The sequence below is a fragment of the Achromobacter sp. CSND-B12 genome (genome assembly GCF_052906545.1).
On record NZ_JBREGJ010000001.1, the window covers coordinates 900,340 to 1,014,517 of the forward strand.

97 protein-coding genes and 1 tRNA gene (2 of these 98 running past the window's edge) are annotated in these 114,178 nt (G+C 70.0%); 48 read left to right on the forward strand and 50 right to left on the reverse strand.

Annotation, left to right across the window (positions count from 1 at the left end; all coding sequences use genetic code 11):
• The 4 genes from ACUTAG_RS04015 to ACUTAG_RS04030 form a co-directional block, all read left to right on the forward strand.
• A protein-coding gene (locus ACUTAG_RS04015) for a M56 family metallopeptidase (RefSeq protein WP_058664886.1) crosses the window boundary here: on the forward strand, positions 1-876 show its 3' portion. 828 nt of this gene lie to the left of the window's left edge; only the last 876 of its 1,704 coding nucleotides appear in the window; the start codon falls outside the window, past its left edge; its stop codon occupies positions 874-876.
• Positions 877-914: 38 nt separating this feature from the next.
• A complete protein-coding gene (locus ACUTAG_RS04020; RefSeq protein ID WP_063861000.1) occupies positions 915-1,742 on the forward strand; it encodes a class D beta-lactamase OXA-114g in 828 nt (275 codons plus the stop codon).
• A gap of 17 nt (positions 1,743-1,759) precedes the next feature.
• Positions 1,760-2,869 (forward strand): acyltransferase family protein, encoded by a 1,110-nt coding sequence (locus tag ACUTAG_RS04025; RefSeq protein ID WP_148318591.1) that lies wholly within the window; start codon positions 1,760-1,762, stop codon positions 2,867-2,869.
• Positions 2,870-3,085: 216 nt separating this feature from the next.
• On the forward strand, positions 3,086-3,970 hold the full coding sequence (locus tag ACUTAG_RS04030; RefSeq protein ID WP_148318589.1) for an alpha/beta hydrolase: 885 nt from the start codon (positions 3,086-3,088) through the stop codon (positions 3,968-3,970).
• Between the two features lie 45 nt (positions 3,971-4,015).
• Here the strand turns inward: ACUTAG_RS04030 and ACUTAG_RS04035 are convergent, their stop codons facing one another.
• Positions 4,016-5,143, reverse strand: a complete 1,128-nt coding sequence (locus tag ACUTAG_RS04035; protein WP_006384207.1) for a helix-turn-helix transcriptional regulator — start codon at positions 5,141-5,143, stop codon at positions 4,016-4,018.
• A gap of 248 nt (positions 5,144-5,391) precedes the next feature.
• On the opposite strand from ACUTAG_RS04035, the gene ACUTAG_RS04040 reads away from it, so the two are divergent.
• The 3 genes from ACUTAG_RS04040 (at position 5,392) to ACUTAG_RS04050 (ending at position 8,619) form a co-directional block, all read left to right on the forward strand.
• Positions 5,392-6,384: a DODA-type extradiol aromatic ring-opening family dioxygenase gene (locus ACUTAG_RS04040; protein ID WP_218911316.1), complete on the forward strand. Its 993-nt coding sequence runs from the start codon at positions 5,392-5,394 to the stop codon at positions 6,382-6,384.
• 70 nt (positions 6,385-6,454) lie between these two features.
• Entirely contained in the window at positions 6,455-7,612 is a 1,158-nt protein-coding gene (locus ACUTAG_RS04045) for an FAD-dependent oxidoreductase (protein ID WP_148318587.1), read from the forward strand.
• An 83-nt stretch (positions 7,613-7,695) separates the two neighbouring features.
• A complete protein-coding gene (locus ACUTAG_RS04050; protein ID WP_020928673.1) occupies positions 7,696-8,619 on the forward strand; it encodes a SphA family protein in 924 nt (307 codons plus the stop codon).
• A 40-nt stretch (positions 8,620-8,659) separates the two neighbouring features.
• On the opposite strand, the gene ACUTAG_RS04055 is transcribed toward ACUTAG_RS04050, so the two are convergent.
• On the reverse strand, positions 8,660-11,044 hold the full coding sequence (locus ACUTAG_RS04055) for a catalase (RefSeq protein ID WP_172999674.1): 2,385 nt from the start codon (positions 11,042-11,044) through the stop codon (positions 8,660-8,662).
• Positions 11,045-11,291: 247 nt separating this feature from the next.
• Between ACUTAG_RS04055 and ACUTAG_RS04060 the strand changes: the two genes are divergently transcribed.
• The 3 genes from ACUTAG_RS04060 to ACUTAG_RS04070 are packed head-to-tail and all read left to right on the forward strand — an operon-like array spanning position 11,292 to position 17,220.
• On the forward strand, positions 11,292-12,533 hold the full coding sequence (locus ACUTAG_RS04060; protein ID WP_054448429.1) for an efflux RND transporter periplasmic adaptor subunit: 1,242 nt from the start codon (positions 11,292-11,294) through the stop codon (positions 12,531-12,533).
• Positions 12,530-15,706: an efflux RND transporter permease subunit gene (locus tag ACUTAG_RS04065; protein WP_054448430.1), complete on the forward strand. Its 3,177-nt coding sequence runs from the start codon at positions 12,530-12,532 to the stop codon at positions 15,704-15,706. The genes ACUTAG_RS04060 and ACUTAG_RS04065 overlap by 4 nt, the downstream gene beginning before the upstream one ends.
• A 20-nt stretch (positions 15,707-15,726) precedes the next feature.
• Positions 15,727-17,220 (forward strand): efflux transporter outer membrane subunit, encoded by a 1,494-nt coding sequence (locus ACUTAG_RS04070; RefSeq protein ID WP_446649994.1) that lies wholly within the window; start codon positions 15,727-15,729, stop codon positions 17,218-17,220.
• Positions 17,221-17,274: 54 nt separating this feature from the next.
• On the opposite strand, the gene ACUTAG_RS04075 is transcribed toward ACUTAG_RS04070, so the two are convergent.
• Positions 17,275-17,778 (reverse strand): ClbS/DfsB family four-helix bundle protein, encoded by a 504-nt coding sequence (locus ACUTAG_RS04075; RefSeq protein WP_053530720.1) that lies wholly within the window; start codon positions 17,776-17,778, stop codon positions 17,275-17,277.
• Between the two features lie 205 nt (positions 17,779-17,983).
• Here ACUTAG_RS04075 and ACUTAG_RS04080 point away from each other — a divergent pair, with 205 nt between their 5' ends.
• The gene (locus ACUTAG_RS04080; RefSeq protein ID WP_070543107.1) at positions 17,984-19,102 is read left to right on the forward strand and encodes an FUSC family protein; all 1,119 of its coding nucleotides are present in this window, start codon (positions 17,984-17,986) and stop codon (positions 19,100-19,102) included.
• Here the strand turns inward: ACUTAG_RS04080 and ACUTAG_RS04085 are convergent.
• The 9 genes from ACUTAG_RS04085 to ACUTAG_RS04125 form a co-directional block, all read right to left on the reverse strand.
• On the reverse strand, positions 19,079-21,115 hold the full coding sequence (locus tag ACUTAG_RS04085; protein WP_082405931.1) for a TRAP transporter large permease: 2,037 nt from the start codon (positions 21,113-21,115) through the stop codon (positions 19,079-19,081). The two genes, ACUTAG_RS04080 and ACUTAG_RS04085, sit on opposite strands and share 24 nt — an antisense overlap.
• Positions 21,112-21,735, reverse strand: coding sequence for a TRAP transporter small permease subunit (locus ACUTAG_RS04090; RefSeq protein WP_006384200.1), 624 nt, complete (start codon positions 21,733-21,735; stop codon positions 21,112-21,114). Before ACUTAG_RS04090 ends, ACUTAG_RS04085 begins: the two co-directional genes overlap by 4 nt.
• A 149-nt stretch (positions 21,736-21,884) precedes the next feature.
• Positions 21,885-23,009 carry a TRAP transporter substrate-binding protein gene (locus tag ACUTAG_RS04095; RefSeq protein ID WP_020928681.1) on the reverse strand — a complete coding sequence of 375 codons (1,125 nt, stop codon included), beginning with the start codon at positions 23,007-23,009 and terminating at the stop codon, positions 21,885-21,887.
• Between the two features lie 198 nt (positions 23,010-23,207).
• A complete protein-coding gene (locus tag ACUTAG_RS04100; RefSeq protein ID WP_054443922.1) occupies positions 23,208-23,840 on the reverse strand; it encodes a UdgX family uracil-DNA binding protein in 633 nt (210 codons plus the stop codon).
• 55 nt (positions 23,841-23,895) lie between these two features.
• Positions 23,896-24,105 (reverse strand): hypothetical protein, encoded by a 210-nt coding sequence (locus tag ACUTAG_RS04105; protein WP_006384197.1) that lies wholly within the window; start codon positions 24,103-24,105, stop codon positions 23,896-23,898.
• Between the two features lie 213 nt (positions 24,106-24,318).
• A complete protein-coding gene (locus ACUTAG_RS04110) occupies positions 24,319-24,555 on the reverse strand; it encodes a hypothetical protein (protein WP_047991336.1) in 237 nt (78 codons plus the stop codon).
• Positions 24,534-25,253, reverse strand: a complete 720-nt coding sequence (locus ACUTAG_RS04115) for a glutamine amidotransferase (RefSeq protein ID WP_148318580.1) — start codon at positions 25,251-25,253, stop codon at positions 24,534-24,536. Before ACUTAG_RS04115 ends, ACUTAG_RS04110 begins: the two co-directional genes overlap by 22 nt.
• 188 nt (positions 25,254-25,441) lie before the next feature.
• Entirely contained in the window at positions 25,442-26,737 is a 1,296-nt protein-coding gene (gene ptsJ, locus ACUTAG_RS04120; RefSeq protein ID WP_026382841.1) for a MocR-like B6 salvage transcription factor PtsJ, read from the reverse strand.
• A gap of 110 nt (positions 26,738-26,847) precedes the next feature.
• Complete coding sequence (locus tag ACUTAG_RS04125) at positions 26,848-29,112, reverse strand: Orn/Lys/Arg family decarboxylase (RefSeq protein WP_148318578.1); 2,265 nt, start codon at positions 29,110-29,112, stop codon at positions 26,848-26,850.
• Between the two features lie 167 nt (positions 29,113-29,279).
• Between ACUTAG_RS04125 and ACUTAG_RS04130 the strand changes: the two genes are divergently transcribed.
• Positions 29,280-29,353 (forward strand) — tRNA-Cys (locus ACUTAG_RS04130).
• Positions 29,354-29,389: 36 nt separating this feature from the next.
• On the opposite strand, the gene ACUTAG_RS04135 is transcribed toward ACUTAG_RS04130, so the two are convergent.
• From ACUTAG_RS04135 to ACUTAG_RS04150, 4 genes are read right to left on the reverse strand one after another with little or no spacing between them, the layout of a single operon-like run.
• Positions 29,390-30,403 carry an XdhC family protein gene (locus ACUTAG_RS04135; protein WP_446649995.1) on the reverse strand — a complete coding sequence of 338 codons (1,014 nt, stop codon included), beginning with the start codon at positions 30,401-30,403 and terminating at the stop codon, positions 29,390-29,392.
• Complete coding sequence (locus ACUTAG_RS04140) at positions 30,404-30,976, reverse strand: nucleotidyltransferase family protein (protein ID WP_199870649.1); 573 nt, start codon at positions 30,974-30,976, stop codon at positions 30,404-30,406.
• 52 nt (positions 30,977-31,028) lie between these two features.
• A complete protein-coding gene (locus tag ACUTAG_RS04145) occupies positions 31,029-33,317 on the reverse strand; it encodes a xanthine dehydrogenase family protein molybdopterin-binding subunit (RefSeq protein WP_045953267.1) in 2,289 nt (762 codons plus the stop codon).
• Positions 33,317-33,787, reverse strand: a complete 471-nt coding sequence (locus ACUTAG_RS04150; RefSeq protein ID WP_049053983.1) for a (2Fe-2S)-binding protein — start codon at positions 33,785-33,787, stop codon at positions 33,317-33,319. Before ACUTAG_RS04150 ends, ACUTAG_RS04145 begins: the two co-directional genes overlap by 1 nt.
• A gap of 203 nt (positions 33,788-33,990) precedes the next feature.
• On the opposite strand from ACUTAG_RS04150, the gene ACUTAG_RS04155 reads away from it, so the two are divergent.
• Entirely contained in the window at positions 33,991-34,959 is a 969-nt protein-coding gene (locus tag ACUTAG_RS04155) for an AraC family transcriptional regulator (RefSeq protein WP_024069705.1), read from the forward strand.
• Positions 34,960-35,001: 42 nt separating this feature from the next.
• Here ACUTAG_RS04155 and ACUTAG_RS04160 read toward each other — a convergent pair whose 3' ends face one another.
• On the reverse strand, positions 35,002-36,348 hold the full coding sequence (locus ACUTAG_RS04160) for an aminotransferase-like domain-containing protein (RefSeq protein WP_446649996.1): 1,347 nt from the start codon (positions 36,346-36,348) through the stop codon (positions 35,002-35,004).
• A gap of 133 nt (positions 36,349-36,481) precedes the next feature.
• Between ACUTAG_RS04160 and ACUTAG_RS04165 the strand changes: the two genes are divergently transcribed.
• The 11 genes from ACUTAG_RS04165 (at position 36,482) to ACUTAG_RS04215 (ending at position 41,967) form a co-directional block, all read left to right on the forward strand.
• Complete coding sequence (locus ACUTAG_RS04165; RefSeq protein ID WP_020928694.1) at positions 36,482-36,886, forward strand: VOC family protein; 405 nt, start codon at positions 36,482-36,484, stop codon at positions 36,884-36,886.
• A 36-nt stretch (positions 36,887-36,922) separates the two neighbouring features.
• Complete coding sequence (locus ACUTAG_RS04170; RefSeq protein ID WP_038504060.1) at positions 36,923-37,552, forward strand: LysE family translocator; 630 nt, start codon at positions 36,923-36,925, stop codon at positions 37,550-37,552.
• Between the two features lie 74 nt (positions 37,553-37,626).
• A complete protein-coding gene (locus ACUTAG_RS04175; protein WP_446650454.1) occupies positions 37,627-38,469 on the forward strand; it encodes a PhzF family phenazine biosynthesis protein in 843 nt (280 codons plus the stop codon).
• Between the two features lie 69 nt (positions 38,470-38,538).
• Entirely contained in the window at positions 38,539-38,805 is a 267-nt protein-coding gene (locus tag ACUTAG_RS04180; protein WP_006384599.1) for a hypothetical protein, read from the forward strand.
• A gap of 84 nt (positions 38,806-38,889) precedes the next feature.
• Complete coding sequence (locus ACUTAG_RS04185; RefSeq protein ID WP_446649997.1) at positions 38,890-39,318, forward strand: hypothetical protein; 429 nt, start codon at positions 38,890-38,892, stop codon at positions 39,316-39,318.
• A gap of 86 nt (positions 39,319-39,404) precedes the next feature.
• Positions 39,405-39,728 carry a BON domain-containing protein gene (locus ACUTAG_RS04190; protein WP_024069710.1) on the forward strand — a complete coding sequence of 108 codons (324 nt, stop codon included), beginning with the start codon at positions 39,405-39,407 and terminating at the stop codon, positions 39,726-39,728.
• Between the two features lie 42 nt (positions 39,729-39,770).
• Positions 39,771-40,316 carry a hypothetical protein gene (locus ACUTAG_RS04195; protein WP_049054760.1) on the forward strand — a complete coding sequence of 182 codons (546 nt, stop codon included), beginning with the start codon at positions 39,771-39,773 and terminating at the stop codon, positions 40,314-40,316.
• 69 nt (positions 40,317-40,385) lie between these two features.
• Complete coding sequence (locus ACUTAG_RS04200) at positions 40,386-40,676, forward strand: hypothetical protein (RefSeq protein ID WP_054470555.1); 291 nt, start codon at positions 40,386-40,388, stop codon at positions 40,674-40,676.
• Positions 40,677-40,887: 211 nt separating this feature from the next.
• Complete coding sequence (locus ACUTAG_RS04205; protein WP_446649998.1) at positions 40,888-41,436, forward strand: DUF4142 domain-containing protein; 549 nt, start codon at positions 40,888-40,890, stop codon at positions 41,434-41,436.
• Between the two features lie 37 nt (positions 41,437-41,473).
• On the forward strand, positions 41,474-41,704 hold the full coding sequence (locus ACUTAG_RS04210) for a hypothetical protein (protein ID WP_006384560.1): 231 nt from the start codon (positions 41,474-41,476) through the stop codon (positions 41,702-41,704).
• Entirely contained in the window at positions 41,701-41,967 is a 267-nt protein-coding gene (locus tag ACUTAG_RS04215; RefSeq protein WP_446649999.1) for a hypothetical protein, read from the forward strand. The genes ACUTAG_RS04210 and ACUTAG_RS04215 overlap by 4 nt, the downstream gene beginning before the upstream one ends.
• Positions 41,968-42,052: 85 nt before the next feature.
• Here ACUTAG_RS04215 and ACUTAG_RS04220 read toward each other — a convergent pair whose 3' ends face one another.
• From ACUTAG_RS04220 to ACUTAG_RS04295, 16 genes are all read right to left on the reverse strand, one after another.
• A complete protein-coding gene (locus ACUTAG_RS04220; protein ID WP_038504065.1) occupies positions 42,053-42,430 on the reverse strand; it encodes a hypothetical protein in 378 nt (125 codons plus the stop codon).
• Positions 42,431-42,511: 81 nt separating this feature from the next.
• Positions 42,512-42,691: a hypothetical protein gene (locus tag ACUTAG_RS04225; protein ID WP_020928704.1), complete on the reverse strand. Its 180-nt coding sequence runs from the start codon at positions 42,689-42,691 to the stop codon at positions 42,512-42,514.
• 119 nt (positions 42,692-42,810) lie between these two features.
• Positions 42,811-43,824 (reverse strand): UDP-glucuronic acid decarboxylase family protein, encoded by a 1,014-nt coding sequence (locus ACUTAG_RS04230; RefSeq protein WP_054437194.1) that lies wholly within the window; start codon positions 43,822-43,824, stop codon positions 42,811-42,813.
• A gap of 2 nt (positions 43,825-43,826) precedes the next feature.
• A complete protein-coding gene (locus tag ACUTAG_RS04235) occupies positions 43,827-44,795 on the reverse strand; it encodes a glycosyltransferase (protein WP_390624453.1) in 969 nt (322 codons plus the stop codon).
• Positions 44,792-45,850 carry a glycosyltransferase family 9 protein gene (locus tag ACUTAG_RS04240; RefSeq protein ID WP_437263411.1) on the reverse strand — a complete coding sequence of 353 codons (1,059 nt, stop codon included), beginning with the start codon at positions 45,848-45,850 and terminating at the stop codon, positions 44,792-44,794. Before ACUTAG_RS04240 ends, ACUTAG_RS04235 begins: the two co-directional genes overlap by 4 nt.
• Entirely contained in the window at positions 45,847-46,833 is a 987-nt protein-coding gene (locus ACUTAG_RS04245; protein ID WP_149895313.1) for a glycosyltransferase, read from the reverse strand. The genes ACUTAG_RS04240 and ACUTAG_RS04245 overlap by 4 nt, the downstream gene beginning before the upstream one ends.
• Positions 46,830-48,569: a carbamoyltransferase family protein gene (locus ACUTAG_RS04250; protein ID WP_446650000.1), complete on the reverse strand. Its 1,740-nt coding sequence runs from the start codon at positions 48,567-48,569 to the stop codon at positions 46,830-46,832. The genes ACUTAG_RS04245 and ACUTAG_RS04250 overlap by 4 nt, the downstream gene beginning before the upstream one ends.
• A complete protein-coding gene (locus ACUTAG_RS04255) occupies positions 48,557-49,669 on the reverse strand; it encodes a glycosyltransferase family 9 protein (protein WP_047991349.1) in 1,113 nt (370 codons plus the stop codon). The genes ACUTAG_RS04250 and ACUTAG_RS04255 overlap by 13 nt, the downstream gene beginning before the upstream one ends.
• Positions 49,666-50,289 carry a D-glycero-alpha-D-manno-heptose-1,7-bisphosphate 7-phosphatase gene (locus ACUTAG_RS04260; protein WP_446650001.1) on the reverse strand — a complete coding sequence of 208 codons (624 nt, stop codon included), beginning with the start codon at positions 50,287-50,289 and terminating at the stop codon, positions 49,666-49,668. The genes ACUTAG_RS04255 and ACUTAG_RS04260 overlap by 4 nt, the downstream gene beginning before the upstream one ends.
• The gene (locus tag ACUTAG_RS04265; RefSeq protein ID WP_026382855.1) at positions 50,280-51,008 is read right to left on the reverse strand and encodes an SDR family oxidoreductase; all 729 of its coding nucleotides are present in this window, start codon (positions 51,006-51,008) and stop codon (positions 50,280-50,282) included. The genes ACUTAG_RS04260 and ACUTAG_RS04265 overlap by 10 nt, the downstream gene beginning before the upstream one ends.
• A gap of 15 nt (positions 51,009-51,023) precedes the next feature.
• On the reverse strand, positions 51,024-52,295 hold the full coding sequence (locus ACUTAG_RS04270; RefSeq protein WP_148318562.1) for a glycosyltransferase family 4 protein: 1,272 nt from the start codon (positions 52,293-52,295) through the stop codon (positions 51,024-51,026).
• Positions 52,292-52,960 carry a BON domain-containing protein gene (locus tag ACUTAG_RS04275; protein ID WP_082385402.1) on the reverse strand — a complete coding sequence of 223 codons (669 nt, stop codon included), beginning with the start codon at positions 52,958-52,960 and terminating at the stop codon, positions 52,292-52,294. Before ACUTAG_RS04275 ends, ACUTAG_RS04270 begins: the two co-directional genes overlap by 4 nt.
• A 216-nt stretch (positions 52,961-53,176) precedes the next feature.
• Positions 53,177-55,891, reverse strand: a complete 2,715-nt coding sequence (locus tag ACUTAG_RS04280) for an ATP-binding cassette domain-containing protein (protein ID WP_047991353.1) — start codon at positions 55,889-55,891, stop codon at positions 53,177-53,179.
• Positions 55,892-56,021: 130 nt separating this feature from the next.
• Entirely contained in the window at positions 56,022-56,501 is a 480-nt protein-coding gene (locus ACUTAG_RS04285) for a hypothetical protein (protein WP_026382858.1), read from the reverse strand.
• Positions 56,502-56,529: 28 nt separating this feature from the next.
• Positions 56,530-57,417, reverse strand: a complete 888-nt coding sequence (locus ACUTAG_RS04290) for a glycosyltransferase family 2 protein (protein WP_082385403.1) — start codon at positions 57,415-57,417, stop codon at positions 56,530-56,532.
• Complete coding sequence (locus ACUTAG_RS04295; protein WP_187378311.1) at positions 57,414-58,124, reverse strand: PIG-L family deacetylase; 711 nt, start codon at positions 58,122-58,124, stop codon at positions 57,414-57,416. The genes ACUTAG_RS04290 and ACUTAG_RS04295 overlap by 4 nt, the downstream gene beginning before the upstream one ends.
• Positions 58,125-58,241: 117 nt before the next feature.
• On the opposite strand from ACUTAG_RS04295, the gene ACUTAG_RS04300 reads away from it, so the two are divergent.
• Positions 58,242-59,333, forward strand: coding sequence for a mechanosensitive ion channel family protein (locus tag ACUTAG_RS04300; RefSeq protein WP_054485663.1), 1,092 nt, complete (start codon positions 58,242-58,244; stop codon positions 59,331-59,333).
• Here the strand turns inward: ACUTAG_RS04300 and ACUTAG_RS04305 are convergent, their stop codons facing one another.
• The 7 genes from ACUTAG_RS04305 to ACUTAG_RS04335 form a co-directional block, all read right to left on the reverse strand.
• On the reverse strand, positions 59,334-59,720 hold the full coding sequence (locus ACUTAG_RS04305) for a hypothetical protein (protein ID WP_054485664.1): 387 nt from the start codon (positions 59,718-59,720) through the stop codon (positions 59,334-59,336). It lies immediately after the preceding gene.
• The gene (locus ACUTAG_RS04310; RefSeq protein WP_446650002.1) at positions 59,717-61,642 is read right to left on the reverse strand and encodes a hypothetical protein; all 1,926 of its coding nucleotides are present in this window, start codon (positions 61,640-61,642) and stop codon (positions 59,717-59,719) included. The genes ACUTAG_RS04305 and ACUTAG_RS04310 overlap by 4 nt, the downstream gene beginning before the upstream one ends.
• 8 nt (positions 61,643-61,650) lie before the next feature.
• Positions 61,651-61,905 carry a hypothetical protein gene (locus ACUTAG_RS04315; RefSeq protein WP_006384484.1) on the reverse strand — a complete coding sequence of 85 codons (255 nt, stop codon included), beginning with the start codon at positions 61,903-61,905 and terminating at the stop codon, positions 61,651-61,653.
• A 31-nt stretch (positions 61,906-61,936) separates the two neighbouring features.
• Entirely contained in the window at positions 61,937-62,443 is a 507-nt protein-coding gene (locus ACUTAG_RS04320; protein WP_054485666.1) for a YciE/YciF ferroxidase family protein, read from the reverse strand.
• A gap of 160 nt (positions 62,444-62,603) precedes the next feature.
• Positions 62,604-63,095 carry a DUF421 domain-containing protein gene (locus tag ACUTAG_RS04325; RefSeq protein ID WP_054437062.1) on the reverse strand — a complete coding sequence of 164 codons (492 nt, stop codon included), beginning with the start codon at positions 63,093-63,095 and terminating at the stop codon, positions 62,604-62,606.
• 57 nt (positions 63,096-63,152) lie between these two features.
• Positions 63,153-64,235 (reverse strand): flavodoxin family protein, encoded by a 1,083-nt coding sequence (locus ACUTAG_RS04330; RefSeq protein WP_446650003.1) that lies wholly within the window; start codon positions 64,233-64,235, stop codon positions 63,153-63,155.
• The gene (locus tag ACUTAG_RS04335) at positions 64,232-64,702 is read right to left on the reverse strand and encodes a low affinity iron permease family protein (protein ID WP_024069735.1); all 471 of its coding nucleotides are present in this window, start codon (positions 64,700-64,702) and stop codon (positions 64,232-64,234) included. The genes ACUTAG_RS04330 and ACUTAG_RS04335 overlap by 4 nt, the downstream gene beginning before the upstream one ends.
• A 105-nt stretch (positions 64,703-64,807) precedes the next feature.
• On the opposite strand from ACUTAG_RS04335, the gene ACUTAG_RS04340 reads away from it, so the two are divergent.
• The 13 genes from ACUTAG_RS04340 to ACUTAG_RS04400 all read left to right on the forward strand — a co-directional run bounded on the left by ACUTAG_RS04340 (position 64,808) and on the right by ACUTAG_RS04400 (position 89,795).
• The gene (locus tag ACUTAG_RS04340) at positions 64,808-65,893 is read left to right on the forward strand and encodes a calcium:proton antiporter (RefSeq protein ID WP_006384479.1); all 1,086 of its coding nucleotides are present in this window, start codon (positions 64,808-64,810) and stop codon (positions 65,891-65,893) included.
• 61 nt (positions 65,894-65,954) lie between these two features.
• On the forward strand, positions 65,955-66,710 hold the full coding sequence (locus tag ACUTAG_RS04345) for an endonuclease/exonuclease/phosphatase family protein (protein WP_054497645.1): 756 nt from the start codon (positions 65,955-65,957) through the stop codon (positions 66,708-66,710).
• On the forward strand, positions 66,707-67,909 hold the full coding sequence (gene clsB, locus ACUTAG_RS04350) for a cardiolipin synthase ClsB (protein ID WP_020928727.1): 1,203 nt from the start codon (positions 66,707-66,709) through the stop codon (positions 67,907-67,909). The genes ACUTAG_RS04345 and clsB overlap by 4 nt, the downstream gene beginning before the upstream one ends.
• Entirely contained in the window at positions 67,906-68,889 is a 984-nt protein-coding gene (locus tag ACUTAG_RS04355; protein WP_026385222.1) for a lysylphosphatidylglycerol synthase domain-containing protein, read from the forward strand. Before clsB ends, ACUTAG_RS04355 begins: the two co-directional genes overlap by 4 nt.
• A gap of 188 nt (positions 68,890-69,077) precedes the next feature.
• The gene (glgA, locus tag ACUTAG_RS04360) at positions 69,078-70,649 is read left to right on the forward strand and encodes a glycogen synthase GlgA (protein WP_446650004.1); all 1,572 of its coding nucleotides are present in this window, start codon (positions 69,078-69,080) and stop codon (positions 70,647-70,649) included.
• A gap of 9 nt (positions 70,650-70,658) precedes the next feature.
• Positions 70,659-73,856 (forward strand): maltotransferase domain-containing protein, encoded by a 3,198-nt coding sequence (locus ACUTAG_RS04365; RefSeq protein WP_446650005.1) that lies wholly within the window; start codon positions 70,659-70,661, stop codon positions 73,854-73,856.
• 22 nt (positions 73,857-73,878) lie between these two features.
• Positions 73,879-77,244, forward strand: coding sequence for a maltose alpha-D-glucosyltransferase (gene treS, locus ACUTAG_RS04370; protein WP_446650006.1), 3,366 nt, complete (start codon positions 73,879-73,881; stop codon positions 77,242-77,244).
• The gene (gene glgB, locus ACUTAG_RS04375; RefSeq protein ID WP_446650007.1) at positions 77,241-79,457 is read left to right on the forward strand and encodes a 1,4-alpha-glucan branching protein GlgB; all 2,217 of its coding nucleotides are present in this window, start codon (positions 77,241-77,243) and stop codon (positions 79,455-79,457) included. The genes treS and glgB overlap by 4 nt, the downstream gene beginning before the upstream one ends.
• Before the next feature lie 2 nt (positions 79,458-79,459).
• A complete protein-coding gene (gene glgX / locus ACUTAG_RS04380; RefSeq protein ID WP_437257458.1) occupies positions 79,460-81,571 on the forward strand; it encodes a glycogen debranching protein GlgX in 2,112 nt (703 codons plus the stop codon).
• Positions 81,568-83,361 (forward strand): malto-oligosyltrehalose trehalohydrolase, encoded by a 1,794-nt coding sequence (gene treZ / locus ACUTAG_RS04385; RefSeq protein WP_020928734.1) that lies wholly within the window; start codon positions 81,568-81,570, stop codon positions 83,359-83,361. Before glgX ends, treZ begins: the two co-directional genes overlap by 4 nt.
• Positions 83,358-85,475, forward strand: a complete 2,118-nt coding sequence (malQ, locus tag ACUTAG_RS04390) for a 4-alpha-glucanotransferase (protein WP_148318549.1) — start codon at positions 83,358-83,360, stop codon at positions 85,473-85,475. Before treZ ends, malQ begins: the two co-directional genes overlap by 4 nt.
• Positions 85,472-88,168, forward strand: a complete 2,697-nt coding sequence (gene treY / locus ACUTAG_RS04395) for a malto-oligosyltrehalose synthase (protein WP_148318547.1) — start codon at positions 85,472-85,474, stop codon at positions 88,166-88,168. Before malQ ends, treY begins: the two co-directional genes overlap by 4 nt.
• Positions 88,169-88,349: 181 nt before the next feature.
• Positions 88,350-89,795: an amino acid permease gene (locus ACUTAG_RS04400; protein ID WP_148318668.1), complete on the forward strand. Its 1,446-nt coding sequence runs from the start codon at positions 88,350-88,352 to the stop codon at positions 89,793-89,795.
• A gap of 79 nt (positions 89,796-89,874) precedes the next feature.
• Here the strand turns inward: ACUTAG_RS04400 and nadS are convergent, their stop codons facing one another.
• The 4 genes from nadS to ku form a co-directional block, all read right to left on the reverse strand.
• Positions 89,875-90,195 carry a NadS family protein gene (nadS, locus tag ACUTAG_RS04405; protein WP_047991369.1) on the reverse strand — a complete coding sequence of 107 codons (321 nt, stop codon included), beginning with the start codon at positions 90,193-90,195 and terminating at the stop codon, positions 89,875-89,877.
• A 1-nt stretch (position 90,196) separates the two neighbouring features.
• The gene (locus tag ACUTAG_RS04410) at positions 90,197-90,508 is read right to left on the reverse strand and encodes a type II toxin-antitoxin system RelE/ParE family toxin (protein ID WP_026383296.1); all 312 of its coding nucleotides are present in this window, start codon (positions 90,506-90,508) and stop codon (positions 90,197-90,199) included.
• Positions 90,509-90,679: 171 nt separating this feature from the next.
• A complete protein-coding gene (ligD, locus tag ACUTAG_RS04415; RefSeq protein WP_148318546.1) occupies positions 90,680-93,304 on the reverse strand; it encodes a DNA ligase D in 2,625 nt (874 codons plus the stop codon).
• Between the two features lie 2 nt (positions 93,305-93,306).
• Positions 93,307-94,260 (reverse strand): non-homologous end joining protein Ku, encoded by a 954-nt coding sequence (gene ku, locus ACUTAG_RS04420; RefSeq protein WP_076467831.1) that lies wholly within the window; start codon positions 94,258-94,260, stop codon positions 93,307-93,309.
• 210 nt (positions 94,261-94,470) lie between these two features.
• Here ku and ACUTAG_RS04425 point away from each other — a divergent pair, with 210 nt between their 5' ends.
• On the forward strand, positions 94,471-94,989 hold the full coding sequence (locus tag ACUTAG_RS04425; protein WP_024069748.1) for a CinA family protein: 519 nt from the start codon (positions 94,471-94,473) through the stop codon (positions 94,987-94,989).
• A gap of 27 nt (positions 94,990-95,016) precedes the next feature.
• On the opposite strand, the gene ACUTAG_RS04430 is transcribed toward ACUTAG_RS04425, so the two are convergent.
• Both ACUTAG_RS04430 and ACUTAG_RS04435 read right to left on the reverse strand, forming a co-directional pair.
• Positions 95,017-96,312, reverse strand: coding sequence for a sigma-54-dependent transcriptional regulator (locus ACUTAG_RS04430; RefSeq protein WP_148318544.1), 1,296 nt, complete (start codon positions 96,310-96,312; stop codon positions 95,017-95,019).
• The gene (locus tag ACUTAG_RS04435) at positions 96,309-97,694 is read right to left on the reverse strand and encodes a sensor histidine kinase (protein ID WP_024069750.1); all 1,386 of its coding nucleotides are present in this window, start codon (positions 97,692-97,694) and stop codon (positions 96,309-96,311) included. The genes ACUTAG_RS04430 and ACUTAG_RS04435 overlap by 4 nt, the downstream gene beginning before the upstream one ends.
• 344 nt (positions 97,695-98,038) lie before the next feature.
• Here ACUTAG_RS04435 and ACUTAG_RS04440 point away from each other — a divergent pair, with 344 nt between their 5' ends.
• The 8 genes from ACUTAG_RS04440 (at position 98,039) to ACUTAG_RS04475 (ending at position 106,455) form a co-directional block, all read left to right on the forward strand.
• Positions 98,039-98,524 (forward strand): tripartite tricarboxylate transporter TctB family protein, encoded by a 486-nt coding sequence (locus tag ACUTAG_RS04440; RefSeq protein WP_020928744.1) that lies wholly within the window; start codon positions 98,039-98,041, stop codon positions 98,522-98,524.
• A gap of 3 nt (positions 98,525-98,527) precedes the next feature.
• Positions 98,528-100,042: a tripartite tricarboxylate transporter permease gene (locus ACUTAG_RS04445; protein ID WP_026383301.1), complete on the forward strand. Its 1,515-nt coding sequence runs from the start codon at positions 98,528-98,530 to the stop codon at positions 100,040-100,042.
• Positions 100,043-100,108: 66 nt separating this feature from the next.
• Positions 100,109-100,618, forward strand: coding sequence for a hypothetical protein (locus ACUTAG_RS04450; protein ID WP_047991373.1), 510 nt, complete (start codon positions 100,109-100,111; stop codon positions 100,616-100,618).
• Positions 100,615-101,874: a putative Na+/H+ antiporter gene (locus ACUTAG_RS04455; RefSeq protein ID WP_148318542.1), complete on the forward strand. Its 1,260-nt coding sequence runs from the start codon at positions 100,615-100,617 to the stop codon at positions 101,872-101,874. Before ACUTAG_RS04450 ends, ACUTAG_RS04455 begins: the two co-directional genes overlap by 4 nt.
• A gap of 117 nt (positions 101,875-101,991) precedes the next feature.
• Entirely contained in the window at positions 101,992-102,594 is a 603-nt protein-coding gene (locus ACUTAG_RS04460; protein WP_110059199.1) for a DUF4304 domain-containing protein, read from the forward strand.
• 161 nt (positions 102,595-102,755) lie between these two features.
• A complete protein-coding gene (locus ACUTAG_RS04465) occupies positions 102,756-104,054 on the forward strand; it encodes an ArgE/DapE family deacylase (protein ID WP_148318540.1) in 1,299 nt (432 codons plus the stop codon).
• Complete coding sequence (locus ACUTAG_RS04470) at positions 104,051-105,130, forward strand: phosphotransferase (protein WP_020928748.1); 1,080 nt, start codon at positions 104,051-104,053, stop codon at positions 105,128-105,130. The genes ACUTAG_RS04465 and ACUTAG_RS04470 overlap by 4 nt, the downstream gene beginning before the upstream one ends.
• The gene (locus ACUTAG_RS04475; protein WP_026383307.1) at positions 105,127-106,455 is read left to right on the forward strand and encodes an aspartate aminotransferase family protein; all 1,329 of its coding nucleotides are present in this window, start codon (positions 105,127-105,129) and stop codon (positions 106,453-106,455) included. The genes ACUTAG_RS04470 and ACUTAG_RS04475 overlap by 4 nt, the downstream gene beginning before the upstream one ends.
• Positions 106,456-106,564: 109 nt before the next feature.
• Here the strand turns inward: ACUTAG_RS04475 and pdxR are convergent, their stop codons facing one another.
• Positions 106,565-108,067, reverse strand: coding sequence for a MocR-like pyridoxine biosynthesis transcription factor PdxR (gene pdxR / locus ACUTAG_RS04480; RefSeq protein ID WP_026383308.1), 1,503 nt, complete (start codon positions 108,065-108,067; stop codon positions 106,565-106,567).
• A gap of 120 nt (positions 108,068-108,187) precedes the next feature.
• Between pdxR and ACUTAG_RS04485 the strand changes: the two genes are divergently transcribed.
• Positions 108,188-109,519, forward strand: a complete 1,332-nt coding sequence (locus ACUTAG_RS04485; RefSeq protein ID WP_148318538.1) for an MFS transporter — start codon at positions 108,188-108,190, stop codon at positions 109,517-109,519.
• A gap of 52 nt (positions 109,520-109,571) precedes the next feature.
• Here ACUTAG_RS04485 and ACUTAG_RS04490 read toward each other — a convergent pair whose 3' ends face one another.
• The 3 genes from ACUTAG_RS04490 to ACUTAG_RS04500 all read right to left on the reverse strand — a co-directional run.
• On the reverse strand, positions 109,572-110,390 hold the full coding sequence (locus tag ACUTAG_RS04490) for a hypothetical protein (RefSeq protein WP_148318536.1): 819 nt from the start codon (positions 110,388-110,390) through the stop codon (positions 109,572-109,574).
• A 189-nt stretch (positions 110,391-110,579) separates the two neighbouring features.
• Positions 110,580-112,742, reverse strand: coding sequence for a TonB-dependent receptor (locus ACUTAG_RS04495; RefSeq protein WP_148318534.1), 2,163 nt, complete (start codon positions 112,740-112,742; stop codon positions 110,580-110,582).
• Between the two features lie 100 nt (positions 112,743-112,842).
• Positions 112,843-114,178, reverse strand: partial view of a TonB-dependent receptor gene (locus ACUTAG_RS04500; RefSeq protein ID WP_148318532.1) — the 3' portion only. The gene runs 830 nt beyond the window's last position; the window shows 1,336 of its 2,166 coding nt (coding positions 831-2,166); the start codon falls outside the window, past its right edge — the gene reads right to left on this strand; the stop codon is at positions 112,843-112,845.

Sequence of the window (114,178 nt, forward strand, 5' to 3'; positions counted from 1 at the left end):
CGCCGCCTGGCGCGTCCCGACACGCTCGCGGCCCGGCGCGCCGTGGCCTTGCCGGCGCTGGCGATGTCGTGCGCCTTGGCTGGATTCGGCGCCTGGTCGGCGCTGGCGGCCGGGCCGGCGCAGCCGCTGTCGGCGCAAGAGGCGCAACGACTGATGGCACGCATGCCGGGGGTCCAGGCACTGATCGAGGCCAGTGGCGCTTCCCATGTGCTGGTGCTGGACAGCCGCTCGGGCGCGACGCTGTTCGGCCGCGCCGAGAACGACGCCGTGCCGATCGCCTCGCTCACCAAGCTGGTGACCGCGATGGTGGTCCTGGACACTTCGCCAGACCTGTCGCGGCGCATCCGGATCGACGAGCGCGATGCCTTGGCCACCGCCTCGGGCGCCGCGTCGCCGCTGCCGGTTGGCGCCAGCGTGACGCTGGACACCCTGCTCAAGCTGGCGCTGATGGCATCGGACAACCGCGCCGCGCATGCCCTGGCCCGCGCCTATCCGGGCGGCGAAACGGCGTTCGCCGAGGCATTGCAACGCAAGGCCGCCGCGCTGCGCCTGGAACACACCACGCTGCGGGAGGCGACCGGCCTGTCGAACGCCAATCGCGCCAGCGCCGCCGACGTCGGCCGGATCATTAATGCGGCGGCCGCCTATCCGCAGATCGCGCGCGACACGACCACGCTTGCCGATACGGTCGAGGCGGCCGGCAGCCGGCTCAGCTATCGCAACACCAATCCGCTGGTCGGCGCCCGGGACTGGGACGTGCGCCTGTCCAAGACCGGCAACTCGACCGAAGCGGGACGCTGCCTGGCGATGCGCCTGCATATCGACGACCGCGACCTGACGCTGGTCCTGCTCAATGGCCGCCCCGGCCACGCCTGAACCCTTTTCCCCTTCCTGCCCATCCCGCTTCATCGACCATGACCGTTCGACGCCTTTCGTGCGCCCTTGGCGCAGCCCTTTCCCTGTCCGCGCTGGGCGGCGGCCCCGTCCAGGCCGCCGTCCTGTGCACCGTGGTGGCCGACGCCGCCGACGGCCGCATCCTGTTCCAGCAAGGCACGCAGCAGGCCTGCGCCGAGCGCTACACGCCGGCCTCGACCTTCAAGCTGGCCATCGCCCTGATGGGCGCCGACGCCGGCATCCTGCAAGGCCCGCACGAGCCGGTCTGGAACTACCAGCCCGCCTATCCCGACTGGGGCGGCGACGCCTGGCGCCAGCCCACCGATCCGGCGCGCTGGATCAAGTATTCGGTGGTCTGGTATTCACAGCTGACGGCCAAGGCGCTGGGACAGGACCGCTTCCAGCGCTACACCAGCGCGTTCGGCTACGGCAATGCGGACGTCTCCGGCGAGCCCGGCAGGCACAACGGCACCGACGGCGCGTGGATCATCTCGTCGCTGCGCATTTCGCCGCTGGAACAACTGGCTTTCCTGCGCAAGGTGGTGAACCGGCAATTGCCGGTCAAGGCCGCCGCCTATGAGCTGGCGGACAACCTCTTCGAGGTGGGCCAGGCCGATGGCTGGCGCCTGTATGGCAAGACCGGCACCGGGTCGCCCGGCAGCAACGGCGTCTACACGGCGGCCAATGCCTACGGCTGGTTCGTCGGCTGGGCTCGCAAGGATGGCCGCCAACTGGTGTACGCCCGCCTGCTGCAGGACGAGCGCGCCACCCAGCCCAACGCCGGCCTGCGCGCCCGCGACGAGCTGGTGCGCGACTGGCCGGCCATGGCCGGCGCGTGGCGCCCGTGATCCGGCCGGCCCCCGCCATGAACGGCGCGACGCGCGATGACGGCATCGACGCGCTGCGCGGCCTGTCGATCCTGCTGGTGCTGCTGCATCATTTCAACATCGCCTATCCGCTGCGCGATACGGCGCTGGGCGGCCCGCCGGGCTGGCCGCTGCTGCACGCCGTCGCGCGCAACGGCAATTACGCGGTGACGATCTTCTTCGTCATCTCGGGATTTCTCATCACCCGCAACGCGCTCGAACGCTGGGGCCGGCTGGACGCCATCCGGCCGGCGTCGTTCTGGCTGCTGCGCCTGGCGCGGGTCGTGCCCACGCTGGTGCTGACGCTGCTGCTGGTCGACGCGCTGGCCCTGACCGGCCTGCCGCTGTTCGGCAACCGCGCCGACAGCGCGGTATCGCTCTGGACCGTCAACGCCGCCGCGCTCGGGGCCTGGATGAACGCGCTGGTCATCCGGGAAGGATGGATCAACTATCCCCTGGGCGTGATGTGGTCGCTGTCGGTCGAAATGGCCTTCTACCTGCTGTTTCCGCTGGCCTGCGTGCTGTTGCGGCGCGCCTGGCTGCTGCTGGCGCTGGCCATGCTGCTGATCGCGGCCGGCCCGCTCTACCGTCTTGCCAATCAGGGCGCCGGCGAAGCCTGGCTGTATGGCTATGCCGCCTGCTTCGACGCGATCGCCATCGGCTGCTGCGCCGCGGCGCTGGCGCGGCGGCGCGCATGGCCGGCGCTGCGGCGCCCCCTGGTCCGCGCGCTCGTGGGGATCGCCATGGCCGCGCTCTACCTGGCATGGCCGATCAGCCAGAGCAATATCCTTGGCGCCAGCGCCATCGCCGTGGGAACGGCCCTGCTGCTGCTCGGCGGGCCGGCGGCCAGCCCCTCGGCGCCCGGCCCGGCGCGGCGCCTGCTGATGCGCTGCGGCCGCGACTGCTACGAGATCTACCTGCTGCACCTGCTGGTGCTGGGGCTGCTGCGCACGGCGCTGCCGCCCGCGCAACTGGCGGGCGACGCCAGGCTCGCCCTGCTGCCGGGCTACTTCATCGGTTCGTGCCTTCTGGGCATATGGATCGCGCGCGTCTATTCCACGCCCTTGAATCGCTGGCTGCGGACTTGGGGCAACCGCACTGGTCGCTGATGACGCCACACCGGGCATTTCTTCCTGGACCTTGCCCTGGCCCGCTTGTCGGCCTATCATTTGCGCGCTTTGCCCCGCGGCACGGCCACCATCCAGCGCAAGGCTGGCCGGTGGCCGGCCTCCTCCTGCCGCAAGGATCCCTGCTAACCCGCCCCGCCATGACGCGCAGCGCCGCCGCGTCCGTGGGGCCATGGATGCTTGACCAGGAGGACTACCATGGCTTTCGATTCCCTGCCCCCTCGCCCCGCCGCCGGACTGCCGGGCGGCCAGGCCTATGCCGAATCAGTGCTGGAACGCTCGCGCCGCGCCGCGGCCAGCCCGGATCTGCGCTTTCATCCCGACCTCGCCCATGGTTCGGATCCCGCCCAACGCCTGGACCTGTATGCCCCCGCCCATGCATGCCCGGCCGCGCTGCCCAGCCTGCTGTTCGTGCACGGTGGCGCCTTCGCCACCGGCTACAAGGAATGGATGGGCTTCATGGCGCCGGCAATATGCGCCACGCCGGCCTTGTTCATTTCGGTCGAATACCGGGTGGCCCCGGGCCACGTCTACCCCGCCGCCGTGCGCGATGTGGCCGCGGCGGTGCATTGGGCCTGGCGCAATGTCGCCCGCTACGGCGGCGATCCGGACCGCTTGTTCCTGGGAGGCCATTCGGCCGGCGCACATCTAGCCAGCCTGGCCGCCCTGGACCGCCGCTGGCTGGGCGAATGGGGCCTGCCCGGCGACGTCGTGAAGGGCGTGCTGCCAATCAGCGGCCTGTACGACCTGACCTGCGACCCGGACCAGCCTTTCGGCGCGGCGGCGCTGGCGATACGCCGCCGCTTCATCCCCAATGACGCCGACGTGGAGGCGGCCAGTCCCGTGTCGCACGCGCATCCGCAAGCGCCGCCCTTCTATATCGCCGCCGGCGAGCACGATCTGGGCAGTCTCGCGGCCGAAGCTGTCGACATGCGGCAGCGGTTGCAGGCGGCGGGGGTGCCCGTTGCCCTCGACCTGCTGGCCGGCCACGATCATTTCACCGCCAGCAGCCGCTGCGTGGACGATGGCCATCCCTGGATCGCGCGGGCGCGCGCCTTCCTGCTGAGCGGCCGCCCCGGGTGATGGCGGCCCGCCCGCCGACCGCATCCCGTGGTCCGCGGGCGGAATTCAGTCGGGCCCTGGCACCACCAGCGCGGCGGCCGAGCACAATACCTGGCGGACCAGATCCGCCTGGCGCCGCGCGCCGACCTTGCCCAGCACCTGGTTCAACTGATAACGCGCCGTTCCCACCGTCACGCCGCGATCGCGCGCATAGGCCTCGACCGTCTTGCCCGCGACCAGCGCGCTCGCCAGCCGCGCTTCCGCTTCCGTCAGGCCGAACAGCGCGCGCAGCGCGGCGATCGGAAAATGGCCGTGCTGCTGCGTCGCGTCCACGAACGAAACCAGCACCAGCCCTTCCCCGGACGCGCCGCGCCCATCCAGCCTCTGCAGCGCCAGCTGCATTGCTCCGTGTATGCCGGTCAGTTTCAGGAAAACGGGTTCGCTGGTCTGCGACGCGTGGGACAAGGCGTCCACCAGCGCCGTCTGCGCCGACGGCGGCGCACTGAACTGCTGGCCGCGCAGACTGACGACCGACCTATGGTCCAGCGCCCGGGCCTGCCGATTGGCCCACCATACGCGGCCGCGCCCGTCGCTCAGCGCCAGGGCGCGGGGCCAGGCGCCGAGATAGTGCTCGACCAGCGTCGACGCGCAGCGGCTGGCGGCCGCCGCCTGGGCCAGTCCCGCCGCTTGCAGCAGATGCGGCATCAGCCTGCGCAGGCGCTCCTTGTGGCGCGGCGAAAAATCCAGGTCATCGCGCGGGTCGCGATGCAGCACCAGGGCAGCATAGCGGTTGCCCCCCAGCGGCGCCATCGCTCCCATGAATCGTCCCAGTCCGGCACGGCGCAGTTGCGCGTGCAACCGATCGCGGATGGCCGTCTCCCCAGGCAGGAACAATTCGTGGTCGGTGGCGATGCGGCCGGGCCGCGAGGCCACGCGGCGCAAGCGCCAGGAATCGAACCGCGGGTTGCTGGCGTCCGACACCTCGCTGCGGTACGCGGCCATGTCGATGCGCGAATCGTAGGCGGCCCAATAGGGAACCGCCCGCGCGCCATCGAGTTCGATGCACTGCACCACGGCGGACAGGGTGCCGACTTCACCGCATAGCCGGTCCAGCACCGGCGTCCACCGGCCCGCGTCCGCGCAACACGCGTAGAGATCGAGAAGAAAGGCATCAGACACCGCGTTGACGGCCATGGACGGAGCACCGAACGACCCGAAAGCCGCCAATCGTCCGCCAACTCCAGGCCCCGCGCAACTGGGGTTTGCCAGCAACGCGGGCGGGCCCGGCCATCTGCAATTTGAGAGATGACCGGCCCCGGCGCGCTGCCCATACTCCGAACCGTGTCCATCCAGCCGCGCCGCCTGAGGAGGAGCAGGCGGCGCGGCGGACACGTCTCTTACCCGCCGCGGGACGCGGCGGCAACGCACAGCAAGGACCACCGATGTCACCAGAACAGAATACGCCGATCGTGGCCGCGTTCGCGATGACCCACACGCCGGGACTGGGCGGCCAGACCGACAAGCCGCCCGCCGACCAGATGCAACGCATGATGGACGGCTTCGCGACCGTGAGGCGCCAGATCTCGGCGGCGCGCCCCGACGTGATCGTGGCGTTCGTCAACGATCACTTCGACATGTACACGCTGCACGCGATGCCGGGCATGGCCATCGCGCTGGGCGACACGCACTGGGGCCCGACGCTGGCCACCGAGGCATGGCTGGGCATGCCGCGCGCGCCCATTCCAGGCCACCCCGCCGTGGCGCGAGCCATATACCAGTCCGTGGTGGATGACGGGTTCGAACTGTTCCGTAGCGAATCGGCCGAACTTGTCCACAACGTGCTCATGCCGCGCAAGTACCTGTGGCCGGACGCGGACATTCCCGTGGTGCCGATCTTCATCAACTGTTTCGCGCCGCCGCTGCCCACCTGGCGGCGGGCGCACGCGCTGGGCGCGGCCGTGCGCAAGGCGCTGGCGGGCCGCGGCGAGCGCATCGCACTGATGGCCAGCGGCGGGCTGTCCCATTGGCCGCCCATCACGGTGGACGAGGAACACCCCGGCGATCCGCTCATGGAACGCGTGCTGCGCTGGCAGATCCAGGGCATGGCGGCGTTCGCGCAAGACCCGGACCTGCCGTTGGCGATCCTGCAGCGTGAAGCCGAAATGGCCGCTTCCGGCCGGAACCTGGTCAACGTCGGCTGGGACCGGCAGGTGCTGCGCTGGCTGGCCGACGGCGACAGCGCGGCGCTGCTGGCGCTGCGCCACGCGCAAGTGCGCGAGGACGCCGGACCCGGGGGCGCCGAAATGCTCATGTGGGCGGCGCTGATGGGCGCGATGCGCGACGCGCCGGCGGACATCGTCATGTACGAGGCGGTCCAGGAATGGATGGGCGGCGTGGGGCTGCTCAGCTACGCCAGGAGCCTGGCCCGGCCCTGAACCGCCACGCCCGCCCCCGGCAATCTCTCAACATGCCGCTGGCGACACGGCCGGCGCAAAAGGAATTGACATGACACTGGAAGCCATTATCAGTGGCGGCGGTATCGGCGGCCTGGCCACCGCGGCGGCGCTGGGCCGGCGCGGCTGGCGCGTCACCGTGTACGAAAGCCGGCCCGGACTGCGCGTCGCGGGCTCGGGCATATACCTGTGGTCCAACGGCCTGGCCGTGCTGTCCGAGATCGGCGCCTACGAGCGCGCCATGCGCAACGCCTTCCCGGCCGAAGGCATCGAACAACGCGACCATACGGGCCAGGTGCTGGTCCCCGCGCTGTTGCCGCCGGGCCTGCGCGTGCTGGCGGTGGCGCGCAGCGACCTGCTCGCGGGCCTGGAGGCCGCCGCGCGCGACGCCGGCGCGCGCATCATCACCGGCGCGGAAGTGGTGGCGGCCGAGGCCGACGGCACGTTGGTGTTCGCCAACGGCGACCGCGCCCACGCCGACCTGGCCATCGGTTGCGACGGCATCGCCTCGCCGGTGCGGCGCGCGCTGGGACTCGAACTGCACCGTCAGCGCGCGCAGGAAGGCGCCTTGCGCAGCATCGTCGGCGCCACCCAGCAGGAGCTGCCGCCATCGGCGCGCGGACGCTGTATCGAGATCTGGAACGGCACGCGCCGACTGCTCATCACGCCGATCAACACGGAGGAAATCTACCTGGCGCTGACCTGCCGGGAGGACGACGACCAGGCGCGCGACACCCGCGTGCTGCCGTGCTGGAGCGAGAGCTTCCCGGACTGGTCGTTCCTGCTGGACCGCATCGACCGCTCCCAAGTGCTGTGGAACGTCTACACGATCGTGCACAGCAAGCGCTGGTCCGCCGGCCGCGCCTGCATCCTCGGCGATGCCGCCCATGCGCAACCACCCAACCTGGGCCAGGGCGGCGGCATGGCCATGCAGAACGGTCTCGCGTTGGCGGCCCACATGGCCAACGTGCGCGATCCGCGCGACGTTCCCGAAGCGCTCGGCGCCTGGGAAGCCGCGACCCGGCCGCTGACGGACGAATGCCAGCGCTGGGCCTGTCTGTGGGGCGAGCTGGCGAACATCCCGAACGAGGCGCGCGCGCGCATCGTCCGGGGCGTGTTCAGCGAACCCTGGGTGCTGTCCAGGATCACGGCGGCATCCGGTTCGGCGCCGATCGCCGCCACCGACTGGCGCCCGGCCAGCGCGCGCTAGACGCGCGGCCACGCAGGCCGGCCGACAACACAAAACGCCGGCGCCACGCGCGTCGGACGATGCCAATATCCAAGGGGAAGAACATGAGACATCGCCATGCCTGGCGGGCGGCCGCCTGCGCGCTGCTTTGCATGACGGCGCCCGGCGTCGCCAGCGCCACCGAAAACGGCATACCCACCACCGTCAACGGCTTCTATGATTTCGGCGCCGGCATGTCGCCGCCCGCCACACCGTTCGGCACACTGTCGTTCCGCACTTCGTACAACACGGCGTCGGTGCAGAAGGACCAATACGGCACGAAGCTGGACAACGATTTCTCGCTGCGCGTGCATACCGTCAGCGCCGCCTACCTGCGCATGACGCAGACCAGGCTGTTCGGCGCCAGCTACGGTTTCGGCGTGGTGCAGCCCTTCTTCCGCATGAGCGCGGCCTTCGACGTGCCCACGCCGGGCGGTCCGCTGCGGCTCAAGGGCGAAACGTTCCGCATCGCCGACACGCTGCTGCTGCCCCTGATCCTGCAATGGGACGCCTCGCCCCGGCTGCATTTCAATGCGCAGTTCCAGGTGCTCGCCCCCACCGGCGACTACGACCGCAAGCGGCTGGTGAACCCCGGCCTGAACCACTGGGCCTTTTCCCCCATATTCAACTTCACTTATCTCACGGAAGGCGGATTCGAGGTGTCGTCCAGCTTCGAGGTCGACATCAGCACCCGCAACCGCGCGACCCGCTACCGCAACGGCATCGAATACCGGCATGAGTTCGCACTGGGCCAGCACGCCGGCCCCTGGACTCTCGGCGTCGGCGGTTACTACAGCCGACAATTCAGCGATGACGACGCGCCGGGCCTGCAAGGCGGCAATCGCTCGCGGGTGATGGCGCTCGGCCCCGCGGTGAGCTTCTACCAGCCGGGCCTGCCGCCCGTGTGGTTCCATATCTACAAGGAATTCGGCGCGCGCAACCGGGCCGAGGGCTACACGGCGGCGCTGCGCCTGGCCGCCAGCTTCTGAAACGGCGCACGGCGGGGGCGCCGTGCCGCCATGCCTGCCGTCACACGCGCGGAGGAGAAGTCTCGCGCTCCGGATGCCGGTGCCGCGCCAGCGAATCGATGAACAGCGTCGCGGCCTGGGCCGGCGCCGGGTCCACGACCAGCCCGTCGTCCCGCCAGGCCGGATCGATGCCGGCAGCCTCCAGCAAGTCGGCGCCCTCGCCCATCGCCAGCAACGTCTTGCCGTGGCGATAGGTGTCGCGGACGAATTCCAATGCGCGTCCATCCTGCCGCCAACGGTCGACGGCCATGCCGCCGCCCGGCACCACGGCCCCATCGAACACGGCGGAGGGCTGGTTGTCCAGCGAGGCATCCGCGTCGAGCGCATCGCCTTCGGCCGTGGCCACGGGGCCGATGCGCTGCCCCACCAGGCGCACCACCGCGCCGGCCTGGATCAAGGCTTGCGCCACCGCCGAGACCGCGGCGCCGTCCACGCCCTCGGCGACCAGGATGGCGATCTTGCGCGTCGCCACGCCTGCCTGGCCCGGGCGGGCGGTCAGCGACAATGATGGCGACTGCTCCACTTCCGGGCGCGGCACCTGCCGCACTGCCCGGGGCATCGGCTCGGGCAGCGCCATGCCCAGCCTGTCCGCGACCGACTGCGCCAGCTCATCGGACACGTTGCGCAGCGAGGCCACCATGCGTTGCCGCACCGCGGCCACGGTCACCTTACTCAGTTCGAAGGCGAAGGCGCTGGCCAGGTGCCGGCGCTCCCAATCCACCTGGCTGTGGTAGAACAGGCTGGCCTGGTTGTAGTGTTCGGCGAACTTTTCGGGATGGCCGCGCAGTTCGTCTCCGCCAACCGGCTCGGGAAACGACACATACCCTTCCATCCCGGCCTGGAACGGACAGCCGCCGGCCAGGGAATTGGGTTCATAGGCCACCCGGCCGCGGTGGACCGCCTGCCGGTGCATGCCGTCGCGCTGATTGTTGTGCACCGGCGCCAGCGGCGCGTTGATCGGGATCTCGTGGAAGTTGGGTCCGCCCAGCCGCGAGATCTGCGTATCGACGTAGGAATGGATGCGCCCGGCCAGCAGGGGATCGTTGGTGAAGTCGACGCCCGGCACCACGTGCGCGGCGCAGAATGCCACCTGCTCGGTCTCCGCGAAGAAATTGTCGGGATTGCGGTCCAGCACCATGCGGCCGATGGGCCGCACCGGCACCAGTTCCTCGGGCACGATCTTGGTCGCGTCGAGCACGTCGAAGCTGAAGCGCTCGGCCTCTTCTTCCGTGAATACCTGCACCCCCAATTCCCATTGCGGCCCGTGGCCCGCGTCGATCGCTTCCCACAGATCGCGCCGATGGAAGTCCGGATCGGCGCCGGACACTTTCACGGCTTCGTCCCATACCTGGGAATGCGTGCCCTGCAGAGGATTCCAATGGAATTTCACCAACCGCGACTCGCCCCGGGCGTTGACGAAGCGAAAGGTATGCACGCCAAAGCCCTGCATCATGCGATAGCTGCGCGGGATGGCGCGATCGGACATCAGCCACATCAGCATGTGGGTCGATTCGGGCATCAGCGACACGAAATCCCAGAAGGTATCGTGCGCGGAGGCGGCCTGCGGCATGCCATGATGCGGCTCCGGCTTGACGGCATGCACCAGATCGGGGAACTTCATCGCGTCCTGGATGAAGAAAACCGGCATATTGTTGCCCACCAGGTCCCAGTTGCCCTCGTCCGTATAGAACTTGACCGCGAAACCGCGCACGTCGCGCGCGGTGTCCTTCGACCCGCGTTCGCCGGCGACGGTGGAAAAGCGCACGAAGACCGGCGTGCGCTTGCCCTGCTCGGCGAACAGCGAGGCCCGCGTCAGGTCCGTCAGCGGCTCATAGCATTCGAAGTAGCCGTGGGCCGCCGAGCCGCGCGCGTGGACGATGCGTTCCGGAATGCGCTCGTGGTCGAAGTGCGTAATCTTTTCACGCAGGATGAAATCCTTGAGCAGCGCCGGGCCGCGCAACCCGGCCTTGAGCGAATGCTGGTTGTCGCTCACGGCCACGCCCTGGTTCGTCGTCAGCGCCTGGCCCTGCCCATCGGCCCGCACCCGGCCAAGCTGCCCATCGACCGCATTCACGCCCGCCTCGGCCGGCTCGCCGGTCTTGGCGTTGCGTTCGCGTTCGGACAGGGAACTGGCCCCCACCGAGTCATCCGGCGGCGCAACCTGGGCGCCCCGGTAAGGACAACGCGCGCCCGCCTCGCCGTACTCGTCCGCCTTGTTGGCATGCTGCGGCTGCGCCTGCGCCGTCGCCGCGACGGCGGCCGCGCGTTTCATGGCGGGAGAGCCGGTATCCGGGGCGGGCGGCGCGGCGGGTCCGCTGTCCGTATTGTTGAACGCGGTGTCGACGGCGCCCTGCGTCCGGGCCTTGCTGGATTTCCTGCCTGGCATGGCAATCTCCTTGGGTGTATCAGTTCACGGGCATCGGTTTGCCTGCATCGGTTCGCGTGCATCGGCTGGCCGGCGCCAGTCCGAGGGCAATCGGCCCGGACCAGCAAGCGCCGTGCCCGCGGCGGCCGCGGTGTTTTTTCGCGCGCGACTTGACCTTCCCGCCATGGCAACGCCTAGCCTTGCCCGGAATTTCCGCAGAGATGTTTCGGAGGGGCCGAAGCCCTGCGGTATGGACAGGGGTAGATGCATGCGTCGAATATCCAGAATTTCCGTGGTGGCGAGCGCCATCGCAATGGCAGCGGGCCTGGCCTACGCCACCGGCGAAACGCCACAACAGGAAGGCAAGGCGGACACGTCCGCGCCGGCGCCAGCGGGACCGAGCGTCCCGGTGGCCGAGGTGATCACGCGGGTGATTGCGCCTTCGGCGGAATTCACCGGTTTCCTGGCCGCGCCCCGGACGGTGGAACTGCGCTCGCGCGTGGGCGGCACGGTGGACGCGGTCAGCGTGCCGGAGGGCAGCCTGGTGCGCCAGGGGCAACCGCTGTTCCAGATCGATCCGCGCCCGTTCCAGGTTGCCCTGGATACCGCGCTGGCGCAGCTGCGTCAGGCGCAGGCGCTGGCCGACCAGGCGCAGACGGACTTCGATCGCGCCGAGCGCCTGGTGTCCACGGGCGCGGTCTCGCGCAAGGTCCACGACGAGGCTGCATCGACGCGGCGCGCCCGGCTGGCACAGGTGCAGGTCGCCAAGGCAGCGGTCGCGGCGGCGCGGCTCGACCTGTCGTACGCGCGCATCACCGCGCCGATTGCCGGGCGCGTCGACCGGGTCATGGTGACCGAGGGCAACCTGGTCAGCGGCGGCACGGCGGGCGGGGCCACACTGCTGACCACCATCGTGTCGATCGATCCCATGCACGTCTACTTCGACGTTGACGAAGCGACCTATCTCAACGCGGTGCGGCAGGCGCGCCCCGACGTGCGGGAAGCAAGCGCCCTGCCCGTCGACGTGGGGCTGGTCACCGACAGGGGCTTTCCCTATCGGGGCCGCCTCGATTTCGTCGGCAACCAGATGGACCGTGGCACCGGCACCATCCGCGTCCGCGCTGTCCTCCCCAACCCGGATGGCCAGCTGGCCCCCGGCCTGTTCGCCCGCGCCAGGCTGGCCACCGGCGAACCGCGTGAGACCGTCCTGGTGAACGAGCAGGCGGTGGGCACCGACCAGGGGAAAAACTACGTGCTGGTCGTGGGCGCCGACAACCTGGCCGGATACCGTCCCGTCGAACTGGGCCGGATGGTGGACGGATTGCGGGTCATCCGGTCCGGACTGCGGGCTGGCGAACGGATCATCATCAAGGGGCTGGTGCGGCCCGGCATGGCCGTCACGCCGCGCCTGGTCCCCATGGAACCCGCCGCCGCGGCGGCGCCCGAGGCCAAGCGCCAGGCAGCCGCGGCCGCCGGTGATGCGGCCGCCGCGACGGAGAAAGGCCAATGAAGTTCCCTCATTTCTTCATCGCGCGGCCCATCTTCGCGATCGTGCTGTCCTTGCTGATGCTGCTGGCCGGCGCCATTGCGTTCTGGCAGTTGCCGCTGAGCGAATATCCGGCCGTCACGCCGCCCACGGTCCAGGTCACCGCCAGCTATCCCGGCGCCAATCCCGAGGTCATCGCCGATACCGTGGCCGCGCCGCTGGAACAGGTGATCAACGGGGTCGAGGGCATGCTGTACATGAACTCCCAGATGGCCACGGACGGCCGCATGGTGCTGACCATCGCGTTCAAGCAGGGCACGGACCCCGACATGGCGCAGATCCAGGTGCAGAACCGGGTATCGCGCGCGCTGCCGCGGCTGCCCGAGGAAGTCCAGCGGATCGGCGTCGTCACGCAGAAGACCTCGCCTGACGTGCTGATGGTGGTGCACATCGTCTCGCCGCAAAAGCGATATGACTCGCTCTACCTGTCCAACTTCGCCATCCGCCAGGTACGCGACGAACTGGCGCGGCTGCCCGGCGTGGGCGACGTGCTGGTGTGGGGGGCCGGCGAATACTCCATGCGCGTATGGCTCGACCCGTCGCGGGTGGCCACCCGCGGCCTGACCGCCACCGACGTGGTCGCCGCGCTGCGCGAACAGAACGTGCAGGTGGCGGCCGGCTCGGTCGGGCAGCAGCCGGATACGTCCGCCGCCTTCCAGGTGACGGTCAACACTTTGGGACGGTTGGCCAGCGAGGAGCAGTTTGGCGACATCGTCGTCAAAACCGGCGCCGATGGCCAGGTGACGCGCCTGCGCGACATCGCCCGCGTCTCGCTGGGCGCCGACGCCTACACGCTGCGCAGCCTGATCGACGGCGAATCGGCGCCCGCCCTGCAGATCATCCAGAGCCCCGGCGCCAACGCCATCGACGTTTCCAACGCCGTGCGCGCCAAGATGGAAACGCTGCAGCAAGGTTTCCCGCAAGACATCTCGTACCGGATCGCCTACGACCCGACGGTGTTCGTGCGGGCCTCACTGCAGTCGGTGGCGGTCACGCTGTTGGAGGCCGTCATCCTGGTGGTGATCGTGGTGGTGCTGTTCCTGCAGACCTGGCGCGCCTCCATCATTCCCCTGGTGGCGGTGCCCGTGTCCCTGGTGGGCACCTTTGCCGTGATGCACATGTTCGGTTTCTCGCTGAACACCCTGTCGTTGTTCGGGCTGGTGCTTTCCATAGGCATCGTGGTGGACGACGCGATCGTGGTGGTCGAGAACGTGGAACGCCACATGGCGCTGGGCGAACGGCCCATCGACGCCGCGCGCAAGGCCATGGACGAGGTGACCGGGCCGATCCTGGCCATCACCTCCGTGCTCGCCGCGGTCTTCATTCCGTCGGCATTCCTGTCGGGCCTGCAGGGCGAGTTCTACAGGCAGTTCGCCCTGACCATCGCCATCTCGACGGTCCTGTCCGCCATCAACTCGCTGACGTTGTCGCCAGCGCTTGCCGCCATGCTGCTGCGCCCGCACCATGAGGCGGCGCGGGCCGATTGGCTGACCCGCGTCATCGACCGCGCGCTCGGCGGCTTCTTCCGCCGCTTCAACCGCTTCTTCGACCAGGCCTCGCAGGCCTACGTGGTGGCGGTGCGCCGCGCGGTGCGCGGCAGTGCCATCGTGCTGCTGCTGTATGCCGGCTTCACCGGGCTGACCTGGCTGGGCTTTAACCAGGTTCCCAACGGCTTCGTGCCGGCCCAGGACAAGTATTTCCTGGTCGGCATCGCGCAATTGCCCAGCGGCGCCTCGCTCGACCGGACCGAAGCGGTGGTCAAGCAGATGTCGGAGATCGCGCTGGCGGAGCCGGGCGTGGAAAGCGTGGTGGCCTTTCCCGGCCTGTCCGTCAATGGCCCGGTGAACGTGCCGAACTCGGCGCTGATGTTCGCCATGCTCAAGCCGTTCGACGAACGCAAGGACACCGCGCTGTCGGCCAACGCCATCGCCGGCAAGCTGATGGGCAAGTTCAGCCAGATCCCGGACGGCTTTGTCGGCATATTCCCGCCACCGCCGGTGCCGGGGCTTGGCGCCATGGGCGGATTCAAGCTGCAGATCGAGGACCGGGCCGCGCTCGGGTTCGAGGCGCTGGCCCAGGCACAGGGCCAGATCATGGCCCGCGCCATGCAGGCGCCCGAGCTGGCGAACATGCTCGCCAGCTTCCAGACCAACGCGCCGCAGCTGCAGGTGGACGTAGACCGGGTCAAGGCCAAATCCCTGGGAGTATCGCTGACCGACGTGTTCGAAACCCTGCAGATCAACCTGGGATCGCTCTACGTCAATGACTTCAACCGTTTCGGCCGCACCTATCGCGTCATGGCGCAGGCCGATGCGCCATTTCGCATGCAGGCCGAGGACATCGGCCTGCTCAAGGTGCGCAACGCCGACGGTCACATGATTCCGCTGAGCGCCTTCGTCACGCTGACGCGCGGTTCCGGTCCGGACCGGGTCATCCACTACAACGGCTTCCCGTCGGCGGATATCAGCGGCGGGCCGGCGCCGGGCTATTCCTCGGGCCAGGCCACCGATGCGATCGAGCAGATCGTGCGCGAGACACTGCCCGACGGCATGGTGTACGAATGGACCGATCTGGTCTATCAGGAAAAGCAGGCGGGCAATTCGGCGCTGTACATCTTTCCGCTGGCGGTGCTGCTGGCCTTCCTGATCCTGGCGGCCCAGTACAACAGCTGGTCGCTGCCGTTCGCAGTGCTGCTGATCGCGCCGATGGCCCTGCTCTCGGCCATCGGCGGCGTCTGGCTGTCGGGCGGCGACAACAATATCTTCACGCAGATCGGCTTCGTGGTGCTGGTCGGCCTGGCGGCCAAGAATGCCATCCTGATCGTCGAGTTCGCCCGCGCCAAGGAAGACGAAGGCGCCGATCCGCTGGCCGCGGTGCTGGAAGCCGCGCGGTTGCGGCTGCGGCCGATCCTGATGACCTCGTTCGCCTTCATTGCCGGCGTGGTGCCGCTGGTGCTCGCCAGCGGCGCCGGCGCCGAAATGCGTCATGCCATGGGCATCGCGGTGTTCGCCGGCATGCTGGGCGTGACGCTGTTCGGCCTGCTGCTGACGCCCGTTTTCTATGTCGTCGTGCGCAAGCTGGCGCTGCGGCGCGCGCCTTCGCGGGCGCGCGCCGGCGCCGGCGACCTGCACGCGTGATCGCCTGGACGAATGTCGATATGAAAAACTTTCCCTTGCCCCTGCGCGCCGCCCGGCTGCTTGCCCCCATCGCGCTCGCCGCCTTGGCCGGATGCACGCTGGCGCCGCCCTATGAACGTCCGGCGCCGCCCATCAGCGCAAGCTACCCCAGCGGCGACGCCTACGCGGCCGACCCGCCGCCGACGCCCGGCGAACGCCTGGCCGCCGACCTAGGCTGGCGCGATTTTTTCCAGGACCCGCTCCTGCAGCAGCTGATCGAAATCGCGCTGGCCAACAACCGCGGCGCCCGCAAGGCCGCGCTCGACGTCGAAGCGGCCCGCGCGCTCTACCGCATCCAACGCGCCGCACTGATGCCGAACCTGGACGCCGCGGCCAGCGGCGCGGTGCAACGCCTGCCCGCCGACCTGAGCGCCACAGGGTCCGCCGACATCGCCCGTCGCTACGATGCGGGCGGCATCACCACCGCCTGGGAGCTGGATCTCTGGGGCAGATTACGCAGTCTCGGCGACAGGCAACTGGCCGCCTACCTGGCGCTGGATGAAACCCGTATCGCCACGCGCATGAGCCTGGTGGCCGAAGTGGCCGCCGCCTACCTGACCTTGCGCGCCGACCAGGAACTGCTGCGCCTGACGACCGACACCCTGGCCACCCAGCAGCGTTCCTATGACCTGACGGCCCAGCTGGCGCGGGTCGGCAACGCGACGCAACTGGACCTGCGCCTGGCGGAAATCACCCTGCGGGCGGCCGAGGCAGACCGCGCCGCCTACACACGCCAGGCCGCCAGGGATCGCAATGCCCTGGTGTTGCTGCTGGGTCAGCCCCTGACGCCGGCGCTGGCGCGGCAACTGGACCAGGCCAACACGCTTCCCGACGGCATCGTGCCGGCCACGTTGCCGAGCGGGTTGCCGGCGCAATTGCTGGCGCGGCGTCCCGACCTGCGCGCCGCCGAACAGCGCCTGCGCGCCGCCAACGCCAACATCGGCGCCGCCCGCGCCGCGTTTCTGCCGGCCATCAGCCTGACCGGCGCGGCCGGCACCGCCAGCGCTTCGCTCGATGGGCTGTTCGACGCCGGCTCCGGCGCCTGGCGTTTCCTGCCGCAGATCACGCTGCCCATTTTCCGCGGCGGCGCCTTGCGCGCGAACCTGGACCTGGCGCACGTTCAGAAGCGCATCGAGATCGCCAGCTACGAGCAATCCATCCAGGCCGCCTTTCGCGAAGTGGCCGACGCGCTGGCGGGCAAGCGCACGCTGGACGAACAGATCCGCGCCGAGCAATTATCGGTCGCCGCCAGCCAGCACGCCTACGCGCTGGCTGAACAGCGCTTCCGGGAGGGCATGGACGACTCGCTGGCATTGCTCGAGACCCATCGCACGCTGTACGGCACGCAGCAGGCGCTGGTGCGCACGCGGCTGGCGCGCCTGACCAACCTGATTGACCTGTACAAGGCGCTCGGTGGCGGCTGGACGGCGACCACCGTACCACCGCGCGCGGACGCGGCCATCGCGTCGCGGTGACGCGGCGGCGCGGTACGCCGGGATGACGCGCCGGACCGCTGGCAATGCCTCCCGCTACGGGGCGCGCTGCCAGCGCCGCAGCAGCGACAAGGCGCGGCTGCAGGCGGTTGCGGTGTGGAACTCGATCAGCCCGCCGAGCGTACGCGCCGCGGCCGGCATCTGGCGGGATAGCGCCGCATCGCAACGCTGCCCGACGCTGTCGATGATGCGTTGCTGGCCAGCCTGGACCAGCGCAATCAGGTCGGCCAGGCCGTCGGCGGCGAATCGCCGCTGGAACGCCGGCGACAGGCGCGCCACGCGGTTCGACATCGCCGCCGCGCCGTAGAAGGACGCCGTCGGTCCGGTCGTTCCATCGTTCGCCAGCTGCAGGATCATCGTGTTCCAGACGATCATGTCCACCAGCACCGTGGCGGCGCTGAGGTGCGAGCGCGACGGCCCCGGGATCGCAACCGCATGGCGGTAGCGGCTTGGAGGAATCGCCATCATCGCCGCCTGGAATCTGCCGTGGCTGGCGTGCAGGGTGCGCAGGAGCGCCTGTTTCGGGGTAAGCAGTGTCATCCAGCCATCCACTCCGGTCACGGCGGTCATCCGCCCGTCCCGCGGCCGGGCGCTTGCGGCACAGCCCAGGGCACCGGCAGTGTGGACGATGCCGGCATGGGAAGGTCAAGGGCCGGGCGCATGATCTCGCCCCCGCCGCGGGCACGCCATTTGCTTGGAAACGCCGGCGGTCCGCCAATGAAGGGCCGGCAGGGAGACATGCGAAATGCACAGCGGCGACATGCGCCACGTCCGGATCCTGGTGAATCTATTCAAGCGCGCGTCGCGCTCGCGCATGCTGCTGGGGCGCGATGGCGTGCGCCTGCCGTTGCAGACGGTGGGCGCCGTGCTGCTCGCCTACGCGTGGATGACCTGGCAGCGCATGCCGGACGTGGCCTGGGGCGCGTTTTCGGCCTTGTTCGTGGTGCGGGCCACCATCGAAGGCACGGTGACCGAGGCAATCGCGCGGATCGTTGGGGCGATGGCCGGCGTGGCGCTGGGCGTCGGCGTCGTCCTGCTCGCGGCGGCCATGAACCTGTCGATCGCCTGGAGCATCGTGGCGAGCGTCGGCGCGGCCGCGTTCATGTCAATACGCTGGCCGTGGCTGGGGTACAGCCTCGTCACGGCCACCATTCTCACCGTCGCGCCCGATGACGACATTCTGGCGGGCGCGGCCAGCAAAACGCTGGCGATCTGCGTCGGCTCCACCTCCGGCATCCTGGCGGCCTTCACGGTGCTGCCCCTGTGGGCCCGCGCGAGCATGCGCTACAACATGGCAGCCTCGCTGGAAAGCTATGGCGAACTGCTGGTGGACTGGGCGGGGGCGCTGGGCCAGGGCCGCCCGCGACCACGCGAGCAGGACAAGCCGGCCCTGGCGCGGGCGCGCTGGCGTGCCGCCAGCATGGCTTGCCAGGCGCGTCCTCTGAGGCTGCGCTACCCGCGCGGCGACCGGGAGGCCGACTGGCTGCACGAGCGGATCGAGCAGCTCTGGCTGACCGTTCCCCTGCTCGAACGGGTCGGCCGCTTGACGCTGACGGACAACGTCTGCAACCGGCTGGGCGCATCGCTGGACGAGGTCGCGCGGGCGGCCCGCCGCCAGATCGACGCCCTGGCACGGGCGATACGCGAGAAAAACGGCCAGGGCTTGGCCTGCCCGGCCACGGAGCCGCTGGCGCGGCTGGCGCAGGCCATCGAGCACGGCGCCTTCTCGCCGGCCGAACGCGAAACGGTGGCACTTATCGCCTGGGCGTGGCGCGAGGTGACGCGCGAACTGGACGCGGTATGCCAGGGCCTGGAGGCGCGTCGGCACGGCGGCCCTTCCTCACCGATACAGCACCGTCGGTAGCCACATGCCGATGCCCGGGAACATGTACAGCAGGAAGATCGCGACCACCTGGATGCCCATGAACGGCATCATGCCCAGGAATATCTGGTTCAGCGTCACGTGCGGCGGCGACACGCCCTTCAGGTAGAAGGCGGACATGGCCACCGGCGGCGACAGGAAGGCCGTCTGCAGGTTCAGCGCCACCAGCAGGCCGAAGAACAGCGGATCGATGCCGAAGGCGTTGAGCAGCGGCACGAAGATCGGCATGAAGATGACGATGATCTCTGTCCACTCCAGCGGCCAGCCCAGCAGGAAGATGATGACCTGGGCCAGCAGCAGGAACTGGATCGGCGTCAGCCCCAGCGACAGCACCCATTCCTCGATGATGCGCTGACCGCCCAGCAGCGCGAACGCGGCCGAAAAGATCGACGAGCCGACGAACAGCCAGCACACCATCGCGCTGGTCTTGGCGGTCAGGAACACCGACTCCTTCAGCACCGGCAGGTTCAGGCGCCGATAGGCCAGGGCCAGCAGCGCGCCGCCCATCGCGCCCATGGCCGCGGCCTCGCTGGGCGTGGCCAGGCCGAAGGCGATCGAACCGAGCACCGCGGCGATCATCACCGCCAGCGGAAAGAACGATCCCAGCAGCATCTTGAAGATCTCCAGCCGCGCCCAGGTCAGCAGCCCGTAGAACAGGGCCAGCGCGGCCACGCAGACGCCAAGGAAGATCCAGAAGCCGCGCGGGGCGGGCTTCTCGCCGCCCGTCGGGGACGTCGACGCGGTATCGGCGGGCGCGCCGCTCCCACTCGCGGCGCCCGCTCCCGCCCGCTGCGGCGCGCCCGGCGCCGTGGCGGCCTGGCCGCCGCCATCCGTTCCGGGCGGTTCGGCCAACCCGCTGGCGGCAGGCTCGGTCACGCCACTGGCGGGAGGCTCCGCCAATCCATCCGCCGGCGGCTCGGCCAGTCCGTCGGTGGGCGGCTCCGCCAGCCCGCCAAGCGGCGGCTCGCTCAACCCCGACTGGAATTCATCCGAGCCCAGCCGCAGCTCGGCGGGTATGTCGTACACGACCTCGGGCTGCGTCACCGCGTAGTGGACCGCGCCCACCAGCAATCCGGCGGCGGCCAGCGGCGCCAGCGCCAGTGTCATGTTGCGCGCCAGGTAGGAGAGCGGCACGTCGCGGTTGCGCCGGCCCTTGAACAGGGCCGCCAGCATGCCCGACAGCGCGCGCGTATACCCCTGCCTGGCCAGGGTCGTCGAGGCCGCCGGCAGCGCCACGCCGCGTTCGGCCTCGGCCAGCGGCGGCGCCATGTCGGGCCGCAGTTTGGCGACGATGATGACGTAGACCATGTAGAGCGCCGCCAGCATGATGCCGGGAAACAGCGCGCCGGCGTAGAGCTGCACCACGGACACGCCGGTGGTGGCGCCGTACACGATCAGCATCACGGAAGGCGGCAGCAGGATGCCCAGGCAGCCGCCGGCCGTGATGGCGCCGGCCGTCAGGCGCACGCTGTAGCCGGCCTTGAGCATGGCCGGCATGGCCAGCAGGCCCATCAGCGTCACCACCGCGCCGACGATGCCGGTGGCGGTGGCGAAGATGGCGCAGGTGGCCAGCGTGGCCACCGCCAGCGCGCCCGGCACCCGCGCCAGCGCCAGGTGCATGCTGCGGAACAGCTTTTCGATCAGGTTGGCGCGTTCGACCAGATAGCCCATGAACACGAACAGCGGAATCGAGATCAGCGAGTCGTTGGTCATGGTGGCGTAGGTGCGCTGCACCATCAGGTCCAGCGTCTGCCCCATCGAGCGCGCCGGGTCATGGCTCTGCATGTAGTAGGCCAGGAAGGTGAACAGCACCCCCATGCCCATCAGCGTGAACGCGGTGGGAAACCCCAGCATGATCGCCACCACGATCAGCGCCAGCATCAGCAGGCCGATGTGTCCGGTGCCCAGGTTGTCCCACGGCGTGAGAAAGGCGATCATCAGCAGCACCAGGCCGATGCACGACAGGCCGAACCACAGAGCCTTGTTGATCTTCATTGCGCCGGCCCTCCGGATTTGACGTAGCGGTCGAGCCTGGCGATGTCCTCGTCCTTGACGTGCACCATTTCCTTGAGCTTGTCGACGTCGACCTCCTCGACGTCCTCTTCGCGCGAGGGCCACGCCCCGCGCCGCAGGCACAGCACGCAGCGCAGGATCTCGGCCACGCCCTGCAGCAGCAGGAACGCCCCTGCCACCGGGATGAAGGCCTTGAACGGGTAAATGGGCGGCCCGTTGGCCATCAGCGAGGAATGCTCGCGGATGGCGATGGAATAGCCGGCGTAGTGCCAGCCGGCCCACACCAGCGCGATGACGCCCGGAATGAAAAAAACGATGAACAGGATCAGGTCGAGCCCGGCCTGCACCCGTGGCGGCAGGAATCCGTAGAGGATGTCGCCGCGCACGTGGCCGTTCTTGGCCAGGGTGTAGGCGCCCGCCATCATGAACAGGATGCCGTAGTACATCATCTGCAGGTCGAAGGCCCAGGCGCTCGGCTGGTTCAGCAGGTAGCGCGCGCCGACCTCCCAGCATACGTGCAGGGTCAGGATGACGATGAGCCAGGCGAAGGTCTTGCCGACGAAGGTGGAGATGCGGTCTATGAAACGGATGAATCGGATCATCGGACGTCCTGGTGAAGACGTGCGCCGCCCCGTCGCACGCGCGGCGCGGCGCCGTGGGCGGGCAGGCGCAGGCGGCGCGAGCGCGCACCCGCCATGGCGACGCGGACGCCGCCGCCCCGCCCCGGCAGGGACGGGCGGCGGCAAAGGCGTCAGCCGGTCTTGCCGCCGCGCGAGAAGTAGTGGTTGAAGGCCATCCGGTAATTGACCGTGGTGTCGCCATGCCAGCGGCCGACCCGTTCGGCGAAGGCGCGCTGGGAGTCGAGCACCTTCTTGAACAGCGGATTCTCGGCCGAACGCTTGGCGATCATCTCGTCCCAGATCTTGAGCTGCTGCTGCAGGATGGCGTCAGGCGTCTTGTAGAACTTGACGTTGTGGTCCTTCTGCAGCTTGACGTAGTCCTGGGAATAGCGGTTGGACGCCTTCCACGACATGTCGGCGCTGGAGGCCTGCGCGGCGTAGCTGAGGATGTGCTTGAGGTGTTCAGGCAGCGCGTCGTACTTGGCCTTGTTGAACAGCACCTCGAATTGCTCGGCGCTCTGGTGAAAGCTCTGCAGCATGCAGATCTTGGACACGTCCTGGAAGCCCAGCGCCAGGTCGGAAGAAGCGTTGTTGAATTCCGCGCCGTCGAGCAGGCCGCGGTCCAGCGCCGGCACGATCTCGCCGCCCGGCAGCGCGTTCACGGCCGCGCCCATCGCGGTGTACATGTCGATGGCCAGGCCGACGGTGCGGAACTTCACGCCCTTGACGTCCTCGATCTTGGAGATCGGGCGCTTGAACCAGCCGAAGGGCTGCGTCGGCATGGGTCCGTACATCAGCGACACCACGTTCACGCCCATGGCCTTCTGGATCTCGACCAGCAGCTCCTTGCCGCCGCCATATTCGTGCCAGGCCAGCAGCATGTTGGCATCCATCCCGAACGACGGTCCGGACCCCCACAGCGCCACGGCGGTGTTCTTGCCGTACCAGTAGGCCACCACGCCATGGCCGCCGTCCAGCGTGCCGGCGGACACCGCGTCCAGCAGGTCGAAGGCCTTGACCACGGCGCCGGCCGGCAACACCTCGATCTTCAACTGGCCGCCGGCCATGTCGTTGACCTTCTGGGCGTAGTCGCGCGCGAACTCGTGGAAGATGTCGTTGGCCGGCCAGGTGCTCTGGAAGCGCAGGGAAATCGGCGCGTTCTGCGCGCGGGTGACGGCGGGAAAAGCCAGGGCGGCCGCGCCGGCGGCCGCCGCGCCCGAGATGAACTTGCGGCGGGGTTTCGTAACGTGTTGCATGGTGTGCTGTCTCCTGTAAGGGCATGCATGACCAGCTTGTAGTTACTGCTCGCGGCGTCATGAGGCGCGGCGCCGATACGACGTCGGGTCGAGGCCTGGGGCGGCCGCCGCGTCGTCCGATGATTAAACCTTCCTGAACGTAAGCTGACAATCAGCTGTTTGCTGGGATTTACCCTAGGGCATGTGGACGCCGCGCCCTCACGCCCTGCCGGCCTGGCGTCCTGCCCGCCGCAACGCCTCGACAATGGTCTGGAACGCCGCTTGCCGGCTTTCGGGGTCCGGGCTGCGCAGCGCGAATGACGGGTGATACGCGACCAGCACCGGCGTATTGCCGCGCCGCAGCGACTGGCCCAGTGCGGCCTTCAGGGTCAGCTTGCGATCGGGCACCAGCGCGCCGAGCGCGGTGGCGCCCAACGCGATGATGACCCGCGGCCGGATGTCGTCGAGTTCCTGTTCCAGCCAATAGCCGCAAGCGGCGATCTCGGCTTGCGCCGGCGATTTGTGCATGCGGCGCTTGCCGCGCAGCTGCCACTTGAAGTGCTTGACGGCGTTGGTGATGTAGACCGCGTCGCGGCTCACGCCGGCCTGCTCCAGCGCCTTGTCCAGCAGCGCGCCGGCCGGGCCCACGAAGGGATGGCCGGCAAGGTCCTCCTTGTCGCCGGGTTGTTCGCCAACCAGCATGATGGTGGCGCGGCGCTTGCCCTCGCCGCCGACCGCTTGCGTGGCGTTGCGCCACAAGCCGCAGCGGCGGCAATCGGCAAGCTTGCGAGGGTGCTGGTCGGGGTCGATCTCGTCGTCCGCGTCATCGGCGGACCGCGGGTGGGCATTCATGCCGTCTCCTCGATCGGGCTTGCACGCAATGGCGCCTTCAAGGCGAGGCCGAAGGTCAGGAACGGTTGTCCACCGGCGGCGCGCCGGGCGTGGCCCGGCCCGGGTCCCATACGTCCTCGGGGGCCATGCCCGGAGGTATCTGGCGGCCGGCGCCACTGCGGTTCGGGTCCGCCGGACGGTCCGACAGGGTTCGTTCGTTTTCAGGCACGGGCTTGTGCGGCGCGTCGGCCGGGGAGTCCTGGTGGGAATGGGGTTTGGTGCTCATGGCGGCGTCCTCGCAGGCGTGTGCTCGCCGCCACGGCGGGACGCCGTGGCGGGCAGGCCTGTGCAGCAAGTGATGTGCCGCGCTACGGCAGGTTCTCGCGCAGGCTCGCCTGGCTGCGGTTCGTTTCCGCCCCGCCCATGGTGCTGCGCTAGTCGCGCACCTTGCCGGAGATCTGGCGGCGGGCCGCTCGGCCACCGCGGCGCGGACCGGCAATCAGCCTGTCGCGACGGGGGTGAACAACGTATCGCTGCCCAGCACGCGGATCCCGTCGGGCCCGCTTTCCAGGATGCGCCGTTCGCCAGCCTCGGCCCAGAGTTCGCAGCGGAACCCGTCGGCCGCCTTGAACAGGCCTTGAATTTCCATCACGGCCTGGCGCGTCATGCGCGCGCTGGCATCGAAATGACCCAGCAGTTCGCCGTGGCGGTGAATCACGATTCGGTGTTTGAGCATACGATGCGGTCCAGCCAGTCGTTGAAGACGGCGCGGGCGGCGCCGCGCAGGTCGGCCTGCACTGCCGGCGCCTGGGCCCGCAGCGTCGCCGGGTCGATGCCGGCGCGGGCCAGTTCGCAGGCGTGCCCGACCAGCCAGTGCTCGAAGTTGCCCAGATCGGCCTCAAGGTGGAATTGCAGCCCGAGCACGCTGTCGCCGTACTCGAACGCCTGGTTCGGTCCCGCCGCCGTGCCCGCCAGCCGGATGGCGCCCGCCGGAATGTCGAACTGGTCCCCGTGCCAATGCAGCACCGGCGTATCGCGCAGGCCTGCCAGCGCCGAGCGCTGGCCCTGGTCGGTCAGCGTCAGGGCGCCGAAGCCGATCTCCGGCCCGCCCGCCATCGGGTAGACGTTGGCGCCCAGGGCCCGCGCGATGAGCTGCGCACCCAGGCAGATCCCCAGCGTCGGCGCCCGATTCGCCAGGCGCGCGCGCACCAGTTCCAGCTCCCGCGCCAGGAACGGATAGCGCGGCTCATCGAAGGCTCCCATCGGCCCGCCCAGCACCACCAGCAGATCCGCCGCCAGCGCGTCCGCCACCGGCAGGTCCTCCACTGCCGCGTCGACATGGCTCACGGTGTAGCCGCGCGCCTGCAACAGCGGCTCCAGCACGCCAAGGTCTTCGAAGTGGACGTGGCGCAAGGCAATGGCGTTCAGGGTCATGAGGGTCGGCTTCCAGGATGGGCAGTAGCGGCAACGCGCCTGTGGCGTTGCTCGCTATTATTGTCCTATGCCAAAATATTATCAAGACCCGGGACAAAAAAGAAAGCGTGACGCGACCAAGCGACGCGCGGCCGCCACGGACGCGCGAGCATTGAATGACAACCCGATATGGCGCGCCGCGCCGTGGCTCAGCGCAGGCTGTGCCCGATATCCTGCGCCAACTTGCGGCACTGGGCGGGCGTCATGCCGGAAAGCGTGATCCGCAGTCCATTGATGCCGCCCTGGACCCCGAAGGCGCCGCCATGCCGCACCAGCCAGCCCTTGCGCGCCAGCGCCAGGGCGACCGCCTGGTCGTCGGTATCCAGCGGCACCCAGAGATTGAGGCCGTCGCCGTTCTCCAGGCAGGGCAGCCCCTGCTCGCGCAATGCATCTTCCAGCTGCCGCCTGCGCGCGGCATAGTCCTGGCGCGCCCGCGCCATCTGGCTGGCCACCTGGGGCTGGCCCAGGGTCACTTCCACCATGTCCTGCAGCAGATGGCTGACCCAGCCGGTGCCCGAGGCCAGCCGCGTGCGCAATTGGCGCGAGGTGGCGGCATCGCTGGCGACCAGCGCCACCCGCACGTCGGGGCCCAGCGCCTTCGAGAAGGACCGGATCAGTGCCCAGCGCTGCGTCTGCGGCGCCAGCGCGCTGTGGTAGGCGGCCTCGGACAGCAAGGCGAAATGGTCATCCAGGATGACCATCACTTGCGGGTGCCGGGCCAGCACGCGCGCCAGGGCGCGCGCGCGCTTCGCGCTCAGCCCGCACCCGGTCGGATTGTGCGCCCGCGGCGTCAGGATGACGGCCCGCGCGCCCTTTTCCAGCGCCGCTTCCAGCACCTGCGCCTGCATGCCTTCCGCGTCGACCGGCACCCCGACCGGCTGCAGGCCCGCAACCCGCAACATGTTGATGCTGCTCAGGAAACACGGGTCCTCGACCGCCACCCGGTCGCCGGACACCAGGTAGGAACCCAGCAGGCGCTCGATGGCGTCGACCGCGCCATGCGTCAGGTTGATCTCGAACGCGGCCGGGCAGTCCGGCGTGAACCAGCCCTGGGCGTAGTCTTCCAGGCCCGGGTTGACGGTGGCTTCGCCGTACAGCCGGGGCACATACGGGCGCGCGGCGAATGCCGCGGTCAGGTCGGGCAGCCAGGCCGGATCCGGATTGCCGCTGGCCAGGTCCGCCAGCGGCGTATCCGCCTGCGCGCCCTCCTGTTCCCGGGGACCGGACGGGTCGCGGATGATCGTCCCCAGGCGCCCCTGGGTCAAGGCGATCCCCGCCGTCGCCAGCCGTTTATAGGCGGCGGCGACCGTGTTGCGGTTGACGTCCAGCTCGATCGCCAGGTCGCGCACTGGCGGCAGCGCCTGCCCCGCCCGCAACGATCCGGATTGCAGCAGGCCGCGCACGCTCTCGAAGATCTCCGCGGCGGTCTTTCCTTGTATTTTCATATGGGCCTGGGTCAATACCGGCAAGGGCGCTGACATAACGATGGCGCCATGAAGTCAATGCGCCAGTTTGACATGATTGCCTTGCCGGCGAAAGCGCGCCCCCCGGCCGGCTACGCGACGCAGTCCACGTAGTAGCGCGGCTTGCCGCCCTCGTCGGGCAGTTCCACGAAACCGTGGATATCGGTGCCGAACCCCGGGCATTCGCGGTTCAGCTCGCGCGAGAATTTCAGGTACTCGACAATCGTGCGGTTGAAGACCTCTCCGGGGATCAGCAGGGGAATGCCGGGCGGATACGGCGTGATCAGGTTGGTGGTGATCCGGCCTTCGAGATGGTCGACCTCCACCCGCTCGGTGCGCCCCTGGGCGATGCAGGCGTAGGCGTCGCTGGGTTTCATCGCGGGCGTCACGTCGGCCAGGTACATGCGCGTGGTGAGGCGGGCGATATCGTGGGCGGCATAGGTCTCGTGCACGGACTGGCATACGTCGCGCAGTCCCCGGTTTTCATAGCGCGGGTGTTTCGCGCAGAAATCCGGCAGCACCCGCCACATCGGCTGGTTGCGCTCGTAATCCTCCTTGAACTGCTGCAACGCCGTCACCAGCGAGATCCAGCGGCCCTTGGTGATGCCGATGGTGAACATGATGAAGAAGCTGTACAGGCCGGTCTTCTCGACAATGACGCCGTGCTCGGCCAGGAACTTGCTGACGATCGCCGCCGGAATGCCCTCGGCGGCGAAATTGCCGGCTAGGTCCAGGCCCGGCGTCACGATGGTGGACTTGATCGGATCCAGCATGTTGAAGCCGTCGGCCAGGGGCCCGAACCCATGCCAACCCTGTCCGTCGCCCTCGTCGCGGATGATCCAATCCTCGGCCGGGCCGATGCCTTCCGGCGCCAGGGCGTCGGGTCCCCACACCTTGAACCACCAATCGTGCGCGGCCAGATGAGAACCGACCTCGCGCATCGCGCGCCGGAAATCCATGGCCTCGGCGATGCTCTCCTCCACCAGCACCGTGCCGCCCGGCGGCTCCATCATCGAGGCCGCCACGTCGCAGCTGGCGATGATGGCGTACTGCGGACTGGTGCTGGTGTGCATCAGGTAGGCCTCGTTGAAAAGGTGGCGGTCCAGCTTGCGTGTCATCGAATCCTGCACCAGGACATGGCTGGCCTGGCTGATCCCCGCCAGGAGTTTGTGCGTGGACTGGGTCGAATACACCATCGAGCGGCTCGGCCGCGGCCGCCGCCGGCCCATGCAGTGGTAGGCGCCATAGAACGGGTGGAACACCGCGTGCGGCATCCAGGCCTCGTCGAAATGCAGCACATCCACATAGCCGTCGAGCGCGGCCTTGATCGTCTCGGTATGGTAGATGATGCCATCATAGGTGGACTGGGTCAGCGACAGGATGCGCGGACGCGCCTGCTCCGGGTCGACGTGGCGCAGCAAGGGGTGGGCTCGGATCCTGTCCTTGATGGCCTGGACGTCGAATTCGCCCCGCGGGATCGGCCCGATGATGCCGAAGTGATTGCGCGTCGGACGCAGGAACACGGGAATGGCGCCCGTCATGATGATGCTGTGCAGGATGGACTTGTGGCAGTTGCGGTCAACGACGACCACATCGCCCGGAGCCACCGTGTGATGCCACACGATCTTGTTGCTGGTGCTGGTGCCATTGGTCACGAAAAAGCAATGGTCGGCGTTGAAGATGCGGGCCGCGTTGCGCTCGCTCGCGCCGATGGCGCCGTTGTGGTCCAGCAATTGCCCCAGTTCCTCGACCGCGTTGCACACGTCCGCGCGCAGCATGTTCTCGCCGAAGAACTGGTGGAACATCTGCCCGACCGGGCTTTTCAGGAAGGCCACGCCGCCGGAATGCCCGGGGCAGTGCCAGGAATACGAGCCATCCTCGGCATAGTCCAGCAACGCCTTCAGGAACGGCGGCTTGACGCCTTCCAGGTAGGCGCGGGCCTCGCGCACCAGGTGGCGGGCAACGAACTCCGGCGTGTCCTCGAACATATGGATGACGCCCTGGAGCTGGCGCAGGATGTCGTTCGGGAGATGGCGCGCCGTCTGGGTCTCCCCGTAGACGTAGATCGGCACGTCGGCATTGCGGCGTCGCACCTCGCCGATGAATTCCCGCAGCGCCAGCAAGGCCGGCGCCAGGCCTTCGCCATGCGTCAGTTCCTCGTCGTCGATCGACAGGATGAAGGCGCTGGCCCGGCTCTGCTGCTGCGCGAACTGGCTGAGATCGCCATAGCTGGTGGTGCCGAGCACCTCGAAACCCTGCGCCTTGATTGCCTCGGCCAGCACCCGGATGCTCAGGCCGGAGGTGTTTTCGGAACGGAAGTCTTCGTCAATGATGACGATGGGAAATTGAAACAGCATCGTTGTCCTCGATCGATGGATGGCCGCCCGCGGGGCAGCCCGGCTTCAAGGACAACGGCGCAGCGCCACGGCAATCCTCACGGCGCGATGCGATGCAGGTTTTCCGCTTGCTTTTGTTTTGTCCTATGACATAATTATATCCACGTCAGGACAAACCAGGACGTAACGGCGCGGTGGCAGAGTGGTCATGCGACGGATTGCAAATCCGTCCAGGTTGGTTCGATTCCAGCCCGCGCCTCCAGGCCATTGGGGGCCGCGCGCGGCAGCGGCGGGGCCGCTAGGCGGCGCGCGGTTCGCGCGTCTTGGCGACGGCCACCGAGAGCGTGGCGGGCAAGGCCACGCCATTCTTGACGGCCAGGATCTCGGCCATGACGCTGACGGCGATCTCCGCCGGCGTGCGGCTGCCGATGTAAAGGCCCACCGGCGCCCGCAGGCGCATGAGCGATTCCTCGGTCTCGTCGAAATGCTCGATCAGCCGCTGGCGGCGCAGGTCGGTGTTGCGCCGCGAGCCGATCGCGCCGACATAGAAGGCTGGGCTGTGCAGCGCCTCCAGCAACGCCAGGTCGTCCAGCTTGGGATCGTGGCTCAGCGCCACGATGCAGGTGCGCGTGTCCGGACGCATGGCGCGCACGGCATCATCGGGCATCTCGGTGGTCAGGCGCACGCCCTGCACCGACCAGGCGCCCAGGTGCTCGACGCGCGGATCGCAAAGCGTGACCGCGAAATCGTTGAACAGCGCCATGGTCGCGACGTACTCGGCCAGCGCGCCGGCGCCGATGAGCAGCATGCGGTACTGCGGCCCCAGCGTGCTGGACAGGGTGGCGCCATCGAAATGCAGGGCCTGCGGCGTCGAAGCCGGCGCCTGCGTCACCGCGCCCGTCGCGCAGTCGACGCTGCGCCGGACCAGCTGCCCGGATTCCAGCTGCCGCACCAGCGTGTCCAGCGCGGCGACGTCGGGATCGAACTCCAGCAGCAGTTCCAGGGTGCCGCCGCAAGGCAGGCCGAAGCGGTGCGCATCGTCGGCGTGGACGCCATAGCGCACCAGTTCCGGCGTCGCGCGCGGCATGCCCGCGCCGCCGTGGGCGCGGGTATAGCGCAGCACCAGATCGTCCTCGATGCAGCCGCCCGAAACCGAGCCGACGCAGCGGCCGTCCTCGCGCAGCGCCATCATCGAACCCGTGGGGCGCGGCGACGATCCCCAGGTGCGCGCCACCGTGGCCAGCAACACCCGCTCTCCCGCCATGGCCCAGTCGCGCGCGGCGCGCAACACGCGTACATCCACACTTTCCATTCAGCCCGCTCCTTGCAGGGACTGGCGGGCGGCAAGCAGCGACTCGGCCCACGCCAGGTCTTCCAATGTATCGATATCGGCCACGATGCCCGGATCGTCCAGGGCCAGCGCCAACACCTCGCCGGCCAGCCGGCGCGCCGCCACCACCGCGGCGGCGCCCGTGTCTCCGGAGAGCCGCGCCAGGGCCTCGTAGCAGGGCCGGCCAAAGCCGACCGGGTGACCCTGCCGGCCATTCCAGAACGGCTGCACCACCGTGGCGGCCGCCAGGGCCCGCGCCACCTGGCGCAGGCTGTCGGCGCCGACCAGCGGCAGGTCGCCCGGCAGGATCAGCCAGCCCGACGCCCCCGGCGTGGCGCGCACGCCGCGGGCGATGGAATCGCCCATGCCGGCCGCCGGATCGTCGCCGGGCAGCACCACATGGCAGGGCAGGCCCGACCGCGCCACCGTATCCCGCACCCGCTGCAACACCGTGATGCCGGCCAGGGGCGTATCGAGCTTGTGCCGGGCGCCGCCGGAGCGCGCAAAGCGCTCGCCCCGGCCGGCGGCCAGCACGATGACGACAGGTGTATCCATTGGCGGCATGGCGGAATCAGCTCTTTTCGCGGTGCGGTCTGCCCCGGTGGTCCTAAGCGACGCTGCGCACCGGCAGGCTGCGCACCCGCTTGCCGGTGGCGGCGAAGATGGCGTTGCACAGCGCCGGCGCCACCGGCGGCACCGGCGGCTCGCCCACGCCGCCTGGCGGCAGAGCGTGGTCGTCGTTGACCAGGTGCGTGCGGATCACGCGCGGCGATGCATTATGGCGCAGGACTTCATAGTCGTAGAAGTTGTTCTGCTTGACGCGCCCCTTCTCGAAGGTGATCTCGCCCAGCAGCGCCAGGCTCAGGCCCATGATGGCGCCGCCTTCCATCTGCGCGCGGATGCGTTCGGGCTTGATCTGCGGGCCGCAGTCCAGCGCCATGTCCACGGCCACCACCCGCACTTCGCCCTTCTCGTCCACCGCCACCTCGACCACCGTGGCCGTGTAGCTCATGAAGCTGTAGCAAAACGCCAGGCCCAGGCCGTGCCCCTTCGGCAGCTCGCGCCCCCATTTGGCGCCGCTGGCCGCCGCCTCGATCACCCCGCGCAGGCGGCCGGTGTCGTAGGGATAGCGTTCGGGCGATTCGCTGTAGTTCCAGGTGTCCGCCAGCGTGCCCGGATCGATGCGGCGGGCCGGGCCGATCAGGTCCAGCGCATACTGCTTGTGGTCCTGGCCGGCGCGGTGCGCCAGCTCGGCGATGAAGCACTGCGCCGCGAACGCGTGCGGAATGTTGGCCACCGAACGGAACCAGCCGATGCGGGCGTGGGCGGCGACCTCGGCCGTTTCGACCCGCACGTTCGGAATCACGTAGGGCATGTTGATGGCCGACATGGCCGACTCGAACAACTGCTCGCCCTTGGCCCCCTCGGTGAACAGCGACGCGATGGTCGGCGCGGCGCTGCGGTGCAGCCAGGATTGCACCTTGCCGTCCTTGCCGACCACGGCCTCCAGGTGCTCGGCCGACACGGTATGCAGGTAGTCGTGGTGGATGTCGTCTTCTCGCGTCCACACCAGCTTGACCGGCGTGCCGGCGGGCATGGCCTGGGCCACGATGGCGGCCTCGTCGACATAGTCCGGCTTGGACTTGCGGCCAAAGCCGCCGCCCAGCAGCAGCACGTGGACCTTGACGTTTTCGGGCTTGAGCTTGAGGCGCTTGGCCACCGCCTCCTGCGCGGCCGCCGGATTCTGCACCGAGGTCCAGACCTCGGCCGCGCCGTCCTGGATCCGCACCGTCGCCACCGGCGTCTCCATTGACGCATGCGCCAGGTGCGGCACGTGGTATTCCGCCATGAAGCGCTCGGTCTCGCCGGCCTTGGCCCAGGCCTGCGGCGCATCGCCCTGGTCGCGCACCACCTTGCCCGGCTTGCGGCTGGCCTCGGTCAGCGTCTCGCGGTAGGCGACCGAGTCGTAGGCCGCGTTGGGGCCATCGTCCCATTCGATGGCGAGCGCGGCGCGGCCCTGCATCGCGGCCCAGGTATTGCTGGCCACCACCGCCACGCCCCCCAGCGGCTGGAAGGCCGGCGCGCCGGCCATGGCGGGAATCTCCACCACCTTCAGCACGCCGGGCACCGCCAGCGCCTTGGCGCTGTCCACGCGGCGCAGCTTGCCGCCCACCACCGGCGGGCGCGCCACCACGGCATAGACCATGCCGGGCAGGCGCATGTCCATGCCGTACATGGCCTCGCCCTTGCCGATGGCCTCCAGGTCGACCAGGCGCACCTCGTCCTTGCCGATATAGCGGAATTCGGCGCGGGTCTTGAGCTTGACCGCGTCGCCCGCCGGCACCGGCAGCTTGGCGGCGTCGGCCGCCAGCTCGCCATAGCCCAGCCGCCGGCCGGAGGGCGCATGGACGACCTCGTGCTGCGTGGCGCGCACCTCGGCCAGCGGCACCGACCAGCGCGCGGCGGCCGCCGCTTCCAGCATCTGCCGGGCCGCGGCGCCCACGCGCCGCATCGGCATCAGGAAGTGGCGCACGCTGCGCGAGCCGTCCACGTTCTGGTTGCCATAGCGCGCTTCGTCGGCGTCGGCCTGCACCACCCGCACCCGGTCCCAGGCCGCTTCCATCTCGTCGGCCACCACCATCGGCAGGCTGGTGCGCACCCCGGTGCCCATCTCGGCGCGGTGCGCCACGATGGTCACGGTGCCGTCTGCCGCGATCGAGACAAACGCCAGCGGGTCGTCCACCGTGCCGCCCGGCATGGAATCGGCGCCATACTTTTTGGGCTCGTCGGCCGCCCACACCGCGCTCACCAGGCCATTGCCGGTCACCGCCAGGGTCAACGCGCCCAGGCCGCCCTTGAGGAAACCGCGCCGCGAAACCTGCATCGTGGTCGTCATCATTTGCCTCCCTGGGCCAGTTGCGCGGCCGCCTGCTGGATGGCGGCGCGGATGCGCGGATAGGTGCCGCAGCGGCAGATGTTGCCGCTCATGGCCTCGTCGATCTGCTGTTCGGTCGGCGCCGGCGTGGTCTTGAGCAGCCCCACCGCCGTCATGATCTGGCCGGCCTGGCAGTAGCCGCACTGCGCCACGTTGTTTTCCACCCAGGCGCGCTGCACGGTGCGCCCGACCGGGTCGGCCGCCATGCCTTCGATGGTGCTGACGGCCCGGCCCGCCGCGGCGGACACGGGCGTCACACAGGCGCGGGTCGGCTGCCCGTCCAGATGCGTGGTACAGGCGCCGCACAGCGCCATGCCGCAGCCGAACTTGGTGCCGGTCATGCCGAGCTCGTCGCGCAGCACCCACAAGAGGGGCATATCGTCGGGAACGGAGACTTCCTTGGGCTGACCGTTGACTTGCAATCGTGTCATGGCGGGATCCTCATGGGGCGTGGCGGGTGGGGGAGCGGGCAAGGACGGTCCAGCGTGCCTGCCCACAAGCATTTTCCGCAATCGCGCCCATCGCTGGTAGCGCATTTCGCTGAATTTCTTGCCTGATCCTATGAGGGATTGATGACTTTGTGTGCAAGCCGTTCCCGGGCGAGTACAGTGCGCCCAGGAGGTTGCGGCCAACCATGACACTGACACCCGATGCGGCGGCGCATCATGACATTTCCTGCCAGGCGCTGGCGCGCGTCATCGGCGGACGGACCCCGGGGCCGGGCGACTTCGACACCGCCATTGCGGGGCTGGGCCTGTTCCGACGCGACGCGGTGGCGCCGGCCTGCGCCTGCCTGGTCGAACCCAGCATCGTCCTGGTCGTGCAGGGCGCCAAGCAGATGTGGATCGGCGGGCAGGCATTTCCCTACGATACCTCACGCTTCCTGATCACGTCACTGGACCTGCCCGGCGATTCGGAAGTCACCGCGGCGACGCCCGAGCGCCCCTGCCTGGGGCTGGCGCTGAAGCTGGACCTGCGCATCCTGGCCGAGCTCATCGCCCAGGGCGACACGCTGGCGCCGCGCGAACGCGCCCAGGGAATCGGTGTCGGCATCGGCACGGCAACCCCGACCATCCTGGCGCCGTTCACGCGCCTGCTGGCCCTGCTCGACGAACCCGACGCCATCCCCGTGCTGGCGCCGCTGGTGCTGCGTGAAATCCACTACCGCCTGTTGATGAGCGACCAGGCCGCCAGGCTGCGGCAGATCACCGCCGTGGATGGCCAGGGCCAGCGCATCGCGCGGGCGATCTCATGGCTGAAGCGGCACTACGCGCTGCCGTTGCGGGTGGAGGACCTGGCCGCGCGCGTGCAGATGAGCCCGCCGACGTTCCACCACCATTTCCGCCAGCTGACCGCCATGAGCCCGCTGCAGTACCAGAAGTGGCTGCGGCTGAACGAGGCGCGGCGGCTGATGCTGAACGAATACCTGGACGTGGCCAGCGCCGCGTTCAAGGTGGGGTACGAAAGCCCCTCGCAATTCAGCCGCGAGTACAGCCGCCTGTATGGCGTGCCGCCCAAGCGCGACATCGCGGCCCTGCGCGGACAGCCCGGCGCCAGCCCGGGGCCGGCCGGGCCCGCGCCCGCGGACGTCGTGGGAGCCTGAGCCGGCAGGCGCACGCCGCGCCAGGTCCTGGCACGCCCCCGCTCATCCCGCCCGGCCTGGCAGGCCCGCCAGCCGCGTCAGGGCCATCTCCAGGTCCGCGAAAGCGGGGCCGCCCAGGCAGAGCCGCACGCCCGCCCGGCGGTCCGCGGCATCGACCATCATGCTTTCCGGCGGCGTCAGGCGCACGCCCCTGTCGGCGGCGGCGGCCACGAAGCGCCGGGCCGCCGCGCTCGCCATCGGCAGCCAGGCATGATAGGCGTCGGCAGACAACGCCAGGGCATGCGTCCCGAGGATCGACGCGGCCAGGCCGGCGCGCCGCCGCGCCTCATGCAGCAAGTCGCGCTGCAATGCGGCGATCATGCCGCTGGCCTGCCATTCCTGCACCACGGCACAGGCAAGCGCGGACGGCCCCGCTGGCAGGTCGCGCAACCGTTCCCGCGCCGCGTCGCGCAAGGCGGCGGGCAGCGCCAGCGCGCCGATCTGCAAACCCGGGCCGAGCGCCTTGGACATGCCATTGACGTGCAGGCAGAGGTCCGGCGCCAGGGCCGCCAACGGCGGCAGATGGGGCGCCGCCACCGAATAGACGCCGTCTTCGATGATCCATGCGCCCGCGCGGCGGCAAAGGTCGACGATGGCCCGCCGCCGCGCCGCGCCCATCGTCGCGGTCGTCGGATTGTGCAGGGTCGGGGTCAGGTAGACCGCCCGGCCCGCCGTTGCCGGGGTCGCCTCGAGCGCGGCGGCGAGCGATTGCGGCACCATGCCCTCGCCATCGATCTCGACGCCCCGCACACGGCAGCCCTGCCGCCGCGCCAGGGCCAGGGCGCCGGGATACGTGAGCCTCTCGGTCAGCAGCAACCCCCGCGGGCCGCAGGCCAGTTCGATGGCCAATGACAGCGCCTGGCGCGCGCCGCTGGTCAACACCAGGTGCGAGGCCTCCACGGGCAGGCCGACGGTTTCGAGCCAACGCGCCAGCGCGCGGCGGTGTTCCAGGTGGCCGCCCGGCGGCGCGTAGAGATTGAAATGGTCGGCGTCGATCCTGCGCGCGATGCCGGCCAGGGTGCGCGCCAGCACGCGCGCATCGAGGGCGGCCGGCGGGGCGTTGGAAGACAGGTCGATTACCGCGTCGCCCGGCGCCTGCCGGCTTGCGACGAACGTGCCGCGCCCCTGCACGCTGCGCGTCAGGCCGCGCCGCTCCAGCGACACATAGGCCTGGGTCACCGAACCCAGGCCGATGCGCAGCCGCTTGGCCAGGTCGCGGTGCGCCGGCAGGCGGTCGCCGCCGGCCAGCCGCCCTTCGACGATATCGTCGGCCAGCGCCAGCGCCAGGCGCTCGGCCGGGCTGGCCTCGATGTTCGCCAGGCGGGGAATCCAGGGCGATTGCAGCAGCATCCGGGCGGCCTCCAAAAATAAGCGTCACATGACACTTTTTGCTGTCTTCAATAGTGTAACGTTGATCCCGCAGTCTCCCGCCCGTTCGCTGCCGGATGCTCCGGCCGCGATGTCGGCCGGCCTGGAGGAACCCATGTTCAGCCACGTTACCGTCGGCACGCGCGATCTCGAACGCGCAGGCCGCTTCTATGATGCAGTGCTGTCCCCGCTCGGACTGCGCCGCCGCCCCGTCTCGCCCGATGGCGGCCCGGCGGCGCTGTGCTGGGTCGCGGCGCACGCCGCGCTGCCGCGCTTTTACGTCTACACCCCTTATGACGGCGAACCCGCGAGCGCGGGCAACGGCGCCATGACGGCCTTTCTGGCGCCTTCGACGGGCGCGGTCGACGCGGCGCACGCCGCCGGCCTGGCGCACGGCGGCGCCGACGCAGGCGCCCCCGGGCCCCGCCCGCGCTACGGCAACGGCTATTACGGCGCCTACCTGCGCGATCCCGACGGCAACAAGATCCACATCGTCCACCGCGCCGACCTGCTGCCCTGAGGGCGCAAGGCGGTGTCTCACCCGGAGCAAGCCGGCATGAATGCCAGCCACCTCGCCATGGTCTATGGCACCTATCTGATCGCCACCGCCAGCCCGGGGCCCAGCACCATGGCCATCATGGCCACGGCAATGCGCGACGGCCGCGGTCCGGCCCTGGCGCTGGCGGCCGGCGTCGTCACGGGTTCGCTGTTCTGGGCGCTGCTGGCCGCCACCGGCATCGCCGCCGTGCTCAACGCCTATGCGCAGGCCCTGGCGCTTCTCAAGATCGCGGGCGGCCTTTACCTGTTGTACCTGGCCGCGCGCACGGGCCGGTCCGCCTTGCGGCCGGCCGCGGCCTGCGCGGCGCCGCGCGCGGCGGGCAGCACAGGGCGACTCGGCGCCCGTTACCGCCAGGGCGTGTTCATGCACGTCGGCAATCCCAAGGCCATCATGGCCTGGACCGCCATCATCTCGCTCGGGATGGGTCCGGACGGCGCCGCCCACGAACTGCCGGCCATCGTGGGCGGCTGCGTGGCCCTGGGCGTGGGCGTGTTCGGCGGCTACGCGCTGCTGTTCTCGACCGCGTCGATGGCGGCCCTGTACGCGCGAGCGCGGCGCGCCATCGAAGGCGCGCTCGCCGCCGTGTTCGCCGCCGCCGGGCTGAAGCTGCTGTTCTCGCGCGGCTGAGCCCGCATGGATCGCCCTCCCCTGCCCGCGCCGCGCGGCGCGGCTTCCCTTTCATCGAACTGCGCACTGACATGATGCCTCTCACTGTCCATATGGTCGACGTCTTCGGCGCCAGCCCGCTTGCCGGCAATCCGGTCGCGGTCGTCAGCGGCGCCGACGCGCTGTCGACGTCCGACATGCAACGCCTGACGCGCTGGTTCAACCTGTCGGAGACCACGTTCCTGGTCGCGCCGACCGATCCGCAGGCCGACTACCGCGTCAGGATCTTCACGCTGGACCGCGAAATGCCCTTTGCCGGCCACCCCACGCTGGGCACCTGCCACGCGTGGCTGGCGGCACATGCGCCGCGCCACGATACCCACGTCATGCAGGAGTGCGGCGCCGGACTGGTGCGCATCCGGCGCGACCCGCGGCGGCTGGCCTTCGCCGCCCCGCCGCTGATCCGCGCGGGCGCGCCGGACGCGGACGAACTGGAGCAGGCGCGGCGGCTGCTGGGCATCGAGGCCCGCGACATCCTGGCCGCGGCCTGGGTCGACAACGGCCCGGGATGGCTGGGAATCCGGCTGGCGTCGGCGGAGAAGGTGCTCTCGCTCGAACCGGCCGGACGCTGGCCGACGCCGGTCGACATCGGCGTGATCGGCCCCCACGCGCCGGGCGGCGAAGCCGCATTCGAAGTGCGCGCGTTCTTTTCCGACCCTGCTGGCGCCATCGTCGAGGACCCGGTCACCGGCAGCCTGAACGCCGCGCTGGCGCAGTGGTTCTTCGCGCAGGGATGGATCGACCACGACTATGTCGCCGCCCAGGGCACGCGCCTGGGCCGGCGCGGCCGCGTCCATCTATCGCGTGACGACAGCGGCCAGGTCTGGGTCGGCGGCGACACCCGCATCCATGTAAGCGGCACGCTGCAGGCCGTTTGAGCGGTTGGGAGGGCCGGATCGATCGCGTTAGCATGGAAGCACCTGACAGCAAGCACCACAGGAGGCACCATGGAAAACACCAAATGGGATTTCCAGATCGAACGCCCGGTCCACGACGACGGCGCCTGGCGCATCGGGTACACCTTGATCTCCCCCGCCGCCGGTCCGGGCAGGGAACGCATCGCCATCGATGAACGCTTTGCGTCCGCCCAATCCGCCATCGACGAAGCGACCCGCCTGGCGCAGATCCACGTGGCGGACCTGAACGGCGACACCGCGACCTTCGACAAGCCGACCGCCGCCGAGCAGCCGTTCGGCAGGCATACGCGCTTCTGAGCCGGCGCCCCGCCGGACGCGGGAGCGCCGCTTGCTGGCAACGGGGCCTGGCCATCCGCGCCTTCCCGTTACCAGGAGCCCGCCATGCCCCATCCCGACTCGACGCCGCGCCTGCCACGCGCGGCGCCCCCTTCCCCCGCCGCGCCCGCGCCGCGCGCTCCTGCCGATTCGGAGGACGCCCGCGGCCAGGCGCCGGGCAACGCCGTGCCGGAAGAGGACATCGAACCGGCCGATGCCACCGCCGACGATCCGCATCCCGCGCAGGCCGGACGCGCCGCCAACGCTCCCTGGCTGCGCCGGATGCGCGAGATCGACGCCGCCCGCCCCGGCTTTCCCGGCGAGCACCTGGCGGTGCTGGGCCTGGGCGTATGGCTCACGCGGCGCGGCATGCGCGGCGGCACGCCGCTGCGCCGCATGCTGCTGACCCTGGCCGGCACCACGCTGGTCGGCCGCGCCGCCAGCGGCACGGGCGGCATCGCGCGGGTGGCGCGCGTGCTGCGGCGGCTGGGCTGAACCACGGCCCGCGGCCGCCACGGGCATAGCGATTGCTGCGCCGCTTTGCGGAGCGCACTGCCGCGTTCCGCAAACAGGAGATTCACATGGTTCCCATCCAGATCTTGCGCGCAGCCCTGCTCGGCATCGCCTGCGTGATCGTGCTGCCCGGCTGCGCCGCGGAAGGCGGCCGCCGCAGCACCGGCCAATACACCGACGACGTGGCGGTGACGGCGCGGGTCCGCGAAGCCTTGATCCGCGCACCCGGCCTGCGATCCAACACCATCCAGGTCGAAACCTACCGCGGCACGGTGCAGCTGAGCGGCTTCGCCGACGACGAAGACAGCGCCGCGAACGCCATCGCGGCCGCGCGCCAGGTGCCCGGCGTGAACGAAGTGCGCAACAACATCCAGGTCCGCAAGCCGCAGTGAGGCGGCCCTTCATCCGGCAGGCGCCCGGCGGGAGAAGCGTCCGTGCATGATCCCCTGTTCGCGATCCTCTGGTATCTCATCCTGCCGCTGTGGCTGCTGGCGGGGTTCGCGGACTGGCTGTGCCATCGCGCCAGCCACATTGCGCAAACCGCCGGGCCGAAGGAATCGGCGCTGCACCTGCTCATGTTCGGCGAGATCGGGGTCGGCTTGCTGGCCTGCCTGTTCCTGGAAATCAACGCGCTGGTGTTCGTGTTGCTGATCGTGATCTTTTTCCTGCACGAGGCCACCGCGTTGTGGGACGTTTCCTACGCCGTACGGCATCGACGCGTATCGCCGCTGGAGCAGCACGTGCACAGTTTCCTGGAGATCCTGCCCCTGGCGGCGGGCCTGGTCGTGGCCGCGCGCCACTGGGACGCGTTCCTGTCGGTGTTCGGACTGGGAACGGTCGCCGCCGACTGGCGCTTGCGACCCAGCCTGCCCACGGCTCCCGCCGGACACGTGGCGGCGTTGCTGCTTGCCTCTGTCTGCCTGGCGCTGGCGCCGTACGCGCAGGAATGGTGGCGCGCCTGGCGGGTGAAGCGGGCATAGGCCACGCCGCTCCCGGGAACGCCGGGTGCTGTGCCGGCAAGCCCGAGGCTATCCCGCAAGGAGTCCGTCATGTCCGTCCCCGCCCGTATTCCCGACCCCATTGGCTCGCCCCCCGCCGGCCCCAGCGACTCGTCGGATTCTCCCAGCGATCTGCCGGCGTCGTCCCCTCAAAGCGACAGCGACGCCCAAGGCACCGGCGACCGGCCTGCCGCCGACCCCTTGACGCCGGAGGATGCCGGCAGCGATATCGCCCCCGACGGCGTGGTCGACGAAACCGGCGCCGGCGTGTCGCATGCGCCGCCGGACGCGGCACGCAACGGCGGCCGTCCCGGCCCGGCGCCCGACGACGACGCGGCCTGAGGCGCGCCCTTGAGCCATGCGCCGTCAAGCGATACCGGGGCATTGCGCCGCGGCGGTAAAAAATACCGCTGCCCCGTTGTGGTCCGCGTTGTGGTCCGGCCCCCGCCGCCGGGAACGCGGCTTGCTGCTGCCCAAGGCGGCCTGATGGGCTGGCCGTCATCGATGCTCGCCACCCCTTTCACGATGCCCTATCCAACTCCAGGAGAATTCCATGACCCTCCGCACCCTGACCACGGTTTCGCTGTTCGCGCTGTTCGCTCTCGGCGGCCCGCAAGCCGGCATGGCGCAGCAGGCCGTCCCATCCGCGCCGGCCCCGACCAAGCTGGACAGCGGCGATCGCGACTTTATGGAAAACGCCGCCCAGGCCGGCCACCTGGAAGTCGAGGGTAGCAAGCTGGCCCTGGAAAAGGCGCGCAGCGGCGAGGTGAAGACCTTCGCGCAGAAGATGATCGATGACCATGGCAAGGCCGGGCAGCAACTGGCCGCGCTGGCCAAGAGCAAGGGGTACGAAGTGCCCACCGAGCCTTCGCTGGTGCAGAAGGCGCGCCTGCAGGCGCTGGGCCTGCGCGACGAGGGCTTCGACAAGGCCTACGCCGACGAAATCGGCGTGGGCGCGCATGAAGATGCCGTCAAGCTGTTCGAAAAGGCGTCGAACGACGTCAAGGACCCCGACGTCAAGCAGTTCGCCATCCAGACGCTGCCCACCCTGCAACAGCACTTGCAGATGGCCAAGAGCTTGAAACAGGCCACCGACAAGTAATGACCGCGACGGGTATGGCTGCCCGGGGGATCGTGCCATGGACCGTGATGAGTTGCTGGCGCGCATGTTGGCGACCTCCGTTTCCGACCGGCCCCTGGCCGATTGGCCGGAGGTCCTGTCCGACTACGCGCAAAGCCTGGCGGCACTGAAGGAAAAGCTGTCGCCACGGGAAATCGAGGCCCTGGTCCGCGCCGGCGCCGACTTCTACAGAACGCTGGCGCGGGCCGAACAGTACCGGCAGGCGTCGGTATGGAGCAGCCCGCCATGAGCCACCCCAAGACGGCTTCGTCTTCGGTGCTGATCGGCAACGCGGTGGTGTCGCTGACGCCGCCGCGGGCGAGTTCAGGCGCCGCCCGGGTTGCCGCGGCCAATGCCGACCAGGCGCCCGCCGCCGCACCACTGCCCCTTGCCGTCGACCCGCCCCGGGGCCGCGCCCGACTGTCCTTGAGCCTGCGGCTGGCGCTGATGCTGTGGGCGCTGGGCGCGGCCCTGCTGGCCACGCTGACCCTGCTGTCGCGCCTGCCGGCCTGAACCGTGCTGGCGGCGCCGCGACCTGGCGCGGCCAGCCTCGCGGCATGCGCGCCAGGGCCGGCATTCGCCCGCCCCCGGCCGCCGCCTACCGCCCGAATTCGTTGCTCTTGCTGCCTCCCGAGCCCGCCCTGCCGCCGGGCAGCCGGCCGTCAGGCGCCGGGTTGGCCGTGGACCCCTTGACCGTGCCCTGCCCTGGCGTGGGTTGGGTGGCGCCATCGGCCGGCGCGCCCTTCGGTATGGTGGGCGGCGGCGCGGACGGGTCGCCCTTGGACGGCCCGGGCGCGGCGTTGGGCGGCATGGGCGCGGGCGCCGGGGCGGGTTTGCCGGATTCCTGCGCCCCCTGTCCCGCGCCGCCGGTGGCCGGCTCGGCGGCGACGCGGGTCGCGACCGGCAGGCCGACCGCCATGCCCAGGGCCAGCGCCAGCGCCTGCAGGCGCTGGCCGCGATACGAATGATGTCTCATGATTTTCTCCTGGCCGTGCGCGAGGCAGGCGGGCGCGAGGGCGGCACGCAAGGCGATGCCGCGCGCCGATTCCGCCGCGATTCAGGGCTTGCTGCGCGCGCCGGCGCCGCGATTGCGCTGGCTTTGCTGGTCCTGGCCGGTACCGATCTGCGAGGTATGGCCCGCCTTCTTCGAACGGTTCTGGGTATCCCTGTGGCTGGCCTGGCTCTCGCGCGGGGTATCGTCCAGGGAAGAATGGGTGTGGCTGTCTTTGGCTTTCATGGTGTGCCTCGTCTTTGCGGAGTGTGTCCGCCCCGGGGCAGGAATCCATCCGGGGGGCTCCCATCGGCAGCAAACGCCATGCCCGGCGGGCGTCATGGCGCGGCTGGCCGGCGCCAGCCTCAGGCCATGCCCGCCGCCGCGTCCGCGGCTGTTCGCAGCGGCCCCGCGGCACCCCGGACGGCGCCGGCCTCGCTGGAAAAATACGCCACCGTGCGCGCCATGCCTTCGACCGGCGCGATGCGCGGCGTCCACCCGAGCCGCTCCCGCGCCAGCGAGATATCCGGGCAGCGGTGCGTCGGGTCGTCGACCGGCAGGTCGCGATGCACCAGCGGCACGTTGGCGCCCGTCAGGGTGCGGACCATGTCCGCCATTTCCAGCATCGTCAGTTCCGCGGGATTGCCCAGGTTCACCGGCCGCACGTCCGGCGGCACGCTTTCCATCAGGCGCACCAGGCCGTCGATCAAGTCGTCCACGTAGCAGAACGAACGGGTCTGCGTGCCATCGCCATAGATGGTCAGTGGCTTGCCGGCCAGCGCCTGGACGATGAAGTTCGACACGACGCGGCCGTCATCGGGCGACATGTGCGGTCCATAGGTATTGAAGATGCGCGCGATGCGCACGTCCACGCCTTCATGCGCGGCGTACTCCATGAAGATGGTCTCGGCGCAACGCTTGCCCTCGTCGTAGCAGGAGCGCGGCCCCACCGGGTTCACGTGGCCCCAATAACCTTCGCGCTGCGGATGCTCCAGCGGATCGCCATAGACTTCGCTGGTGGACGCCTGCAGCACGCGCGCGCCGCAGCGCCGCGCCAGCTCCAGCAATTGCATGGCGCCCAGCACGCAGGTGCGCAACGTCTTCAAGGGATCGGCCTGATAGTGCACCGGCGAAGCGGGGCATGCCAGGTTGTAGATGCGGTCGACCTGCACATCGGCGAGCGGCTCGACGATGTCGTGGCGCACCACGGCAAAGCGCGGATGGGCCGCCAGCATCGCCACATTGCGCGACCGCCCGGTCTGGAAGTTGTCGACGCACATCACCTCCCAGCCGTCGGCAAGCAGGCGCGCGCACAGGTTGGAGCCCAGGAATCCCGCGCCGCCCGCCACCAGGGCGCGCCCCTTGGGCAAATTCATCATGTTCATGCCGCCTCCATAAGCGAGTCGAATGCGTTCAGCCAGTCGGCCACGAAGCGTTCCATGCCGAAGCGGCGCAGGGCGGTTTCACGCCCCGCCGCCCCCCACGCCCGGGCCAGTTCGGGTTCGGCCAGCAGTTGCCGCGCCACCTGCGCCAGGCGTTCGATGCGCGTGTCCACGTAGCCGTTCACCCCGTTGCTGATGACGGTGGGCAATTCGGTGGCGCCGAAGCCCACCACCGGCACGCCGCAGAGCATGGCCTCCACCAGTGACAGCCCGAGGCTGGCGTAGCGGATCGGGCTGAAGAAATAGCGGTAGCGCGCCAGGCAGGCCGCCACTTCCATATTGGGCACTTCTCCCAACCCGCCGAGGGCCTGCGAGTCCATGCCGATCAGGTCCAGCGGGGTCTGGGCGCGCATGCGCTCGAACAGGTCCAGGCCGATGCGACGGCCGCGGCGCGCCAGGTGGTTGACCACCACGATGCCGCGCGCCACGCTGCCGTCATACGCCACTCGGGGCGGCGGCACGCCATGTTCGATGACCCGCACCGGCATGTCGCCGTTGTCCCACATGTGCGCGTTGAACGGCGTCACGTGGACCAGCAGGCCGCGCGGGTGGTGAAACGGATGGCGGGTGTCGGTGGGATGCGGTTCCGGCGGATTGTGCTCCAGGTAGGCGCTGGGCAGCGCGCGCTGCGCGTCGTCCAGCAGCAAGCGGGCATCCTCCAGGTTCTGGCGCGACTGGTACAGGACGCAGTCCAGGCGCTGGTCGCGCAGCGCGGCCGCTGGCACCTGGACGAGGTTGTCCCCCCAGGGGATGCGGCTGCCCAGCGCGCCGTACCCGGCCGGATTTCCCGGCAGCACCGGTATCACGAAGTCGTGCGGCACCTGTCCCAGGGCATAGAGATAGTTGCCGTGGACGTGCCAGGTCAGGATGCGCAGGCGCCGGCCGCGCGGCATGCGGGACTGGGTCATGGCAGCCCCCGTGCCAATTGCTCCTGCGCCCGCGCCAGCACGTCGGCCACCGTAACCCGCAGCGCGCAGGGGTGGCCGATCGGGCAGCTTTCGTAGGCGCACGGCCGGCACGGCACGGGCGCGGCCAGCACCATGTGGCGCCGGCTGTCGCGCGGCGCCCAGCGGCGCGCATCGCTGCCGCAGGCGATGACCACGCTGCGCGCGCCCATGGCCGCGGCCAGGTGCGAGACGCCGGTGTCATTGCATACCAGCAGGCGGCTGGCGCGCAACAGCGCCGCCAGGCTGCCCAGCGTGGTGGCGCCGCACAGGTCGGGCAGCGCCAGCCCCGCGCGCTGGCGCAACTCGCGCGTCAGCGCCCGCTCGGCGTCCGAGCCGGTCAAGGCGACCTGCCAACCCGCGCCGCGCAAGGCGCGCGCCACCTCGGCGTAGCGCGCCAGCGGCCAGCGCCGCGAGCGCAGCCGCGCGCCCGGGTGCACCAGCACCAGGCGCGCCGGATCGAGCCCATGGCGGCGCAACAAGGCCCGCGCGGCGGCGGCATCTTCGTCGCCGCACGGGAATTCCAGGCGGTCGTCGGTGGCGGGCAGGCCCAGAAAGCGCAGCAGCGCCAGATAGCGCTGCGGCTCGGGCAGGTCGTCGGGCCAGCACAGGCGCCGCCCCTCGATCTGCGCGCCGGCGTCGGCCACGAATCCGCCCCAGCGGGCCGCGCCCAGCTGGCTCACGATCCGGTTCGAATGAACGCCGCTGCCGTGCATCTGCAAAGCCACGTCGGGCCGGGCCGCCCGCACCCGGCGAAAGAAGGCCGGCAATTCATCCGGCCGGCAGGCCTGCTCGGGGAACTCCGCAATGCCAGGGAATTCGATCAACTCGTCGACGTAGGCGTGGAAGCGGGCCACGAATTCGCGCGCGCCGGCCAGCCCGATCAACGAAATCCTGGCCCGCGGGAAGGCCTGGCGCAGGGCGCGCAGCGCCGGCACGGCGCACAACATGTCGCCCAGCTGCAACGCCCGGAATACGGCGATCCGGTTTGCGGGAGGCGTGAGCAGCGCGGCCGTCATGGCCTGGCCCTGGCGAATCGCAACAGGCCGATGGCGCGCCAGCCGATCGACAGCAGCGGAATGCAGGCGGACGTGATTGCCAGGTCGGCGACGTCGCGCACGGTCTGGCGGGTGCCGCGCAGGCGCCGCCGGAAAAAAAGGGCAGTGAGCCCCAGCCACACCGCCAGCGCGGCCATGGCGCCGGCGCGCCATCCCAGCGCCGCCAGGGCGAGCGCGCACACCAGGGACGCGGTGACCGCCAGATAGAAGCGCGGCGGCCGCGCGCGGATGCGGCTGCGATACAGCAGCGGATACTTCCTGCGCAGCAGCATGTCGAACATTACCTTTTTCTGCATGCCCAGCCCGGCCGCGAAACCTGCCGGCCGCAGCGGGTGCGTCACCCGCGCGTGGCGCGCGCGCCGCACCGCCATGCCATGGTCGAGCAGGGCAAAATGCAGGTCGGAATCCTCGCGCCACGCCATGGTGTAGCGCGGGTCGAAGCCGCCCACCGCCACCAGCGCCGAACGTTTCACGAAGCAGTTGGCCGTGATGAACTCGGCCCGGGTCAGGCCGGCCGCGTCCCGCTCATAATCGTTGGGCGGATCCGGCAGCGGCATGTCGGTCTCCCCGGTCACCGCGGCGACATCCGCGTCCAGCGCGCGCACGCCGTGGCGCAGCCAATCCGGGTGGGCGATGGTGTCGTCATCCGTGAACGCGATGATTTCGGCCTTGGCGCCGCGCCAGCCGAGATTGCGGGCGCCGGCCGGCCCCCGGGTGCCGGACACCGGCAGGTACCGCAAGGCCGGCATGCCGCCCCATTCGCGCCGCAGCCCTTCCACCTGGCGCCGGGTGGCGGCACTGGCGGCGTCGTCGCACACCAGCACCTCGTAGGCGTCGCGCGGAAAATCCTGGCGGGACAAGGCGGCCAGGCAGCGCGCCAGCAGCGCCGGCCGCTTGTAGGTCGGCACCACCACCGAAACGGAAGGCGTCGCGGGCGCGTTCATCGCGGCTTCTCCACCAGATAGGAACCGATGACCAGCGCGTCCAGCGGCGACGTCCAGAAGCACTCCACCGCATCGCGCGGCGTGCATACCACCGGCTCGCCGCGGGTGTTGAACGAGGTATTGACCAGCACCGGCACGCCGGTCAGGCGCTCGAAGGCGGCCAGCAGGTCGTAGTAGCGCGAGTTCTGGTCGCGCCGCACGGTCTGCACGCGCGCGGTGCCGTCGATATGGCGCACCGCGGGAATGCGGCTGGCCCGGTGCGGCAGCACGTCGTAGACGAACAGCATGAAGGGCGCGCAGATGGCGTCCGCGCCGCGGCCGTCGAACCATTGCGTGGCGCGCTCTTCCATGACGACCGGCGCCACCGGCCGGAAGTCCTCGCGGTCCTTCAGCCCGTTCAGGCGCGCCTGCATGGCGCTGTCCAGCGGCGAGGCCAGGATGGAACGGGCCCCCAGCGCGCGCGGCCCGAACTCCATGCGCCCCTGGAACCAGCCGATGATCTTTTCCTGCGCCAGCAGCGCGGCGGTCTCGCCGGCCACGTCGTCGAGCCGACGGAAATCCAGCTTGGCGCCGTACAGGAAGCGCTCGATCTCCTCGTCGCCGTAGGAAGGCCCCAGATAGGCGTGCTCCATGGCCCATGCGCGCTTGCCGCCGCGCCGGTGATAGTCCACGTACAGCGCCGCGCCCAGCGAGGTGCCGGCATCGCCCGCGGCCGGCTGCACCCAGACGCTATCGAACGGACCATCGCGCGCGATGCGGGCGTTCATCACGCAGTTCAGCGCCACGCCGCCCGCCATGCTGAGATGGCGCGCGCCGGTTCTCTCGTGCAGCCACTGCGCCATGTGCAGCGCCGTTTCCTCCAGCACGTACTGCAGCGAACTGGCGATATGCTTGTGCCTGTCCTCGAACGGCGCGCCGCGCTGGCGCGGCGGACCGAAGCGTTCGGCCAGCCGCGCCGGCTGCACCGAATAGCCGCCCTCTTCCTCCAGCCGCAGGATCTCGCGGAACTCCTTGCGGAATTCGGGCTTGCCGAACGAGGCCAGCGCCATCACCTTGTACTCGTCGGAAGAATGCAGGAACCCCAGGTAGCGGGTGACTTCCTCGTACAGCAGCCCCAGGGAATGCGGCAGGTCGATCTGCTTGAGCCGGGCGTACTCGCCATCGGAGAAATGGCCATAGCTGGTGGTGGTGCGTTCACCGCGCCCGTCCATGGTGAGCACGGCCGAATCCGCACAGGGCGCCGCCAGGAACGCGCTGGCCTCGTGGCACAGGTGGTGATCCAGGAACACCCAGCGCTCCATGATGTGATCCAGCGTCAGGGCGTCGAAACGCGGCGACTTGAGGTGGTGCGGCACGCCGTCCAGCAGCTGGCGCGGCGCGTTCACCAGGTACGACAGGAACAGCGGGTCCCAGGGCGACTCGCCCGCCGCGCCGAGGGCGGCGCGCGAAGGCTCCAGCGGCAGCGTGATGTCGCCGGCCAGCGGCCGGCTGCCTGCCAGCAGCGCCGGGTCATACGAGTAGACGATGTGGTCGACATCGCGCAGGCGGATGTCGCCCGCCGACAGGCAGTAATCGATCGCATGGTAGGGCAGCTGCCAGGTGGTGAACGGCACCGGCCGCTTGCCATGCTTGACGCGCGTGAAGCGCTCCTCCTCGGCCGCCGCGACCACGGCGCCGTCGCGCACCAGGGTGGCCGAACAATCATGATAGGCTGCGTTGATTCCTAGGGTAAACATGGCATCTCCTTCCTGGCGGCGCGGGCATCGGCCCGCCCGCCGCCAAGCAATTCCCGCGCCGCGGCCGCGACGCGCTCGGGATCGACACCGGCCAGGCAGGCGTGGTGGCCCTGCGGGCACACGCTGCGATAGCAGTATCGGCAGGGAACGTCCTGGTTCAGCACGCGCGCGGCGGTCATCCAGGGGGTGTGCTGGGGATTGGTCAGTGCGTACAGATCCACCACCGGCCGCCCGAGCGCGGCAGCGATGTGCGCCGGCCCGCTGTTGTTGCAGATGAGAACGTCGGCCGCCTCCAGCACCGCGCCCAGTTCGCCCAGGCTGAGTTCGCCCGACAGGTCGATCAGGCCCGGCAGCAGCGGCCGCGCGGCGGCCAGGGCCGGCGCCAGCGCCGGGTCCTCATGGCCGCCCAGCAGCAGGATGCGGCGACCGTCGCCGCGCAGCGCGGTCAGCGCCCGCACCATCAGTTCCGCCGGATAGCGCCGTGAAGGGGCGGTGGCGCCGGCATGCGCGCAAATCCAGCCGCCCGTCTCGGTCACGCCGTGGCGGTGCAGCTTCCAGGCCAGCGACACCCGGTCCTGCTGCCGCACCTGGAACGACAGGCCGGCATGGTCGGCGCGCGCCCCCACTTCGGCCACCAGGTCCAATTGCCGTTGCACCTCGTGGCGGATGCCGTCGGCGGGCTCCGTCTCGCGCACCCAGTCGGTGATGAGGCGGTAGGGATTCTCGCGGCAGTAAGCCAACACGCGCGGGATGCCGGCCAGGTGGCACAGCAGTGCCGCGGGCAGCGCGCTCTGGCTGTAGGCGGTGAACACCACCGCCGCGTCCGGCCGCAAGGCGCGCAGCCGCCCGATGGCGTCCACGTCATCGGCGTTTCCCCGCGACTCATTCTTGATCCACGCGGCGTCGTAGGCCAGGACGGTGTCCAGCTCCGGCACGAACGGCGCCAGCCGCGCCCCGGAGGTCGAAGTCAGCAAGGACAGGCGGGTGGCGCCGGACTGGCGCAACGCCCGCAACGCGGGCGTGCACATCAGCACGTCGCCCATGTTGTCCAGGCGCACGCCGAGCACGTGGGCGCAATCCTGCCACCGCGGCGCCATCATCCGCCTCCCGCCTGCCCGGACGGCGCCAACGCTTGCGCCCGCGCCCTGTCTGCGCGCCCGCGCTCCGCCAGCACCCGGCGCGCCGCGGCATCCAGGTCGGGCGCGCGCGCATCCGGAATCCGAAGCGGACCCTCGCGCCATTCGGTCTCGTTGCCCACGTCCAGCAACAGGCTGCGGCAGCCGGCGCGGTGGCCGGCCTCGACGTCGTCGAGGATGTCGCCGATGAACCAGGACGCGGACAGGTCCAGGCCCAGCTCCGCGGCGGCCTGCAACAGCAGGCCCGGCCTGGGCTTGCGGCAAGCGCACTCGACGGCGTAGCCGGCGACGCGGCCCTGCGGATGGTGCGAGCAACAGTAAAAACCATCCAGGCGCGCCCCGGCGGCGCGGAACATCGCCGCCAGCCGGGTCCGCACCGCCTCCAGCGCCGCCAGCGGGAACAGGCCCCGCGCCACGCCGGATTGATTGCTGATGACCACCAGCGCCACGCCGGCGGCGCCCAGGCGGTTCAGGCCGGCATGGGCCATGGGCGCATACGCCATCCGCCCCGGGTCGACATTGAACGGGACGTCGACCAGCACGGTGCCGTCCTTGTCGAGGAACACCGCCGGCCTCAAGGCCATGACGTTTCCCGCATGGGCAGCACCATGATCTCGGGCACCACCGTCTCGGCCGGTTGCGTCAGCACGAAGCGCACGGCGCGGGCGACATTGGCCGGGTCCTGCAGCGTATCCACGTCGATGTCGGGAAAGCGGTCCAGCAGAAACGGGGTGCGCATGCCGCCGGCGATCACCGCGCTCACTTTCAGGCCTTCAGCCCGCAGTTCGGCATGCAGGGCATGCGACAGCCCCATCAGGCCCCACTTGCTGGCATGGTAGGCGCTGGCATTGGGCCAGGCGCGCCGCGCCGCCGTCGAGGCCACGTTGACGATGTGGCCGCCCGGGCTGAGAAGGTCCTTGGCCAGCTTGGCCATGAGGAAGGGGCCGGTCAGATTGGTGCGCAGCACGCGCTCCCAGACATCGGCGTCGAGCTTGCCGATGGGCGCGGTGACGTCGATGCCGGCACTGTTGACGACGGCATCGAGCCGGCCAAAGCGGCGCACCACGGCATCCAGCCCGTCCTGCACATCACGCGCCACGCCCACATCCATGACGCAGCCCATGACGTCCCCGCCCTCTGCCTGGAGCCGCTCGGCCAGCTGCTGCGCGCGGCGCTCGTCGATATCGGCCACCGCCACGCGCGCGCCCTCGCCCGCCAGCATGCTGCAAAGCGCCTGTCCCAGGCCGCTGCCGCCGCCGGTCACCAGCACCACCCGCCCTTTCAAACTTTCGGATTCCTGCATCTTTCGCTCCTGATCTCAAGCCGCCATGCGCGGCGCATGCCGATCCGGCCGGGCCGCCTGCGCCGCCATCTGCCGATACACCGCCAGCAAGTCCAGCCCGACGCGCTTCCAGGTGTAGAGTCGGCGCGCCCGCAGGCGTCCGGCCTCGCCCATGCGGGCGCGCAGGGCAGGATCGGCGGCCAGTTGGGCCAGCCGCTCGGCCAGGCTGTCCGGGTCGCGCGGCGGCACCAGGAAGCCGGTCTTGCCATGCACCACCGTGCTGCGGATGCCGCCGGTATCCGAACCCACCACCGGCCGGCCGCAGGCCATGGCCTCGACCGGCGTGATGCCGAAGGGCTCGTACCACGGCGTGGTCACGAACACATCGCAGGCGCCGTAGTAGGTCGCCAGGTCATCCCGATGACGGCGGCCGGTGAACTCCACCCACGGCGCCACGCTCTCGTCCTGCGCGATCTGGCGCAGCCGCGCGATCTCGGGCGTGGCGGTGGCATCGGCGTCGTCCGAATTTCCGCCCACCACGCACAGCCTGGCGTTGATGCCGTGGCGATGGCGCAGGCGCCCGAGCGCGCGGATCACGTTGTCCACGCCCTTGCGCGGCACCATGCGGCCCAGCTGCAGCAGGGTGAAGTCCTGATGCTCCCACCCCAGCGCCTGCCGCGCCCGCGTCATGGGCCGGGGCGCCATCTCGGCGGCGTCGTAGCCGCAGGGCACGATGTCGATCCGGCGCGGGTCGGCGTCGTACAACGCCATCAGGTCGCGGCGGTCCTGCGGGCACTCGGCGATGATGCGGTCGGCGCGGCGCACGATCTCGGTTTCGATATCGAAGCGGCTGTCCGGGAACAGGTCGGCCTCCTGCTGGTGCTGGCGACGCACCTTGCCGAGCGCGTGGAACGTCACGGCCAGCGGGATGCCGTAGCGCTGCGCGAGCGGCAGCGCGGCCCAGGCCGACATGAAGAAATTGGCATGAATGATGTCATAGGCCTTGTCCTGCCTGGCGGCATGGCGCAGCAGGTAGCGCGAGAAATCATCCATGTAGGGCAGCATCTGCTCCTTGGGCAGATAGACTTCCGGCCCGGCCGGCACGTGCACCACCTTGACCCCGGGCATCCAGGCGTGTTCCGGTTCCAGTTCCCGATTGTCCTTGCGGGTGAAGACGTCGACCTGCAGGCCGGCGCGCGCCAGTTCGCGCGCCACGTGCGCGACGTAGACGTTCTGTCCGCCACTGTCGACGCCGCCGGCAACCGCCAGCGGCGAAGCGTGTTCACTGATGATGGCGATCTTTTTCATTGTTCCGCTCCGGTTCGGACGGGCGCCCCGGCGATGCGGATGCGGTTGTCCACGTCCTGCACGCCAGCGCAACTGTCGGTGCAGTCCTCGATGCGATGCTTGGTGCGGCGGTCCGGCACGGTGCCGGTCAGGGTGACGCAGCCATCGGCCACGTCCACCGACACGTCGCTCACGTCCAGGCCGCTGTGCGCCAGGTATTCGCACACAATCTCGCGCACGCGCTCGTCCGAACGCACATAGCCCTTGGGGTCGGTGCGTCCGGCCTGGCGCTCGCGCCATGAGGTCATGCCGCCCAGCGGTTCGCCGCGTTCGGCGGTGGCGAACGACATCATCTCGGCATCGTCGCGCCACGGCGGCCGGTTGCCGTAGAAGCCGCCGTCCTCGCTGCCGTACGAGTCCGGGCCTGACGGCGCGGCGCGGCGGGACGGCTCGCGGCCGTACACCTGCTGGCGCTGATAGGAAGGATCCTCATTGCTGAAGCCGCCGTAGCTGCTCTGGCCCGGATCCGCGCTGCGGCTGCGCACGCCGGCATGCGTGCGGCGGGCGCCCGGCGCGCCGCGGGTGCCCTGGCCCTGGTAGCCATAGGACGGGGCCGGGTCCCGCCATGGCTCGCGGTCGGGATCTTCCTGATATTGGCGAGGCGGCTGTCCGGGTCGATGATTCATGTCGGCTCTCCTGTTGCGATTCGAGAAAAACCGCGGGTACGGGTCCCGCGTGGATGCACCGATATCGCAAGTGCTGTGCCGAACCGCGATGCCGGGCACGGCGAGTGGGGACGACATGATGAGCTGCGGCGAACGCCATGCCGGCGCGGCGTCCGTGGCGCCGGGCGGACGCGATCCGGTACTTCTTACTATGCCGTGTAAGAAGTGCCGGGCCGCTCAGGCCGCGGAAGCGCCGCGGGCGGGCGACGGCGGCAACAAGGTCCCGACGGTGGCCAGCAGCTCGTTGGGATCGACCGGCTTGGCCAGGTGGACCTGGAATCCCGCCAGCAGGCTGCGCAACCGGTAATCGGGACTGGCGTGGCCGGACAGCGCGATGGCGGGCAGGCGATGCGCCAGCGCCGCGCCGCGCTCGGCTTCGAGCGCGCGGATGCGGTCGATCACTTCATAGCCATCGATATCGCCGAGCGACAGGTCGCAGATCAGCACCTGTGGCCAGCGCGCCGCCGGCAGGGCTTCGAGCGCGGCCAGCACCTGCTGGCCGTCGGCGTACTGCGCGACGCGCGCGCCCTGCTCGCGCAGGATCTCGGCGACCATCTCGCGCGCTTCGGGCTGGTCGTCGACAAGCACCACCGCCACGCCGTGCAGATCGGGCAGGTTCATGTCGGTGCGCAACGCAGCCGGCTCCACCGCGCGCACCGGGAAATCCACCGAATACGCCTGGCCGCCGTCGTTCGCGGGCGCGCCGTGGAACGCGCCGCCCTGGCGTTGCGCCTGCGCCGCCAACTGCGCCGGATCGATCGCCACCGCCGCCCGCAGCGCGTCGGTTGGATTCAGGTGAAAGTCAGCATCGGACAGCGCCGGGTCGCGGCCCGGTTCGCCGCGCCCGTCCGTCACCGTCAAGCGGGTCAGCGGCCCTTCGCGGTGCAGGCGGATGCCCACGCGCCCGCCCGGCGGCGTGACCGCGATGGCGTGCAGGCACAGGCTCCACACCAGTTGCTGCAGCTCGCTGGGATCGCCGGTGATGCGCGCGGCCTCGCCGCCGATCTGCGTGTACAGGTTGACGCCTTTTTCCTGCGCGGCCTCGCGCGAGGCGTCCAACACGCCGGCGACCACGGCGACCAGATTGACCGGCTGCCGCGTCGAACGCCCCTGCGCTTCCTCCAGGGCCGATTGCTGGCGCTGCAAGGCCCACATCTGCGCGTACATGCCCTGCCTGGCCAACAGCTCCTCGTGCCTGCCCTGCTCGACGATGCGGCCGTGATCCAGCACCAGGATGTTGTGCGCGTGCACGATGGTCGACAGGCGGTGCGCGATGATCAGCGTGGTGCGGCCCGTGGAGATGCGCTGCAGTTCCGCCTGGATCGCGCGCTCGGTGCGCGTATCCAGCGCCGAGGTGGCTTCGTCAAATACCATGATCGCCGGATTCTTCAGGATGGCCCGCGCGATCGCGATGCGCTGGCGTTCGCCGCCCGACAGCTTGACGCCGCGTTCGCCCACCGGCGTGTCGTAGCCGGCCGGCAGGCTTTCGATGAATTCGTGCACGCGCGCTCCCCGCGCCGCCTGGACCACCTGGTCGGACGTGGCGCCGGGCTTGCTGTAGGCAATGTTGTAGGCGATCGTTTCGTTGAACAACAATGTATCCTGCGGCACGATTCCCAACGCGCGGCGGATGCTGCGCACATTGACCGCGCGCAGGTCCTGGCCGTTGATCGACACGCGGCCGCTGTCCACGTCATAGAAGCGGAACAACAGGCGCGCCAGGGTCGACTTGCCCGAGCCGCTGCCCCCAACCACCGCCAGCGTGGTGCCGGCGGGCACCGAGAAATCGATGTTCCACAGAATCTGCCGGCCCGGCTCGTAGCCGAAGCCGACGTTTTCGAAACGAATGTCCCCGCCCCCGGGTTCCAGGGACGGCAAGGCCGGATCATCGCCGGTCTCGACCGGCTGGCGCAGCAGGTCGCAGACGCGCTCCGCATTGACGAACGCCTCCTTGGCCTGGCGAAAGACCAGGCCCAGCGTGTTCAAGGGCAGGCAGATCTGGATGATGTAGGCATTGACCAGCACCAGGTCGCCGACCGTCATCTGGCCGCCCACCACCTGTTGGCCGGCCAGCACCATCACCGCCGCCACGCCGCAGGCGATGATGCCGCTCTGCCCTACGTGCAGCCGCGACAGCGAGCGCTGGTTGCGCACGCCCACCTGGGCCCAGTCGCCCAGCACGCCGCCCAAGCGCTCGGCCTCCAGCCCTTCATTGGCATTGAGCTTGACCGCCTCGTAATTCAGCAGGCTGTCGACCATGCGGCCGCTGGCCCTGGAGTCCAGTTCGTTCAGACGCCGCTGATAGGCCATGCGCTTGCGCACCAGCACGCGGGTGTAGGCGGAATAGGCCGTGAAGGTGACCAGCACGATGAGCGCGAACCAGGCGCTGTAGCCCATCACCAGGATCAGCACCACCGACACGATCTCCACCAAGGTCGGCAACAGCGTGAACAGGCCGGTTCCCAGCAGGAAACCAACACCGGTGGTGCCGCGCTCGACGTCCCGCGCCAGCGCGCCGGTCTGGCGCGCGCCATGAAAGCGCGACCCCAGCCTTTGCAGCCGGGAAAAGACCGACACGGTGAAATCGGCGACCGTCCGCTGCACGACCTGGGAGAACACCACGTCGCGCAGTTCCGTGAATACGCTGCCGCCAAAGCGCACCAGGGCATACCCCAGCAGCAGGAATACCGGCAGCGTCAGCAGGCCGGGCGCGCTCAAGGTGTCGACGATGTGCTTGAGCAGCACGGGCACCAGCACCATCAGCAGCTTGGCGGCGACCAGCAGCGCCAGCGCGGCGGCCGTGCGTCCCCGATACTTCCACAGGGCTTGCAGAATCGTGCGCGTCACCGCGTTGCGCGCTTCGCGGGCGTTTTTCGTGTCGGATCCGTTCATGGCCAGGCCTCCTCGCCGGTGAGCGGGCGTGGCCAGCAACCCGCGTTCCGCGCCGGCGGCGCCCGGCCTGCGCGCGCCGACCTGGCCCGTCCGCGTGCCGCCCAGGACGGGCGGCACGCGGGCCAGGATGTCAGCCGCGCAGGGCGGCTTCCCGCCGTCCGCGCACGACGGCCTTGAACAGATGCGCCACCGCGGCCGCGAAGGCCTCGTCGAACCAGGGATTGGCGCCGCTCACCGCCACCACGATGCCGTCGATGCAGACGCTGCCCCATACCGTGGAATCCTTGGCCTGCAGCAGGTGCGGGCGCGCCACGATGACCTCGTGGCTGGACAGGCCGGTGCGCCAGCTCAGGCGCGCCTTGCCGCGGGCGAACGCGCCATAGTCGGCATCCCAGCGCTGTGGATCGCCCACGCTTTCCTCGTACAGGATGGCGCTGGGAAAATCGCATTCGCCCGGCCTGGCCAGCGGATTCATGACGACCACGTGCAGAAAGCCGCTTTCGCCGACGCGGGTGTCGGCGCGCGCGGCCTCCAGCATGGGCAGGGCCAGCCGCACGGCCTGGGCGGCCGCATCGCGTTCCCAATAAGCGGCCAGGGGCAGGGATTTCATGGTGTTCTCCTTGTCGATGAATGGACCTTCAATGACGGGCGTCGTCGCGCCAGACGCGCCGCAACGCGTGGCACAGCTCGGGCGGCACCGGGCGGCGATGACGCCGGACCCAGCGCCATTGCGCCAGCGCGTCGGCGCAGGCGCGGGCGCGGGACCGCCAGCCGGGCAAGGCGCGCAGCACCGCCCAGCTGCGGGCCAGCGCCAGGCCGATGGGCAGGCGCAGCCATGCCGTCCACAGGGCGTTGCGCGCCAGCAGGCGGCGCCGTTGCGGCGCATCGCGCTGCGCGGACGGCCAATGGTGGGTCTGCACGGCCGGCGCGTAGGCGATGCGCCCGCCCGCCGCACGGATGTCCAGCGCCAGCAGCGCTTCCTCGCCGCCGATGAAGAATCGCGGCCAGTAGCCTCCGGCGCGCCGGAAGGCATCAACCCGCATGACGCAGGCGCCAGCCATGAAGCCGACCAGCTCCGGTCCGACGCCGGCCAGTGGCGGCAAAGGACTGCGCGCCATTGCCGCGCAGGCCGGATCCAACCGCGCCTCGGGACCAACCCGCACCTGCGCATTGAGCACCGCGAGCGATTCATGCCGGTCGAGGATATCGGCCGCGCGCGCCAGCGCCCCCGGCGCCCACCAGGTATCGTCGTCGCAGAACGCGACATAGGGCGTGGTCACGCGCGCCACGCCCAGGTTGCGGCCGGCCGCCCCAAGGTTGACGCCGGCCCGCAGCACCTGCGCCTGGGGAAACTCGCGCTCGATGGCATCGGCGCTGCCATCCTCGCTGCCGTTGTCCACCACGATGATGGCGTAACGGCGTGGCAACGAGACCAGCCGCTCCAGCGTGCGGCGAAGCTCCTCGCGCCGGTTGCGGGTCAGCACCACGATGGCGATGCGCGGGTCCGGGAGCGCCACGGCGGTCATCCGTCCACCAGGTGCCAGTAGCGTTCCTCGCGGCCCAGGTCGGCCGGCGCGCGTTGCAGGCCCTTGAGCTGTGAGGCGTACGCCGCCACCGCCCGGGGCTTGGCGCGCGTATCCAGCGCGAGGTCGGCCGGCGCGGCGATCACGCCCCGGCCATGCAGCCGCGCGAAACGCGCCTGGACGATGCCGGGCAGGCACCGGTACGGCACGTCCTCGTAGGCCAGCCAGGCCGGCCCGCGCCAGGCATCGCGCACCATCAATCCCGCATCGCTGACGCGGACGTGGTCGGCATGCAGCAGGCCAAGCGGAATCGCCACCGCGTCCGGCCGCAGCTCGGCCAACGTGCGCATCAACGCCTCGGTCAGCGCCGGCAGGCAGGCGTCGGCGCACGCGGCGTACTGGCTGTCGAGAAATCCCAGGGCCAGGCCGCGGCCGCGCACCAGGGCCATGGCCCTGGCATCTTCCCGCCGCCGTTCCCGCATCGCCTCGGCCGAGCTGCCGAAGCCGCAACGGCGGTCCCAATCCGTCAGCACATGCGCGGCGTCCGGCATGCCGGTGTAGACGGTCACCACCGTGCTGCCCGGCCGCGCGCCCAGCAGCGCGCCGCAGCTCAGCACGGCGTCGTCCAGGTGGGGCGACACGACCACGATGCGGGGCATCGATGGCAGGATCTCGCGCGCGGCGGCGGCGGGGAAATATGAAGCCGGCATGTTCAAGCCATTCCTGTCGATCTGACTGAGCGCCACAGCAACTCCCGTGCCTCGCCCCGGTGCCGGCGGCGGCACGGCATTTGCTGCCCGCCGGCATTCACGCATGAAGGAGACGATATGCTGACGTCCTGGTTTTCCGGCGCGCCCGCCGACCATCCCATCGCCCTGTGGCTCGCCGCCGTGGCGCTGGGGGTCGCGCTGTTTCTGGCGCTGACGCTGGTGTTGCGGCTGGCACGGTCGCGCCTGGAGCGGCTGGCCCAGCCGGCCGGCCATGGCGCGGCCGGCGCGGCGGCGCGCGTGCTGCGGCGGACCAGCTGGCTGATCCTGGCGCTGGCCTCGCTGCTGGTCGCCGCCGACCTGACCGGCGCGCCCTTTCCCGGGCGCTCGGGCGCGGGCCACCTGTGGTTCGTCCTGGTGGCGCTGCAACTGGCGCTGTGGCTCGACCGCGGCATTGAGGTCGGCCTGACCCATGCGGTGGCCGCGCGCGGACGGGCCGGGTCGATCACCGCCACCCTGCTCTCGTTCCTGTTGCGGGCGCTGGTCTGGGTGATCGTACTGCTGGCCATGCTCGACAATGTCGGCGTCAACATCACCGCGCTGGTCGCCAGCCTGGGCATCGGCGGCGTGGCGGTGGCCCTCGCGGTCCAAACCATCCTCAGCGATCTGTTCGCATCGATTTCCATCGGCCTGGACAAACCCTTCGAGGCGGGCGACTTCATCGTCTTCGGCACGGTGGCCGGCAGCATCGAACACGTCGGCCTGAAGACCACGCGGATCCGCAGCCTGGGCGGCGAACAGATCGTCTGCTCGAACACCGAACTGCTCAAGCAGACGATTCAGAACTACAAACGCATGCAGCAGCGGCGCATCGTCTTTTCGATCCGGGTGACGTATCACACCCCGGTCGACCAGGTGGCGGCCGTGCCCGGCATCATCCGCGCCCAAATCGAACGGCAGCCCGACACCCGCTTCGATCGCGCTCACCTGGCCCGGATGGCCGAGAGCGCGCTGGAATTCGAGGCGGTCTACTACGTGATGAGCGCCGACTACAACCGCTACATGGACCTGCAACAGGCCATCTACCTGGGCGTAATGCGCGACCTGCAGGCCGCCGGCATCGCGCTGGCGCTGCCGGAGAGCATCCTGCACCTGGCGCGGCGCGCCCCGCCCGGCGGCGACGAGCGTCGCGCCGAAGCGGGGCCGGCTTGATCAACGGGTGTCGGTCGAGCCGCCGGAGCCGGCCGACGCACCCGAGCCGGGCATGCCGCCCTGGCCGGTCGACCCGGTGCCGCCCTGGCTGCGCGGCGCGCCGCGGCTGTCCGAACCGCCTTCGCCGCCGAGCCGCTCGGCCGGCCGGTCTTCCTTGGCCGGCCGGGGCTCGCCCTGCGGCGGCTCGTGCCGGGCGCCGGCCCCGGGCTGGGTTTGCCGCGATGGCGCTTGCGCCGGCGGCCGTGGTTCGCCCTTATGCTTGCTGGCGTCGGGCGTGGCGGCGGGCGGCGCCGCGCCGCCGTTGGATTGCCCAGCCTGCGCCAGGGCCGGGCCGACAGCCAGCGTGTTGACGGCAATCGCGGCAGCGATGATCAGTGCGGTCTTCATGGAATCTCTCCGATAGCGGTCGCCGCGCCCGGCATGGGCGCGGTGTGGGATTGCGCGTGGCAGGCGCGCGCTTCTGCCTGGGCGGCGCCGGGCGCAAGCGGCGGCGGCAGCGTGGCCGGCGCCAATGCCCTGCGCAACAGCTTGTCCAGCTGCGCCAGCCCGGCGTCGAGGTCGCCCTGGATATGCACGCGCAGGCACGGGCGGCCGCGCGCCATCAGCTCCTCCATGTCCCCCAGCGCCTGCGCGGCCTGGGTTGCGCCGAAGCCGGCCGCATAGCCGGGCGCGGCCAGTTCGCGCGGCGCGTCCGCGGTGATGAACAGGAATCGTCCGCAGGCCGTGCCGCCCTTGTGCAACTGGCCGCAGGAATGCAGATAGCGGGGGCCGAAGCCACCCAGCGTGGCGGCACCGGTCCCGCGTCCAATGCAGTCGCGCGCGGACGCCAGCCACCTTTCGCAGGCCGGTCCGCGCGGCAGGTAGGCCAGCAGCGCCATGTACCCGCCCGCCCGGGCCGGCGCGGCGTGCGTCGCCAGCAATGCCGCCGCGGATGCGGCGGTGGCGGTGGCGGGGACGGTCTTGCCATGGAAGGCCAGCGCGCCCTCCACGAGCAACGGTTCATCCGCCTGCGCGGCGACGGCCCCGCCGCCTGCCAGCGCCCGGGTGCGCGCCTTGCTCGCCTCGACGTCGGGCTGGTCGAAAGGGTTGACCCCGAGGACCGCCGCGGCGACGGCGGTGGCCACCTGCCAGCGGAAGAACTCCTGTCCGATCGCCAACCCCGCGCCGCTGGTGCAGGTCAGCACGGGGTGGCCGGCGGCGGCCAGTTCACTCGCGTGCGCGGCCAGCTCGGCGTCCGGCGCCTGCGCGCTGGCCAGGTGCACGAAAAGGCGGTCGCGGCGGTATGCCGCGGGCTGGCAACGGGGCTCGTCCGCGACCGGGATCAGACCCTTGCCGTCCTTGCCGGTGGACTCGGCCAGCAACTGTTCGAGCCAGCATCCCAGCGGCCGCAGCCCCGGGTCCGCCAGCAACGTGACCTTGTCATGGCCTGCCAGCGCGGCCTCGCCCAACAGCGCGCCCAGCACCAGCCCCGGATTGCGATGCAGCGCCACCTGCGCCGAGCAGGCCCGCAACATGGGCTGCATGGCACGCAGCAGCGCGGCGGGATCGTGGCCGAGCAATGCCGCGGCCACCAGCCCGAACGGCGACAGCACCGAATTGCGGCCGCCCACCGTCGGCTCGCCCTCGAACACGGCGGCGTAGCCGTCGCGCAGCGCGCGCGCCTGCAGCGGCGTGCCGGGGTCGGTAATGGCGACGAAGCGGCGGCCGGCCTCGCGCCGTCCCAGCAGCGCGGCCACGCGCTGCTGGAAATACGCGGCCAGCATGCCGGATTCCAGCGTGGTGCCCGACTTGCTGGCCACGACGAAGAGGGTGCGGGTCAGGTCCAGGCGGGCTTCGAGGGCCAAGATCTGCGCCACGTCGGTCGAATCCAGAACGTGCAGGCGCAAGCCGCCCGCGGCCACGCCCAGGATGTGGGCCAGCGCTTCGGCCCCGAGGGTTGCGCCCCCCATGCCCAGCAACACCGCGTCGGCGTGGCCCGCCACGCACAGCCGGCGGCAGATGGCGGCCAGGCGGGCCGGCCGGGCCGGGCCTGCGCCCGGCCGTAGCCAGCCCAGCCACTGGTCTTCATCGGCGCCGGTCCACAGCGTCGCGTCGCGGGCCCACAGCCGCTGTACCCAGGCTTCGCGGTGCGCCAGCGCCAGGCGCTGGTCCAGGCGCTCGGCCAGGGCCGGCGGCAGCGCCGAGGCAAAACCATTCAGGGCGGTGCGCGGCCGTCGGCCAGCGGCGGGCGGATGGGCGGCGTCCGCGGGCAGGCGCAAGCGGCGTCCGCGGATCGCCGGGGAAAAAGAGGATGGCACATACATGTCCATGGGGGTTCCTAGAGCGAGCGCCAGCTGCGCACCCATATCTGTTGTTCGGGACCCGTATCGCCAAGACGGTCGATGCCCGGGGTCTGCTGCGGGTCGACGCCCGGCATGGGATTGGGAAGGCCGTCCGGCGGCCAGCGCCCGTGCCGATCCGGTTCGCGCTTGCGCGCCGGCGGATCGGGCAGCTCCGCCGGCGACTGGTCCGGCGGCCCCGGCCGGTTGCGGCCTGGTATGTTGGCGTCTCGGGGATCGGGTGTGGTGGCCATGACGGGTCTCCCGGTATGTTGCGAACAGGCCCTAGGCGGCCTTGCCGGCCCGCGCCGCCTTGGCGTTGGCCTGCTCCAGCGCCAGCGTGCTGAGCTTTTCGTCGGCGGCCTTTTCCTCGGCCAACGTTTCCTTGAGCAGCGTCAGCGCCTCGGTCTGGCCCAGCTGCTTGGCGAAGGTGCACAACGTGCCGTAGCTGGCGATTTCGTAATGCTCGACCTTCTGCGCCGCGGCGATCAGCGCGGCGTCCAGCACCGGGCCTTTTTCGACCTCCTCGATCACGTCGCGGCCTTCCTCGACCAGGCCTTCCATGGCCGCGCATTTGATGCGCTTGAGCCGCAGGCCGGAGGCATCGGCGATGCGGTCGATGCGCTCGACCTGGCCGCGCGTCTCCTCCAGGTGCGACGTGAACGCCTCGGCCAGCTTGGCGTCGCTGGCGGCGCGCGCCATCTTCGGCAGGGCGCGGGTAAGTTGCTTCTCGGCACTGTAGATATCGGACAATTCATGGATGAACAGATCCTGCAAGGTCTTCTGCGTCATTGCTGACTCCTGTGGGATTGAAGTGCGTGGGGTTGCTGCGCGGGGCCAGATGGCGCCCGCCCCGCGTTACTCAGCAACCGCCGTGCCTCCCCGCCCGCATTCCGCCACGCCAGGCGCGGCCCGGCGCCGAAAGCCAGCCCGGCCCCCGGATGCGGCGGCTTCAATCCGCCTTCTTCTTGAGCACGCTGATGTTGCCGTCGGCCTCCATGTAGGCGCGCCGCACTTCGCTGACATCCGTCACGCCTTTCAGGCGCAGTTCGCTCATCAGTTCCTCTTCGGTGATGTACTCGCGCCGCAGGTTGCGGCGCGCGATGACGCCGTCATGGATCAGGCAGACCTTGTCGGCCGCCAGCAGCCGGCCGATCGGCTTGATGAAATAGCCCGCCCTGTCGACGATGACGGTCCAACCGACGATCGTCGACACCAGCACCAGGCCGTCGACGATGGACTTGTATTCCCCGGCCATCGCGTTCTGCGCGGCGTCGGCGATCAGCACCAGCACCAGCATGTCGGCCACGCCGAACGAGCCGATATCGCGGCGGCCGGCCACGCGCAACAGCACGAAGATGAACCAGTAGACGATGGAGCCGCGGATGATGATTTCGAGCGGCGATATCGAGAAGGTGAACATCTCCGACCAGTCAGGACTCATGATCTTTCTCCCAGGCGTGAAACGGCGACGCCCCCTCGGCGCGCCGCCGCAATCCGTTCATTTCGGGCGCGGATCGCGGATGCCGCGGTCCAGCCCCGCCATCCCGCCGCGCCGCAGGCGCGGTATGAAATTCGCCACGGCCCGCGCCACGTTGCGCACTTCCTGCTGCACCGCGCGGTCGCGATCCAGTTCCTCGTGGCTGGTGGCATAAGGCCGGTAGTAGCCGATATAGCGGTCCAGCCGCGACGACGCGCCGGCGTCGATCAGCCCCATCCAGTCCAGCCAGTCGCTGAGCGCGCGCCGCTGCGCCTCGATGCCGGCCACGTCGCCGTGCACCACCAGGCCGTAGGCGCGCCCGGCCAGGTGCTTGGGGTAGGGCCAGCCGTCCAGTTCGACCTGCTTGGCCTTGAGCGGATCCTTGCCGCCCGTGAGAGTGGGGTCGGGGTTGCCGCCATCGGCGCACACCAGCCGGTCGATCATCAGCTTCAGGGGACTGGGCGATTGATACCAATAGGAGGGCGCCACCAGGATCACCCCATGGGCCGCCACCCATTGTTCGTAGATCGCGGCCATGGCGTCGTTGTCCTGCCCCAGCGAATGATTGGGGTAGCAGCTGCAGGGCCAGTGGCACAGCGGCATCGCCGTGGAGACGCAGCCCTTGCAGGGATGGATCCGGTATTCGTATTCCGACACCAGGCGGCTGAGGTCCAGGGTGTCTGTCCGCATGCCGGCGGCCCGCAGTTCCTCCAGCAGGATGCGGGCCAGCCGCCAGCTCTTGGAGACCTCGCCCGGACAGGTGCCGTCGTTGCGGGACGCGCCGACGACCACCAGCACGCGGGAAGGCGTGGCCGGATCCTGTTGCGCGCGCTCGGCGAGCGCCAGCCGGTCTCGCGTTTCCTTCCACTCCACCGACAGGTCATAGTCGGGATCGGCGTGGCCGGGGCCGGCCTTGACGGTGATCGGGGCCTTGCGGCCCTGCGCGTAGGCGTCCCAGGCGATCGCCTCGAGCCGCGCCAGCGCCGCCCGCTCGGCCTGGAACGCCGGATCGTAGAAGCGGCGCATGAAGCGGGCGCGGAACGTTTCACGCTCGAGCTGCCCGGTGTACTGCCCCTTGCGGACCGTCGGTTTGTCGTCTGTCATCTCTGCCTCCGGCTGCGGGCGCGCTTGCGCCGCTGGGTCCTGGCGCGCGCGGTGCAGGCCGCCGCCAACGCCAGCAGTTTGTCCTCGTCCAGGCGTTCGGCATCCACCAGCCTTTCGTCGGCCCCTTCGAGCGCGATCAGCAGTTCGTCCAGCTTCAGGTGCAGCGCCTCGCTGTCTTTGTTCTGGCTCTGCTGGATCAGGAACACCATCAGGAAGGTCACGATGGTCGTGCCCGTGTTGATCACCAGTTGCCAGGTCTCGGAATAACCGAACGCGGGGCCCGAGATTCCCCACAGGATCACCGCGATCAACGCCAGCCCGAATGCCACCGGCGATCCCGCCCAGCGGGTCACATGGGCGGCAAAATGGTCGAAGAAGCGCGACACCGGATTGCCCTTGGCCGCGTTGCGGGCCGCGGCGGGTCGGGGCGGCGGGGTCCGCCGCCTCGGTACGCGGGTAGCTGCCATGGTGCTCCTTTCGGTCGGGACGGAAACCGTGCTCAGCAAATTGCGTGCCCGCCGCCACGGATGCGGGCATGCTAGGCTGGCGCTATTGCGGTCCGCCGGATTCCGATGAAATCCATTCTGCAGTCCGAGAAATACCTGCTGCTGGCCTGCCTGGTGGCCGTGGCGGGATACGCGGTCGATCCCCGCCTGGGCGATCACGGCCGGCTCGCCAGCGCGCTCGAGACGGCCGTGCTGGTCACGGCCATCCTGGCGGCTTCGCTGAGCGTGGCGCGCCACGCCGAACGCATCGCCCAAAAGCTGGGCGACCCCTACGGCAGCATGATCCTGACGTTGTCGGCGGTGCTGGTGGAAGTGATCGTGCTGGCCATCGTCTCGTCCCGGGCCGCGTCGCCGACGCTGGTGCGCGACAGCATCTATTCGGCCGTGATGCTGGACATCAACGGCATCCTGGGCGTGGCCGCGCTGCTCGGCGGCTTCAAACATGGCGAGCAGGCCTACAACGACGATTCCGCCCGCACCTACAGCGTGATGATCCTGACCGCGGTGACGGTATCGATGGTCATCCCCGAGTTCGTCCCGCAAGCCGGCTGGCGCGCCTACAGCGGCTTCACCATCGTGGCGATGCTGTTGCTCTACGGCGTATTCCTGCGCATGCAGACCGGCCCGCACAGTTATTTCTTCAGCTACAGCTATCCCGACAAGAAAACCCGCCGCCCGCTGCCGGCGTCCGGCTATCCGAGCCGGCGCCAGTCGGTTGCCGTGATGGCCGCCGGCATCATCGCGGTGGGCGCGCTGGCCGAGCTGATGTCGCACTCCCTGAACCGCAGCCTGGCGGGCATCGACGTGCCTGTCGGGCTGGTGGCGCTGATCGTGGCCGGCATCTCGGCCGCGCCGGAAATGCTGACCGCCCTGCGCGCGGCGCTGGCCAACCGCATGCAATCGGTGGTCAACATCGCGCTGGGCGCCTCGCTGTCCACCGTGATCCTGACCGTGCCGGCCATGGAAGCCATGGCGCTGCTCTCCGGCCAGCGCATCGACATGGCCATGACGCCGCTGCAGACCGTGATGATGCTGGCGACCCTGCTGGTGGCCGCCATCAATCTGAACGACGGCCAGACCAATGCGATCGAAGGCATGACGCACTTCGTCCTTTTTGGCACTTTCCTGATGTTGCTGGGCCTGGGACTGTAGGAGCCGCCGCGCCAGGCACGGGAATTGCTCCGGCGCAAAGATTCCCGCGCCTGGAGACGCCATGTCCGCCATGACCTTGACGGTGCTGACCGTCAACACCCACAAGGGCTACACCAGCTTCAACCGCCGCTACATGCTGTACGACCTGCGCGAAGCGCTGCGCTCGGCGGCGCCCGACCTGGTCTTCCTGCAGGAGGTGGTGGGCGAACACCAGGATATGGCGGCGCGCCATCCAGGCGACCACGGAGCGGCGGCATCGCAGTACGAATTCCTGGCCGACACGCTGTGGCGCGACTTTGCCTACGGCCGCAACGCCGTGTATCCCGCGGGCCACCATGGCAATGCCGTGCTGTCGCGCTATCCGATCGCGCGCTTCGAGAACCACGACGTCAGTGTCGGCGGCCACGAGAGCCGCGGCCTGCTGCATTGCGAACTCGAGGTCCCCGGGCAGGCCGGCCCCGTCCATGCGATCTGCGTGCACCTGGGGCTGCTGGCGCGGCATCGCGAACAGCAGATCGCCAGCCTGTGCCGCCTGGTGGCGCGCGACGTGCCGGCCGGCGCATCCCTGCTGATCGCGGGCGATTTCAACGACTGGCGCCTGAAGGCGGACCACCTGCTGCGCGACTGCCGGGTGCAGGAGGTGTTCACGTCGCGCCTGGGGCGGCCGGCCCGCACCTTTCCCGCCCGCTGGCCGCTGCTGCGCCTGGACCGCATCTACGTGCGCAACGTGCGCGGCTGGCGCCCCGTGCCGCTGGCCTCGCGCGTCTGGTCGCGCCTGTCCGACCATGTGCCGATCGCGGCGGAGATCTCGCTATGACCCCCCCGCCCCTGGGCTGGCGCAGCGGCAACCGCTACACGCTGCTGGAGAACGGCGAAGCCTATTTTCCCGCGGTGCGCGCCGCGGTCGACGCGGCTGCCCGCGAAGTGCTGATCGAAACCTTCATCCTGTTCGACGACGCGGTCGGCCGCGACCTGCAGCGCACGCTGATCGCCGCCGCCGGACGCGGGGTCAGCGTCGACATCCTGGCCGACGGCTACGGCTCGGATGAATTGTCCGAGGAATTCCTGGCGGCCCTGACCGGCGCGGGCGTCCGCGTGCATCTGTTCGACCCGCGCCCGCGGCTATTGGGAGTGCGGACCAACCTGTTCCGGCGCATGCATCGCAAGATCGTGGCGGTGGACGGAACCTGCGCATTCGTCGGCGGCATCAATTTCTCGGCCGACCACCTGCCGGACTACGGTCCCGAAGCCAAGCAGGATTACGCGGTGCGGGTGGAAGGCCCGCTGGCCGCCGACATCGCGGACTATGCGCGCGCCGCGCTGGGCGCCGATCGACCGCGTCGCCGGCGTCGCGGCCCGCTCGAGCCCATGCCGGCGGGCGATGGCGGCGGCCGCCTGGTGGTGCGCGACAACCAGGGCCACCCCACCGATATCGAACGCTACTACCGCGCCGGCCTGCGCGCGGCGCGCCAGGACGTGCTGATCGCCAACGCCTATTTCTTCCCCGGCTACCGCCTGCTGCACGATCTGGCCAGCACCGCCCGCCGCGGCGTGCGGGTGCGCCTGCTGCTGCAAGGCGAACCCGACATGCTGGTGGCGCAGCTGGCGGCCAGCATGCTGTACGACTATCTGATCGATGCCGGCGTCGAGATCTTCGAATACTGCAAGCGGCCCCTGCACGCCAAGGTCGCCTGCGTCGACGAGGACTGGTCCACGGTGGGATCCAGCAACCTGGACCCGCTCAGCCTGGCGTTGAACCTGGAAGCCAACGTGGTGGCCCGCGACGCCGCGCTCAATGCCAGCCTGCGCGCCAGCCTGGAACGGCTCATCGCCGAGGACTGCCGGCCGGTGCGGATGCGGCCGGGCTCGCGCCGGCGCCTGCGCCGCTTCTGGGTGGGCGTGGTGGTGTTCCATTTCCTGCGCCGCTTTCCCGCCTGGGCCGGCGCGCTGCCGGCGCACAAACCGCGCTTGCGCACGCTCGACGAGTCCGGCCAGCGCGAAGGCGAGGCATTATGAGCCTGTACCGTTCCCGCCTGATGCGCGCGGCCCGGCATCGCTGGCCGCGCATCAAGAAGGTGCTGCCCTGGGTGGTGCTGGCAGTGGCGGCGGCCCTGCTGGTGTATTTCGGCAGCTCGGTCGACTGGCCGCAGGTCTGGCAGGCCGTGCGGCGGATCCCGCGCGATACGGTCCTGCTGGCCGCCGCCCTGGTGGCGCCGGCCTACCTGGCGTACGCGGCCATGGACCTGCTGGGCCGGCGCTACACCGGCCATTCCCTGGCCTGGCCCAAAGTGCTGGGCGTGGCGATGCTGAGCTATGCGCTGAACCTGAACCTGGGCGTGCTGGTAGGCGGCCTGGGCGCGCGGCTGCGCCTGTATGCCCGGCTCGGCTGCCGCAAGTCCGTCGCCACGCGGGTGGCGTTGTTCTCGGCGGTGTCGAACTGGGTCGGCTATGGATGGGTGGCCGGGGTGTTGTTCGCCAGCGGCGCGATCGTGGTGCCGGCGGGCTGGGAAATCGGCGGCGGCATGCTGCGGCTGCTGGGGGTGGGGCTGCTGGCGATGGCCATCGCCTATACGTGGGTCTGCGCGCGCGCCACGCGGCGCGCGGCCACGTGGATGGGAATGCGGGTGACGCTGCCGCGGGGACGCATGGCTGCGCTGCAAAGCGTGACGGCGGGGCTGTCGTGGATGCTGATGGGCGCCATCATGTATGTGCTGCTGCAGGGCAAAGTCGCCTATCCGATGGTGCTTGGCATCCTGCTGTGCACCAGCTTCGCGGCGGTGGTGACCCGGGTGCCGGGCGGCCTGGGCACCACCGAAGCGATCTTCGTGGCGGCCCTGTCCCCGCGGCTGCCGGCGGCCGAGGTGCTGGGCGCGGCGCTCGGCTATCGCGCGCTGTACGCGCTGGCGCCCCTGTGCCTGGCCCTGCTGGCCTTTGCCGCGGTCGAGATCCGCCTGGGCTGGCGCAGGCGCCACCCCCAGCCGGTGTCGGGCCAATGATTACAAAAAGGGGCACAAAAAGGTAACGCAAGGGGGTGGCGCCAACCGACAACGACCGGCGGCGGCGCCAGGGGCCACGGCCATGGCGCGCTCTCGCCGGCGCGGCGCCGGGCATGCCACTTGCGTAGGGACGAGTCTTGCGGACATGGCCCCGGTTCCCGAGGCCCTCCGCCGACTCCGGAGCAAGCATGGCGACAACAAGAATTCTCATCGTGGCGGCAGAAGCGTTCCCCCTGGCAAAGACCGGGGGCCTGGGCGACGCCATCACCGGCATGGCGCGCGCGCTGGCCCAGGCGCACATGCAACCGACACTATTGCTGCCCGCCTATCGCGGCGTTGCGCAACGCCTGCGGCCGGCGCGCCCGGTGGCCGACCTGGCGGGCCTGCCCGGCGGCGACGCGCGCCTGCTGGCGGGGGTCTGCCCGCAGTCGGGCCTGTCGTTCCTGCTGCTGGAAAACGACGCGCTGTACGACCGCGCCGGCCTGTACCTTGACGACAACGGCCAGGAATATGCCGACAACGCGCTGCGCTACGCGGCCCTGGCCCATGCCGCGGTGCGCATCGCCCAGGGCCTGCCCGGCCTGCCGCGCCCCGAACTGGTGCACGCGCATGACTGGCATGCGGCGTTGACGCCGCTATTGCTGCGCGCCACGGGCGTCACGGACGTGAAAAGCGTCCTGACGATCCACAACCTCGCCTTCCAGGGGCCGGCGGCGCTCGAGGATGCGCCCCTGCTGGGAGTTCCCGCGCCATTCCTGGGCGAAGACGGCGCGCAGGCCTGGGGCCGCCTGAATTTCATGAAGGCGGGAATCCGCTATGCCGACCGCGTCACCACCGTCAGCCATCGCTACGCCCGCGAGATCCTGACCCCCGAATTCGGCTGCGGACTGGACGGCGTGCTGCGCGAGCGCGCGGCCGACCTGTGCGCGATCGCCAACGGCATCGACACGCAGCTGTGGAACCCGGCGCGCGATCCGCACCTGGGACCGCTGCGCTACCACCCCGACGACCTGGCCAACAAGCGCCTGTGCAAGGCCGCCGCCCAGCGCGAATACGGCCTGCGCGAAGACCCGCAGGCCACGCTGCTGATCATGTGCAGCCGGTTGACGGGACAGAAAATGGCCGACGTGGCGGCGCTGGCCCTGCCGCGGGCGCTGGAAGCCCATCCGGCGCTGCAGGTCGCGGTGCTGGGCCAGGGGGAACGCCACCTCGAAGCCGCGCTGCGGGACCTGAGCCAGCGCTATCCCGGGCGCTGCGCGGTGCGCATTGGTTACGAGGAAGCCGGCGCCCACCGGCTGCAGGCGGCCGGCGACATCCTGCTGCACGGCAGCCGCTTCGAACCCTTCGGCCTGACCCCCCTTTACGCCATGCGGTATGGCACCTTGCCGATCGGCTCGCGGGTCGGCGGCATGGCCGACACGATCAAGGACCCGGGACCGCAGCAACCGCTGACCGCCATGACCGGCGCCACCGGCGTGCTGTTCGACGGCAGCGCGCCCGAGGACATGGCGGCGGCGATTTCGCGCGCGCTCCATCTGCATCAACACGCCACCTTGTGGCGCGCCATGCAGCGCAACGCCATGACCGCGGATTTCAGCTGGCGCCCCGCCGTGGCGGAGTACCTGGCGCTGTTCCGCTCGCTCACGGGCGACGCGCCCGCCCCGCTGGCCGGCGGCGCGCAACCGCTGCCGGCGATCGCCGCGCCGCGACTGCGGCGCGTGCGCCAGGCGTCGACGCTCGGCGCCCCCGCGCCGCTGTAGGAGCCGCGCATGGCAGCCCCCTCCTCCTCGTCCGGCAACCCGCACATGCCGCGCATCTACTACGCGCGCGCCGGCCTGCCGGCCGAGGCCGCGGCGCGTGAGCCGCTGCTGGCCGGCTTGCGCCACGAGGGTTTCACGGCGGTGCTGGTGCCGGTTCCCTGGCTCTGCCCGCCCGGCGCGCGCTCGCTGGCCCCGGTCGATGCCGACCTGGCGGCGGCGCCGGACGGGCGCACCGAACCGCTGCCGGCGCGGCTGGCGCGCGATGCCCGCAGCGCCGCGGACCATGGCTTGGCGCTGCTGCTGCGGCTCGAGTTGCAACGGGTGGCCCGCCAGGCCCATGGCGCCACCGCCCCCGCCGCCTGGTACCAGGACCCGGTCGATGACCCGGCGCGCGATCCGCGCCTGCCCTGGCGCGAGCACGACGTGCGGCAGCTGCGCGACGGCCCGCCCGCGGGTTTCATCGAGGCCTGGGCGGCGCGCCTGCTGCGCTGGACGCGCAGCGGCGTGGCCGGCTACGTGGTACAGCCGCCGCCCATGCTCGATGCGCGCGCCTGGCGGGCATTGTTCGAACCGTCGCGCCAGCTCAATGGCGACCTGCGCTGCCTGGCATGGACCCCGGGCCTGCCGCCCGCGGCGCTGGAACGCCTGCGCGGCGCGGGTTTCGACGCGGTCTTCTGCTCGCTGCCGTGGTGGGACTACCGCGCGCCGTGGCTGGCCGAGGAACTGGAGCGCCTGCATGCGGTGGCGCCCGTGATCGCCCCCACCTGCGCCCTGGAGGGAGACGAACCGGAGCCGGACGAGGACGCGTCGGAGCGCCCCGCCGTCGACACCCGCCGGGGCTGGGCGGCGGCGTTCTGCGCCGCCGGCTGGCTCGCCGGAGACCTCGACCGCGCGGCCGGCGCCGCCCGCGTCAACTCCTGGCTGCGCGAGGCGCATGTCGCCGGCCCGCCGCGCATCGTCGTCGGCCGCGACGGCGGCGCCACCTTGCTGCTGCGCGCGACCGGCGACCAGGGCGCCGCGCTGCTGGCGCTCAATCCCGACGACACGGGCGCCGCGCGCGTCGACTGGGACCTAGCCGCCGGCCTGCTGCCCGCGGGCGCGATCAAGCCCCGCGACGACGCCCCGGCCGATGACACGCTGGCGCCCGCGGCCTGCGCCCGCTACGACGTGTCGGCGGCGCTGCCCGTATGCGCCGCGCCGCGCAACGCGGCCATGCTGCGCAATGACGCCGGCGCGCAAGCGCGCGTGGCCATCGAACAGGTCGCGCCCTCGGTGGACGCCGGCGCGCATGCCGTCAAATGTCGCGTGCACGAACTGGTCCGGGTGCAGGCCGACATCTTCATGGACGGGCATGACCGGCTGGCGGCCGAGCTGCGCTGGCGCGCCGACGACGAACCCGCCTGGCACAGCGTGCCGATGTCCCTGGCCGCCAACGACCGCTGGGACGCCGCCTTCCGGCCAGGGCGGATCGGGCCCCACGCCTTCCAGGTCGCGGCCTGGTACGACGCCTGGGAAAGCTACCGGCACGAGCTGGAGGTCAAGCATGCCGCCGGCGCCAGCCTGCGGCTGGAGCGCGAGGAAGGCCTGCAACTGCTGCGCGAGGCCGACCAGCGCGGCGGGCAGGACGCCCCGCCCGGCGCCGGCGCCGGCCTCATCAAGCGCGCGCTCAAGCTTTGCGCGGCGCGCGATGCCCAGGCCGAACCCGATGCGGACCAGATCGAGATGCTGCTCAGCCCCGCCCTGGCCCAGGCCATGCGGACGCTGGACAGCCGCCCGTTCGAGTCGCTGTCCGCCATCTACCCGGTCTGGGTCGACCGGCCGCAGGCCGTGCACGCCGCCTGGTATGAGCTGTTTCCCCGTTCGCAGGCGGCCGAGCCCGGCCGGCATGGCACGTTCGATGACGTCATCGCGCGCCTGCCCGACATCCGCGAAATGGGCTTCGACGTGCTCTACCTGCCGCCGATCCATCCCATCGGCCAGGCCAACCGCAAAGGGCGCAACAACAGCCTGAGCGCCGGACCGGACGATGTCGGCAGCCCTTACGCCATCGGCTCGCCGGCCGGCGGCCACGACGCCATCGAACCGCGCCTGGGCACCCTGGCGGACTTCCTGCGGCTGGTCAGGGCGGCCGAGCGGCATGGCCTTGAAATGGCCCTGGACTTCGCCATCCAGTGCTCGCCCGACCATCCCTGGCTGAGCCAGCATCCCGACTGGTTCTCGTGGCGGCCCGACGGATCGCTGCGCTATGCCGAGAATCCGCCGAAGAAGTACCAGGACATCGTCAACGTGGCGTTCTACGGCCCCGCGCCCAAGCGCGCCCGCAAGCTCGGGCTGTGGCGCGCGCTGCGCGACATCGTGCTGTTCTGGGTGGGACACGGCGTGCGCATCTTCCGCGTCGACAACCCGCATACCAAGCCCTTGCCCTTCTGGCAGTGGCTGATCGCCGAAGTCCATGCGCGCCATCCGGACGTGCTGTTCCTGTCCGAAGCCTTCACCCGGCCCAAGATGATGTACCGGCTGGCCAAGGTGGGATTCACGCAGTCGTACACCTACTTCACCTGGCGCAACGACAAGGCCGAGCTCGAAGCCTACCTGCAAGAGATCTCGCATGCGCCAGCCGCGGATTTCTTCCGCCCGCACTTCTTCGTCAACACGCCGGACATCAATCCGCTCTTCCTGCAGACCAGCGGCCGTCCCGGCTTCCTGATCCGCGCGGCCTTGGCGGCGCTGGGCTCGGGCCTGTGGGGCGTCTACAGCGGCTTCGAACTGTGCGAGGCCGCGCCGGTGCCGGGCAAGGAGGAATACCTGGATTCGGAAAAATACGAGCTGCGCCAGCGCGACTGGCGCCAGCCCGGCAACATCCGCGCAGACATCGCCCGCCTGAACCAATTGCGCCAGGCCAACCCCGCCCTGCAGAGCCACCGCGGCCTGACGCTGGCGGCAAGCGGCAACGACCGCGTCATCGCCTTCGCCAAGGCCACGCCGGGCAACGGCAACGTGGTGCTGGCGGCCATCAGCCTGGATCCGTTCCATCCCCAGACGGCCCGGGTCGAGCCGCCCTACGCGCTGTTCGCGCCGCCCTGGCCGGACGGCCTGGTGGCCGAGGACCTGCTGGCCGGCCAGCGCGAAACCTGGCGCGGCGAGCGCGAGGTGGCGTTGTCCCCCGACCAACCCTATCGCATCTGGCGGCTGTCGCGTCATGGCTGACGCCGCCAGGGAGCCCATGCCCATGATCAGCCAACCCCACCCCCAGGACGACGGCCTTTGGTACAAGGACGCGGTGGTCTACCAACTGCATGTGAAGTCGTTCTTCGATTCCAACGACGACGGCGTGGGCGACCTGCCCGGGCTGATTTCCAAGCTCGACTACATCGCCAACCTGGGCGTCGATACGATCTGGCTGCTGCCCTTCTACCCTTCGCCGCGGCGCGACGACGGCTACGACATCGCCGACTACCGCGGCGTGCATCCCGACTACGGCACCGTCGCCGACGTGCGCAAGCTGATCCGCGCGGCCCACGCGCGCGGCCTGCGCGTCATCACCGAGCTGGTGGTCAACCATACCTCCGACCAGCATCCGTGGTTCCAGCGGGCGCGCACCTCGCGGCCCGGCTCGGCGGCGCGCAATTTCTACGTTTGGTCGGACAACGACAAGGCCTATGCCGGCACCCGCGTGATCTTCTGCGACACCGAGAAGTCCAACTGGACCTGGGACCCGGTGGCCAACGCCTACTTCTGGCACCGCTTCTACTCGCACCAGCCCGACCTGAACTACGACAATCCGCAGGTGCTCAAGGAAGTGCTGGCGGTGATGCGCCACTGGCTGGACATGGGCGTGGACGGGCTGCGGCTGGACGCCGTGCCCTACCTGGTCGAGCGCGAGGGCACCAACAACGAGAACCTGCCCGAGACCCACCAGGTGCTCAAGCGCATCCGCGCCGTCATCGACAGCGAGTATCCGGGCCGCCTGCTGCTGGCCGAGGCCAACCAGTGGCCCGAGGACGCGCAGGAGTATTTCGGCAATGGCGACGAATGCCACATGTCGTTCCACTTCCCGCTGATGCCGCGCATGTACATGGCGATCGCGCAGGAAGACCGCTTTCCCATCACCGACATCATCCGCCAGACGCCCGACATCCCCGCCACCTGCCAGTGGGCCATCTTCCTGCGCAACCACGACGAACTGACGCTGGAGATGGTCACCAGCCGCGAACGCGACTACCTCTGGAGCGTCTACGCGGCCGATCCGCGCGCCCGCATCAACCTGGGCATCCGCCGCCGCCTGGCGCCGCTGCTGGAACGCGACCGGCGGCGGGTCGAACTGATGAACAGCCTGCTCTTGTCGATGCCCGGCACGCCGGTGCTGTACTACGGCGACGAACTGGGGATGGGCGACAACGTGCACCTGGGCGACCGCGACGGCGTGCGCACGCCGATGCAATGGTCGCCCGACCGCAACGGCGGCTTCTCGCGCGCCGACCCCGAACGGCTGCCGCTGCCGGTGCTGATGGGGCCGCTGTATGGCTACGAGGCCGTCAACGTCGAGGCCCAGCAGCGCGACCCGCACTCGCTGCTGAACTGGACGCGCCGCATGCTGGCGCAGCGCCGCCAGACCCACGCCTTCGGCCGCGGCACGCTGCGCTTCATCCAGGCCGGCAACCGCAAGATCCTGGCCTACCTGCGGCAATGGCGCGACACCACCATCCTGTGCGTGGCCAACCTGTCCAACGCCGCCCAGCCGGTAGAACTGCCGCTGCAGGCCTTCAACGGCCGCGTGCCGGTGGAGATGCTGGGCGGCACGCCGTTTCCCGCGATCGGCGAGCTGCCCTACCTGCTGACGCTGCCGCCCTACGGCTTTTACTGGATGGACCTGAGCGCCGAGGCGGCGCCGCCCGGCTGGCACGCGAGCGCGCCGGAACGCATGCCGGAGCTGGCCACGCTGGTGTTGCGCGGCCATACCAACGCCGTCCTCACGGATGGCTCGCGCCAGACCCTGGAAACCGAAGTGCTGCCGGAATACCTGGCGCGCCAGCGCTGGTTCCCCGGCGCCACGCCGCCCGCCCGGGCGTCGCTGGCCTACGCCACGCCCTTCGGCGCCGGCCGGGCCGAATCCTTCGGCGCCGGCACTACCGAATACTACTGGGCCGAAGCCGAGCCCGCCGACGCCGCGGTCGCGCGGCGGGTGCAGATCCCGTTCGCGCTGGTCTGGGACGAGGCCGCGCAAGTGCAGTACCCGATCGCGCGCGTGCGGCGCGGCCCTGAAGTCGGCATCCTGGCCGATGCCTTCCTGCAGCCCGGCTTCGTGCTGGGGGTGGTCGACGCCCTGCGCCACGGCCGCGAATGGGATGGCCGGCAAGGCGGCAAGCCGGGCGAGCGGCCCGGCGTGATCCGCAGCCTGCCCGAACCCGGCATGACGGAACTGGCGCTGGACGCCGAACCGGCGCTGCAATGGATCAGCGGCGAGCAGTCCAACAGTTCGGTGGTGATCGGCGGCAAGGCCATCCTGAAACTGCTGCGCAATGCCCCGCCGGGGCTGTCGGCGGAAGTCGAGATGAGCCGTCACCTGACCCGCGCGGGCTATGCCAACATCCCCGCGCTGCTGGGCGAAATACAACGCGTGGACGGCGAGGGCGTGCCCTGCACGCTGGCGGTGCTGTACGCCTACATCGCCAACGAAGGCGACGCCTGGAACTGGACGCTGGACTACCTGAAGCGCACGCTCGCCACCGCGCTGCTGGGCGGCGACAGCCCCGAGGAATTCGAAGCCAGCCTGGAAGGCTATGCCACCCAGGCCGCCACCATCGGCCGGCGCCTGGCGCAATTGCACCAGGTGCTGGCGCGGCCCAGCGACGATCCGGCGTTCGCCCCGGCCATCGCGTCGCAGGAAGAGGCCGATGCCCTCGCCGCGCGCGTCGTGGGCCAGCTCGATCAGGCCGCCCAGGCGCTGCGCGCCTGTGTCGACAGCCTGGAGGAACCTTCGCGGGCCTGCGCCCAATGGCTGTTCGACCACCACGGCCGCCTGGTGGCGCGGATCGAGCGCATGGCGCAGGCCCTCGCCGGCAGCCCGCTGATCCGCGTCCATGGCGATCTGCACCTGGGCCAGGTGCTGGTGGCGCAGACCGATGCCTACCTGATCGACTTCGAGGGCGAACCCGACCAGCCGCTGTCCCTGCGCCGGCAACTGGCCTCGCCCGCCAAGGACGTGGCCGGCATGCTGCGGTCGTTCGACTACGCGGCCGCCGCCGTGGCGCGCCACGATCCGCTGGGCGGCGCCCCCACCGACGCCAACGCGGCGCCGATGGAAAACGTCGCCACCGCGAATTCGCCGGCGCAGTTGCGCGATGCGTTGCTGGCGCGCTTTCGCGCCCGCGCCACCGAGGCCTTCCTGCAGGGCTACGAGGAAGCCGGAGCCGCGCCGTCGCCGGCCTGGCGCACCCTGCTGCAACTGGCCCAACTGGAAAAGGCCGCCTACGAGATCGGCTACGAGGCCGGCCACCGCCCCGACTGGATCTCCATTCCGCTGTGCGCGCTGTCCGGCCTGGCGCATGCGCTGGTGCAGAACGCGGCGATCGACGCCGAGGACCCGACGCCATGAGCCGCCGCAACCACGCCCCGCGCGCCAGCGCCGCATCCCCGCATCCCGCGCCGGCCGCCCTGGACGCGGCGCAGCGCGCCGCGCTGCTGACCGGCGCCCATGACGACCCGTTCGCCGTGCTCGGGCCGCATGACGGCGGTGTGCGCGCGCTGCTGCCCGGCGCGCGCTCGGTGACCGTGGTCGCCCCCGATGGCGCCCGCTTCCCGCTGGCCGACGAGGGCGATGGCCTGTTCAGCGGGCCGGCCGGGCCGGCCCGGGCCGGCGCCGGGCATTCCTACCAACTGGACATCGAATGGCCGGACGCGCGCCAGCATGTCGCCGACACGTACGCGTTCGGGCCTCTGCTGCCCGCCGAGGCGCTGCAGGGCCTGCGCGACGGTGACTGGCGGGCCGCGCTGGCGTGGCTTGGCGTGCGGCCCGCCAGCGTCGACGGCGTGGACGGGGTGCGCTGCGCCGTCTGGGCGCCGAACGCGCGGCGCGTGGCGCTGGTGGGCGACTTCAACAGCTGGGATCCGCGGCGCCACGGCATGCGCCTGCGCCACGAGGCCGGCGTATGGGAACTGTTCGTGCCGGGCGTCGCGGCCGGCGCGCGCTACAAATTCGCAATCACCGACGCCACCGGCGCGGTCCGCTTCAAGGCCGATCCGCACGCCCGCCGCGCCGAACCGCCCCCGGCCACCGCCTCGATCGTGGATGCGGCCGCCCCCTATCCCTGGACCGACGACGACTGGATGCGGGCGCGCGGCGAACGCCATGCGCCCGGCGCCCCCATCGCCATCTATGAAGTCCACGCGGGCTCCTGGCTGGCGCCGGACGGCGGCTGCCCGTGGCGGCAACTGGCCGACAAACTGCCCGCCTATGCCTCCTCGATGGGTTTTTCGCACATTGAGCTGATGCCCATCATGGAACACCCGTTCGGCGGATCCTGGGGCTATCAGCCGCTGGGGTTGTTCGCGCCCAGCGCGCGCTTCGGCCCGCCGGCGGCATTCGCGCACTTCGTCGACCGCTGCCACGCGGCCGGCATCGGCGTGATCCTGGACTGGGTGCCGGCCCACTTCCCCGATGACGCGCATGGATTGGCCCGCTTTGACGGCACCGCGCTCTACGAGTACGACGACCCGCGCGAAGGCTACCACCCCGACTGGCACACATTGGTCTACAACCTGGGCCGGACCGAAGTCCGCGCCTTCATGATCGCCAGCGCGCTGCACTGGCTGCGGCGGTTCCACGTCGACGGCCTGCGGGTGGACGCGGTGGCGTCGATGCTGTACCGCGACTACAGCCGCCGTCCCGGCGAATGGATTCCGAACCGCCACGGCGGCCGCGAGAACCTGGAGGCCGTCGACTTCCTGCGCGGCCTCAACCAGGCCGTGCGCGACGAGGTGCCCGACGCCATGATGATCGCCGAGGAATCCACCGCCTGGCCCGGGGTCACCGCGCCGGTGGCGGACGGCGGCCTGGGCTTCCACTACAAGTGGAACATGGGCTGGATGCACGACACGCTGCGCTACCTCGCCGAAGACCCGGTGCACCGCAAGTACCACCACGGCGAGCTGACCTTCAGCATGGTCTATGCCTATGCCGAGCGCTACGTCCTGCCGCTGTCGCACGATGAAGTGGTGCACGGCAAGGGATCGCTGCTGAACAAGATGCCGGGCGACGTCACCGCCCGCTTCGCCAATTTGCGCGCCTACCTGGGCTACATGTGGGCCCACCCCGGCAAGAAACTGCTGTTCATGGGCGGCGAGATCGCGCAGGCCGCCGAATGGAACCATGACGCTCCGCTCGACTGGAACCTGCTGGACGATCCGGCCCGCAAGGGCATCCAACGACTGGTCGGCGACCTCAATCGCCTGTACCGCTCCCAGCCCGCGCTGCATGCCCGTGAAGCCGATCCCGCCGGCTTTGCCTGGGTCGTGCTGGATGACGCCGACAACAGCGTGGTCGCCTTTCTGCGCACGGACGGCGCCGCGCAGGTGCTGGCGGTCAGCAACTTCACGCCGGTGGCGCGCGCCGCCTACCGTGTCGGCGTGCCGCTGGGCGGGCGCTGGGACGAGATCCTGAACACCGACGCCGGCAGCTACGGCGGCACCGGCGCCGGCAATCTTGGCCGGGCGCAGGCGCGCGCCGAGCCGGCGCATGGCCATGCCCAGTCGCTGCTGCTGACGCTGCCGCCGCTATCCACCCTTTACTTCCTGCATCGAGACGAATGACCATGGATCCCTCTCTGTTGACCCGCATGACCGCCGGCCAGCCCTATCCGCTCGGCGCCGTCAGCGATGGCCTGGGCGTGAACTTCGCCGTTTTCTCGGCCAACGCCACGCGCATCGAGGTGTGCGTGTTCGACAGCCGCGGCCGCAAGGAACTGCGCCGCTTCGACCTGCCGGAGTGCACCGACGAGATCTGGCACGGCTACCTGCCCGACGCCCAGCCCGGGCTGGTCTACGGTTTGCGGGCCCACGGCCCGTACGACCCGCGCAACGGCCATCGCTTCAATCCGCACAAGCTGCTGCTGGACCCGTACGCGCGCCAGCTGACCGGCCCCGTGAACTGGAGCGACGCGCTGTTCGGCTACCGCCTGAACCACGCCCGCGCCGACCTGACGATGGACCGGCGCGACAGCGCGCCCGCCATGCCCAAGGCGGTGGTCGCCGAGGACCTGCCCTTCAACTGGGGCAACAGCAAGCCCCCGCGCACCGGCTGGAGCGACAGCGTCATCTACGAAGTCCACCTGCGCGGCGCCTCGATGCAGCGCGAGGACCTGCGCCAGCCGCTGCGCGGCACCAGCGCCGCGCTGGCCGATCCCCGCTTCATCGAGCACCTGCAACGCCTGGGCGTCACCGCCGTCGAACTGCTGCCGGTGCACGCGTTCCTGCAGGACCGCTTCCTGCTCGAACGCGGACTGCGCAACTATTGGGGCTACAACACGCTGTCGTTCTTCGCGCCCGAACCCTCCTATCTACAGCACGGGCCCAACGACCTGCGCCAGGCCATCCGGCGGCTGCACGCGGCCGGCCTGGAGGTCATCCTGGACGTGGTCTACAACCATACCTGCGAAGGCAACGAGCTGGGCCCCACGCTGTCCTGGCGCGGCCTGGACAATGCCAGCTACTACCGCCTGGTTCCGGGCGAGGAACGCCACTACATCAACGACACCGGCTGCGGCAATACGGTCAACCTGTCGCACCCCCGGGTGCTGCAGATGGTGACCGACTCGCTGCGCTACTGGGTGCGTTCCTACGGCGTGGACGGCTTCCGCTTCGACCTGGGCGTCACCCTGGGGCGGGAAGGCACCGGCTTCGATCCCGGCTCGGGCTTCTTCGACGCCCTGCTGCAGGACCCGGAGCTGGCGCATGCCAAGCTCATTTCCGAGCCGTGGGACATCGGCCCGGACGGCTATCAGCTGGGCAACCATCCGCCCGGCTTCGCCGAATGGAACGATCGCTACCGCGATACGGTGCGGCGCTACTGGCGCGGGGACGACGGCCAGCGCGGCGACATGGCGGCCCGGCTGACCGGTTCGCGCGATGTATTCGACCGCCGCCACCGCCGCCCCTGGGCCAGCGTCAATTTCGTGGCCTCGCACGACGGCTTCACCGTGCGCGACGTGGTCAGCTACGACGGCCGGCACAACGAGGCCAACGGCGAAAACGGCGACGACGGCCATCCCGAGAACTACAGCAGCAACTGGGGCGAGGAAGGCCCGAGCACCGATGAAGCGGTGCTGGAGCGCCGCGCCCGCGTGCAGCGCGCGCTGCTGGCGACGCTGTGCCTGTCCGATGGCACCCCGATGCTGCTGGCCGGCGACGAATTCGGCAACAGCCAGGACGGCAACAACAACGCCTACTGCCAGGACAACCCGCTGTCCTGGCTGGACTGGACGCAGGCCCAAAGCGATGAAGGCCGCGCCTTGAGCCAGATGGTGGCGCGCGCGCTGGCGCTGCGGCGCGGCCACCCGGCGCTGCGCGCGGCCCGCTACGGCGATGCCGCGCGCGAGATCTGTCCGGGCGTGGCCGCCATCGACTGGTTCAACCCCGACGGCCACCCCATCGAACCGGCATCCTGGGAGGACGCCGGCGCCAAGGCCATGGCCCTGCGGCGCGCCGCCCTGCGCGAGGACGGCAGCGCCGACGTCACGCTGCTGCTGCTCAATCCGGGCAGCGAAGCGCAGCCGTTCACCCTGCCGTCGCCGACGCTGGCCTGGATACGCGAACTGGACTCGTCCGCGCCGGCCGCGGCGGCTCCGGTCCATGGCGCCGAAGTCACGGTGCAGGCCCAAAGCCTGCTGCTGCTGGCCGCCGCGCCCGTCCCCGGACAAGCATCATGAGCGCCTGGCCCGAACCTTTCTCCTTCGGCGCCCTGCCCTTGCCCGACGGCCGCACCCGCTTTCGCCTGTGGGCGCCGACGGCCGCGCCCGGGCTGGCGCTGGTGATCGAGGGACGCGCGCCCATCGCGCTGCACCCCGACGCGCAAGGCTACGCCCAGGTGGACGTCGATTGCGGCGCCGGCACGCGCTACCGCTATCGTCTCGGCGACGGCACCCTGGTGCCGGATCCCGCCTCGCGCCTGCAGCAGGACGACGTGCACGGCGCCAGCATCGTCACCGGCGCCGACGCCTACCCCTGGCGGCATCCGGGCTGGCGCGGGCGGCCATGGGAAGAGACCGTGCTGTACGAAGTCCACGCCGGGCTGGCGGGCGGCTACGCCGGCCTGCGCCAGCGCCTGCCGGCGCTGGCCGAACTGGGCGTCACCCTGCTCGAACTGATGCCGCTGGCGGACTTCCCCGGCCCCCGCAACTGGGGCTACGACGGCGTCCTGCCCTATGCGCCCGACACCGCCTACGGCTCTCCCGACGACCTGAAGGCGCTGATCGACAGCGCCCATGGTCTGGGCATGGGCGTCATGCTGGACGTGGTCTACAACCACTTCGGCCCGGATGGCAATTTCCTGGCCAGCTACGCCGCGCCATTCTTTCGCGACGATATCCAAACCCCCTGGGGCGCGGCCATCGATTTTCGCCAGGCGGCGGTGCGCCGCTATTTCGCCGAGAATGCCCTGCACTGGCTCGGCGAGTACCGTTTCGACGGCCTGCGGCTGGACGCGGTGCACGCCATCGCCGGCCATGGCTGGCTGGAGGAACTGGCGCAGCACGTGCGCGGCCAGTTGCCCGGACGCCACGTCCACCTGGTGCTGGAGAACGACGACAATCGCGCGTCGCTACTGCAGGCGGGCTACGACGCGCAATGGAACGACGACGCGCACCATGTCCTGCATCACCTGCTGACCGGCGAGTCCCAAGGCTACTACGCCGACTATGCGGCGCAGCCATCCGAGGCGCTGGCGCGCTGCCTGGAACAGGGCTGGCTCTATCAAGGCCAGCCCAGCGCCCACCGCGGCGGCCGGCCGCGCGGTGAACCCAGCGCCCATCTGCCGCCCACGGCCTTCGTCCTGTTCCTGCAGAACCACGACCAGACCGGCAACCGCGCCCACGGCGACCGCCTGACCCGGCTGGTGCCGTCGGCCGACCGGCTGCGCGCGGCGGTGGCGCTGCAATTGCTGTCGCCCCAAATCCCGCTGATCTTCATGGGCGAGGAAATCGGCAGCGAATCGCCGTTCCTGTATTTCACCAGCCACACGGATCCGGCCCTGGCGCAAGCGGTGCGCGAGGGCCGGCGGCGCGAGTTCTCGTCCTTTGCCGAATTCAGCGGCCCCGACGCCGCCACGCTGCCCGATCCCGATGATCCCGCCACCTACGCGCGCAGCCAGCCCTGGACTACGGAACAGGACGATGACGCCAAGACCTGGCTCACCTACTATCGCGCGCTGCTGCATTTGCGCCAGCGCGCGCTGACCCCGCGCCTGCGCGGCGCCGCCAGCCTGGGCGCGCTGGCACTAGGCGAACGCGGCGTGCATGCCCGCTGGCGCCTGGGCGATGGCGCGGTGTTGACGCTGTACGCCAACCTGGGCGCAGCGCCCGAACCCCTGCCGTCATCGTTGGCGCCCACCGGGGATTTTTCCGACCTGCTGTTCGAATCATTACCCGGCGCCCGTGCCGCGCTGGCCACGGGCAGCGTGTGCGGCGACAGCGCGGTGTACCTGCTGGAGGATGCCGCATGAGCGCCACGCTCTCGGCGCTGGCCATGGCCGCCGGCCTGGCCGAGCATTGGACCGACGCCCGCCAGCAGCCGCGCGCGGTCGCGCCTGACACCTTGCGCGCCCTGCTGCGCGCGATGGACCTGCCCGCCGACAGCGAGGCCGATATCCGCGACAGCCACGCGCGGCTGGCCGCGGCCCGCAGCCAGGCCCGGCTGCCCGCGATGATGGTCGCGGTAGCCGGGGGCAGGCTGCGGCTGCCGCCCGCCTGCGCCGGCGCCTACGAAATCAGCGCCGCGCATGCCCGCGCCCTGGCCGGCCACACCACCCCGGACGCGGCCGGCATGCCAGAACTCCTCCTGCCCACGGTGCCCGGCTACTACACGCTGGCGCTGCCGGGCGGCGTCACCACCCTGGCGGTGGCGCCGGCCAGCGCGCCGCCGCCCTCCCTGTTGCTGGACGAACCCGAGCCGCGCGCATGGGGCCTGGCCGCGCAGGTCTACAGCCTGCGGCGGCAGGCCGCCGATCCCGTCCAGGCGACCCACGGCTTCGGCGACTTCGGCGCCCTGCGCGACCTGGCCATCAGCGCCGGCGCGGCAGGCGCCGACGCGCTGGCCATGAGTCCGGTGCATGCCATGTTTGCCGCCGACCCCGGCCAATACAGCCCCTACTCGCCCTCCAGCCGGCTGTTCCTGAATACGCTGTACGCCGATCCCGCCGCCGTGCTCGGCGCCGAGGCCGTGCGCGCGGCGCTTGCGCGCATGGGGCCGGCGGCGCAACAGGCGCTGCACGCGCTGGAACAACGCGACCTGATCGATTGGCCCCAGGCCGCGCGGGCGCGCCAGCGGCTGTTGCGCGAGTTGCACCGCGGTTTCCAGCAGACCGCCACCGCGGACCAGCGCCAGGCGCTGCAGGCATTCTGCCGCGCCGGCGGCCAGGACCTGCGCGACCACGCGCTGTTCGAGGCGTTGCACGAGAACCTTGCGCAACTGCCCGGCGCGCCGCGCAGCTGGACCGCCTGGCCCGACGGGCTGCGCGACCCGCGCTCGAACGAGACCCGCGGCTTCGCCCAGGCGCAGGCGGGTGAACTGGATTTTCATCAATTCACGCAATGGCTGGCCGCCGTCAGCCTGTCGCAGGCGCAGCAGGCAGCCCGTGGCGCCGGCATGCGCATCGGCTTGATAGCGGACCTGGCGATCGGCGCCAGCCCCGCCGGCAGCCACGCCTGGAGTCACCAGGCCGACCTGATGCGGCGCGCCGGCGTGGGCGCCCCGCCCGATATCCACAACCCCTTGGGCCAGGCCTGGGGCCTGACCGCCCTGTCGCCCCAGGCGCTGCGGGAATCGGGCTACGCCGCCTTCATTGCCCTGTTGCGCGCCGGCCTGGCGCAGGCGGGCGGACTGCGCATCGACCATATCCTGGGCATGGCGCGCCTGTGGCTGATTCCGGACGGGGCGGCGGCGGCCGACGGCGCCTATCTGCGTTATCCGCTGCGCACGCTGCTGCGCCTGACGGCGCTGGAAGCCTGGCGCCACCGGGCGCTGATGATCGGCGAGAACCTGGGCACCGTGCCCGAGGGCTTCGACGACGCGCTGCGCGAACACGGCCTGCTGGGCATGGACGTGCTGTGGTTCATGCGCGAAGCGTCCGCGGCGCGCTCGCCCGCCGCGTTCACGGCGCCGGGCGCCTGGCCCGCGCAGGCCGCCGCCATGACCACGACCCATGACCTGCCCACGCTGGAAGGCTGGTGGCGCGGCCGCGACATCGACTGGCGCGCGGACCTCGATCTTCTGAGCCCGCAGGAAAGCGCGGCCGACCTGCGCGCCGCGCGCGCCGCCGATCGCGAAAGCTTGTGGCAGGCCGTGCGCGCGCATGCCCACCAGCCGCCCGAACCCGCGCCGGAACAGGTCCCTGCGGCTACGCTGCTGGCCTATGTGGCGGCGGCGCCGTGCCCCTTGGCCCTGGTGCCGCTGGAAGACGCCACCGGCATGGTCGACCAGCCCAATCTGCCGGGCGCCGACAGCCGCCATCCCAACTGGCGCCAGCGCCAGCCGCTGGCCGCCGCCGATTGCCTGGAGGCGCCCGCCGCGCGCGAACGGCTGGCGCCGCTACGGTCCCTGAGAGGGCGCAAGCCATGAACGACGCCAACCCGTCCGCCACGCGCGCGCCCTTGCGCCCGCGCGCCACCGCCCGCCTGCAGCTGCATGCCGGCTACACCCTGGACGACGCGCGCGACCAGGTCGCCTACCTGGCCGACCTGGGCATCAGCCACCTGTACCTGTCGCCCATCACGCGCGCGCGCGCCGGCTCGACCCACGGCTACGATGTCATCGACCATGGCCAGGTCAGCCCGGAACTGGGCGGCGAGGCCGCCCTTCGGCGCCTGGCGGACGAGGCCCGCGCCCACGGCATGGGATTGATCGCCGACATCGTGCCCAACCACATGGCCGCCGACGTCTCCAACCCCTGGTGGGCCGACGTGCTGCGCTACGGCGAACGCAGCCCCCATTCGCGCTGCTTCGACATCGACTGGCGCGCCCCCGACCCCGCCCTGCGCGGCAAGGTATTGCTGCCGGTGCTGCCCGATCCGTACGGCGAATGCCTGGATGCCGGCGCCATCGTCCTGGCGCACGACCGCGCCCAGGGTTACACCATCGTGGTGGGCGGCCAGCGCTATCCCCTGGCCGAAGCGCCCTTGCCGGTGCAAAGCCCCGCGCGCACGTGCGCCGCGCATGCGCCGGACACAATGCCCGGCCGGCGCCGCCTGCACCAGTTGCTGGAACGCCAGCATTACCGCCTGGCCTGGTGGCGCACCGCGCCCGACCAGATCAACTGGCGGCGCTTCTTCGAAATCCACGAGCTGGTTGGCGTGCGGGTCGAGGACGACGTCGTATTCGACGCCGTGCACGCCCTGCCCCTGCGCCTGTACCGCGAAGGCCTGCTCGACGGGCTGCGTATCGACCACATCGACGGCCTGGCCGCGCCGGGCGCCTACCTGCGCCGGTTGCGCGCGGCGCTGGCCCAGGCGGCGCCGGCGCGCGCGCAGGCCGGCCTGGCCACCGAACCCTATCTGGTCGTGGAAAAGATCCTGGCCGATGACGAGCGCATCGACCCGCGCTGGGCGACCGACGGCACCACCGGCTATGACTTCATGGACCAGGTCGGCGCGCTGCTGCACGCGCCGGCCGCGCGTGAACCGCTGGCGCAATTCTGGCAGGCCCTGAGCGGCGACACCCGGACGCCGTCGGCGCAGCTGCGCGGCGCCCGCGAACTCATGCTGGCGCGCCACTTCGCCGCCGAACGGCTGGTGCTGGTACGCGCGCTGACGCGCGTGGCGCGCCTGGACCTGCGCACCCGCGACTGGGCCGCGCCGGCGATCGATCGCGCCGTGACGGCCTTGCTGGCGGCGTTTCCCGCGTACCGCAGCTACGCGGAGGACGGCGGGCGCGGCGGCGCCGACGCGAGCCATTGGCGCGCGGCGCGGGCCGCCGCCGGCAGCGCGCTGGGGGCCGCCCCCGGCAGCCCCGACGACCGCCTGCTGCGCCTGCTGGACCAATGGCTGGACGGCGCGCCCGGCCAGCCCCAGGACGAGAACGCGGCCAACGCCGTGCGCAACGCGCGCGCCCGCGCCCTGCGCCACTTCCAGCAGCTGACGCCGCCGCTGGCCGCCAAGGCGCTGGAAGACACGCTGTTCTACCGCTACGGCCCGCTGCTCTCGCGCAACGAGGTTGGCGCCAGTCCCGCGCGCTTCGCGCTGCAGCCCGAAGCCTTTCTCGACGCCTGCACCGCGCGGGCCGCCAGCCATCCCGACGCCATGCTGGCCACCGCCACCCACGACCACAAACGCGGCGAAGACAGCCGCTGCCGCCTGGCGGCGCTGAGCGAAATCCCGCAGGACTGGATCGCCACCGCCCGCGACTGGATCGAACGCCTGCCCGCCCGCGACGGCATGCCCACGCGCGCCGACCGCTATCTGTTGCTGCAGACGCTGGTCGGCGCCTGGCCGCTCGACCTTGCGCCCGATGATATCGCCGCCCGTCCCGACGCGGTCGGCGCCTACCTGGCGCGCGTGGCGCAGTGGCAGGTGAAGGCCCTGCGCGAGGCCAAGTTGCACACGCGCTGGACCGCGCCCGACGCCCCCTATGAAGACGCCGCCGCGCAAGCGCTCGACGCCCTGTCGACGACTACCGACGGCCAGGCGCTGTTGCGCGAGATCGCCGCCTATGCGCTGCGGCTGGCGCCCGCCGGGCTGATCAACAGCCTGGCCCAGACCCTGCTGCGCAATACCCTGCCCGGCGTGCCCGACCTGTACCAGGGCGCCGACCTGTGGGATTTCAGCCTGGTCGATCCCGACAATCGCCGGCCGGTCGACTATGCCGGGCGCGCGGCCCTGCTGGCCGCCGCGCCACGCGGCGACGCCGCCATCGACACCGGCGCCGCCGCATGGCGCAGCGGCGCGGTCAAGCAGGCGCTGATCCAGCGCGCGCTGGCCCTGCGCGCGCGCCATCCCGCGCTATTGCGCGACGGCACGCTGCAAGCCGTTGCCGCGCAGGGACCGCGCGCGCAACATGTGCTGGCCTTCCTGCGGCGCCATGAGGACCAGGCCATGCTGGTCGTCGTGCCGCGCCTGTGCGCCACGGCGATCGCCGGCTATGCGCGGGCCGACGCCGCGACGGCCAGCGCCCATTGGTCCGGCACTCGCCTGCTGCCGCCGGACGATATGCCGCGCCCGCTGCTGGAGCTGCTGTCGTCGCGGCATGCCGATACGGCCTGGGACCTGGCCGACCTGCTGCGCGATAGCCCCGTCGCGTTATGCGTGATTGCAAAGTAACCCCTGTCCACGCAACAGATGCTCGCACTTGCAACAGGACATGGCATGAATGGCAACGACGCCCCCGCCGGGCGTATGCTCGTAGGCGCAGTGCCGGGCGCGATACGCCCGAAGCAGTGCGCCCAAAAGCGATAAACCGGCAGGGGACATGCCTCTTTTCCATTCCGATGGCGGACGCGCCATGGCCCCCGCGCATCCGGAGAGGAGAAGACAGTTGGCAAACACCCCCAATACCGAACTCAAGGGCGGCCTGAAATCCCGCCACCTCACGATGATGTCCATCGCCGGCGTGATCGGCGCGGCGCTGTTCGTCGGCTCCGGCAAGCAGATCGCCCTGGCCGGCCCCGCCGTCATCCTGGCCTATGTCGGCGGCGGCATACTGGTCATCCTGGCCATGCGCATGCTGGGCGAGATGGCGGTGGCGCAGCCGGACACCGGCTCGTTCTCGACCTATGCCGATCGCGCCATCGGACGCTGGGCGGGCTTCACCATCGGCTGGCTCTACTGGTACTTCTGGGCCCTGCTGATGGGCTGGGAGGCCTACGTCGCCGGGCAGATCCTGCACGGCTGGTTCCCGCTGGTGCCGGCCTGGGGCTATGCGCTCCTGGTGACCGTGTCGCTGCTGGTCGTCAACTTCCTGAACGTGCGCAACTACGGCGAATTCGAATTCTGGTTCGCGCTCGTCAAGGTGGTGGCCATCGTGCTGTTCCTGGTCATGGGCAGCCTGGCGCTGGCGCACCTGTGGCCGTGGGGCGACGCCAAGGGATGGAGCCACCTGACCAGCCAGGGCTTCATGCCCAACGGCCCGAAGTCCGTGGTGGTGGCCCTGCTGGGCGTGATGTTCGCCTTCATCGGCGCCGAGATCGTCACCGTGGCCGCCGCCGAATCGGCCGACCCGGGCCGCGAGATCATCAAGACCACGCGCTCGGTGGTGTGGCGCATCTGCCTGTTCTACGTGGGGTCGATCTTCATCGTGGTCTGCCTGGTGCCGTACAACGCGCCGGGCCTCACGCAGCCGACCCAGGGCACCTACAACGTCGCGCTCGACGCGCTGGGCATCCCGCACGCGCAACTCATCGTCAACTTCATCGTGCTGACCTCGGTATGCAGCTGCTTCAATTCGGCGCTGTACACCGCCTCGCGCATGCTCTATTCGCTCGCCCGGCGCGGCGACGCCCACCGCGTCATGCAGATCACCGGACGCAAGACCGGCACGCCGTATGTGGGCGTGCTCATCTCCAGCCTGTTCGCCTTCGCCGCGGTCTGGATGATGGCCACCTCGAAGATGGACGTCTATGACGTCCTGATGCAGGCCACGGGCACCATCGCGCTGTTCGTCTACCTGGCCATCGCCTTCTCGCAGCTGCGCATGCGCCAGCGCCTGCAGGCGCGCGGCGTGAGGCTGGAGTTCAGGATGTGGCTGTTCCCGTGGCTGACGTACGCGGTGATCGTCTGCATTGTCGCAGCGCTCGTCACCATGGTGATCGAAGGCACCTACCGCAACGAAGTGGTCTACACCTCGATCCTGGCGGCCGTCATCGTCGCCATGGGCATCGTCGCGCAGGTGTTCGGCATCGGCACGCGCGCCCGGGCCGAAGCGGAACTGGCGCCGGCGGGAGCCGAGTAGGCCGCCAGCCCCAATCCCCGGCCCATTGACCGGCCCCGGCGCCGGTCAATGGGGTCGGGGCGCGCCATATCTGCGGGACCTAGGCCGACTGCAACACCTTGACCGCCAAATCGGGCGCGCGCTCGACGATTCTGAGTAAAGCGATAGCGGGGCCGGTGGGACTTCTGTGTCGTTGTTCCCAATTCTGAAGCGTACGCTTACTGACGTGGATGGCTGCAGCAAAATCGGCTTGCGACATCTGGACGCGTTCGCGGATTGCGCGAACATCGATGGGCTCCAGCTTGGTGACGCGTCCGGGCGCCAGCTGTCCCCTGCGAATCGCCCGTGCCTGATCCAGGCTTTCGCTCAACATTTCAAACACGGACGGCTGCACCGCATTTGTCTGGATTTTCTTGCCCATATCAAAGTTCCTTCACTTTCGCGGCCAGGATGGCGGTCTCTTCCGGAGAGAGCGCATCCTTGCGTGACTTGGGGTAGGCGAGAAGCATGTAGATCGTGTGGTCCCGGGACATCCAGTAGTAGATCGCACGGATGCCACCGCTTTTCCCCGATCCTTTCCGACCATAGCGCAATTTGCGGATCCCTGCGCCACCTTTGAGGAGCGCGCCACGCTGAGGATCTTCAATCAGGAGATTCTGCAGGCCCCGATATTCGTCGTCGGAAAGCAGCGTGGCGATCTGCTTGGTGAACAACGGTGTTTCTATGAATTCCATTGCCATTTTATACGTCAATGACGTATTTTCAAATCCGATGCAAGCACGAGGCGGATGTCACCTCATCACTCCACCAGACTGCCACAATCTTTCCCTGCGAGCGCTCGCGCGGGGCCTTCCCGGCAGGTCGTTTCCGTCACTGCGTCGTGAAATGCCGGGCGCCGAGGCGCCCTACCCGCCCGAATCCGGCTTGAAATCCATTGCCTTCATGGCTGCGCCCAGCGCCTGCGGCGTGTAGTCGTCCCAGGGCGCGTCGCCGACATCCAGGCGCGTGTGGATGTTGGCGATGGTCCACTGGTCGCTGGCCCGGACCTCGTCCAGCTCGTCCCAGGCCAGCGGCACCGACACGCCCATGCCCGGCCGCGCGCGCGCCGACCAGGCTGCCACCGTCGTGGCGCCGAAGCCGTTGCGCAGGTAATCGGCGAAGATCCGACCGACGCGGTTCTTCGGCCCGCTCTTGGCCACGAACACCTGCGGCAGCGTGCGCGCCAGGTGTTGCACGATGGCCTGCGAGAACGCCTTGACCGTGTCCCAGTCGTATTGCCGGCGCAGCGGCACCACCACGTGCAGGCCCTTGCCGCCGCTGGTCTTGAGCCAGCTGCGCAAACCGATTTCGCGCAGCATCACGTGGACCAGCCGCGCCGCCTGCTGCATCGACGGCCAGGCCACGCCTTCGCCCGGGTCCAGGTCGAACAGCATGCGGTCGGGCTTGTCGATCGCGCTTTTCACCGCGTTCCAGGTGTGGAACTCGACCACGTTCATCTGCGCCGCCGACATGATCGCCTGCGGCGTCGGGACCTCCATCAAGGGCGGATGATCCGGGTCCAGTTCCTGCGGCAGCGGCCGCACGCCCGGCATCGGCGCCTCCAGGTGCTTCTGGAAAAAGAACTCGCCCTTCAGGCCGGACGGGGCGCGCAGAAAGGAAACGGGCCGGTCCTTCAGGTGCCGCAGCAGCAGCGGCGCCACCAGCCCGTCGTAACGCGCCAGGTCCAGCTTGGTCAGCCCCGTGGACGGATCGATGATGCGTTCCGGGTGGGTCAGCTTGCCGGCGCCTGGCTTGGCCTTGCCCGCCTTGGCTTTGCCAGTCCTGGCGTTGCCGGGCTTGGCTTTGCCTGGCTTGGCTTTGCCGGCCTTGCCGGCCGCATTGTCGGACTGCATCGTATCGGCCCCCATCGCCGCCTCCCTGGTGATCGCCCGCGCCGGCTTGTCGGTGCGCAAGCCGCGGAACACGGGATGGCGCACATGCCCCGAAGCGGTCCATTCGCCGAACGACACTTCCGCCACCAGCTCGGGCCGCACCCAATGGACGCCGCGGCCAATGCCGGCCGCCTTGACGGCGGGCCGCTCCGTTTCCAGGGCGCTCAGGCGGCGTTGCAGCGCCGCCAGGCCCATGTCGTCAAAGCCGGTGCCGACCTTGCCGGCGTAGACCAGCCCGCCGTCCTCGTCGTGGTACGCCAGCAGCAGCGCGCCCAGCCCCACCCGCGCGCCCTTGGGATCGGTATAGCCGGCAATGACGAATTCCTGCCGGCGGGCGCACTTGAGCTTGACCCAGCTGTCGCTGCGGCGCGATACGTAGGGCGCCGACAGGCGCTTGGCGATGATTCCCTCCAGCCCCATCTTGCAGGCCGAGGCCACCAGGTCCGCCGGCGCCGCGTCGAAGGCTTCGCTAAAGCGCAGCGGATCGCCGCCGGCGGCCTCCATCACCCGCGCCAGCACCGCGCGGCGCACGCGCAGCGGCTCCTGGCGCAGGTCGCGGCCGGTGACGTAGGGCAGGTCGAACGCGTAGAACAGAATGCCGTCGGTGCGTTCGCCGTCGAAGGCATTCTGCAGCGCCTGGAAGCTGGGCGCGCCGTTGTCGGCCAGCATCACGATCTCGCCGTCGATCCAGGCGTCGGGCAGCGGCAGGCGCTGCAGCGCCCGCACCAGGTGCGGCAGCTTCGGCCCCCAGTCATGGCCGTTGCGCGTGTACAGGCGCACCTGGCCGTCCCGCAGCCGCGCCAGCAGACGGTAGCCGTCGAACTTCATCTCGTAGATCCAGTCATCGCCGGCCTGGCGCGGCACGCCTTCCACCAGCGTGGCCAATTGCGGCTTGAGCAGCTCCGGCAAGGGCGCAGCCTCGCCCGGCAGGCCCGCCGCCCCGGCGTCCGACGACGGCGGCGCGGACGATGACGGCGATGCTGACAGCGATGCGGCCGCATCCGGCCGCGCCCCGGGCGCCGCGGCGGGCACGGCCCGCGCGCCCGTCCGCGGCGGCGTGGCCACGCTGTCGGGCTGCTCGTCCACCACGCTGAATTCGCTTTCGGCGCGGGCGTGTTCGTCGCGGTCCTTGACCAGCAGCCAGGGCGGCTGCTTTTCCGACTCGCGGCCCTTCATGCGGATCAGCGCCCAGCGTCCGCGCATCTTGACGCCATGCAGGTCGAACTTGAGATGGCCGCGCCGGTAGCCGTCGGCCGGATCGCCCACCGGCGCCCAGGTGCCCCGGTCCCAGATGATCACCTTGCCGGCGCCGTACTGGCCCTTGGGGATCTCACCCTCAAAGCGATTGTAGGCAATGGGATGGTCCTCCACCTGCACGGCCATGCGCTTGACCGACGGGTCATAGCTGGGCCCCTTGGGCACGGCCCAGCTCTTCATGGCGCCATCCAGTTCCAGCCGGAAGTCGTAGTGCAGGCGGCTGGCCCAGTGCTTCTGGATCACGAAGGCGCGCGCCGCCTCGTTGGCCTGGCCGCCTTCGGCCGGCTCCGACGTCACATTGAAATTGCGCTTGGCGCGGTACTTCGCCAGGGTATCGGCCATGGTCACGCCGCCTTGCGGGTCTTGGCCGCCTTGGCGCCCGCCGCTTTCTTCTTCGCCGGCCGGGCGGCTGCCTTCTTCGCGGTCTTCTTCGCCGCGGCCTTGCCCTTGGCCGTCGAATTGCCCGTTCCATTCCCCGCCCCGTTCGCGGCCTTCCCGGAGGAGCGTCCCTTCAGGCTGCGTTGCAGCAGTTCGGTCAGGTCGATGACATTATCGGCATAGGCGGGCGTTTCCTCCCGCGGCTCGATCACCGTCTCGGTCTTGCCGGCCTTGACCTTGCGGGCCACCAGGTCCATGACCGCGGCCTTGAATTCGTCCTTGTACTGTTCCGGATCCCACTGGCCCGACATGTCGTCCACCAGCATGCGCGCCATCTTCAGCTCGCTGGCGCTGGGCGCGAAGGCCTTGGCGCCCGCCTTGGGCAGGTCCAGGTCCTCGGTGGACTTGACCTCGTCGCCCCAGCGCATCAGGTTCAGCACCAGCGCATCGCCCGACGGAATGAGCGCGGCCAGGTGCTGCTTGGTCTGGATCACCACCTTGGCGATGCCGATCTTGCCGGCCTTGGCCAGCGTGTCGCGCAGCAAGGCATACACCTTCTGGCCCTTGTTGATCGGCGCCACGTAATAGGGCCGCTCCAGGTACACGAACGACACCTCGCCGGCATCCACGAACTGCTGGATCTCGATGGTCTGCGTGGTGCGCGGGTAGGCCTCGGCGATCTCGTCCGGGGAAATGATGACGTACTGGCCGTCCTCGTATTCCACGCCCTTGACGATATTGTCCTTGTCGATTTCCTTGCCGGTGCGCTTGTTGATGCGCTTGTAGCCGACCGGGTCCATCGAACGCTTGTCGAGCCAGTCGAAATCCACGCCCGATTCAGTCGTCGCCGTGTGCAGCCCCACCGGGATATGCACCAGCCCGAATGAAATCGCCCCTTTCCAGATGGTTCGCGTCGCCATGATGCCGCTCTCCCGCGGGGCGCCATTGCCGCCCCGTCCACTGTATCGGTTGACCGCCTGCATGCCAGGGATCGTGGCTGCCGCGCACGCCCCAGGCACCAGCATAAGCGAGCTTCGCAGCAATTGGCGTGCCCGCGCGGCATTGGCCCGGCCGGCCCCGCCGGCACGCCAATTGCTGCGCCCGCCGGCATCGCCTGTGGAAGCCTGCGGATGAACACCATCGAGCGCGTCGCCCTGTTCATGCACGAACACCAATTGACCCTGGTCACCGCGGAGTCCTGCACCGCCGGGCTGATCGCGGCCACCCTGGCCGACATTCCCGGCGCGGGCGGCCTGCTCGACTGCGCCTTCGTGGTGTACTCGGTGGCGGCCAAGCGGCGCTGCCTGGGCGTGCCGCAATCGACGCTGGCGCGCCACAACCTCACCAGCGAAGCCGTGGCGCGCGACATGGCGCTGGGCGCGGCCCGCAAGAGCCCCGCCAACGTCGCGGTCGCCAACACCGGCGTCACCGACGCCACCGACGACCGCATTCCCGCCGGCACGCAGTGCTACGCCTGGGTCTTCAAGACGGGACCGGCCGACGCCAGCCCCATCGTCTACACCGCGACACGCCAGTTCAGCGGCAGCCGCAACCAGATCCGCCAGGCCAGCGCCGAATTCGCGCTGCAAGGCATCGTCGAGCACTTCCTGCGGCATCATGCGGCCCGGCCGAAAGGCCGCGGCGCATGACGGCTGGCCCGGCGCCACGGCCGGCGGTCAACGCGCCGCGCGCAGCTTCTTCCACAGGGTCGTGCGCGAAATGCCCAGCTTTTTCGCCGCCTCGCCCAGGTGCCCGCCGGTTTCGGCGATGGTCCGCTGGATCGCGCGCAGCTCGGCGTCGCCCCGCAACGCCGCCAGGTCCGCCGCCGGCGCCAGGCGACGCTCGGGGAACAGGTCGCTGGCCGACAGCATGGCGCCGTCCGCCATGACCACCGCGCGGGCGATGCGGTTGCGCAATTCCCGGACGTTGCCGGGCCAATCGTGCGTGTCCAGCGCATACAGCGCGTCGGCCGACAGCGTCATGGCGCCCGCTTGCGCCTGTTCATCCAGCAGGGCGCGCGCCAGCGGCGCGATCGCCCCTGGCCGGGCCCGCAGCGGCGGCAGCGCCAGCCGCGCCACTGCCAGCCGGTAATAGAGGTCGGCGCGAAAGCCGCGCCCAGCCACCGCCTGTTCCAGGTCGATGCTGGCGCTGGCCATGATGCGGCAACCCATCCGCCGGCTGGCCGCGTCGCCCAGCGGCCGGTATTCGCCGTTTTCCAGCACGCGCAGCAGCGCGGACTGGGCCCTGGGGGCAAGCTCGGCCACTTCATCCAGATACAGGGTGCCCTCGGCGGCCTGCTGGAAAAAGCCGTCGCGGGCCGCGCCCGCGCCGCTGAAGGCGCCCTTGGCGTGGCCGAACAGCAGGCTTTCGGCCAGTTCCTCGGGCACCGAGGCGCAATTGACGGCCACGAACGGCCCCGCCGCGAACGCCGAGCGCGCATGCGCATAGCGCGCGGCGCGGTCCTTGCCCGCGCCGGTCTCGCCTTCCAGCAACAACGGCAGGGCGCTGGCCGCCAGGCGCTCGAGCGCGTGGGCCAGCGGGCTTTCGGGGTCGTCGGGCAGGAAGGGATTGTCGCGCACGTCCACCGCCGCGCCATCGGGGTGCGCCGCGATAACGGCACGCATGCGCGCCACCAGCGCATCGGTATCGTAGGGCTTGGTCAGGTAGTCGTTGGCGCCCGCCGCCACCAGCCGCACCGCCTGGGCGATGTCGCCATAGGCCGTGGCGAACACCACGGTGGCGCGCGCCAAGTACGGGATCAGGCGCCGGTAGAGATCCTCGCCCGAGCCGTCCGGCAGGCGGATGTCGGCCAGCACGAAAGCCGGCCGCTGGCGCGAGCGGCGGAACCATTCCACCGCCTGCGCGCAGCTCTGCACCCATTGCGCCCGCATGCCCTCCAGCCGCAAGCGCTGCAGCAGCGCGCCGCCCAGCACCGGGTCATCCTCGATCAACAACACCTGGGTATCGTTCACAGCGTTTGCCCTTCGCGTGGTAAAGGAATGCGCACGGAAATGCGCGTGTCCTGGCCGCGGCTGCACACCCGCGCCCGCCCGCCCAGGCCCGCCACCAGGCCGGCGACGATGCCCAGCCCCATGCCGTCGCCGCCCGAGGGCTCGCCGGCCAACGCGGCGCGGGCCTGCGGCGGCAGGCCCGCGCCGCGGTCGGCCACGTGCAAGGCCAGGGCGCCCGCATGCGCGCGCGCCACGATCCGCACCGGACTCCCGGGCGGCGCGGCCTGCACGGCGTTGAGCACCAGGTTCAGCAACACCTGCCGCACCGGCCCCGCCGGCAAGGGCAGCGTGTCCGGCCCCATCCCGGCGCAGGCCAGCGACACCTCGACGCCGGCCCGGCCGGCCTGCGCCGCCACCAGCAGGCGCACGTCTTCCACATCGGCCTGCCGCAAGCGCGCGTCGCCCGGCCGGAAGGTGCGCAGGCTGGCGTCCACCACCGCCTGCAGCGCTTCCACGCCGCGATCGATGAATCCCAGCGATTCCTGCCGCACCTCGGCGCGCTCGCCGAACTGCCGCAGGGTCTGCACGGCGGTGCGCAATCCGCCCAGCGGGTTGCGCACTTCGTGCGCCAGCGCTGCCGACATGCGGCCCAGCACCGCTTCGCGCTCGATGTGGGCGTGCCGCCGCGCCAGGGCCTCGCGCTCGCGCACGCTCTCGGCCATCCAGTTGTAGGCCGCCAGCAGTTCGCGCAACTCCGGGTCGCGGGTGCGCACGTCCATCGTGCGGGGCCGGTCCGCGCGCGCCGCCCGCAAAGCCTGGGTCAACGAGATGATGGGGCGCTGCAGGCGCCGCGCCATGCCGTAGCACAGCGCCGCCCCCAGCACGCCGATGGCCAACCCGACCAGCCCCAGCTCGAGCGCGAGTCCGCGCCGCTGCGACAGGAAATCGCTCACGTCCAGGTTGGCGACCACGGTCCCCAGTTCGGGGCGCGCGCTGTCCAGCAGCCGCCAGGTCCAGACGCCTTCCGAGCGCAGGCTGACCCGGCTGCCAGGGGTCTCGCGCAGCAGGGCCAGCGGCACCGGTTCGACTTCGGGATAGCGCGCCACGTGCGCCAGCATGCGGCCATCGGCGGCCACCACCGCAAGCGTCCGGTCGACCACGCCCAGGTGCGTATCCAGCGCGCGGTTCAACACCTCCGTCATCTGCTCGCCATCGCCGGCACGCACGGCCGGCAGGATGGCGGCGGACAGGCCATCCAGGTAGACCTGTCCCAGGTTGGAAATCTGCGTGTCGAACTGACGCGACAGACCATGCAGCGCCAGCGATATCAACGTGGCGGAGATGGCCAGGAACAACAGGGAAACCGCCAGCGGGATACGCGCGGTGAGCGGCAAGCGAAACATGATCGACGGCGTCGGACGGCAAAACGAGATTATGCCGTGGCAGCAAGGGCCCACCAATGTGCAAGATTTCGCAAGCGCGCCGATGCTCGGCAAAAAGCGTGCCGGCCGGGCGGTTGCGCCCGATTTCTCGCCTAGATGTTCAGCTTTGCGAACATCGGCGTCTGCGATCGTTCACCTTTCCAGACACCCGCCGCGCCGCGCGCGCCGGACTCATGGTTATCCCGCAATACAGCGGCTGCCGGACGAAAGCAGAATGCAAGCCGCCCTCCTTAAAGTCCCCCGCTCCTTCCGGCCGCAACAGGCAAGGCCGGCAGGCTGTCATCAACAATAACGGGGAGCACGCCATGGGCAGCACCATATTCTCTAGAAAACGCGATCTGTGGGGAGGCGCCTTCATCGCCCTCTGCGGCGCGCTGACGATCTTCCAGGCCACCTCCTACAACATCGGCGAACTGGCCCGCATGGGGCCGGGCTACTTCCCGATGCTGGTGGGCGCCTTCCTCGTGGCGCTGGGCATCCTCATCCCGCTCAGCCCCGACCCCGACGAAATCCAGGAAGAACAGCTCGAAGAACAGCTGCCGCAGCCCACCCGGCGCGAGCGCCTGCGCGGCATGGCCTGCATCGCGGCCGGCATCGCGCTGTTCATCGTGATCGGCCAGTACCTGGGCTTTCTGCCAGCCACCTTCGCGCTGGTGTTCGTGTCGGCCCTGGGGGACACCTCCAACACATACAAAAGCGCTGCCATCCTGGCCGCCGCGATGACGCTGTTCGGCGCCATTGTCTTTTCCTGGGCGCTGCAATTGCAGTTCCCGATGCTGCGCTGGGGTTGAACCATGGATATCCTCGACAACGTTCTGCACGGCTTCAGCGTCGCCTTCCAGTGGGACAACCTGCTGTGGTCGCTGTTCGGCGTCTTCATGGGCAACATGATCGGCGTGCTGCCCGGCATGGGCGTGCTGGCCGCGATCTCCATCCTGCTGCCGCTGACCTACGCCATGACGCCGGTGGCGGCGCTGATGATGCTGGCGGGCATCTACTACGGCGCCCAGTATGGCGGCGGCATCACCTGCATCCTGCTGAACCTGCCCGGCACGCCGTCCCATGCCGTCACCTGCCTGGACGGCAACCCGCTGGCGCGCCGCGGCAAGTCCGGCTCGGCGCTGTTCATGCTGGTGCTGGCGTCCTTTGTCGGCGCCAGCGTCGGCATCATCGTCATGATCCTGTTCTCGCCCATCCTGGTGGAAGTGGCCTTCCAGTTCGGGCCGGCCGAGTACTTCTCGATGATGATGCTGGGCCTGTTCGCTGGCGCCACGCTGGCCAAGGGCTCGGCCATCAAGGGCGTGGCCATGGTGTTCCTGGGCCTGCTGATCGGCGTGATCGGCACCGACGTCAACACCGGCACCATCCGCTATGCCTTCGGCATCCTCGAACTGAGCGATGGCGTGCAGTTGGTGGCGCTGGCGATGGGCCTGTTCGGGCTGGCGGACTTCTTCGCCAACGTCAACCGCATCGGCAAGGCCAGCACGGTCGGCAGCGCGGCCCGCATGTCGGTGCGGCCCGAGCCCGGCGACATCCGCCAGTCGGCCATGCCGATCGCGCGCGGCAGCGCCATCGGCGCGGTCCTGGGCATCCTGCCCGGCACCGGCGCGACCATCGCGTCGTTCATGTCCTACGCCGTGGAAAAACGCGTCTCCAAGACGCCCGCGCGCTTCGGCAACGGCGCGATCGAGGGCATCGCCGGCCCCGAGGCGGCCAACAACTCGGCGGCGCAGACCAGCTTCATCCCGACCATGAGCCTGGGCATCCCGGGCGACTCCGTCATGGCGCTGATGCTGGGCGCCCTGATCATCCACGGCATCCAGCCGGGACCGCAGATGGTGACCGAGCACGCCGACCTGTTCTGGGGCCTGATCGCCAGCTTCTGGATCGGCAACGTGATGCTGGTGATCATGAACCTGCCGCTGATCGGCATGTGGGCCAAGCTGCTCAAGGTGCCCTACAAGTACCTGTTCCCGTCGGCGCTGTTCTTCGTCTGCGTGGGCGTGTACAGCACCCAGAACAGCCTGTTCGACGTCGGCATGGTGCTGGTGCTGGGCATGGTCGGCTACTTGTTCCTGAAGCTGCGCTTCTCGCCCGCGCCGCTGCTGCTCGGCTTCGTGCTGGGGCCGATGGTCGAGGAGAACTTCCGCCGCGCCCTGCTGCTGTCGCGCGGGCAGATGGGCATCTTCATCGACCGCCCGATCAGCGCGGGTTTCATCTACGCGATCTTCGCGCTCGCGCTGTGGCTGGTCTACTCGACCGTGCGCAATCGCCGCAAGGTGCGCGCGCTGGAACAGGCGCAGGCCTGATTTCACGGAAAACTGCACGATCAGGGGTCGCCGCAAGGCGGCCCCGCCGCTACACCGGAGTACGCCATGAGGGGATTGCAGGACGAACACGCGCTGACCGCGGCCCAGGACCCTACGTTGGGGGTCGCCCGCGGGCTGTCCTTCGTGGAATTGATGGAATTGCTGGAGTTCAGCCGGCTGCGCTTCGAGGCTCCCAGTGCGGGCGCCAGTGCCGCGCTCATCGGCACCCAGGATTGGCGCAGGCATGTCGATGGCAATCGCCTGGATCCCGCCGGCGTCTACATTTGTTCGACCCTGCAGGCCCTGCGCGATGCCGTGCTACCGCCAGACAATGCCGAACTCAGGATCGACATGCCGTCGCTCGACCTCATCCGCCTGATGGCCACGATGCGCCAGCACGACAGCGCGCCGCCACCACCCTGGCTGCGCGTCGATCTGCAGGCATTGATCCGCCGTGTTCTGGTGCCGGCCGATGCCCCCGCGCACCTGTATGACCTGGTCCGCCACGTGGTGATGGCGCGGCTGTGGATCGAGGTCGCGCGCTATGAACCCGCCATCGAGGAAGCCCGCGCATGACTGACCAACCCATTGAAATCATCGCCGCGGCCGTATTCGCGGTCGCCCTGCTGCATACCTTTTCCGCGCCGCTGTTCCTGCGGCTGGCGCACCGCAACAAGCGCCACGAAGGCCTGCTGCACCTGCTCGGCGAGGTCGAGGTGGTGTTCGGCTTCTGGGCCGCGGTGCTGCTGTTGCTGATGGCCTTCGCCGCCTCCGGCGAGGCGGCGCTCGGCTACGCCGAGTCGCGCAACTACACCGAGCCGGCGTTTGTCTTCGTGGTCATGGTCATCGCCGCCTCGCTGCCCGTCCTCACGGCGGTCATGCGGCTGGTGGACCGCCTGGCCAGATGGCTTCCGACGGCCGACCGGACGGCAAAGGCGTGGCTGTGCCTCGCGCTCGTGCCTCTGGCCGGGTCGCTGATCACGGAGCCGGCCGCCATGACGATCGCCGCCATGATGCTGGCGCCGCAGGTCTTTCACCGCGGCATGCCGGAACGGCTGAAGTACCTGGCGCTGGGCGTGCTATTCGTCAACATCTCGATCGGCGGCACCTTGACCTCGTACGCGGCCCCGCCCGTCCTGATGGTGGCGGCGACCTGGGGCTGGGACAGCGCCTTCATGCTCAAGACCTTCGGCTGGAAAGCCGCGCTGGCGGTGCTGGTCAACGCCACCGCGGTCACCTGGCTGCTGCGGCCCCACCTGCAAGACGGCGATGTCTTGACGGTCGGCGGCAACGCCAAGCCGATGTCGTCCACCGTCATCACGGTGCACCTGCTGTTCCTGGCGGCGATCGTCCTGTTCGCCCACCATCCCATCCTCTTCCTGGGGCTGTTCCTGTTCTTCCTGGGCTACACCCAGGCCTACAAGGCGCACCAGAGCCGGCTGATCATCAAGGAAGCCCTGCTGGTCGGCTTCTTCCTGGCCGGCCTGGTCGTGCTGGGCGGCATGCAGCAATGGTGGCTGCAGCCCATCGTCAGCGCCCTCGAACCACGCGTGCTGTTCTTCGGCGCCCTGGCCCTCACCGCCGTCACCGACAATGCCGCCCTGACCTACCTGGGATCGTTGATCGACGGCATTTCCGCGCAGGCGCAATACATGCTGGTGGCGGGCGCGGTTGCCGGCGGCGGCCTGACGGTGATCGCCAACGCGCCCAACCCCGCCGGGGTGGCGCTGCTGCGCGGCGGATTCAGCAACGGCGCGGTCAGCATGCCCGCGCTGCTGGCCGGCGCACTGGCGCCCACCGCGGTGGCCGCGTCGCTCCTGTTCCTGCTGTGACCGTCCCCGGGGTTGCCGCCCCGGGGGCCAATTCTCGTTGCATCTGACATGGTTTGGCGCACATCGCGCCCGCGGCCGCGGTCCAATGGCCCCGCCCTTTTTCAGAGGCGATCCGACATGGCGACCACGATGACCCGCAACGCGTTCCTCAAGCTACTGACCAGGCACCTCTACCCCGTCCTGAAGGCCGAAGGGTTCGAGGGCTCGGGCCAGACCCTGCGGCGTATCCGCGGCCCCGTCGTGCACGTCTTCAACGTGCAGGGCGCCAGCGGCGGCAAGGCCTGCTACCTGAACCTGGGCGCGCACTACGATTTCCTGCCGTGCGAAGGCGGCGCCTTCGTGCCGCCGGCCGAGATCGAGGAATCGCACTGCGTGTTCCGCGAACGCATCGACCCGCCGCCCGGCCCCGCGTTCGGCTGGGCCTATGGACCCGACCAGGCCAGCGCCGAGGAGAACGTCGCCTTCATCGTCAGCGAATGGGCGCGCCAGGGCCATGCCTTCTTCGCTGACCACGACGCCTACCCCGCCAGCTGCGAACGGCTGCTGCGGCAGACCGATCCTGACGGCATCCATCCCGCGAGGACGCTACACCTGGCGCGCATCGCGCGGCACCTGGGCGACGCGGAGCGGGCCCGGACCTTCGCGCGCTCGGGGTTGGCACGGGCGCCGGAACGGGCCACCTCGCTGCAGGAAAAGCTGCAGGCGCTCCTGGCAGGCTAGGATCCTGCGGCCGCGGCCTGCCCCATCCCTGGCGCCCGCGAGGCGCCGGCCCCCGGGCGGCAACCGAAAAGTGGCCATATCAAATAACCCGGATTGGCTATTTTTCACCGATCCAATTTTCCCTAGCATGGCCGGGTTCCCTGTCAACCCCGAGCACATCCATGCCAGAACTGACCCCGGCGCTGCGCCAGCGCATCCTCCAAGCCGTGGACGCGGGCTTCGCGGCCCAGACCGAACTGACGGCGCAACTGGTGCGCCTGCCCTCGCAGCGCGGCGAGGAAGCCACCGCGCAGGACTTCATGGCGGCGCGCTACGCCGAACGCGGCTACGCGGTGGACCGCTGGCGCATCGACGTAGACGCCATCCGCCACCTGCCCGGCTTTTCGCCGGTGGCGGTTTCCTATGACAACGCCTACAACGTGGTCGGCGCCCACCGCGCGCGCAGCCTGAAAGGCCGCTCGCTGATCCTCAATGGCCACATCGACGTGGTGCCGGTCGGCCCGCTGGCGCAATGGAGCCGCGACCCGTACGACCCCGCCATCGTCGACGGCTGGATGCACGGCCGCGGCGCCGGCGACATGAAGTCCGGCCTGGTCGCCTGCCTGTCGGCCATGGACGCGCTCGCCGCGATCGGCCTGGCGCCGGCCGGCGACGTGTTCCTGCAGTCGGTGGTGGAAGAAGAATGCACCGGCAACGGCGCCCTGGCCTGCCTGGCGCGCGGCTACCGCGCCGACGCCGCCTTCATCCCGGAACCGCTGCTGCCCATGCTGATGCGCGCCCAGGTCGGGCCGATGTGGTTCCAGGTGCAGATCGAAGGCGACCCCCAGCACGCCTCGGCCGCCTTCACCGGCGCCGGCGCCAACGCCATCCAGAAGGCGATCTTCCTGATCCAGGCGCTGGACGAACTGGAAACGCGCTGGAACGCCAACAAGCGCGACCACCGCCACTTCTGCGACCATCCCCACCCCATCCGCTTCAACCTCGGCAAGATCGCCGGCGGCGACTGGCCGTCCAGCGTGCCGGCCTGGTGCACCTTCGACATGCGCGTGGCTGTCTATCCGGGCCAGAGCCTGGAGGCCGCGCGCGCCGAGATCGAAGCCTTCGTGGCCCAGGCCGCGGCGCGCGATCCGTTCCTGGCCAAGCATCCGCCCAAGGTGGTCTACCACGGCTTCATGGCCGAGGGCTACGAACTGCGGAACGCCGACGAGGCCGAGGCCGCGCTGCGCGCCGCGCATGAGCAGGTGTTCGGCGAACCGCTGCGCGAATACGCCACGTCGGCCGCCACCGACGCCCGCTTCTACGGCCTGTACGCCGACACCCCGGCCATCGTCTACGGCCCGGAATGCCGCATGCCGCACGGCTACGACGAGGCGGTCAACCTGGAATCGGTGCGCAAGGTCACCCAGACCATTGCGCTATTCATCGCCCAATGGTGCGGACTGGAAGAGCGCCACGCATGAACCGCAGCAACCTCTCCAGCGCCGACCAGGCGCTGTTCGCGGCCGAGCCGCCCAAGTTGTCCCTGTCGCAGGCCGAGGATCTGGCGCGCGACCACTACGGCCTGGCGGTCCGCGCCAGCATCCTGTCCAGCGAGCGCGACCAGAATTTCCTGCTGCGCGGCGCCGACGGCCGCGCCTACGTGCTCAAGGCCACGCATCCGGCCGAAGACCCCGCGGTCACCGACTTCCACACCCAGGCGCAATTGCGGCTGATGCGCGCCGGCGGCCAGCCGCCGGTGCCGCACCTGCTGCCCCGCCTGGCGGGCGACTACGTGCATTGGCACGACGACGCCAGCGGCGCCCGCCGCGCCATCCGCCTGATGACCTTCGTCGATGGCGTGCCGCTGCACCAGGTGGCGCGCACGCCGGCGCAGCACCGGGCGCTGGGCCGCGCGCTGGCCCAGTTCGACCTGGCGCTGGCGGACTTCGACCATGCCATGGCCGGCCACGAACTGATGTGGGACCTGCAACGGGCCGATCAACTGGCCGACCTGCTGCCCAAGATCCCGCAGGCGGACCGCCGCCGGCTGGCCGAACGCCAGCTCGAGCGCTTCGTCACCGACCTGCGGCCCCGCCTGGGCGCGCTGCGGCGCCAGGTCATCCACAACGACCTCAACCCCTACAACGTCATGGTGGCGCGCGATCGGCCCGACCAGGTCGCCGCGCTGCTGGACTTTGGCGACATGGTGCGCGCGCCGCTGGCGCAGGACCTGGCCGTGGCCGGCGCCTACCTGCTGGACGACGCCCCCAACCCCCTGTCGCTGGCGCTGCGCCAATGCCTGGCCAGCTATCACCAGACGCTGCCGCTGACCGAAACCGAGATCGCGCTGCTGCCCGACCTGATCGCCACGCGCCTGTTGATCACGGTGGCCATCACCGGCTGGCGCGCGCAGCAGCACCCCGAGAACCGCCAGTACATCCTGCGCAACAACGGCCTGGCCTGGACCGGCCTGGCGCGCCTGGACGCCCTGCCCCGGCAGCAGGCCAGCGACATCCTGCTGGCCGCCAGCCAGACCCCGATGGAGACTCTTGTATGAGCCGAGACCAAGCCATGCTCAACGCCTTCGACCCCGCCGCGGCCGACGCGCTGCCGCCGGCCGAGCGCGAGCTGATCGCCCGCCGCCAGCGCGTGCTGGGGCCGGCCTACCGCCTGTTCTACGACCAGCCGCTGCACATCGTGCGCGGCGAAGGCGTGTGGCTCTACGGCGCCGACGGCGATCGCTACCTGGACGCCTACAACAACGTAGCCTCGGTGGGCCACAGTCATCCGCGCGTGGTGCGCGCCATCGCCGAACAGGCGGCGGTGCTGAACACCCACACCCGCTATCTGCACGACGGCGTGCTGGACTACGCCGAACGCCTGCTGGCGACGTTCCCGCAGCCGCTGTCGCAGGTCATCTTCACCTGCACCGGCAGCGAGGCCAACGACCTGGCGCTGCGCGTGGCGCGCAGCCATACCGGCGGCACCGGCGTCATCGTCACGCAACTGGCATACCACGGCGTCACCGCCGCGGTGGCCGCTGTGTCGCCGTCGCTCGGCCAGGCCGTGCCGCTGGGCGTGGACACGCGCGCCGTGGCCGCGCCCGACAGCTACCGCCACGATCCGGCCACCCTCGGGCAATGGTTCGGCCAGCAGGTGCGGGCCGCCATCGACGACATGCGGCGCCACGGCATCAAGCCGGCCGCGCTGCTGGTGGACACGATCCTGTCCAGCGACGGCGTCTACAGCGATCCGGCCGGCTTCCTGGCGCCGGCGGCGCAGGCCATCCGCGACGCCGGCGGCCTGTTCATCGCCGACGAAGTGCAGGCCGGCTTCGCCCGCACCGGCTCGTGCATGTGGGGCTTCCAGCGCCACGGCCTGGTGCCGGACCTCGTCACCATGGGCAAGCCGATGGGCAACGGCCATCCCATCGCCGCCATGGTGTCGCGTCCCGACATCATGGAGCGCTTTGGCCGCGAGGCGCGCTACTTCAATACCTTCGGCGGCAATCCGGTGGCCTGCGCGGCTGCCCAGGCCACGCTCTCGGTCATCGAGGAAGAAGGCCTGCAGGCCAACGCCGCGCGCACCGGCCAGTACCTGCGCGACGGTTTCCGCGCGCTGGCCGAGCGCCACGCGCTGATCGGCGACGTGCGCGGCGATGGCCTCTTCATCGGCGTCGAACTGGTGCGCGACCGCGCCGCGAAGACACCGGCCAAGGAAGAGACGCACCGCTTCGTCAACCTGATGCGCCAGCGCCGCGTGCTGCTCAGCGCCACCGGCCTGCACGGCAACGTGCTCAAGCTGCGGCCGCAACTGCCGTTCGCCCGCGAGCATGCCGACCTGCTGCTGGCGGCGGCGGACCAGACGCTGGCGGAACTGTAGCGGGCGAAGCGGCGCCCCTCGTGACCGCTCCCGCGCTGCCCCGCCGATGCGGGGCGCCGGCCACCGTCCCTGGCTGCCTTGGTCCACCGCCGTCATTCAACGGCAAGGCTCAACGCCGCGCCCGCCGCGCGGGCCGGTTCTCGCCGGCCCGCCCCAGCGCCCGCGCAAAGCGGGCCACGCCATCGTCGATGCGCTCGCACGGCACGCCGCCATACCCCAGCACCACCGCCGGCGCCGCCGCGCGCGCGGCATCGGGCAGGTAGTGCGGCTGCCCCAGCACGATGCCTTCGTCGCGGGCCGCCTCGGCCAGACGCGGCACCGACACCTTGCGGTCGAGCCGCGCATAGACATGCAGCCCGGCCCGCGCTTGCGACAACTGCACCTGGTCGCCGACGCGCGCCGCCATCGCCTCGCGCAGCACGATCTGGCGGCCAGCATACTCGGTGCGCATGCGCTTGATGTTGTGCGAGAAATGGCCGTCCGCCATGAAGTCCGCCAGCGCCGCCTGCAAGTGCAGCTGGCCCGGCCGATAGATGCTGGCGCAGGCGCGCGAGAACGGCTCGGCCACCTGTGGCGGCACCACCATGTAGCTCATGCGCAGGCCGGCGAACATGGTCTTGCTGAAGGTGCCCAGGTAGATCACGCGGCCGTCGGCATCCAGCCCCTGCAACGACGGAATCGGCGCGCCGTCGTAGCGGAACTCGCTGTCGTAGTCGTCCTCCAGCACCCACAGGCCGCGCGCCCGCGCCGCCTGCAGCAGTTCCAGGCGCCGCGCCAGCGGCATCACCACGCCGGTGGGGTACTGGTGCGACGGGCTGGTGATCAGCAGCCGCGCGCGGCGCGGCAGCTTGCTGGCCGCCAGGTCCAGGCCCTGGTCATCGAGCACGGCGGCATGGGCGCGCACGCCCGCCGCCGCCAGCACCGGCGGAAAGGCCCAGTGGCACGGGCTTTCCACCAGCGCGGCGTCGCCCGCCCCCGCCAGCATGCGCGCGCACAGGTCCACCGACTGGTGCGTGCCCGCCGTGACGATGACCTGCTCCGGCTCGCACACCACGGCCCGCGCCAGCCGCAGATAGCTGGCGATGGCCTCGCGCAGCGGCAGAAAGCCCGCGCCGTCCTTGGCATAGCCCGACAGCGCCAGGTTCGACTTGCCCAGATGGCGCGACACCAGCCGGCGCCACAGGTGGAACGGAAACAGGCTGGCGTCGGCCACGCCCGGCACGAATGCCCCGGTGTGCTGGCCCAGTCCGGCCGCGCCGCCGGCGATGCCCTCGCCGCGCGTGGACAGGCCCGGCACGTGGCGCTGCGCGAGCCCTGGCGAGGCCGGCGGCAGCAGCGGCCGGTCCACCGTCTTCTCGACGAAGGTGCCGCTGCCGCCGCGCGCGCTCAGGTAGTTCTCGGCGATCAGGCGTTCGTACGCCAGTGTCACCGTGATGCGCGAGATGCCCAACTCCTGCGCCAGCACGCGCGAGGACGGCAAGCGCTGCCCCGCCACCAGCGTGTGGTCCAGCACGCCGCGCCGCACGATGTCGTAGATCTGCTTTTGCAGCGGGTCGGCCGACTCGCGCGATAGCGCGCCGGATAGCAGGTCGGCGAGCAGGACTTCCTTCATGAAGTGGACCTATCTCTGATTGGATTGTGGCTATACAAGATATAGCCAGTAGTTGCTATCGTCAACGCCGTATCCAATGCGGCGCCACCGTGGAAAGCCGCGACAAACAAGGGGAATTCCATGCAAGACCAGAATGGCCGCAGACAGCCGGTCAGGGCGGCGGCCGCCGCTTTCTTCGGCACCATGATCGAGTGGTACGACTTCTACTGTTATGCCACGGCGGCCGCCCTGGTGTTCGGCGACGTGTTCTTCGCCACCAACGATCCCTTCATGGGCACGCTGGCCTCGCTCGGCACCTTCGCCATCGGCTTTTTCGCGCGGCCGGTGGGCGCGGTGCTGTTCGGCCATCTCGGCGACCGCGTCGGCCGCAAGCAGAGCCTGGTCATCACGCTGCTGCTGATGGGCCTGGCCACCACGCTGATCGGCCTGCTGCCGTCATACCATTCGATCGGCCTGACCGCCGTGGTGCTGCTGGTCGCGCTGCGGCTGGTGCAGGGCATCGCGGTGGGCGGCGAATGGGGCGGCGCGGTGCTGATCGCGGCCGAACACGCGCCGCCCAAGTGGCGCACCTTCCTGGCCTCGGCGCCGCAGTACGGCAGCCCCATCGGCCTGATCCTGGCGACCGGCGTGTTCCGCCTGGTGTCCGACCTGCCCAAAGAGGACTTCCTGTCGTGGGGCTGGCGCCTGCCCTTCATCATCAGCGGCGTGCTGGTGCTGGTGGCCTTCGTCATCCGCCGCGGCGTCAACGAAAGCCCCGAACTGGAAGCGCGCCTGAAGGAAAAGAAAAAGGAAAGCACCGCCCCCATCAGCATGGTGCTGCGCGAACGCAAGCGCGCGCTGCTGCTGGGCATCGGCCTGTGCCTGCTGGGCATCTCGGGGTTCTACTTCGTCACCACCCTGATGATCACCTACACCACCACCTACCTGAAGATCACGCGCAGCCAGATCCTGGACGTGGTGACCTGGGCCGGCGTGGTCGAGCTGATCAGCTTCCCGATCGCCTCGTACATCGCCACCCGCGTCGGCGAGCGCCGCTTCCTGATCTGGGTCACCGCCCTGTCGACGCTGTGGGCGGTGCCGATGATGATGCTGATCCTGACCGGCGACATCCAGAACATCGCCATCGGCATCCTCACTGCGATCTTCCTGATCGGCGCCTACTACGCGGTGCTGGCGCCCTACCTGCCGCTGGCCTTCCCGGTGGAGATGCGCTACACCGGCATCTCGCTCAGCTTCCAGCTGTGCGGCGCGATTTTCGGCGGCACCACGCCGCTGGTGGGGCTGTGGGTGGCGCACACCTTCGGCCTGACCTGGCAGCCGATGGCGCTGATGTTCGCCATCATCGCCGGCGCCAACCTGCTGTGCGCGATCTACCTGCCGACGCCGGAGCGGGAGGCGGCGCGCCGGGGACGCGGCGCCCTGCGTGCCGGGCAGCACAGCCGAGCGCTGTAACACCGATCGCGGCGCTGCGCTTTGGACGATATCCAAGGCGCTGCTCCGCCCCCTATGACTTGGCGGTGAGCAAGCCGACGAACGTTTCGCCCAGCGCCCTCAATTGCGCTTCGTCGTTCTTGGGAGACGACAATTGGCTCCAGAATTTTCCCGAATTCCAACCGAGCGTACGTCTGTTGTCGGTGCCAGTCTGAGTGAAGAACCCCCAGAACCACAGGTCGTCCCACGTCAGCATGTCCTCAGCCGAGTAGCGGCTTCTCAGGCCCTTGTTGATATTCTCGACTCGCGGACAGGGATGCCCCAGCGTCTCGAATATGTGCAGGATGACCCGATCGACAGGCAGATAAGGCTTGCTTTGCAGGGCGCTTTCAGGTCCCCGGCTGGCGTCGGACCAAAAATGAAGCGCTTGCGGCCCCGCGTGTAGCCTGATCGCCGCCTTGACGAACAGCGCCGTCGTCTTGATGCCCCACCCCGGTCGGGCATGCAGGGCGAGGAAAAGCGCTGCCCAATCGTCCGTCTCGCCTTCCCGGGCCGTGAAAGGGGCCTTGCCCTTTTTGGCATGCTCTTTGCCTGGACCCAGCAGATACGCGGTGAACGCCTTCAACGACGCGGTCTGTTCCGGAGTGGCCCGGTGCAGCGTTTCCCAGAATCCCCGCAGATCGTTCATGTCCGCGCTAGACTGCGTGCTGACATTCAAATGCAGAAAACGGGTCAGCCTGTCATGAGCGGAATGGCAACCGGCCAAGCAACGCGCATACTCACGCTCCTGGAACTCTCGATTCCACTTCGTATGTTCCTTGAGGAATTCAAAGAGTCTCCGCACGGAAGGCTGGGTCCAGTCGAAGTTGTCCTTGTTTCGAATCTTGCTCATTTTTTCTGCATGGCCAGGGGAAGGAGGAGAGCCGCGACGCGCGTGATACGTCCTTTGGCGCGAAAGGCTGGAGCGAGATCGTACTCCCACAATCCGATGGCGGCTCGGCCTGACGCTGATCCCTTGCCTATGGGCGGCGGCCGGATTCGACTTCCCGGGATGGTCCGCGCCGCGGCTCACGCACCCACGTCAAAACCGCGTCCGCAGCGTCAGGTTGAAACTGCGCCCCGGCTGCAGCAATGGATTCTGGTCCGTCATGGGGTAATTCACGTTCGAGGCCGTGGCCGCGCTACGATAGGCGCGGTTGAACAGATTGCTGATGCCCAGCACGGCCTGGGTATTGCCGACCCGCGGCAAGCCGAGCTTGTCCAGCTGCAGCTGCGCATACAGGTTGACCACGCCGAATCCGCCGGCCGGATATTCCTTGCGGTCGTCGTAGCGGTTCTGGCCCTTGGCCCACTGCAGTTCTCCGCTCAGGGCGTAGGCTTCGTTCGGCCCGACGTACTGCACGCCCATCAGGCCGCTGAGCGCGGCGATGGATGGCAGCGGCCGCCTGGTGACCAGGTTGGTCGCGTGCAGATAGCTGGCGCTGCCATACACATTGAGCGCGCGGGTCACTTGCCAGCGCCAGTCGCTCTCGAGCCCCTGGACGCGCGCCCTGCCCACGTTGCGACGTTGGGTGGCCGGCAGGCCCATGTACATGGTGTCGACGCTCTCGATGAAATCGCGGAAATTGCTGCGGAATGCCGTCAGGCCGACCGTGGCATCGTCGAAATGCAGGCGGGCGCCGATATCCGCGTTGGTGCCGCGCTCGGGCTTGAGCTGAGGGTTGGGGAAACTGTAGCTGGTGCCGGTGAAGCCGGCATTGAACATGTCGAAGACCCACGGCATGCGGAACGAATTGCCGACGCTGCCCAGCAGCTCGACCACCTCGGTGGCGCGGTACGACACCCCCAAACTGCCGGTGGTGGCCGTCTGCTGGTTGTTCTGCGCGGCGCGGAAGGCGGGCAGCAGGTCGGGCGATGGCAACGGGCTCAGGCCGACGTCCGAGCGGTACCAGTCGAAACGGCCACCGGCGCTGACGGTCCACTTGGGCGCGGGATTCCATTCATTGCTCAGGAACACGCCGATATTGGTCTGATAGCGGATAGGACCGGTGCGCACCCAATCGTCGCGCTTGACGGTGGTGGTGCCATCCGGCCGGCGCAGCGTGGTCTGGGAACGCATCTTCTGGCCCGGCCAGATTTCATGCATGAAATCCATGCCCACCGTGGTGGCGACGCTGGCCCAGGGAATGGTCGCGGCCAGGTTGCCGCCATAGGCCAGCGGCCCGATCACGTGGCGCCGCATGTCGACCACGCGCGCCGCGTTGACTTGGTTGTGGGAAGCCAGGGTGGTGTCGAATTCATTGACGTAGAGGCTGGCGCGCAGTTCGCTGATGATGCCGTCGAACTCGCCGCTGTAGCCCAGCTTGCCCTGCTTGACGGCAAGCGGATCGCGGTGGCTGCTGGTGAGGGGATACGGCGGCACGGCGCCGGCGCCGTCGTCGTTCACGTGCGCGAAGCGGCCGCTGATCTCGAAGCGTTGTCGGACGTCGGGCATGTAGCCCAGCACGATGCCGCCGCCTGTGCCGCGAAAGCCGCTGTTGGGCACCTCTTCGGTCCCGCTGCGGAAGTTGCTGGCGCGCCGGCCGGTGGCGTACACGCGCAAGTCGAAGCCGTCGCCCGCCGCTTCCAGCGCGGCGTTGGCCTGCATCGCGTTGGCGTTGCTGCGCCACGACGCCGACACTTCGCCGCCATTGAGCTGGAACGCATGATCCAGATTGCCGTGGGCGCGCCGGGTGACGAAGTTGATCAGGCCGCCCAGCCCATCGCTGCCGAAGCGCGCCGAATCCGGCCCGCGCACCACCTCGACCTGCTCCAGCTCGGTCGGGCTGATCAGCATGAATTGCAGGGTATTTCGGCCACGGAAGCGATTGCCGTCGATGAAGACAGGCACCCGCATGTCATTGGTATTCATGCCGCGCAGGAATACCGTGCCGGCAATGCCGCCCGTGTGGTTGATGGTGGCGTTCGGAATCCGGCTCAATAGCTCCAGGGTGCTGATGGGGCTGAGCCGGTCGATGTCCTGGCGGTCGACCACCGACACCGATTGCGTCACCGCATGGTCTAGCGTCGCCGGCGGCGGCGCGGCGCCGATGGCGTGCAGGCGGCCGTCGTCCGCGCCGTCGCCGGCCGTGACGCGGATGGCCGGCAGTTGCGCGGGTTCGGCGGCCACGGCGGGCGCGCCAAGGGTGGTGGCCGCGAGCAGGAAAGCGCGGACGAAGGGCGAAGGAGGAAAGGGATGAGTCATACAGGAACGCAAAGGCAAAGCCCGAAGGCCGGAGAAACGCCGCCTTGCGCGGCGGCGATGAAAGCCGGCGCGCGGGGCAACAGGGCCCCGCGCGACAGGTTCAGAACCGCGTCCGCAACGTCACATTGACGCTGCGCCCCGGCTGCAGCAACGGGTTCAGGCCCGTCATGGGGTAGTTGACATTCGACGCCGTGGCAGCGGTGCGATACGCGCGGTCGAACAGGTTGTTGATGCTGAACACCGCCTGGGTATTGCCCACCCTCGGCAGGCCCAGCCGGTCCAGCTGCAATTGCGCGGACAGGTTGACCACGCCAAAGCCGGCCGCTGGGTATTCCTTGCGGTCGTCATAGCGGCCTTGCCCCTTGGCCCACTGCAGTTCGGCGCCGAAGGCATAGGCGTCATTCGGGCCGACGTACTGCACCCCCATCAGGCCGCTGAGTGTGGCGATGGAGGGCAGCGGCCGGCGGGTGATGCGGTTGGTGGCATGCAGGTAGCCGGCGCTGCCATACAGGTTGAGCGCGCGCGTCACTTGCCAGCGCCAGTCGCTTTCCACCCCCTGCACCCGAACCTTGCCCACATTCGCCTTTTGCGTGGCGGGCAGGCCGTTGTACTGGGTGTTGACGTTCTCGATGAAGTCGCGGAAATCGCTGCGGAACGCCGTCAGGCCGACCGTGGCATCGTCGAAGTGCAGCCGGGTGCCCACGTCCACGTTCGTGCCGCGCTCGGGCTTGAGCTGAGGATTGGGGAAGGAGTAGCTGGCGCCGGTAAATCCGGCATCGAACATGTCGAAGATCCAGGGCATGCGGAACGAATTTCCGACGCTGCCCAACAGCTCAATCACTTCGGTTGCGCGGTACGACAGTCCAAGGCTGCCCGTAGTGGCGGTCTGTTGATTGTTCTGCGCCGCGCGGAAAGCGGGCAGCAGATCGGGGGACGGCAAGGGCGAAAGGTCGACATCGGAACGGTACCAATCCACGCGGCCACCGGCCGTCACCGTCCATTTCGGGGAAATCGTCCACTCATTGCTGAGGAAGACGCCGATGTTGGTCTGGTAACGGGCCGGCCCGCTGGGCTCCCAGGCGCCGCGGCTGACGGTCGTGCCGCCGCCGGGTTGGCGCAGTGTCACCTGTGTGCGCCGCTCTTGGCCAGGCCAGTTTTCATGCATGAAATCCATGCCCACCGTGGTGGCGACGCTGGCCCACGGGAGGGTTGCCGCAAGATTGCCGCCATAGGCCAGCGGCCCGGGCACGTGGCGCTGCACGTCCAGCACGCGGTTCGGATTGGCCTGATTGTGCGCCACCAGGATGGTGTCGAAGTCGTTGACGTAGAAGCTGGCGCGCAATTCGCTGATCGCGCCGTCGAACTCGCCCCGATAGGCCAGCCTTCCCTGCTTGACGTCCAACGGATCGCTGCGGGTCGTGGCCAGCGGATAGGGC

Bases quoted from the DNA above. Each gene is read 5' to 3' on its own strand.
- malQ (WP_148318549.1), top strand. From the start codon at position 83,358: ATGAGCGCCACGCTCTCGGCGCTGGCCATGGCCGCCGGCCTGGCCGAG.
- ACUTAG_RS04315 (WP_006384484.1), bottom strand. From the start codon at position 61,905: ATGGCCACCACACCCGATCCCCGAGACGCCAACATACCAGGCCGCAAC.
- pdxR (WP_026383308.1), bottom strand. From the start codon at position 108,067: ATGAAGGAAGTCCTGCTCGCCGACCTGCTATCCGGCGCGCTATCGCGC.
- ACUTAG_RS04245 (WP_149895313.1), bottom strand. From the start codon at position 46,833: ATGAACGCGCCCGCGACGCCTTCCGTTTCGGTGGTGGTGCCGACCTAC.
- ACUTAG_RS04085 (WP_082405931.1), bottom strand. From the start codon at position 21,115: ATGAAGATCAACAAGGCTCTGTGGTTCGGCCTGTCGTGCATCGGCCTG.
- ACUTAG_RS04345 (WP_054497645.1), top strand. From the start codon at position 65,955: ATGTCCGCCATGACCTTGACGGTGCTGACCGTCAACACCCACAAGGGC.
- ACUTAG_RS04150 (WP_049053983.1), bottom strand. From the start codon at position 33,787: ATGACACGATTGCAAGTCAACGGTCAGCCCAAGGAAGTCTCCGTTCCC.
- ACUTAG_RS04330 (WP_446650003.1), bottom strand. From the start codon at position 64,235: ATGACAGACGACAAACCGACGGTCCGCAAGGGGCAGTACACCGGGCAG.
- ACUTAG_RS04355 (WP_026385222.1), top strand. From the start codon at position 67,906: ATGAGCCTGTACCGTTCCCGCCTGATGCGCGCGGCCCGGCATCGCTGG.
- ACUTAG_RS04260 (WP_446650001.1), bottom strand. From the start codon at position 50,289: ATGGCCTTGAGGCCGGCGGTGTTCCTCGACAAGGACGGCACCGTGCTG.
- ACUTAG_RS04190 (WP_024069710.1), top strand. From the start codon at position 39,405: ATGGTTCCCATCCAGATCTTGCGCGCAGCCCTGCTCGGCATCGCCTGC.
- ACUTAG_RS04030 (WP_148318589.1), top strand. From the start codon at position 3,086: ATGGCTTTCGATTCCCTGCCCCCTCGCCCCGCCGCCGGACTGCCGGGC.
- ACUTAG_RS04490 (WP_148318536.1), bottom strand. From the start codon at position 110,390: ATGAGCAAGATTCGAAACAAGGACAACTTCGACTGGACCCAGCCTTCC.
- ACUTAG_RS04325 (WP_054437062.1), bottom strand. From the start codon at position 63,095: ATGAGTCCTGACTGGTCGGAGATGTTCACCTTCTCGATATCGCCGCTC.
- ACUTAG_RS04145 (WP_045953267.1), bottom strand. From the start codon at position 33,317: ATGACGACCACGATGCAGGTTTCGCGGCGCGGTTTCCTCAAGGGCGGC.
- ACUTAG_RS04170 (WP_038504060.1), top strand. From the start codon at position 36,923: ATGAATGCCAGCCACCTCGCCATGGTCTATGGCACCTATCTGATCGCC.
- ACUTAG_RS04310 (WP_446650002.1), bottom strand. From the start codon at position 61,642: ATGGACATGTATGTGCCATCCTCTTTTTCCCCGGCGATCCGCGGACGC.
- ACUTAG_RS04320 (WP_054485666.1), bottom strand. From the start codon at position 62,443: ATGACGCAGAAGACCTTGCAGGATCTGTTCATCCATGAATTGTCCGAT.
- ACUTAG_RS04025 (WP_148318591.1), top strand. From the start codon at position 1,760: ATGAACGGCGCGACGCGCGATGACGGCATCGACGCGCTGCGCGGCCTG.
- ACUTAG_RS04110 (WP_047991336.1), bottom strand. From the start codon at position 24,555: ATGCTCAAACACCGAATCGTGATTCACCGCCACGGCGAACTGCTGGGT.
- clsB (WP_020928727.1), top strand. From the start codon at position 66,707: ATGACCCCCCCGCCCCTGGGCTGGCGCAGCGGCAACCGCTACACGCTG.
- ACUTAG_RS04075 (WP_053530720.1), bottom strand. From the start codon at position 17,778: ATGACACTGCTTACCCCGAAACAGGCGCTCCTGCGCACCCTGCACGCC.
- ACUTAG_RS04340 (WP_006384479.1), top strand. From the start codon at position 64,808: ATGAAATCCATTCTGCAGTCCGAGAAATACCTGCTGCTGGCCTGCCTG.
- ACUTAG_RS04255 (WP_047991349.1), bottom strand. From the start codon at position 49,669: ATGATGGCGCCGCGGTGGCAGGATTGCGCCCACGTGCTCGGCGTGCGC.
- ligD (WP_148318546.1), bottom strand. From the start codon at position 93,304: ATGGCCGATACCCTGGCGAAGTACCGCGCCAAGCGCAATTTCAATGTG.
- ACUTAG_RS04400 (WP_148318668.1), top strand. From the start codon at position 88,350: ATGGCCCCCGCGCATCCGGAGAGGAGAAGACAGTTGGCAAACACCCCC.
- treS (WP_446650006.1), top strand. From the start codon at position 73,879: ATGATCAGCCAACCCCACCCCCAGGACGACGGCCTTTGGTACAAGGAC.
- ACUTAG_RS04175 (WP_446650454.1), top strand. From the start codon at position 37,627: ATGCCTCTCACTGTCCATATGGTCGACGTCTTCGGCGCCAGCCCGCTT.
- ACUTAG_RS04285 (WP_026382858.1), bottom strand. From the start codon at position 56,501: ATGAAATCCCTGCCCCTGGCCGCTTATTGGGAACGCGATGCGGCCGCC.
- ACUTAG_RS04280 (WP_047991353.1), bottom strand. From the start codon at position 55,891: ATGAACGGATCCGACACGAAAAACGCCCGCGAAGCGCGCAACGCGGTG.
- ACUTAG_RS04105 (WP_006384197.1), bottom strand. From the start codon at position 24,105: ATGAGCACCAAACCCCATTCCCACCAGGACTCCCCGGCCGACGCGCCG.
- ACUTAG_RS04095 (WP_020928681.1), bottom strand. From the start codon at position 23,009: ATGCAACACGTTACGAAACCCCGCCGCAAGTTCATCTCGGGCGCGGCG.
- ACUTAG_RS04020 (WP_063861000.1), top strand. From the start codon at position 915: ATGACCGTTCGACGCCTTTCGTGCGCCCTTGGCGCAGCCCTTTCCCTG.
- treY (WP_148318547.1), top strand. From the start codon at position 85,472: ATGAACGACGCCAACCCGTCCGCCACGCGCGCGCCCTTGCGCCCGCGC.
- ACUTAG_RS04155 (WP_024069705.1), top strand. From the start codon at position 33,991: ATGACACTGACACCCGATGCGGCGGCGCATCATGACATTTCCTGCCAG.
- ACUTAG_RS04180 (WP_006384599.1), top strand. From the start codon at position 38,539: ATGGAAAACACCAAATGGGATTTCCAGATCGAACGCCCGGTCCACGAC.
- ACUTAG_RS04305 (WP_054485664.1), bottom strand. From the start codon at position 59,720: ATGAAGACCGCACTGATCATCGCTGCCGCGATTGCCGTCAACACGCTG.
- ACUTAG_RS04240 (WP_437263411.1), bottom strand. From the start codon at position 45,850: ATGACGGCCGCGCTGCTCACGCCTCCCGCAAACCGGATCGCCGTATTC.
- ACUTAG_RS04160 (WP_446649996.1), bottom strand. From the start codon at position 36,348: ATGCTGCTGCAATCGCCCTGGATTCCCCGCCTGGCGAACATCGAGGCC.
- ACUTAG_RS04290 (WP_082385403.1), bottom strand. From the start codon at position 57,417: ATGACCGCCGTGGCGCTCCCGGACCCGCGCATCGCCATCGTGGTGCTG.
- ACUTAG_RS04495 (WP_148318534.1), bottom strand. From the start codon at position 112,742: ATGACTCATCCCTTTCCTCCTTCGCCCTTCGTCCGCGCTTTCCTGCTC.
- ku (WP_076467831.1), bottom strand. From the start codon at position 94,260: ATGGCGACGCGAACCATCTGGAAAGGGGCGATTTCATTCGGGCTGGTG.
- ACUTAG_RS04040 (WP_218911316.1), top strand. From the start codon at position 5,392: ATGTCACCAGAACAGAATACGCCGATCGTGGCCGCGTTCGCGATGACC.
- ACUTAG_RS04185 (WP_446649997.1), top strand. From the start codon at position 38,890: ATGCCCCATCCCGACTCGACGCCGCGCCTGCCACGCGCGGCGCCCCCT.
- ACUTAG_RS04425 (WP_024069748.1), top strand. From the start codon at position 94,471: ATGAACACCATCGAGCGCGTCGCCCTGTTCATGCACGAACACCAATTG.
- nadS (WP_047991369.1), bottom strand. From the start codon at position 90,195: ATGGGCAAGAAAATCCAGACAAATGCGGTGCAGCCGTCCGTGTTTGAA.
- ACUTAG_RS04035 (WP_006384207.1), bottom strand. From the start codon at position 5,143: ATGGCCGTCAACGCGGTGTCTGATGCCTTTCTTCTCGATCTCTACGCG.
- ACUTAG_RS04115 (WP_148318580.1), bottom strand. From the start codon at position 25,253: ATGACCCTGAACGCCATTGCCTTGCGCCACGTCCACTTCGAAGACCTT.
- ACUTAG_RS04050 (WP_020928673.1), top strand. From the start codon at position 7,696: ATGAGACATCGCCATGCCTGGCGGGCGGCCGCCTGCGCGCTGCTTTGC.
- ACUTAG_RS04220 (WP_038504065.1), bottom strand. From the start codon at position 42,430: ATGAGACATCATTCGTATCGCGGCCAGCGCCTGCAGGCGCTGGCGCTG.
- ACUTAG_RS04295 (WP_187378311.1), bottom strand. From the start codon at position 58,124: ATGCCGGCTTCATATTTCCCCGCCGCCGCCGCGCGCGAGATCCTGCCA.
- ACUTAG_RS04335 (WP_024069735.1), bottom strand. From the start codon at position 64,702: ATGGCAGCTACCCGCGTACCGAGGCGGCGGACCCCGCCGCCCCGACCC.
- ACUTAG_RS04300 (WP_054485663.1), top strand. From the start codon at position 58,242: ATGCTGACGTCCTGGTTTTCCGGCGCGCCCGCCGACCATCCCATCGCC.
- ACUTAG_RS04440 (WP_020928744.1), top strand. From the start codon at position 98,039: ATGGGCAGCACCATATTCTCTAGAAAACGCGATCTGTGGGGAGGCGCC.
- ACUTAG_RS04460 (WP_110059199.1), top strand. From the start codon at position 101,992: ATGGCGACCACGATGACCCGCAACGCGTTCCTCAAGCTACTGACCAGG.
- ACUTAG_RS04435 (WP_024069750.1), bottom strand. From the start codon at position 97,694: ATGTTTCGCTTGCCGCTCACCGCGCGTATCCCGCTGGCGGTTTCCCTG.
- ACUTAG_RS04270 (WP_148318562.1), bottom strand. From the start codon at position 52,295: ATGAAAAAGATCGCCATCATCAGTGAACACGCTTCGCCGCTGGCGGTT.
- ACUTAG_RS04065 (WP_054448430.1), top strand. From the start codon at position 12,530: ATGAAGTTCCCTCATTTCTTCATCGCGCGGCCCATCTTCGCGATCGTG.
- ACUTAG_RS04265 (WP_026382855.1), bottom strand. From the start codon at position 51,008: ATGCAGGAATCCGAAAGTTTGAAAGGGCGGGTGGTGCTGGTGACCGGC.
- glgB (WP_446650007.1), top strand. From the start codon at position 77,241: ATGAGCCGCCGCAACCACGCCCCGCGCGCCAGCGCCGCATCCCCGCAT.
- ACUTAG_RS04055 (WP_172999674.1), bottom strand. From the start codon at position 11,044: ATGCCAGGCAGGAAATCCAGCAAGGCCCGGACGCAGGGCGCCGTCGAC.
- ACUTAG_RS04205 (WP_446649998.1), top strand. From the start codon at position 40,888: ATGACCCTCCGCACCCTGACCACGGTTTCGCTGTTCGCGCTGTTCGCT.
- ACUTAG_RS04475 (WP_026383307.1), top strand. From the start codon at position 105,127: ATGAGCCGAGACCAAGCCATGCTCAACGCCTTCGACCCCGCCGCGGCC.
- ACUTAG_RS04210 (WP_006384560.1), top strand. From the start codon at position 41,474: ATGGACCGTGATGAGTTGCTGGCGCGCATGTTGGCGACCTCCGTTTCC.
- ptsJ (WP_026382841.1), bottom strand. From the start codon at position 26,737: ATGAAAATACAAGGAAAGACCGCCGCGGAGATCTTCGAGAGCGTGCGC.
- ACUTAG_RS04100 (WP_054443922.1), bottom strand. From the start codon at position 23,840: ATGAATGCCCACCCGCGGTCCGCCGATGACGCGGACGACGAGATCGAC.
- ACUTAG_RS04125 (WP_148318578.1), bottom strand. From the start codon at position 29,112: ATGCTGTTTCAATTTCCCATCGTCATCATTGACGAAGACTTCCGTTCC.
- ACUTAG_RS04455 (WP_148318542.1), top strand. From the start codon at position 100,615: ATGACTGACCAACCCATTGAAATCATCGCCGCGGCCGTATTCGCGGTC.
- ACUTAG_RS04215 (WP_446649999.1), top strand. From the start codon at position 41,701: ATGAGCCACCCCAAGACGGCTTCGTCTTCGGTGCTGATCGGCAACGCG.
- ACUTAG_RS04140 (WP_199870649.1), bottom strand. From the start codon at position 30,976: ATGGATACACCTGTCGTCATCGTGCTGGCCGCCGGCCGGGGCGAGCGC.
- ACUTAG_RS04090 (WP_006384200.1), bottom strand. From the start codon at position 21,735: ATGATCCGATTCATCCGTTTCATAGACCGCATCTCCACCTTCGTCGGC.
- ACUTAG_RS04235 (WP_390624453.1), bottom strand. From the start codon at position 44,795: ATGACCCAGTCCCGCATGCCGCGCGGCCGGCGCCTGCGCATCCTGACC.
- ACUTAG_RS04070 (WP_446649994.1), top strand. From the start codon at position 15,727: ATGAAAAACTTTCCCTTGCCCCTGCGCGCCGCCCGGCTGCTTGCCCCC.
- ACUTAG_RS04485 (WP_148318538.1), top strand. From the start codon at position 108,188: ATGCAAGACCAGAATGGCCGCAGACAGCCGGTCAGGGCGGCGGCCGCC.
- ACUTAG_RS04080 (WP_070543107.1), top strand. From the start codon at position 17,984: ATGCACAGCGGCGACATGCGCCACGTCCGGATCCTGGTGAATCTATTC.
- ACUTAG_RS04200 (WP_054470555.1), top strand. From the start codon at position 40,386: ATGTCCGTCCCCGCCCGTATTCCCGACCCCATTGGCTCGCCCCCCGCC.
- ACUTAG_RS04450 (WP_047991373.1), top strand. From the start codon at position 100,109: ATGAGGGGATTGCAGGACGAACACGCGCTGACCGCGGCCCAGGACCCT.
- ACUTAG_RS04060 (WP_054448429.1), top strand. From the start codon at position 11,292: ATGCGTCGAATATCCAGAATTTCCGTGGTGGCGAGCGCCATCGCAATG.
- glgA (WP_446650004.1), top strand. From the start codon at position 69,078: ATGGCGACAACAAGAATTCTCATCGTGGCGGCAGAAGCGTTCCCCCTG.
- ACUTAG_RS04225 (WP_020928704.1), bottom strand. From the start codon at position 42,691: ATGAAAGCCAAAGACAGCCACACCCATTCTTCCCTGGACGATACCCCG.
- ACUTAG_RS04230 (WP_054437194.1), bottom strand. From the start codon at position 43,824: ATGATGAATTTGCCCAAGGGGCGCGCCCTGGTGGCGGGCGGCGCGGGA.
- ACUTAG_RS04465 (WP_148318540.1), top strand. From the start codon at position 102,756: ATGCCAGAACTGACCCCGGCGCTGCGCCAGCGCATCCTCCAAGCCGTG.
- ACUTAG_RS04045 (WP_148318587.1), top strand. From the start codon at position 6,455: ATGACACTGGAAGCCATTATCAGTGGCGGCGGTATCGGCGGCCTGGCC.
- ACUTAG_RS04470 (WP_020928748.1), top strand. From the start codon at position 104,051: ATGAACCGCAGCAACCTCTCCAGCGCCGACCAGGCGCTGTTCGCGGCC.
- ACUTAG_RS04275 (WP_082385402.1), bottom strand. From the start codon at position 52,960: ATGAATCATCGACCCGGACAGCCGCCTCGCCAATATCAGGAAGATCCC.
- treZ (WP_020928734.1), top strand. From the start codon at position 81,568: ATGAGCGCCTGGCCCGAACCTTTCTCCTTCGGCGCCCTGCCCTTGCCC.
- ACUTAG_RS04135 (WP_446649995.1), bottom strand. From the start codon at position 30,403: ATGGAAAGTGTGGATGTACGCGTGTTGCGCGCCGCGCGCGACTGGGCC.
- ACUTAG_RS04445 (WP_026383301.1), top strand. From the start codon at position 98,528: ATGGATATCCTCGACAACGTTCTGCACGGCTTCAGCGTCGCCTTCCAG.
- ACUTAG_RS04410 (WP_026383296.1), bottom strand. From the start codon at position 90,508: ATGGAATTCATAGAAACACCGTTGTTCACCAAGCAGATCGCCACGCTG.
- ACUTAG_RS04250 (WP_446650000.1), bottom strand. From the start codon at position 48,569: ATGTTTACCCTAGGAATCAACGCAGCCTATCATGATTGTTCGGCCACC.
- ACUTAG_RS04165 (WP_020928694.1), top strand. From the start codon at position 36,482: ATGTTCAGCCACGTTACCGTCGGCACGCGCGATCTCGAACGCGCAGGC.
- glgX (WP_437257458.1), top strand. From the start codon at position 79,460: ATGGATCCCTCTCTGTTGACCCGCATGACCGCCGGCCAGCCCTATCCG.
- ACUTAG_RS04365 (WP_446650005.1), top strand. From the start codon at position 70,659: ATGGCAGCCCCCTCCTCCTCGTCCGGCAACCCGCACATGCCGCGCATC.